At 74.0% G+C, this 115,343-nt stretch carries 87 protein-coding genes and 1 rRNA gene (1 of these 88 running past the window's edge); 25 read left to right on the top strand and 63 right to left on the bottom strand.

What is annotated here, in order from left to right:
• The 3 genes from QSK52_RS27155 to QSK52_RS27145 form a co-directional block, all read right to left on the bottom strand.
• Positions 1-210, bottom strand: the beginning of a protein-coding gene (locus QSK52_RS27155) for an RtcB family protein (protein ID WP_285738790.1). The gene continues 984 nt to the left of window position 1, outside the view; only the first 210 of its 1,194 coding nucleotides appear in the window; its start codon is at positions 208-210; its stop codon lies beyond the left edge, outside the window.
• A 365-nt stretch (positions 211-575) separates the two neighbouring features.
• Positions 576-1,940 (bottom strand): M16 family metallopeptidase, encoded by a 1,365-nt coding sequence (locus QSK52_RS27150; protein ID WP_285738821.1) that lies wholly within the window; start codon positions 1,938-1,940, stop codon positions 576-578.
• A gap of 17 nt (positions 1,941-1,957) precedes the next feature.
• Positions 1,958-3,283, bottom strand: a complete 1,326-nt coding sequence (locus QSK52_RS27145; RefSeq protein WP_285738789.1) for a M16 family metallopeptidase — start codon at positions 3,281-3,283, stop codon at positions 1,958-1,960.
• Between the two features lie 236 nt (positions 3,284-3,519).
• Here QSK52_RS27145 and QSK52_RS27140 point away from each other — a divergent pair, with 236 nt between their 5' ends.
• A complete protein-coding gene (locus tag QSK52_RS27140; protein WP_285738788.1) occupies positions 3,520-5,970 on the top strand; it encodes a DNA gyrase/topoisomerase IV subunit A in 2,451 nt (816 codons plus the stop codon).
• Between the two features lie 76 nt (positions 5,971-6,046).
• Here QSK52_RS27140 and QSK52_RS27135 read toward each other — a convergent pair whose 3' ends face one another.
• The gene (locus tag QSK52_RS27135) at positions 6,047-6,769 is read right to left on the bottom strand and encodes a hypothetical protein (RefSeq protein ID WP_285738787.1); all 723 of its coding nucleotides are present in this window, start codon (positions 6,767-6,769) and stop codon (positions 6,047-6,049) included.
• 168 nt (positions 6,770-6,937) lie between these two features.
• Here QSK52_RS27135 and QSK52_RS27130 point away from each other — a divergent pair, with 168 nt between their 5' ends.
• Positions 6,938-7,843, top strand: a complete 906-nt coding sequence (locus tag QSK52_RS27130; protein ID WP_285738786.1) for a sucrase ferredoxin — start codon at positions 6,938-6,940, stop codon at positions 7,841-7,843.
• Positions 7,844-7,943: 100 nt separating this feature from the next.
• Here the strand turns inward: QSK52_RS27130 and QSK52_RS27125 are convergent, their stop codons facing one another.
• The 6 genes from QSK52_RS27125 to QSK52_RS27100 form a co-directional block, all read right to left on the bottom strand.
• Positions 7,944-9,548, bottom strand: coding sequence for a solute symporter family protein (locus QSK52_RS27125; protein ID WP_285738785.1), 1,605 nt, complete (start codon positions 9,546-9,548; stop codon positions 7,944-7,946).
• Positions 9,545-9,961, bottom strand: coding sequence for a DUF485 domain-containing protein (locus QSK52_RS27120; RefSeq protein ID WP_352230313.1), 417 nt, complete (start codon positions 9,959-9,961; stop codon positions 9,545-9,547). Before QSK52_RS27120 ends, QSK52_RS27125 begins: the two co-directional genes overlap by 4 nt.
• A gap of 112 nt (positions 9,962-10,073) precedes the next feature.
• Positions 10,074-10,742 carry a response regulator gene (locus tag QSK52_RS27115; RefSeq protein ID WP_435053387.1) on the bottom strand — a complete coding sequence of 223 codons (669 nt, stop codon included), beginning with the start codon at positions 10,740-10,742 and terminating at the stop codon, positions 10,074-10,076.
• Positions 10,743-10,804: 62 nt separating this feature from the next.
• Positions 10,805-11,965, bottom strand: a complete 1,161-nt coding sequence (locus tag QSK52_RS27110) for a sensor histidine kinase (protein WP_285738783.1) — start codon at positions 11,963-11,965, stop codon at positions 10,805-10,807.
• Positions 11,966-12,058: 93 nt separating this feature from the next.
• Positions 12,059-12,541: a CcdC protein domain-containing protein gene (locus QSK52_RS27105; protein ID WP_285738782.1), complete on the bottom strand. Its 483-nt coding sequence runs from the start codon at positions 12,539-12,541 to the stop codon at positions 12,059-12,061.
• A 140-nt stretch (positions 12,542-12,681) separates the two neighbouring features.
• The gene (locus QSK52_RS27100) at positions 12,682-14,793 is read right to left on the bottom strand and encodes a DNA gyrase/topoisomerase IV subunit B (RefSeq protein WP_285738781.1); all 2,112 of its coding nucleotides are present in this window, start codon (positions 14,791-14,793) and stop codon (positions 12,682-12,684) included.
• Positions 14,794-15,262: 469 nt separating this feature from the next.
• On the opposite strand from QSK52_RS27100, the gene QSK52_RS27095 reads away from it, so the two are divergent.
• Positions 15,263-15,493 carry a DUF7455 domain-containing protein gene (locus QSK52_RS27095; RefSeq protein ID WP_285738780.1) on the top strand — a complete coding sequence of 77 codons (231 nt, stop codon included), beginning with the start codon at positions 15,263-15,265 and terminating at the stop codon, positions 15,491-15,493.
• Between the two features lie 95 nt (positions 15,494-15,588).
• Here the strand turns inward: QSK52_RS27095 and QSK52_RS27090 are convergent, their stop codons facing one another.
• The 7 genes from QSK52_RS27090 to QSK52_RS27060 all read right to left on the bottom strand — a co-directional run bounded on the left by QSK52_RS27090 (position 15,589) and on the right by QSK52_RS27060 (position 25,833).
• On the bottom strand, positions 15,589-16,440 hold the full coding sequence (locus tag QSK52_RS27090) for a S1 family peptidase (RefSeq protein WP_285738779.1): 852 nt from the start codon (positions 16,438-16,440) through the stop codon (positions 15,589-15,591).
• 199 nt (positions 16,441-16,639) lie between these two features.
• Positions 16,640-18,265: an RNA polymerase sigma factor gene (locus tag QSK52_RS27085; RefSeq protein ID WP_285738778.1), complete on the bottom strand. Its 1,626-nt coding sequence runs from the start codon at positions 18,263-18,265 to the stop codon at positions 16,640-16,642.
• 390 nt (positions 18,266-18,655) lie between these two features.
• Positions 18,656-19,528, bottom strand: a complete 873-nt coding sequence (locus tag QSK52_RS27080) for a FadR/GntR family transcriptional regulator (protein ID WP_285738777.1) — start codon at positions 19,526-19,528, stop codon at positions 18,656-18,658.
• 219 nt (positions 19,529-19,747) lie between these two features.
• A complete protein-coding gene (locus QSK52_RS27075) occupies positions 19,748-20,560 on the bottom strand; it encodes a hypothetical protein (protein ID WP_285738776.1) in 813 nt (270 codons plus the stop codon).
• A gap of 11 nt (positions 20,561-20,571) precedes the next feature.
• The gene (locus tag QSK52_RS27070) at positions 20,572-22,407 is read right to left on the bottom strand and encodes an ATP-binding cassette domain-containing protein (protein ID WP_285738775.1); all 1,836 of its coding nucleotides are present in this window, start codon (positions 22,405-22,407) and stop codon (positions 20,572-20,574) included.
• A gap of 299 nt (positions 22,408-22,706) precedes the next feature.
• Positions 22,707-23,474 carry an NUDIX hydrolase gene (locus QSK52_RS27065; protein WP_285738774.1) on the bottom strand — a complete coding sequence of 256 codons (768 nt, stop codon included), beginning with the start codon at positions 23,472-23,474 and terminating at the stop codon, positions 22,707-22,709.
• A gap of 142 nt (positions 23,475-23,616) precedes the next feature.
• Positions 23,617-25,833, bottom strand: coding sequence for an amylo-alpha-1,6-glucosidase (locus QSK52_RS27060; RefSeq protein ID WP_285738773.1), 2,217 nt, complete (start codon positions 25,831-25,833; stop codon positions 23,617-23,619).
• 1,023 nt (positions 25,834-26,856) lie between these two features.
• Here QSK52_RS27060 and QSK52_RS27055 point away from each other — a divergent pair.
• A complete protein-coding gene (locus QSK52_RS27055; protein WP_285738772.1) occupies positions 26,857-28,170 on the top strand; it encodes an alpha/beta fold hydrolase in 1,314 nt (437 codons plus the stop codon).
• A gap of 37 nt (positions 28,171-28,207) precedes the next feature.
• Here QSK52_RS27055 and QSK52_RS27050 read toward each other — a convergent pair whose 3' ends face one another.
• The gene (locus QSK52_RS27050; RefSeq protein ID WP_285738771.1) at positions 28,208-29,773 is read right to left on the bottom strand and encodes a DUF4192 domain-containing protein; all 1,566 of its coding nucleotides are present in this window, start codon (positions 29,771-29,773) and stop codon (positions 28,208-28,210) included.
• Between the two features lie 206 nt (positions 29,774-29,979).
• Here QSK52_RS27050 and QSK52_RS27045 point away from each other — a divergent pair, with 206 nt between their 5' ends.
• Both QSK52_RS27045 and QSK52_RS27040 read left to right on the top strand, forming a co-directional pair.
• Complete coding sequence (locus QSK52_RS27045; RefSeq protein WP_285738770.1) at positions 29,980-32,175, top strand: RecQ family ATP-dependent DNA helicase; 2,196 nt, start codon at positions 29,980-29,982, stop codon at positions 32,173-32,175.
• A gap of 377 nt (positions 32,176-32,552) precedes the next feature.
• Positions 32,553-33,164, top strand: a complete 612-nt coding sequence (locus QSK52_RS27040) for a hypothetical protein (RefSeq protein WP_435053385.1) — start codon at positions 32,553-32,555, stop codon at positions 33,162-33,164.
• 178 nt (positions 33,165-33,342) lie between these two features.
• On the opposite strand, the gene QSK52_RS27035 is transcribed toward QSK52_RS27040, so the two are convergent.
• The 3 genes from QSK52_RS27035 to QSK52_RS27025 all read right to left on the bottom strand — a co-directional run bounded on the left by QSK52_RS27035 (position 33,343) and on the right by QSK52_RS27025 (position 35,551).
• Positions 33,343-33,864: a hypothetical protein gene (locus QSK52_RS27035; RefSeq protein WP_352230312.1), complete on the bottom strand. Its 522-nt coding sequence runs from the start codon at positions 33,862-33,864 to the stop codon at positions 33,343-33,345.
• A gap of 227 nt (positions 33,865-34,091) precedes the next feature.
• Positions 34,092-34,775, bottom strand: coding sequence for a ribonuclease HII (locus tag QSK52_RS27030; protein WP_285738768.1), 684 nt, complete (start codon positions 34,773-34,775; stop codon positions 34,092-34,094).
• Positions 34,776-34,918: 143 nt separating this feature from the next.
• Positions 34,919-35,551, bottom strand: coding sequence for a TetR/AcrR family transcriptional regulator (locus tag QSK52_RS27025; RefSeq protein WP_285738767.1), 633 nt, complete (start codon positions 35,549-35,551; stop codon positions 34,919-34,921).
• Between the two features lie 136 nt (positions 35,552-35,687).
• On the opposite strand from QSK52_RS27025, the gene QSK52_RS27020 reads away from it, so the two are divergent.
• Positions 35,688-37,241 (top strand): MFS transporter, encoded by a 1,554-nt coding sequence (locus QSK52_RS27020; RefSeq protein WP_435053384.1) that lies wholly within the window; start codon positions 35,688-35,690, stop codon positions 37,239-37,241.
• A gap of 132 nt (positions 37,242-37,373) precedes the next feature.
• Here QSK52_RS27020 and QSK52_RS27015 read toward each other — a convergent pair whose 3' ends face one another.
• From QSK52_RS27015 to nrdR, 11 genes are all read right to left on the bottom strand, one after another.
• Positions 37,374-40,487 (bottom strand): Ig-like domain-containing protein, encoded by a 3,114-nt coding sequence (locus QSK52_RS27015; RefSeq protein ID WP_285738766.1) that lies wholly within the window; start codon positions 40,485-40,487, stop codon positions 37,374-37,376.
• Positions 40,488-40,673: 186 nt separating this feature from the next.
• Entirely contained in the window at positions 40,674-41,678 is a 1,005-nt protein-coding gene (locus tag QSK52_RS27010) for a carbohydrate ABC transporter permease (RefSeq protein ID WP_285738765.1), read from the bottom strand.
• Entirely contained in the window at positions 41,675-42,700 is a 1,026-nt protein-coding gene (locus tag QSK52_RS27005) for a carbohydrate ABC transporter permease (protein ID WP_285738764.1), read from the bottom strand. The genes QSK52_RS27010 and QSK52_RS27005 overlap by 4 nt, the downstream gene beginning before the upstream one ends.
• Before the next feature lie 69 nt (positions 42,701-42,769).
• Entirely contained in the window at positions 42,770-44,149 is a 1,380-nt protein-coding gene (locus QSK52_RS27000) for an ABC transporter substrate-binding protein (RefSeq protein ID WP_285738763.1), read from the bottom strand.
• 183 nt (positions 44,150-44,332) lie between these two features.
• A complete protein-coding gene (locus QSK52_RS26995; protein ID WP_285738762.1) occupies positions 44,333-44,899 on the bottom strand; it encodes a Clp protease N-terminal domain-containing protein in 567 nt (188 codons plus the stop codon).
• A gap of 1 nt (position 44,900) precedes the next feature.
• Positions 44,901-45,131, bottom strand: a complete 231-nt coding sequence (locus QSK52_RS26990; protein WP_033253887.1) for a hypothetical protein — start codon at positions 45,129-45,131, stop codon at positions 44,901-44,903.
• A 64-nt stretch (positions 45,132-45,195) separates the two neighbouring features.
• The gene (locus QSK52_RS26985) at positions 45,196-45,981 is read right to left on the bottom strand and encodes an SDR family oxidoreductase (protein WP_285738761.1); all 786 of its coding nucleotides are present in this window, start codon (positions 45,979-45,981) and stop codon (positions 45,196-45,198) included.
• Between the two features lie 570 nt (positions 45,982-46,551).
• Positions 46,552-46,977, bottom strand: coding sequence for a hypothetical protein (locus QSK52_RS26980; protein WP_285738760.1), 426 nt, complete (start codon positions 46,975-46,977; stop codon positions 46,552-46,554).
• Positions 46,978-47,027: 50 nt separating this feature from the next.
• Entirely contained in the window at positions 47,028-47,768 is a 741-nt protein-coding gene (locus tag QSK52_RS26975) for a hypothetical protein (RefSeq protein WP_285738759.1), read from the bottom strand.
• 82 nt (positions 47,769-47,850) lie between these two features.
• Positions 47,851-50,730: a vitamin B12-dependent ribonucleotide reductase gene (locus QSK52_RS26970; protein WP_285738758.1), complete on the bottom strand. Its 2,880-nt coding sequence runs from the start codon at positions 50,728-50,730 to the stop codon at positions 47,851-47,853.
• 182 nt (positions 50,731-50,912) lie between these two features.
• The gene (nrdR, locus tag QSK52_RS26965) at positions 50,913-51,389 is read right to left on the bottom strand and encodes a transcriptional regulator NrdR (protein ID WP_285738757.1); all 477 of its coding nucleotides are present in this window, start codon (positions 51,387-51,389) and stop codon (positions 50,913-50,915) included.
• 438 nt (positions 51,390-51,827) lie between these two features.
• On the opposite strand from nrdR, the gene lexA reads away from it, so the two are divergent.
• Together lexA and QSK52_RS26955 are read left to right on the top strand one after the other, a co-directional pair.
• Positions 51,828-52,553: a transcriptional repressor LexA gene (gene lexA, locus QSK52_RS26960; protein ID WP_285738817.1), complete on the top strand. Its 726-nt coding sequence runs from the start codon at positions 51,828-51,830 to the stop codon at positions 52,551-52,553.
• A gap of 235 nt (positions 52,554-52,788) precedes the next feature.
• Complete coding sequence (locus QSK52_RS26955; RefSeq protein WP_285738756.1) at positions 52,789-53,451, top strand: hypothetical protein; 663 nt, start codon at positions 52,789-52,791, stop codon at positions 53,449-53,451.
• A gap of 43 nt (positions 53,452-53,494) precedes the next feature.
• Here the strand turns inward: QSK52_RS26955 and QSK52_RS26950 are convergent, their stop codons facing one another.
• Genes QSK52_RS26950 through QSK52_RS26930 form a run of 5 tightly spaced genes read right to left on the bottom strand, consistent with a single transcriptional unit; the run spans position 53,495 to position 61,059 of the window.
• Complete coding sequence (locus QSK52_RS26950) at positions 53,495-55,585, bottom strand: ATP-dependent DNA helicase (protein ID WP_285738755.1); 2,091 nt, start codon at positions 55,583-55,585, stop codon at positions 53,495-53,497.
• Between the two features lie 12 nt (positions 55,586-55,597).
• Positions 55,598-57,376: an IucA/IucC family protein gene (locus QSK52_RS26945; protein WP_435053382.1), complete on the bottom strand. Its 1,779-nt coding sequence runs from the start codon at positions 57,374-57,376 to the stop codon at positions 55,598-55,600.
• Positions 57,360-58,733 carry a lysine N(6)-hydroxylase/L-ornithine N(5)-oxygenase family protein gene (locus QSK52_RS26940; protein ID WP_285738754.1) on the bottom strand — a complete coding sequence of 458 codons (1,374 nt, stop codon included), beginning with the start codon at positions 58,731-58,733 and terminating at the stop codon, positions 57,360-57,362. Before QSK52_RS26940 ends, QSK52_RS26945 begins: the two co-directional genes overlap by 17 nt.
• Positions 58,730-59,296 carry a GNAT family N-acetyltransferase gene (locus QSK52_RS26935; protein ID WP_435053381.1) on the bottom strand — a complete coding sequence of 189 codons (567 nt, stop codon included), beginning with the start codon at positions 59,294-59,296 and terminating at the stop codon, positions 58,730-58,732. The genes QSK52_RS26940 and QSK52_RS26935 overlap by 4 nt, the downstream gene beginning before the upstream one ends.
• The gene (locus QSK52_RS26930; RefSeq protein ID WP_285738753.1) at positions 59,293-61,059 is read right to left on the bottom strand and encodes an IucA/IucC family protein; all 1,767 of its coding nucleotides are present in this window, start codon (positions 61,057-61,059) and stop codon (positions 59,293-59,295) included. The genes QSK52_RS26935 and QSK52_RS26930 overlap by 4 nt, the downstream gene beginning before the upstream one ends.
• Before the next feature lie 255 nt (positions 61,060-61,314).
• Between QSK52_RS26930 and QSK52_RS26925 the strand changes: the two genes are divergently transcribed.
• Positions 61,315-62,430, top strand: a complete 1,116-nt coding sequence (locus QSK52_RS26925) for a trypsin-like serine peptidase (protein WP_285738752.1) — start codon at positions 61,315-61,317, stop codon at positions 62,428-62,430.
• Between the two features lie 128 nt (positions 62,431-62,558).
• On the top strand, positions 62,559-63,704 hold the full coding sequence (locus QSK52_RS26920) for a trypsin-like serine peptidase (protein WP_285738751.1): 1,146 nt from the start codon (positions 62,559-62,561) through the stop codon (positions 63,702-63,704).
• Positions 63,705-63,828: 124 nt separating this feature from the next.
• Here the strand turns inward: QSK52_RS26920 and hflX are convergent, their stop codons facing one another.
• The 5 genes from hflX to miaA all read right to left on the bottom strand — a co-directional run bounded on the left by hflX (position 63,829) and on the right by miaA (position 70,496).
• Positions 63,829-65,328: a GTPase HflX gene (gene hflX, locus QSK52_RS26915; protein ID WP_285738750.1), complete on the bottom strand. Its 1,500-nt coding sequence runs from the start codon at positions 65,326-65,328 to the stop codon at positions 63,829-63,831.
• Position 65,329: 1 nt separating this feature from the next.
• Positions 65,330-67,639: a RelA/SpoT family protein gene (locus QSK52_RS26910; RefSeq protein ID WP_285738749.1), complete on the bottom strand. Its 2,310-nt coding sequence runs from the start codon at positions 67,637-67,639 to the stop codon at positions 65,330-65,332.
• Between the two features lie 176 nt (positions 67,640-67,815).
• Positions 67,816-68,694, bottom strand: a complete 879-nt coding sequence (gene dapF, locus QSK52_RS26905; RefSeq protein ID WP_285738748.1) for a diaminopimelate epimerase — start codon at positions 68,692-68,694, stop codon at positions 67,816-67,818.
• 86 nt (positions 68,695-68,780) lie between these two features.
• A complete protein-coding gene (locus QSK52_RS26900; protein ID WP_285738747.1) occupies positions 68,781-69,266 on the bottom strand; it encodes a hypothetical protein in 486 nt (161 codons plus the stop codon).
• A gap of 252 nt (positions 69,267-69,518) precedes the next feature.
• Positions 69,519-70,496 carry a tRNA (adenosine(37)-N6)-dimethylallyltransferase MiaA gene (gene miaA, locus QSK52_RS26895; RefSeq protein WP_285738746.1) on the bottom strand — a complete coding sequence of 326 codons (978 nt, stop codon included), beginning with the start codon at positions 70,494-70,496 and terminating at the stop codon, positions 69,519-69,521.
• Between the two features lie 108 nt (positions 70,497-70,604).
• Between miaA and QSK52_RS26890 the strand changes: the two genes are divergently transcribed.
• Entirely contained in the window at positions 70,605-70,826 is a 222-nt protein-coding gene (locus tag QSK52_RS26890) for an antitoxin (RefSeq protein WP_014138444.1), read from the top strand.
• A 16-nt stretch (positions 70,827-70,842) separates the two neighbouring features.
• Here the strand turns inward: QSK52_RS26890 and QSK52_RS26885 are convergent, their stop codons facing one another.
• Both QSK52_RS26885 and miaB read right to left on the bottom strand, forming a co-directional pair.
• The gene (locus QSK52_RS26885) at positions 70,843-71,535 is read right to left on the bottom strand and encodes a hypothetical protein (RefSeq protein WP_285738745.1); all 693 of its coding nucleotides are present in this window, start codon (positions 71,533-71,535) and stop codon (positions 70,843-70,845) included.
• A gap of 85 nt (positions 71,536-71,620) precedes the next feature.
• Positions 71,621-73,111 (bottom strand): tRNA (N6-isopentenyl adenosine(37)-C2)-methylthiotransferase MiaB, encoded by a 1,491-nt coding sequence (gene miaB, locus QSK52_RS26880; protein ID WP_285738744.1) that lies wholly within the window; start codon positions 73,109-73,111, stop codon positions 71,621-71,623.
• 73 nt (positions 73,112-73,184) lie between these two features.
• Here miaB and QSK52_RS26875 point away from each other — a divergent pair, with 73 nt between their 5' ends.
• Positions 73,185-74,210: a TAXI family TRAP transporter solute-binding subunit gene (locus QSK52_RS26875; protein WP_285738743.1), complete on the top strand. Its 1,026-nt coding sequence runs from the start codon at positions 73,185-73,187 to the stop codon at positions 74,208-74,210.
• A gap of 12 nt (positions 74,211-74,222) precedes the next feature.
• On the opposite strand, the gene QSK52_RS26870 is transcribed toward QSK52_RS26875, so the two are convergent.
• Positions 74,223-75,662 (bottom strand): sensor histidine kinase, encoded by a 1,440-nt coding sequence (locus QSK52_RS26870; protein WP_285738742.1) that lies wholly within the window; start codon positions 75,660-75,662, stop codon positions 74,223-74,225.
• A 7-nt stretch (positions 75,663-75,669) separates the two neighbouring features.
• Positions 75,670-76,407: a response regulator transcription factor gene (locus QSK52_RS26865; protein WP_285738741.1), complete on the bottom strand. Its 738-nt coding sequence runs from the start codon at positions 76,405-76,407 to the stop codon at positions 75,670-75,672.
• Between the two features lie 392 nt (positions 76,408-76,799).
• Here QSK52_RS26865 and QSK52_RS26860 point away from each other — a divergent pair, with 392 nt between their 5' ends.
• The 5 genes from QSK52_RS26860 to QSK52_RS26840 all read left to right on the top strand — a co-directional run bounded on the left by QSK52_RS26860 (position 76,800) and on the right by QSK52_RS26840 (position 81,872).
• The gene (locus QSK52_RS26860; protein ID WP_435053379.1) at positions 76,800-77,582 is read left to right on the top strand and encodes an amino acid ABC transporter ATP-binding protein; all 783 of its coding nucleotides are present in this window, start codon (positions 76,800-76,802) and stop codon (positions 77,580-77,582) included.
• Between the two features lie 76 nt (positions 77,583-77,658).
• On the top strand, positions 77,659-78,579 hold the full coding sequence (locus QSK52_RS26855; RefSeq protein WP_285738813.1) for a glutamate ABC transporter substrate-binding protein: 921 nt from the start codon (positions 77,659-77,661) through the stop codon (positions 78,577-78,579).
• 40 nt (positions 78,580-78,619) lie between these two features.
• The gene (locus tag QSK52_RS26850; protein WP_285738740.1) at positions 78,620-79,270 is read left to right on the top strand and encodes an amino acid ABC transporter permease; all 651 of its coding nucleotides are present in this window, start codon (positions 78,620-78,622) and stop codon (positions 79,268-79,270) included.
• On the top strand, positions 79,267-80,094 hold the full coding sequence (locus QSK52_RS26845) for an amino acid ABC transporter permease (RefSeq protein WP_285738739.1): 828 nt from the start codon (positions 79,267-79,269) through the stop codon (positions 80,092-80,094). The genes QSK52_RS26850 and QSK52_RS26845 overlap by 4 nt, the downstream gene beginning before the upstream one ends.
• A gap of 107 nt (positions 80,095-80,201) precedes the next feature.
• Positions 80,202-81,872: an FAD-dependent monooxygenase gene (locus QSK52_RS26840; protein ID WP_285738738.1), complete on the top strand. Its 1,671-nt coding sequence runs from the start codon at positions 80,202-80,204 to the stop codon at positions 81,870-81,872.
• A 179-nt stretch (positions 81,873-82,051) separates the two neighbouring features.
• On the opposite strand, the gene rny is transcribed toward QSK52_RS26840, so the two are convergent.
• From rny to QSK52_RS26810, 6 genes are all read right to left on the bottom strand, one after another.
• On the bottom strand, positions 82,052-83,455 hold the full coding sequence (gene rny, locus QSK52_RS26835; RefSeq protein WP_285738737.1) for a ribonuclease Y: 1,404 nt from the start codon (positions 83,453-83,455) through the stop codon (positions 82,052-82,054).
• A gap of 178 nt (positions 83,456-83,633) precedes the next feature.
• Positions 83,634-84,623 carry a regulatory protein RecX gene (locus tag QSK52_RS26830; RefSeq protein ID WP_352230311.1) on the bottom strand — a complete coding sequence of 330 codons (990 nt, stop codon included), beginning with the start codon at positions 84,621-84,623 and terminating at the stop codon, positions 83,634-83,636.
• A 4-nt stretch (positions 84,624-84,627) separates the two neighbouring features.
• The gene (gene recA, locus QSK52_RS26825) at positions 84,628-85,728 is read right to left on the bottom strand and encodes a recombinase RecA (RefSeq protein WP_285738736.1); all 1,101 of its coding nucleotides are present in this window, start codon (positions 85,726-85,728) and stop codon (positions 84,628-84,630) included.
• Between the two features lie 211 nt (positions 85,729-85,939).
• Complete coding sequence (locus QSK52_RS26820; protein ID WP_435053378.1) at positions 85,940-87,397, bottom strand: AI-2E family transporter; 1,458 nt, start codon at positions 87,395-87,397, stop codon at positions 85,940-85,942.
• 34 nt (positions 87,398-87,431) lie between these two features.
• The gene (locus QSK52_RS26815) at positions 87,432-87,626 is read right to left on the bottom strand and encodes a DUF3046 domain-containing protein (protein ID WP_285738735.1); all 195 of its coding nucleotides are present in this window, start codon (positions 87,624-87,626) and stop codon (positions 87,432-87,434) included.
• 92 nt (positions 87,627-87,718) lie between these two features.
• The gene (locus QSK52_RS26810; protein WP_285738734.1) at positions 87,719-89,347 is read right to left on the bottom strand and encodes a S8 family peptidase; all 1,629 of its coding nucleotides are present in this window, start codon (positions 89,345-89,347) and stop codon (positions 87,719-87,721) included.
• A gap of 151 nt (positions 89,348-89,498) precedes the next feature.
• Between QSK52_RS26810 and QSK52_RS26805 the strand changes: the two genes are divergently transcribed.
• Entirely contained in the window at positions 89,499-94,118 is a 4,620-nt protein-coding gene (locus QSK52_RS26805) for an ATP-dependent helicase (protein WP_285738733.1), read from the top strand.
• A gap of 17 nt (positions 94,119-94,135) precedes the next feature.
• On the opposite strand, the gene QSK52_RS26800 is transcribed toward QSK52_RS26805, so the two are convergent.
• The 9 genes from QSK52_RS26800 to QSK52_RS26760 form a co-directional block, all read right to left on the bottom strand.
• Entirely contained in the window at positions 94,136-94,384 is a 249-nt protein-coding gene (locus QSK52_RS26800; RefSeq protein ID WP_285738732.1) for a hypothetical protein, read from the bottom strand.
• A 52-nt stretch (positions 94,385-94,436) separates the two neighbouring features.
• The gene (locus QSK52_RS26795; RefSeq protein ID WP_033254644.1) at positions 94,437-94,805 is read right to left on the bottom strand and encodes a helix-turn-helix domain-containing protein; all 369 of its coding nucleotides are present in this window, start codon (positions 94,803-94,805) and stop codon (positions 94,437-94,439) included.
• A gap of 317 nt (positions 94,806-95,122) precedes the next feature.
• Positions 95,123-95,608, bottom strand: coding sequence for a CinA family protein (locus tag QSK52_RS26790; protein ID WP_285738731.1), 486 nt, complete (start codon positions 95,606-95,608; stop codon positions 95,123-95,125).
• Positions 95,601-96,233 (bottom strand): CDP-diacylglycerol--glycerol-3-phosphate 3-phosphatidyltransferase, encoded by a 633-nt coding sequence (pgsA, locus tag QSK52_RS26785; protein ID WP_285738730.1) that lies wholly within the window; start codon positions 96,231-96,233, stop codon positions 95,601-95,603. Before pgsA ends, QSK52_RS26790 begins: the two co-directional genes overlap by 8 nt.
• Entirely contained in the window at positions 96,230-97,702 is a 1,473-nt protein-coding gene (gene rimO, locus QSK52_RS26780) for a 30S ribosomal protein S12 methylthiotransferase RimO (RefSeq protein ID WP_285738729.1), read from the bottom strand. The genes pgsA and rimO overlap by 4 nt, the downstream gene beginning before the upstream one ends.
• Before the next feature lie 84 nt (positions 97,703-97,786).
• Entirely contained in the window at positions 97,787-98,644 is an 858-nt protein-coding gene (locus QSK52_RS26775; RefSeq protein WP_285738728.1) for a helix-turn-helix domain-containing protein, read from the bottom strand.
• A 157-nt stretch (positions 98,645-98,801) separates the two neighbouring features.
• A complete protein-coding gene (locus QSK52_RS26770; protein WP_285738727.1) occupies positions 98,802-101,486 on the bottom strand; it encodes a DNA translocase FtsK in 2,685 nt (894 codons plus the stop codon).
• A gap of 120 nt (positions 101,487-101,606) precedes the next feature.
• Positions 101,607-102,242, bottom strand: a complete 636-nt coding sequence (locus QSK52_RS26765; protein WP_285738811.1) for a response regulator — start codon at positions 102,240-102,242, stop codon at positions 101,607-101,609.
• Between the two features lie 202 nt (positions 102,243-102,444).
• The gene (locus QSK52_RS26760; RefSeq protein WP_435053377.1) at positions 102,445-107,067 is read right to left on the bottom strand and encodes a HAMP domain-containing protein; all 4,623 of its coding nucleotides are present in this window, start codon (positions 107,065-107,067) and stop codon (positions 102,445-102,447) included.
• Between the two features lie 356 nt (positions 107,068-107,423).
• Here QSK52_RS26760 and QSK52_RS26755 point away from each other — a divergent pair, with 356 nt between their 5' ends.
• The 6 genes from QSK52_RS26755 to QSK52_RS26730 all read left to right on the top strand — a co-directional run bounded on the left by QSK52_RS26755 (position 107,424) and on the right by QSK52_RS26730 (position 114,282).
• Positions 107,424-109,973: a SpoIIE family protein phosphatase gene (locus QSK52_RS26755; protein WP_285738726.1), complete on the top strand. Its 2,550-nt coding sequence runs from the start codon at positions 107,424-107,426 to the stop codon at positions 109,971-109,973.
• A gap of 278 nt (positions 109,974-110,251) precedes the next feature.
• Positions 110,252-110,806, top strand: a complete 555-nt coding sequence (locus QSK52_RS26750; protein ID WP_285738725.1) for an acetate uptake transporter — start codon at positions 110,252-110,254, stop codon at positions 110,804-110,806.
• Between the two features lie 179 nt (positions 110,807-110,985).
• On the top strand, positions 110,986-111,375 hold the full coding sequence (locus QSK52_RS26745) for a GntR family transcriptional regulator (RefSeq protein WP_285738724.1): 390 nt from the start codon (positions 110,986-110,988) through the stop codon (positions 111,373-111,375).
• Positions 111,372-112,265, top strand: a complete 894-nt coding sequence (locus tag QSK52_RS26740) for an ABC transporter ATP-binding protein (RefSeq protein WP_285738723.1) — start codon at positions 111,372-111,374, stop codon at positions 112,263-112,265. Before QSK52_RS26745 ends, QSK52_RS26740 begins: the two co-directional genes overlap by 4 nt.
• On the top strand, positions 112,262-113,278 hold the full coding sequence (locus QSK52_RS26735) for an ABC transporter permease (protein ID WP_285738722.1): 1,017 nt from the start codon (positions 112,262-112,264) through the stop codon (positions 113,276-113,278). Before QSK52_RS26740 ends, QSK52_RS26735 begins: the two co-directional genes overlap by 4 nt.
• Before the next feature lie 134 nt (positions 113,279-113,412).
• The gene (locus tag QSK52_RS26730) at positions 113,413-114,282 is read left to right on the top strand and encodes an ArsR family transcriptional regulator (protein WP_285738721.1); all 870 of its coding nucleotides are present in this window, start codon (positions 113,413-113,415) and stop codon (positions 114,280-114,282) included.
• Positions 114,283-114,308: 26 nt separating this feature from the next.
• On the opposite strand, the gene QSK52_RS26725 is transcribed toward QSK52_RS26730, so the two are convergent.
• Both QSK52_RS26725 and rrf read right to left on the bottom strand, forming a co-directional pair.
• Positions 114,309-115,193 carry a phosphatase PAP2 family protein gene (locus QSK52_RS26725; protein WP_285738720.1) on the bottom strand — a complete coding sequence of 295 codons (885 nt, stop codon included), beginning with the start codon at positions 115,191-115,193 and terminating at the stop codon, positions 114,309-114,311.
• Positions 115,194-115,272: 79 nt separating this feature from the next.
• Positions 115,273-115,343, bottom strand: a 5S ribosomal RNA gene (gene rrf / locus QSK52_RS39710); the annotation flags it as partial.

The raw sequence follows: 115,343 nt of genomic DNA, 5'->3' as shown, positions 1-115,343 counted from the left end.
CGCGGCCGGGCAGACCGCGTCCTTCATCGCGATGACGGAGCCGACCGTCGCGCCCTTGCCCAGGTGGACGTCCGGCATCACGGCGAGGCCGTGCAGCCAGGGCAGCGTGCTGATGTTGCGCAGCTGCTGCATGGCCTGGCCCTCGACGGCGGCCGGGTCGGTCCACATCCGGATCGGGACGCGGACGCCGGGTACCTCGGTGTACGACATGGGTGATCGACCTCCTGGGTCGGATGGGTTCATGGTGCCGCACGAAGGCGCCCGGTGCGGCGGCGGGGAAGATCAGGGGCCCGCGGGCCCGGTGGACGGACCGCGGAGGGGCGGACGGACGCCGCGCGAGGACTGCTCAGGCAGTGAGGGGCGAACGACGGAAGGGCAGCCTCGGGGAGCGTCGTCGTGGCTCGACCCGCATGGTGACCGCCTCCTTCCGCTCCGCGTCCGACCGCGCGGCTGTCGCCCGGTCGGGGATATCTACCCACGCCGCGGCGACGGCGTGCAACGCATTAAAACGCCGGGGGCCCGGCGGGGCTGACGCCCCGTCGGACCCCCGTGCGCGCGGAACGCGCGCCGACCGGTCAGGCGATGACCGTGACGTCCCCGATGCCGAGCGCCTTGACCGGCTCGGCGATCACCGAGGCGTCGCCGACCAGCACGGTGACCAGCCGGTCCGGCGGGAACGCGGCGACCACGGCGCGGGTGGCGGCCGCGGTGTCGAGCTCGGCCAGCTTCCGGTAGAAGTCCGCCTGGTAGGTGTCGGGCAGGTACTGCTCGACCTGGTCCGCCAGGGTCGCGGCGACCGAACCGGCCGTCTCGAACTTCAGCGGGGCCACGCCGACCAGGAACTGCACGGCCTCCTCCCGCTCGGCGTCGGTCAGGCCCTCGGCGGCCAGCGTGCGCAGGATGGTCCAGGTGTCCTGCAGCGCGGGCGCGGTCGACTCGGTGTCCACCGAGCCGCTGATCGCCAGCAGCCCGCGGCCGGAGCCGTCGGCGGCCGAGCGCAGCGCCTGGGCGAACGCCCGCACGCCGTAGGTGTAGCCCTTCTCCTCGCGCAGGACGCGGTCCAGCCGGGAGGTGAGGGTGCCGCCGAGGCAGTAGGTGCCGAGCACCTGGGCGGCCCACTCCGGGTCGTGCCGGTCCGGGCCGATCCGGCCGATCAGCAGCTGGGTCTGGACCGAGCCGGGCCGGTCGACGATGACCACCCGGCCGGTGTCGTCCGCGGTCACCGGGGCGTGCACGGCCGGCTCCCGGGTCTCGGCGGTCCAGCGGCCCAGGGTGGACTCCAGCAGCGCCGCCAGGTCCGTCCCGGTGAGGTCGCCGACCACCACGGCGGTGGCGGTGGACGGGCGCAGGTGCGCCGCGTAGAACGCCTGCACCGCCGCCCGGTCGATCCGCTTGACGGTCTCGGCGGAGCCCGCCCGCGGCCGCGACAGCCGGTCGGCGGCCGGGAACAGCTCGGCGTACAGCGCCTTGGCGGCGCGCCGGCCCGGGTTGGCCTGCTCGTGGACGATCTCGTCGAGGCGGTTGGCGACCAGCCGCTCGATCTCGTCCGCGGGCAGCGCGGGGGCGCGCAGCGCGTCGCCGAGCAGGGTCAGGCCGCGCTCCAGGCGGGAGGCCGGGACCTCCAGCGAGACCCGGATCGCCGGGTGGTCGGCGTGGGTGTCCAGGGTGGCGCCGGCCCGCTCCAGCTCGCCGGCGAACTCCTCGGCGCTGAGCGTGTCGGTGCCCTCGGACAGCGCCCGGGCCAGGATCGAGGCGACGCCGTCCAGGCCCTCGGGCTCGGCGGCCAGCGGCGCGTCCAGCACCACGTCCACGGCGACCAGTTGCTGGCCGGGGCGGTGGCAGTGCAGCACCGTCAGCCCGTTGGCCAGGGTGAGCCGCTCGGGCGCCGGGAACGCCCACGGGGCGGGGGTGCCGGGCCGGGGCTGCGGGTGGAACTCCATCGCGGGGGTGTGGTCGCTCACGCCGCCGCCTCCTCGTCGCTGTCGTTGCTGTCGTCGTCACCGGTCGGCTCGTACACCAGCACGGCCCGGTTGTCGGGGCGCAGTCGGGCGGCGGCCACCGCCCGGACCTCCTCGGCGGTCACGTCGAGGACCTTCGGCAGGGCGCTGTTGACCAGTTTCGGGTCGCCGAACAGGACGGCGTAGCGGCAGAGTTCGTCGGCCCGGCCGGCCACCGTGGTGAGCCGGTCCAGCCACTCGCGCTCGATCTGGGCCTGGGCGCGCTCCAGTTCCTCGGCGGTGGGGCCCTCGGCGGCGAAGCGGGCCAGCTCCTCGTCGACGGCGGCCTCGATCCGCTCCAGGGTGGCCTCGCCGCCCGCCTTCACGTCCAGCCAGCCGAGCGAGGGCGCGCCGGCCAGCCGCAGCAGGCCGAACCCGGCCGAGACGGCGGTGCGGTCGCGGCGCACCAGCCGGTTGTACAGCCGGGAGGACTCGCCGCTGCCGAGGATGGTGAGCGCCAGGTCGGCGGCGTCGGCCTCCCGGGTGCCGTCGTGCGGGAGCCGGTAGGCGGCCATCAGCGCGCGGGACGGGACGTCCTCGCGGACCAGCTCGCGCACCTCGGCGCCGATGGTGTCGGGCAGGGTGCCGTCGCGCGGCGGCTGCTTGCCGTCGTGGGCCGGGATCGAGCCGAAGTACTTCTCCACCCAGGCGATGGTCTGCTCCGGGTCGAGGTCGCCGACGATCGACAGCACCGCGTTGTTGGGCGCGTAGTAGGTGCGGAAGAACGCCCGGGCGTCCTCCAGCGTCGCGGCGTCCAGGTCGGCCATCGAGCCGATCGGGGTGTGGTGGTACGGGTGGCCGTCGGGGAAGGACAGCGCGGTGAGCTTCTCGAACGCGGTGCCGTAGGGCACGTTGTCGTAGCGCTGGCGGCGCTCGTTCTTCACCACGTCGCGCTGGTTCTCCATGGACGTCTCGTCCAGCGCGGCCAGCAGCGATCCCATCCGGTCCGCCTCCAGCCAGAGCGCGAGCTCCAGTTGGTGGGCGGGCATGGTCTCGAAGTAGTTGGTGCGCTCGAAGCTGGTGGTGCCGTTGAGCGAACCGCCGGCGCCCTGGACCAGCTCGAAGTGCCCGTTGTTGGAGACGTTCGCCGAACCCTGGAACATCAGGTGCTCGAAGAGGTGGGCCAGGCCGGTCCGCCCCTTGACCTCGTGCCGGGAGCCCACGTCGTACCAGAGGCAGACGGCGGCGACCGGGGTGAGGTGGTCCTCGGAGAGCACCACCCGCAGGCCGTTGGCCAGGCGGTGTTCGGTGATGGCGAGGCCGCTTGCGGGCGCGGGGTTGGCCATGCGGGGTCCTTCCCGTCGTCGGTTCCGGAGTGTCCGGCCGGGGGCGTGTGACGTCCCCCATTGTGGTGCAACGCCCGGCGCCGCCGTCAGGTGTCCGGCCGCGGGGCGCGTTCGCCAGGGGCGGAAGCGCCCCGGGTGACGGGCGCTGTCCCACCGAGGGTCCACAATGGGGGGCGTTCGCGCCCGCGTCCGCCCACCCCCATGTACCGCACGTATCGCAAGGGAGCCCCGCAGCGATGGCCCGCCGCAGTTCGCCCACCCCGCCGCCCGGTGACTTCGAGGAGCGGATCCTCGACGTCGATGTCGTGGACGAGATGCAGGGCTCGTTCCTGGAGTACGCCTACTCGGTGATCTACTCCCGGGCCCTGCCGGACGCCAGGGACGGCCTCAAGCCGGTGCACCGCCGGATCCTCTACCAGGCCAACGAGATGGGCCTGCGCCCGGAGCGCGGCCACGTCAAGTGCGCCCGCCTGGTCGGCGAGGTGATGGGCCGGCTGCACCCGCACGGCGACGCCTCGATCTACGACGCCGTGGTGCGCCTGGCGCAGCCGTTCTCGATGCGCCTGCCGCTGATCGACGGCCACGGCAACTTCGGTTCGCTCGGCAACGACGACCCGCCGGCCGCGATGCGCTACACCGAGTCCCGGCTGACCGCCGCCGCGATGTCGATGGTCGAGTCCATCCACGAGGACACCGTCGACTTCGGCCCCAACTACGACGGCTCCGAGCAGGAGCCCCAGGTGCTCCCCTCGGCGTTCCCGAACCTGCTGGTCAACGGCGCCACCGGGATCGCGGTCGGCATGGCCACCAACATGCCGCCGCACAACCTGGCCGAGGTGGTCGCCGCCGCCCGGCACCTGATCAAGCACCCCGCGGCGGACCTCGACACCCTGATGCGGTTCGTCCCCGGCCCGGACCTGCCCACCGGCGGCCGGATCGTCGGCCTCTCCGGCATCCGGGACGCGTACGAGTCCGGCCGCGGCACCTTCAAGATCCGCGCCACCGCGACGGTGGAGAACGTCACCGCCCGCCGCAAGGGCATCGTGGTCACCGAACTGCCGTACACGGTCGGCCCCGAGAAGGTGATCGGGAAGATCAAGGACCTGGTCAACGCGAAGAAGCTGCAGGGCATCGCGGACGTCAAGGACCTCACCGACCGCGAGCACGGCCTGCGCCTGGTCATCGAGGTGAAGAACGGCTTCGTCCCCGAGGCGCTGCTGGAGCAGCTCTACAAGCTGACGCCGATGGAGGAGACCTTCGGCATCAACAACGTCGCGCTGGTCGACGGCCAGCCGCTGACGCTGGGCCTCAAGGAGCTGCTGGAGGTCTACGTCGACCACCGCTTCACGGTGGTCAAGCGGCGCAGCGACTTCCGCCGCCGCAAGCGCCAGGACCGGCTGCACCTGGTCGAGGGCCTGCTGGTCGCGCTCGTCGACATCGACGAGGTGATCGCGATCATCCGCAACAGCGACGACGCGGGCCAGGCCAGGGACCGGCTGATGGAGCGCTTCGGCATCTCCGAGGTCCAGACGGCGTACATCCTGGACACCCCGCTGCGCCGGCTCACCCGCTTCGACCGGGTCGAGCTGGAGGCCGAACAGGCCAAGCTGCTCAAGGAGATCGCCGAGCTGACCGAGATCCTGGAGTCCGACAGCAAGCTGCGCTCCGTGGTCTCCTCCGAACTCGGCGCCGTCGCCAAGCAGTTCGGCACCGAGCGGCGCACCGTGCTGCTGGAGGCCGGCTCGGTGCCGTCCGCCGCGCTGGCGGTGCCGCTGGAGGTCGCGGACGACCCGTGCCGGGTGCTGCTCTCCTCCACCGGGCTGCTGGCCCGCACCTTCGACCTGGAGCCGGTCACCGAGGAGGACGCGGCCCGCGCCAAGCACGACGTGCTGGCCTCCGCCGTCCCGGCCACCGCCCGCGGCGACGTCGGCCTGGTCACCACGGCCGGCCGGGTGCTGCGCCTGCCGGTGATCGACCTGCCCGCGCTGCCCCCGGGCACCACGGCGCTGTCCGGCGGCGCGGCGGTCTCCGAGTTCCTCCGGCTGGAGGCCGACGAGCAGCCGCTCGCCCTGACCACGCTGGACGAGTCCTCGCCCGGCCTGGCGCTCGGCACCGTGCAGGGCGTGGTCAAGCGGGTGGTGCCCGAATGGCCCGCCAACAAGGACGAGTTCGAGGTGATCGCGCTCAAGGACGGCGACGCCGTGATCGGCGCGGTCGAACTGCGCACCGGCGAGGAGGACCTGGTCTTCATCACCTCCGACGCCCAGCTGCTGCGCTACCCGGCGGGCCAGGTCCGCCCGCAGGGCCGCCCGGCCGGCGGCATGACCGGCATCAAGCTGGCCGACGGCGCGAGGGTGCTCTCCTTCACCGCGGTCGACCCGGCGCAGGACGCGGTGGTCCTCTCGGTCGCGGCCGCCTCCGGCACGCTGGCCGGCGAGGAGCAGACCAGCTGGAAGCTCACCCCGTTCGACCAGTACCCGCGCAAGGGCCGGGCCACCGGCGGCGTCCGCTGCCAGCGCTTCCTGCGCGGCGAGGACGGCCTCGCCTTCGCCTGGGCAGGCTCGCTGCCCGCCCTCGGCGCGGGCCCGGCCGGCCAGCCGGTCACCCTCCCCGAGCGCGACCCGCGCCGCGACGGCTCCGGCACCCCGGTGCCGTCCCCGGTCGCCGCGGTCGGCGGCCGGATGTAGCGCCGCGGGCGAACGCACGGACGCGGGAGGGGCGGGCACCCGGTGGGTGCCCGCCCCTCCCGCGTTCCGCGCTGACTCAGCGGTACGTCGTGGGGTACTGCCCGGGCGGGTACTGGCCGGGGGCCTGCTGTCCCGCCGGGTACTGGCCGAGGGCCTGCTGTCCCGCCGGGTACTGGCCGGGCTGGTACTGCCCCGCCGGGTACTGCCCGGGCGCCTGCTGCCCCGGCGCCTGCTGGCCGGGAGCCTGCTGCCCGGGCGCCTGCTGCCCGGGCGCCTGCCGTTCCACCGGCGTCGGCGACAGCAGGAAGCCGCCGCTGTACTCGTGGAAGTGGACGTACAGCCCGTACTGGGCGGCGACCGCGAGGACCGGCCCCGGCCGGGCGCCGCGGTAGTCCTTCTCGCGCACCTCGAAGTTCGTGGTGCCCACCCCCCAGCGCAGGTTGGCCCAGCCGCGGAAGGCGTACTTGCGGCCCGGGCCGCGGGCGAACGCCTCGGCCGCGGTGCGGCAGATCTCCGCCAGCCTGGCCTCCCAGCGCCGCTGGTCGTTGGTCCACTCCCGGACGAACCTGGTCGGGCCGACGAAGCGGTGCAACGGGCGCAGCAGCAGCCGCAGCCAGCCGAGCAGGAACCAGTCGCGCCCGTTGCCGATCTCGTTGAGTTCGTAGACCGTCCGGAACGGGATCCACACCACCAGCGTGAGCACCAGCTCCGCCGGGATCAGCACCCACTGCAGGACGAACCACAGCAGCAGCCCGAGCCGCCAGCGCCGCTTCACCGGTGCGACCGGCTCCGGAATCACCTGCGGTCCACCGTGCATCAGCCACCCCCGCCACGCAGGAAGAACGTCAAGACTCCCCCAAGAGAACGTCAACTGCCAGCAACTGGGCCCAGCATAGCCGGGCCCCACCGGCCCTCCGTGGGCACACGGCCGTACCCCCGGGGGCCGTCCGGCCGTAGGGTGGGCCGGGTGAGCACCTGTACGACGCTGTCGCGCGAACTGACCGAGCCGCTGAGTGCCACCGCGGCCACCGCCACCACCTGGCTGCTGCTCGAACAGTCCGGTCCCTGGGGCGCGAAGGCGCTCACCGGCAGCCACCTCGACCCCGGGCTCGGGGCCGCCCTCGACCGCGCCGCCGCGGGCACCGGCGTCCGGATCGCCCTGATCCGCCGCCCCGGGCGGCACGCCGACGCCGACGGCACCGCCGGGCACGAGGTGCTGCTCGCCCACACCTCCCCCGCCGACCCGTGGGTGCGCCGCAGCCACCTCGCCTCCCCCGCCGACCTGCTCGACCTCGACTTCACCGCCCTCGGCGCGGGCGACCACGGCTCCTTCGGCACCCCGCACGTCGGCGGCCCGATCGCTCTGGTGTGCACCAACGGCCGCCGCGACCGCTGCTGCGCACTGCTCGGCCGACCGCTCGCCGCCGAGATCGCCGCGGCCGGCCACAGCGAGGTCTGGGAGGTCACCCACCTCGGCGGCCACCGCTTCTCCCCCACGATGCTGGTGCTGCCGCACGGCTACGCGTACGGGCGGCTCACCGCCGAGACCGCCAAGGAGGTCCTCGCCGCGACCGCCGCCGGGCAGACCGTCCCCGCCCACTCCCGCGGCCGCTCCTACTGGCCCCGCCCGGCCCAGGCCGCCGAGCAGGCCGTCCGCGAGCTGACCGGCGAGGGCGCCGCCGACGCCCTGACCCTGCACCAGCACCCCGGCGGCTCCCCCTGGACGGTCGACGTCCACCACGTCGACGGCCGCCGCTGGCGCGCCACCGTCGCCGAGTCCGCCGGCGAGCCGCCCCGGCCCGAGAGCTGCGGCAAGGCCCCGGGCACCCCGTCCCGGATGGACGTCGTGGCGCTCTCGCCGCAGCGCGCCTGAGGGCCCGCCCCTCCACGCACCGCGGGGTCGCGACGAGGGCGGTCGACCCGCCGTCCCGTCGCGACCCCGCCGCGCGTCCCGCTGTCCCGCCGCCTCGCGGCTAGGCCGCGCCCGCGCCGGTCAGCGCCCGCACCTCCAGCTCCGCGAAGCCGTCCTCGTCCGCGGTCTCCCGGTCCAGGACGGTGCCCAGCCAGCCGGCCAGGAAGCCGAGCGGGATGGAGACCAGGCCCGGGTTCTCCAACGGGAACCAGTGGAAGTCCACGCCGGGCAGCACCGAGGTCTTCGCCCCGGAGACGACCGGCGAGAACAGCACCAGCAGCACCGCCGGGACGAGGCCGCCGTACACCGACCAGACCGCGCCGCGGGTGGTGAACCGCTTCCAGAACAGCGAGTACAGCAGCGTCGGCAGGTTCGCCGAGGCGGCCACCGCGAAGGCCAGGCCGACCAGGAACGCGACGTTCAGCTTCTGCGCGAACAGGCTGAGCACGACCGCGAGTCCGCCGATCACCACGGCGGAGATCCGGGCCGCGATCACCTCCTCGCGCTCGGAGACCTGCCGCTCCTCGGTGCGCCGCCAGGCCCGCGCGTAGAGGTCGTGGGCGAAGGCCGCGGAGGAGGCCAGGGTGAGCCCGGCGACCACGGCGAGGATGGTGGCGAAGGCGATCGCCGAGATCACCGCGAACAGCAGCAGGCCCCAGGTGGATCCGGCGCCGCCGCCGAGGTCCAGGGCGAGCAGCGGGACGGCGGTGTTCCCGGCCGGGTTGGCCGCCTTGACGGCCTTCGCGCCGACCACCGCGCCGGCCCCGAGCCCGAGCACGATCGCCATCAGGTAGAAGCAGCCGATCAGGCCGATCGCCCACATCGTGGAGCGCCGCGCGGCCCGCGCCGTGGGCACGGTGTAGAAGCGGCTGAGGATGTGCGGCAGGCCCGCGGTGCCGAGCACCAGCGCCAGGCCGAGGCTGACGAAGTCGAGCCGACTCGTCGTGCTGGCCCCGTACTTCAGGCCCGGCTGCAGGTACGCGTCGCCGACGCCGCTGTGCTGCGCGGCGGCGTGCATCAGCGCGCCGAGGTCGCCGTGGAAGCGGGCCAGCACCAGCCCGGTGAGCAGCAGCGAACCGGCCACCAGCAGGAAGGCCTTGACGATCTGGATCCAGGTGGTGGCGCGCATCCCGCCGACCGTCACGTAGACGATCATCAGTCCGCCGACCGCGACGATGGTCCAGCCCTTGGCGGCGCCGCTGTCGGTGCCGAGCAGCAGGGCGACCAGGCTGCCCGCGCCGACCATCTGCGCGATCAGGTACATCAGGGTGACGACCATGGACGCGAGGCCGGCCGCGGCGCGCACCGGGCGCTGGCGCATCCGCAGCGCCAGCACGTCGGCCAGGGTGTAGCGGCCGGCGTTGCGGACGAGTTCGGAGACCAGCATCAGCACGACCAGCCAGGCGACCAGGAAGCCGATGCTGTAGAGCACGCCGTCGTAGCCGTAGAGCGCGATCAGGCCGGTGACGCCGAGGAAGGAGGCGGCCGACAGGTAGTCGCCGGAGAGGGCGAAGCCGTTCTGCAGCGGCGAGAAGTCGCGGCCGCCGGCGTAGAAGTCCTCCGCGGCGTGGCCGCGGCGGCCGACCCAGACGGTGATGGTCAGGGTGACGGCGACGACGACGGCGAACAGCGCGATCGCGAGGCCGTGGCTGGGGTGTGGGGTCATCGCAGTTGGTCCTGGGTGTCCCAGCGCAGTTCGAGGGCGGCTCGGTCGCGCTTGGTGCGGGCGTTGCGGGCGTAGAGCCAGGTGAGCAGGAAGGTGGAGGCGAACTGGCCGAGGCCGAGCAGCCAGGCCAGGTTGAGCGGTCCGGCGACCTGCTGGCGCATCAGCTCCGGCGCGAACGCCTGGGCGGCGACGAACAGCAGGTACCAGGCCAGGAACCCGGCGCTGGCCGGGAACACGAACGAGCGGTAGCCGCTCCGGATCTCCTGGAAGGCGTCGCTCTCCTGGACGCTCCGGTAGACCTCCCGCCCGGCCCGCTCCTCCGGGGGCGCGGGCTCCGCGGTCCGCCGCTGCGCCACCACCCGGGGACGGGAGGCGGCCGCGGCCCACCAGTCGATTCTCTCCTGTTGTGCCACAGCCGACACCTCATCATTTCGGTCACTACGACCGAACCATGATGGAGCGTCACAAACCCGCCACGAAACCGGTGCAGATACGTTCACCCGAACCAGCTACCAGGAGGTGGGTCTACGAACCGTCGGAAATTCCATGCCTGAAGGCGTACGCCACGGCCTGGGCGCGGTCCCGCACCGCCGTCTTGGCGAAAAGGTTGTTGATATGCGTTTTCACCGTTGCGGGGCTGACGAACAACCTTTCCGCGATCTCCGCGTTGGACAACCCGGCGGCGATCAGCGCCAGCACCTCGGCCTCCCGCTGGGTCAACCCGTCGGGCAGCGCGGGGCGCCGGGCCGGTGCGGGTGCGACCGCCGGTGCGGGCACGGGCTCCGGTGCGACCTGCTCCGGCTCGGTCCGCTCCGGCTCGGCCTGTTTCGGCTCCGACAGCCGCTCCAGCAGCCGCAGTTGGACCTGCGGGGAGAGCCCCGCCGCGCCCGAGCGGACATCGGCCACGGCGCGGGCGATCTCCTCCGCGCCCGCGTCCTTGGTGAGGAAGCCGCGCGCCCCGGCCTGCAGCGCGGAGAACAGCGAGTCGTCGTCGGCGTACGTGGTGAGCACCACCACCTCGGTGCCGGGGTGCTCGGCGCGGATCCGGCGGGTGGCCTCCACCCCGTCGCAGCGCGGCATCCGCAGGTCCATCAGCACCACGTCGGGGGCGTGCTCGGCGACCAGCCGCAGCGCCTCCTCGCCGTCCGGCGCGGAGCCGACCACGGTGATGCCCGGCAGCAGGCCGAGCAGCATCACGATGCCCTCCCGCACCACGGTCTGGTCGTCGGCGACCACGACCCGGATCGGTCCGTCCGTCACGTCGGCACCCGCAGCAGCACGCGCCACCCTCCCTCGTCGGGGCCCGCCAGCAGTTCGCCGCCGAGCAGTTCCGCGCGTTCGCGCATCCCGAGCAGACCGTACCCGCTCCCGCTGTCGCCGAGCACGGGGTGCGCCCCGCGCGGGGCGAGGGAGTTGTGCACCCGCAGCTCCACCTCCCCCTCCCGGTAGGCGAGCCGGACCTCCACCCGGCCGCCGGGCGCGTGCTTGCGGGCGTTGGTCAGCGCCTCCTGGGCGACCCGGCGCACGGCCAGCCCGGCCTCGGCGGGCAGCGGGCGGGGCACCCCGTCCACGGTCAGGTGGGCCTCGGACTGCGCGGCCAGCTCGGCCACGAACTCGGCGACGGGGGCGAACTCGCCGCGCAGCGCGGAGAGCGCCTGCCGGGTCTCGGCCAGCCCGTCCTGGGCCATCCGCCGGGCGGCGACCACCCGTTCGCGGATCTCGGCCCGTTCGGCCCCGGCGTCCAGCATCAGCCGGGCCGCCTCCAGGTGCACCAGCTGCGCGGAGAGGCTGTGCGCGAGCACGTCGTGGATCTCCCGGGCGATCCTGGCCCGTTCGGCGAGCGCCGCGCTCTCCGCCTGCGCGGCCTGCGCGGCCCGTTCCTGGGCGAGCAGGGCGCGCTGCGCGGAGCGGGCCTGGCCGTCCAGGCGCAGCAGGTAGCCGAGCAGGCCCATGCCGCCCGCGACGGCCAGCATCACCAGCAGCGAGTCGCCCGAGCCCAGGCCGTAACTGACCAGCGCCGCAACGGCGGTGAGCAGCCCGGCGGCCAGCGGCAGCCGGATCACGGCGAGCACCGCGAGCCCGCACCAGACCACCGAGGCCAGGGTGTCGGCCCCGCCCTCGTGGGCCAGCCCGGCGGTGGCCAGCAGTCCGGCGGCGCAGCCCAGCGCGGGCCACAACCGCCGGGCCCGGCAGGCCAGGTACCAGCCGGTGAACAGGGCGGCCGCGGCGACGATCCAGCCGATCGGGGGCAGCAACCGCCATCCGGTGTACCGGTGTTCGGCGAAGGTGCCGAACACCACGGCGCCCAGCATCGCGGTCCGGCCGAACAGGGACAGCGTGATCCGGGCCCGCGAACTGCGCTCCCGGATCGGGACGTCCCCGGCGGGCCACCGGGTCCAGCGTTCCAGTGTGCTCACCGGATGATCCTCTCTCAACGGCGGTGCCGCCGGGCCCCGGTGGGGCTCGGCGGCGCTCGTGCGGCGCTCGTGCGGCGCTCGTGCGGCGGCCGGTCAGGCGGCCAGGGCGTGCCGCTCGCCGCCCAGCTGCCGGGCCCGCCACTGGACGGCCGCCGAGCGGACCAGCAGCAGAAGGCCGAGCGAGAGCAGCAGCACGCTGCCGGACTGGTGGACGTGCAGCGCGGCGCCCACCCCGTACCAGGCGGCCCGGACCAGGAGCGCACCGACCCAGGCGAACGCGGTGGCGGTGGTCCCCTTGCTCCACAGCGCGCCGTCGGCCTCGCGCCAGATCCGCACCGTCCAGCCCCAGACGCAGCCCATCCCGGCGGTGGTGAGCAGCGAGCCCGTCACCAGCACGGCGGCCGCCACCCGGTGGTGCGGGTCGATCAGCACCGGGTCGCGCAGCGCGACCGCGGCGAGCACCAGCGGGATCAGCCAGAACCGGCGCTCGGTGTCCAGCCGGCGGGCCCGCAGCTGCCGGCCCACCACCAGGACGATCACGGCGGCGGCGATCAGGACGTCGGACAGGGCGGTCATTTCGGTGCCTCCAGGACGGGGTGTTCTCGACACCCCGAACGCTACGGAGGACGGGCCGCCCGGTCCTCGGAGCGCGGGTTGATCCCGCACGCGGAAGGGCTCTCCACCCCAGGGTGGAGAGCCCTTCCCTACCGCACCGCTCAGGCGTCGATCCGGGACCGGTCCAGGGTGGCCGCCGAGTCGACGATGAACTCCCGCCGCGGGGCGACGTCGTTGCCCATCAGCAGGTCGAAGGTCTTCTCCGCGGACTCCAGGTCGCCCAGGTTGATCCGGCGCAGGATCCGGAACCGCGGGTCCATGGTGGTCTCGGCCAGCTGGTCGGCGTCCATCTCGCCGAGGCCCTTGTAGCGCTGGATCGGGTCCTTCCAGCGCAGCCCCTTGCCCTGGAACTGCAGCAGGGTGCGCCGCAGTTCGGCGTCGGAGTAGGTGTAGTGGTACTTCTCCTGGCCGCGCTTGGGGTTGGTCAGCTCGATCCGGTGCAGCGGCGGCACCGCGGCGAACACCCGGCCCTGCTCGACCATCGGCCGCATGTAGCGGTGGAACAGCGTCAGCAGCAGGGTGCGGATGTGCGAGCCGTCGACGTCGGCGTCGGCCATGAAGATGACCTTGCCGTAGCGGGCCTGGTCGATGTCGAACGTCCGCCCCGAGCCCGCTCCTATCACCTGGATGATCGAGGCGCACTCGGCGTTCTTGAGCATGTCGCTCACGGACGCCTTCTGGACGTTCAGGATCTTGCCGCGGATCGGCAGCAGCGCCTGGAACTCCGAGTTGCGGGCCAGCTTGGCGGTGCCGAGCGCGGAGTCACCCTCGACGATGAACAGCTCGCTGCGGTCCACGTCGTCGCTGCGGCAGTCGGCCAGCTTGGCGGGCAGCGAGGAGGTCTCCAGCGCGGTCTTGCGGCGCTGCGCCTCCTTGTGCTGCCGGGCCGCGACCCTGGTCCGGGCGGCCGCGACGACCTTCTCCAGCACTGCCCTGGCCTGGAGCTTCTCGTCCTTCTTGGTGGAGGTGAGGAACGCCTTCAGCTCCTTGGCGACCACGGCGGCGACGATCCGGTTGGCCGCCGAGGTGCCGAGCACCTCCTTGGTCTGCCCCTCGAACTGCGGCTCGGCGAGCCGGACGGTGATGACCGCGGTCAGGCCCTCCTGCGCGTCGTCCTTGGTGATGTCGTCCTCGGCGACCCGCAGCAGCTTGGCGGCCCGCAGCGCCTCGTTGACGGTCTTGGCGAGCTGCCGCTCGAAGCCGGTGACGTGGGTGCCGCCCTTGGGGGTGGAGATGATGTTGACGAAGGAGCGCTGGGTGGTGTCGTACCCGGCGCCCCAGCGCAGCGCGATGTCCACCCCGAGCTCGCGGGTGACCTCGGTGGGGGTCATGTGCCCGAGCTCGTCGAGCACCGGGACGGTCTCCTTGAAGGTGCCCTCGCCGCGCAGCCGCAGCACGTCGGAGATCGGGCGGTCGGGGGCCAGGAACTCGCAGAACTCGCTGATCCCGCCGTCGTAGCGGAAGGTCTCCTCGGCGACCTGCTCGCTCTCGGTGAGCCGCTCGTCGCGCACCACGATGGTCAGCCCGGGCACCAGGAAGGCGGTCTGCCGGGCCCGGCTGTGCAGCGCCTCCAGCGAGAGCCGGGCGTCCTTGAGGAAGATCTGCCGGTCCGCCCAGTAGCGGATCCGGGTGCCGGTGCGGGTCTTGGCGAACTTGCCCCGCTTGGTCATGCCGCTGCCGGGCTCGAACTTCGCGTCCGGCCCCTCCCCCGCGTACGTGCCGGGGGTGCCGCGCCGGAAGCTGATCGCGTGGGTGGTGCCGGAGCGGTCCACCTCCACGTCCAGCCGGGCGGACAGCGCGTTGACCACCGAGGCGCCGACGCCGTGCAGACCGCCGGAGGCCGCGTACGAGCCGCCGCCGAACTTGCCGCCCGCGTGCAGCTTGGTCATCACGACCTCGACGCCGGACAGCCCGGTCTTGGGCTCGACGTCCACCGGGATGCCGCGGCCGTTGTCGCGCACCTCGACCGAGCCGTCCTGGTGCAGCAGCACCTCGATCCGGTCGCAGAACCCGCCCAGCGCCTCGTCCACCGAGTTGTCGATGATCTCCCAGAGGCAGTGCATCAGGCCGCGGCTGTCGGTCGACCCGATGTACATGCCCGGCCGCTTGCGGACCGCTTCGAGCCCCTCCAGGACGAGCAGATGCCGCGCGGTGTAGTCGGACCCGCCCTCACCGGTCACCAGAGAGGACGGGCCGGTCTTTTCTCCACTCACGCTCTGCACTCCTCCATGACGTTGACGGACACCCCCGCATGCTCTCAGCAACTGAGATCCGGGCCGCTGAGGTCCGCGCGCCTTGTACGCGCTGCGCGAACACGGTTCCCGCCCCGGGGGCGGTTCCCAGCCTGCCATCTCCTGCCGACACCACGGGTCCTGGCGGATCGGGGCGGCCGGTGCGGGCTGCGGAGCTGCTGCGATGCGGTCCAACGGGTTCCGGGACGGGGCTTATGCTCCAACCCAGCGGAGGATTATGCTACGCGGACCTCGCACCCCGGCCCGGTCGGGCGTTCGAGGTGATTGGCCGGCCACGGGAATCGGTACGCATGAACCACCGTTGCCCGGGGCACGTCCTCATCAAGACGACGGCAGAATCCTCCAAGAGAAAAGCCACGAGCGGGAACGAATTCGACCTGGTTGGATGTTGATCCTGGTACACAGCTCGTCGAGCTAGAGAAGAGGCGACGTGACTACTGTTCTGACCCCTGCGAGCCCGCTCACCGCGGCAGACCGCTGCGACCGTTGCGGCGCTCAGGCCTACCTGCGCGTCGTCCTCTCCAGCGGCGGAGAGCTGCTGTTCTGCGCCCACCACGGGCGTAAGTTCGAGCCCGAGCTCAAGAAGATCGCCGTGGAGATACACGACGAGAGCGACCGCCTCTCCGGCACCCCGGCGATTGCCGAGGAGGGGGAGCGCTGACGCTCCCGTTGCTCTCCCGAGCTGCCTGAACGGCCGGGTGGCCCACCCTTCCCAGGGGCGGGCCACCCGGCCGTGGCGTTTCACCGCCGACCGTCTCACAGCACGCCGCGCACGGCCTCCGAGACCGCCGCGATCCGGGTGTACACCCCTGGGTGGTCGGCCTCCGCGCAGCCCGCGCCCCAGGACACCAGCCCGGCCAGCCGCCCCGCCACCAGCAGCGGCCCGCCGCTGTCGCCCTGGCAGGCGTCCTTGCCGCCCTGCTGCTCGCCCGCGCACACCATGGTGCGGGCGTCGTACGCGCTGTCCGAGCCGCCCGGGTAGGCGTGCCCGCACGCCTCGTCCGAGATGATCGGCACCGTGACCTGGCGCAGCGTGTTCGAGTAGCTCCCGTTGCCCCGGGTGTCGCCCCAGCCGAACACCGTGGCCGGGGTGCCCGCCGCGTACGGCTCGGTCTCGCCCGGGTTCACCATCTCCAGCACCGGACGGCCGTCCTGCGGCTCGGCCAGCGTGATGACCGCCACGTCCCGGGTGTTCGCGGTGAAGCTGTAGCCCGGGTCGATCCACACCCCGCGCACCGCCACCTCCCGCCCCGCGGTGCCCCGCAGGTCGTCCCGCCCCACGATCACCCGCAGCCCGGGGCGATCGGTCGGACGGGCCGTGGACTCGTCGTAGAAGCAGTGCGCCGCCGTGACCACCTTGGTCGGGGTGACCAGCGCCCCGCCGCAGAACTGCCCGGAGCGGGCCGAGCCGAACTGCTGCCTGCTGGCCAGCGCCACCATCCACGGGTGGTCGCCGGTGCTGGCGCCGGTGCCGCCGATGATCCGCCGTTGCGCGGCGGCCGGGGCGGCCGCGCCCAGCGCGACCAGCGGGGCGGGCAGGGCGGCCAGGGCGACGAGCGCGACCGCCCGGCGGCGGAGCCGAGGCGCGAACGTGTCCAGGATGGGCACCGGTTCTCCAGAGGGGTTCGGCGGGGTTCGGGGTGCAGCGCGACAACCTGCCCAGCGTAGTCAGCCGGTCACCCGCCGTACCGCGGGTGCGCCCGCCCGCCACCCCATCGGGGTACCCCGGACACGCGAACGGGCCCCTCCGCCGGTGGCGGAGGGGCCCGTCCAGGTGACGTCCGGACCGGATCGGCCCGGTGCCGGATCAGTCCAGGTAGTCGCGCAGCACCTGGGAGCGCGACGGGTGGCGCAGCTTCGACATGGTCTTCGACTCGATCTGGCGGATGCGCTCGCGCGTCACGCCGTAGACCTTGCCGATCTCGTCCAGCGTCTTCGGCTGGCCGTCGGTCAGGCCGAAGCGCATCGAGACCACGCCCGCCTCGCGCTCGGACAGCGTGTCCAGCACGGAGTGCAGCTGCTCCTGGAGCAGGGTGAAGGAGACCGCGTCGGCCGGGACGACCGCCTCGGAGTCCTCGATCAGGTCACCGAACTCGCTGTCGCCGTCCTCGCCGAGCGGGGTGTGCAGCGAGATCGGCTCGCGGCCGTACTTCTGGACCTCGATGACCTTCTCGGGGGTCATGTCGAGTTCCTTGGCCAGCTCCTCCGGGGTGGGCTCGCGGCCCAGGTCCTGGAGCATCTGGCGCTGCACGCGGGCGAGCTTGTTGATGACCTCGACCATGTGCACCGGGATGCGGATGGTGCGGGCCTGGTCGGCCATGGCGCGGGTGATCGCCTGCCGGATCCACCAGGTCGCGTAGGTGGAGAACTTGTAACCCTTGGTGTAGTCGAACTTCTCGACCGCACGGATCAGACCGAGGTTGCCCTCCTGGATCAGGTCCAGGAAGAGCATGCCGCGGCCGGTGTAGCGCTTGGCCAGCGAGACCACCAGGCGGAGGTTGGCCTCCAGCAGGTGGTTCTTGGCGCGGCGGCCGTCCTCGGCGATGATCTCCAGCTCGCGCTTGAGCTTCGGGGCGAGCTTGTCGGCCTGGCTCAGCTTGTCCTCGGCGAACAGGCCGGCCTCGATCCGCTTGGCGAGCTCGACCTCCTGCTCGGCGTTGAGCAGCGGGACCTTGCCGATCTGCTTGAGGTAGTCCTTGACCGGGTCGGCGGTGGCACCGGCCACGGCGACCTGCTGGGCCGGGGCGTCGTCCTCGTCGTCGTCCGAGAGCACGAAGCCCTGGTCGGTCTCCTCCTCGGCCTCGCCCTCCTTGCCGTCACCGGGCAGGGCCACGTCCTCGAGGAGCTCCTCCTCGCCGATGATGTCCTCGTCGCCGGCCTTGGCACCGGGCTTGGCGGCCGCGGCGGTCTTCTTGGCCGCGGTCTTCTTGGCGGGGGCGGCGGCCTTCTTGGCCACCGCCTTCTTCGCGGGGGCGGCGGCCTTCTTGACGGCGGCCTTCGCCTCGGCGACGTCGACGGACTCCACGACGCCGACCTCGGTGCTGGTCACCGTGGCGGCCACCGACACCGACGGGGCGATGGTCGCCGCGGGGGCGATCCGCACCGGGGGCTTGGTCTGGGCGACCGGCGTGCGGGTGGTGACCGCCTTGGTCGCGGTGCGCTTGGTGGTGCTCTTGGCCGCGACGCTCTTGCGCTTGGCGCCGGCCGGCTCGGCCGCGCTGACCATCAGCTCCACCCCCTCCTCAATCAGCACCTGGTTGAGGCTGCGCATGACGTTCTTCCACTTGGTAACCGGGATCTGGTCCGCCTCGAACGCGTGGCGCACGTCGTCACCGGCGATCTGCCCCTGGGCCTTGCCCCGCTCGATGAGCGCCAGCAGTGCCGCGGACTCCGCGATCTCGGGGGGAAGCGAACGGGATGTGCTGGCCGACACGAACAACCTCTCGGACGATGAGTGGACACGAACCCGTACCGACCGGCCCGACTGCTCGGGCGGGTGGACGGTGACCGGGGTCTGCAGGACGGCAGCAGCGCCGCGGACCAACACAGCCAGCTGGCTTGTGGTGATATTCCGGAGCTGCTTCCGCTCCGTACACATCGCTGCCGCCCCTCAAGTGTTACGCATGCCCGTCGTGGCGCCCGTCACACCACCCGACGGCCGGTGCGGGCTGCCCCCGAGCGGCCTATCCGCGGGCCCGGCGGGGGCCGGACGGCCCCGGCCCCGCGCACCGACGGCCCCGGTGTGCCGATGGCCCCTCGGCTGCGCGGGTGGGGCAGCAGAAGGGCCATCCGGTCTGAGCGGCGGTCGGGTCGGGCGGGCCGCTCAGTGCTCGCGCGGGGCGGGGACGGCGTGCTCGATGTCCGGGTGGACGGTGAGCAGCGCGCGGACGGCGGCCTCGGCGGCCGTGCCGTCGCCGGTGCCGAGCGCGTCCACCAGCCGGGCGTGCAGGCTGACCGCCGACTCGGAGGGACGCTCGCAGGTGGTGCCGGAACCGCCGGAGACCTGGAGCGCACCGGCCACGATGCCGGACAGGTGCTCCAGCATCCGGTTCCCGGCCATCTGCAGCACCAGCCCGTGCAGCTCGGCGTCGGCCCGGGAGTAGCTGACCAGGTCTCCCTGGCTGCCGGCCTGGGACATGATCTCGGTCAGCTCGACCAGCCGGTGCTGGACGTCCTCCCGGCCGTGCCCGGCGGCCAGCCGCGCGGCCAGCGGCTCGATCGCCCAGCGCAGCTCGAACAGCTCGCGGCGCTGCTCGTCGCGCTGCGGGCCGAAGGCGCGCCACTCGATGATGTCCGGGTCCAGCAGGTTCCAGTCGCTGACCGGGCGGACCCGGGTGCCGACGTTCGGCCGGGCCGAGACCAGGCCCTTGGCCTCCAGCACCCGGAGCGACTCGCGCACCACGGTGCGGGAGACCTCGAAGCGCTGGCCGATCTCCTCCGGCACCAGCGGGCGGTCGGCGCCCAGGTCGCCGGAGACGATCATCTGGCCGAGCTGCTGGACCAGCTGGCCGTGCAGGCCGCGGCCGCGGCTGCTGGTGGTCTTGCGACCGGCCCGGGCGAGGTCGCTCTCCGCCCCCTCCCAGCGGGGGGCGGGCGGGGTCGGGCGGTCGGCGTACGGGAAGCGGTCCAGCTCGGAGGCGGAGATCGACTCGGCCTGGCGGGCGGCGGTCACGGTGGGGTGCGCAAGGGTACTCACGCCATCCTTTGTCGGCGATCGGCGGGGCCGCCTTGAGCATTCTCCTGAAAAGCACACGAAAGGGTGATCGACCGTGTCTGGATAATTGACTTCTTATCAGTCGTAAATGCGCATACCGGTCATCCCGTGCCGTTTTCCCCTGCCCTTCCTCCAGCCTCCGTTGTCACACCGTCAGGGCCCTTCCCGGCGCCGCCTCCCGCGCCCTTCCCGGCCGGGCGCTCAGAGGCTCCGGCGGCGCAGTTGGGCCAGCAGCGCCGCCAGGACCAGCAGGGCGGCCGGGGCCAGCAGCGCGACGACCACCACGCCGTCCAGCGCGCCCGCCGTCCGGTCGGCGGCGTCGCGGACCAGGTCCAGGCCGTACTGGAAGGGCACCAACTCCCGCACCCAGACCGGCCAGTTGCGACCCGTGCGGTGCAGCAGCAGACCGGCGGTGGGCTCCAGCAGGGCGGGCAGCGCGCCGGTCAGCAGGATGCCGACGACGGCGCTGCGCACCAGCGAGGTGATCAGCAGACCGGCCCAGCCGCCCGCCACCGCCAGCACCACGAACGCCACCAGCGGGCGGCCCGGGCCGCCCGCCGCGAACGGGGCCGCGAACGGGACCGAGGACAGGCCGGACGGGTGGAGCACCGCCGACGCGTCCACCCCGGCGGGCAGGGCCGACCACGCCGCGAGGGCGTCGACGCCGAGGGTGAGCACCGCCAGCAGGGCGGCCGCCGCGCCCACCACCGAGGACTTCGCCAGCAGCGCGCCCAACCGGCGCCCCAGGGTCACCCGCGAGGCGGGCAGGCCGGGCCAGCGGGTCTCGTTGCCGTAGGACAGCGCGCCGAGCACGGCCGCCGCCAGCGCGGTCAGCGGCAGCGGCAGGAACGGCACCACCGCCGCGACCGCCCGCACCGCGTCCGGCACCGCCAACTCCCCGTCCGGCAACCGGGCCGCCGTGAACGCCGCCACCGCCGCGTTCACCAGGAGCGCGCCCGCCACCACCACCCACGTGGAGCGCACCCCGCGCAGCCGACGCACCTCACTCGCCACCACCCGCACGGTCACTCACTCCCGTCCTCGTCGCCGACGGCGCTCCGCCGCGCCGTCCCCTGCGGATCCACCGGCTCCGCCGGCTCGCCCGGCTCGCCCGGTTCCCCCGACTCCCGCGGCCGCCGGACCGGTTCGGCGGGCCCGGCCTGCTCGGTGCGGCCGGTGCGCTCGGCCCGCTCGGTGTGCTCGGTACGACCGGACGGGCGCAGGCCGGTGGGCTCGGCCGACCAGGGGCGTCCCGGGAAGGGGCGCACGGGGGCGGGTTGGTGGCCGACTCCCCTGATCCGGGCGGGGGTCAGCAGTTCGGCGTCGGTCGGGTTGGCGGCCAGGTGCTCGGCGTCGACCGTCCCCGGCCCGGGCAGCGCCCCGACCCCGTCCGGCCGCGCGGGCCGTTCGCCGCCCGGCGCTCCGGGCTCCGCGCCCGGAACCTCCGCCCCGGCCGCCGCCTCCGCGGCCGTCGGCTCCGCGGCCCCCGTTCCCGTGACTCCCGTTCCCGTGGCTCCCGTTCCCGTGGCCCGGGCCGTCGACCGACTGAGCGCGGAGGCCCCGCGGGGCGTCCGCCTGGTCAGGTCGACGGTGGACGCGGGGATGGGCGGGGGCGCCTGGACGGGAGGCGTCGGCGCGGGCACGGGCGCGGCCTGCACCTGCTGCACCTGGCCTTGTGCTCGGGACGGTGCCTGGACCTGGGCGGGCGGGTTCGGTGCGAGGGCGGCGGCGGCCCAGCGGCCGGCCTGCAGGCCGCGGTGGTCGAGCTGGCGCCCCGGCTCCGGCCCGGCCGGGCGGCCGACGGTCGCGGGCCGCCGCTCCCCGGGGTCGGCGGCCCGGCCGTCCGGTTCCGCACGGCCCGTTGCCGGTTCCTGGTGCTGGCCCTGGCCCTGCTGCTGGTCCGGGCGCTGGCCCTGGCGCTGGCCCTGGCGCACCGTCCGGACCGCCACCTGACCCGACCGGCCCGAACCGCTGGGCAGGGCGGAGGGGTAGGAGACCGGGCGCTCCACCACCCGGTCGGACAGTTCGTGCAGCAGGATGCCGTGGCGGTAGGCGAGTTCGCCGATCTCGGTGCGGTCGATCCCGCTCACCGCGAGGCCCGCGCCGCCGTCCCGCCGGACCTGTCCGCCCTGGGCGACCAGCAGGTCCGCGAGGCGGGCCATCTGCGGGCCGCGGACCAGGACTTCGGGGTGCAGCCTGGTGCGGCGGAACTCCACCACCGGCTGGTCGGCGGCCAACCGGCCCGCGTCCAGGGTGACCACCCGGTCGGCGAGCGCGGCGGCCTCCCCGGGGGCGCGGGTGGTGACCAGCACGGTGCCGCCCGAGAGGGCGAAGGAGCGCAGGAAGGCCCCGAACCACTCCTCGTTGCCCGGGGACAGGCCCTCGGTGGGAGCGTCCAGCAGCAGCGTCGAGGGGTTCCCGAGCAGTGCGGCGGCCAGCGCGAGGCGGCGGTGCATGCCGGGCGAGAAGGTGCCGATCCGGTGGTCGGCGACGCCCGCGAGCCGGGTCTGCTCCAGCAGGTCGTCGGCCCGGCGCGCCGGGACGCCGACCGCACCGGCCAGCATCCGCAGGTGGGCCCGGGCCCGCTGGCCCGGGTGCCCGGCCTCCGGCCGCCCGGAGGCCAGCAGGACGCCGATCTCCCGCTCCGGGCGCCGGATCCGCCGGTACGTCCGGCCGTCGAACAGGGTGAGGCCGTGGCCCCGTTCCAGCTCCACCATCAGCCGGAGCGCGGTCGTCTTGCCCGCCCCCTCGTCCCCGAGCAGCACGGTGACCATTCCCGGACGGGCGTCGAAGCTCAGGTCCAGCAGCGCGGGAGGACGCCCCCGCCGGTACGCCTTGGTCAGTCCGGTGATCTGGATCATCGCTGCCCGCTCCCTCGCCCGCCCTCGCCCGCCGACAGGCCGGGGGTGTCCACCCGGCCTGAGCCTGCACAGTAGGGCGCGGAAGCGGTGAAACCAGGCATTACGGATGGGTCGTGGACGTTGTTGGCACCGACCTCACCCGTACAGGCGACAGCTCCACCGCCGCGCTGACGGGCTCCTCACGAACCGTCACCACCCGTCGGCAGCAACGGACTCGGCCGCGTCGCCGGAACCGCGGTCCGCGCCCGGAGCGCGCGGGGGCGGGACGGGCCCGTGCCGGAAGGCGGAGCAGGGCCCGGTCAGGCCTCGGGGCGCAGCATCGGGGGGTTGAGGACGGTGGCGCCGCCCGCCTTGAACAGCTGCGCGGGGCGGCCGCCCTGACGGGTCGTGGTGCCGCCGGAGGGGAGCAGGAAGCCCGGGGTGCCGGTCACCTTGCGGTGGAAGTTGCGCGGGTCGAGCACCACGCCCCACACCGCCTCGTAGACCCGGCGCAGCTCTCCGACGGTGAACTCCGGGGGGCAGAAGGCCGTGGCCAGCGAGGAGTACTCGATCTTGGACCTGGCGCGCTCCACCCCGTCCGCCAGGATCTGTCCGTGGTCGAACGCGAGCAGCACGCCGTCGTTGCGCTCCTCGCGCTCCTCGCCGAACAGTTCGCGCACCGGCGCCCAGCGGGCGCTGCTGGCGTCGCCACCCGCGCGGGGCGACGGCAGGTCCGGGGCCAGGACCAGGTACGCGACGCTCACCACCCGCATCCGCGGGTCCCGCTGGGGGTGGCCGTAGGTGGCGAGTTGCTCCAGGTGCGCCCCCGCCGGGGCCCGCCCGACCGGGAGGCTGCCCGGCAGCGACTGGGCCCGCAGCCCGGTCTCCTCGGCCAGTTCGCGGGAGGCCGCCTCGGCCAGGCCCTCGTCCAGCCGCACGAACCCGCCCGGCAGCGCCCAGTACCCCTGGAACGGCGCCTCGCCGCGCTTCACCAGCAGGGCGCACAGCTCGTGGTCGCGCACCGTCAGCACCACGAGGTCAACCGTGACTGCGAACGGGGGGAAGGCCGACGGGTCATAACGCGACATGCGGCCGATCTTAGTCGTCTCTCTGACGATAATCACAGACCACAGCGCTTTCCCCGCCCGGCGGGACCTCCCCGCTCCGGTCGGAACGCACCCTCGCGGCCCCGGCCGGGGCGACCGGACGGGCGCTCGCGCCGCGGCGCGCTCAGCTGGCGGCGAGTTGCAGGAACGACGGCGCCTCCTCCACGACCGCGACGCCGATCCGGCTGACCCGGACCGAGAAGGGCTCGCCGGCCACCCGCAGGCCGGTCAGTTCCAGTGCGCCCAGGGGGGCGGTGCTCGCCGGGCGGGTGGCGACCCGCCCTGACGGGACGTCAGGGCGGACGCCCGCCAACGAGAGCACCAGGTGGACGGCCGCCGCCGCGGAGACCGCGGCCGGACGGCAGGCCGCCGGGTGCGGAACGGGCGGGCAGTCGGCGACCTTCTGCTCGCCCGCGTACATCTCCGGCAGGCGGCCCTCGAAGTGCACGGACGCCTCCAGCAGGCCCTCCAGCAGTATTTCGGCCTCCCGCTCGAACCCCGCGTCCACCAGACCGCTCACCGCGAGCGCGGTCTCCTGGACCCGGACCGCCCCGCTGCGGTGGCCGAGCGGGTTGAAGCGGGGCGACTTCGCGCTCAGGGTGCGCAGGCCCCAACCGCAGTCGAGCTCCGGGGTCACCAGGCGCTGGGCCAGCAGCCTGGTCTGCTCGCGGTCGAGCAGGCCCTCGTGCAGTTCGCCCTCGGCGGCCAGGCCCGGATCCAGGAGGTGGACCAGGGTGGAGGCGAGGGCCGGCACCGGACGGTCCGGGGCCAGCAGGGCGGCGGCCGGACGGCCGCCGGACAGGTCGTCGATCCAGAACTGCTCGCGGAACCGTTCCCGCAGTTCGGCCGCCCAGGAGCGCCACTGCTCCGCGCCGGGCCGGTCGAAGGCGTCGAGCAGGTCGGCACCCTGGAGGGCCGCCCGGTGGGCCTGGGCCTGGACCTCGCACCGGGCCGGGCCGGGGCGCGCGGCGCGCTCCTCCGCCGGACGTCCGAAGTCGGTGACGAACCCGACCGGGCCGTCCGCCCCGTCCGCCACCACGGCCGCCCGCAGCGCGCCGAGCGCCCGCTCAGCGGCCGGAAGCAGTTCGGCGACCTCGGCCCGGGGCATGCCCCAGCGCCAGGCCTCGGCCAGCACCGTGACGAACAGCAGGGTCGCCTCCGTCGCGGTGCAACTGGCCGGCAGCTCGGGGCCGCCGTGCCGCAGCGGGCCGGGGATCACCCCGTCCATCGCCTGCGCCGTCGCACCGGCCTCGCCGCCGGACGGGTGCGCCCCGCCGCTCGCGCCCGGAGCGGCCCCGGGCACCGGCCCGGGGGCACCGGCCCCCTCCGGGGTCGGCGTGCCGTCGCCCGGGGCCGCGTCGGCCTGCCGGGGGGCGGGCGCGGCGCTCTGCGGGGCCGCCTGGTGCTGGCGGCGGGCGACCGCCCGCAAGGTCCCGGCGGCGAGCCGGGTGCCGAGCGGCAGGGTCATCCTGGCGGCCCAGAGCGCGTCGGCGGCGGTGAGGCCGAAGCGCCAGGGGGCGCCCGAGGCGGTGTAGAGGTCGGTCGGCCGGTCCGCGTCGGCGAGCAGCAGGCCGCCCAGCGAGTCCAGGGCGCGGGAGACCAGGCGGGCGGCCCGGCGGTCGTCGGCCCTGATCTCGGGCTCGGACCAGGGCAGCGGCACGCCGGGGCCCCGACCGGTCGGCGGCCGCCCCGTCGACGGGGTCTCCAGCTCGGCACGGAGGTCGACCGACCAGCGGGCACCGGGCTGGATCTCCAAGTCCCAGCGCAGCACGCCCGCACCGGCCAGCACCGCGTGCGGCGAGGGGCGGGCGCTGACGGTGGCCGCCCGGCCCTGGCCGACCCAGCGCAGGCCGGAGGACTGGACCTGGCCCGGCAGGTCCGCCGACCGACGGCCCGCGGCGATGTCGGTCAGCAGGCCGAGGTCGGTGCCGAGCGCGATCTCCAGCGGGAGCCGGGCCGGGCGGGCGCCCGTGTTGCGGACCGTCACCGTCTCCGCGCCGTCGGCGTGCCGGAGCCGTTCGACCGTCAGCGCCGGATCCGGGTCGAGGTCGCCCGGCACCCGGACCGAACCGACGAACCGGGCGGCCGCCGCGGACGTCAGGGTGCCCTGGAGCGGGAGCGGCTCCATGCCGCCCAGCCGCAGTTCCATCCGGGCCAGGGTGCGCACACCGTGCCGGAAGAAGCCGTGCAGGCCCTGCCCCCGCACCTGTCCGTCCGGGCCGGAGGCCGCCATGCCCGGGGCGTTGACGCACAGGACGTCGTGCGCGGCGGAGGGCTGCGGCCGCGGCGGCGCCACCGGGCCGGTCGGCCGGGCCGGACCGGCGGCGGGCGCGCCCGCCACCTGCTCCGACCTGCCACCGGGCGCGCCGCCAGGAACCGCCGGACGGCTCGGGGCCGACCGCGTCACGGTGCCGTACGGCGGAGTGCCACCGGGGCCGTACGGTGCACCTCCGACAGGGGTGCCGTACGGGGGTGTGCCCACCGGGGGCGGGTACGGGTGACCCACCGGGTGGGCGGCCGGGTGGACAGCGCCCAACGGCGTGCCGTGGGGCGGGGTGCCGGGGGCCGGGGCGCCGGACAGGGAGGTGCCGTACGGCGGGGTGCCGGGAACCGTCGGGCCCGCCCCGGCCGTTCCCCGGGCGGGACCGGTCGGCGTGCCGTACGGCGGCGTCGCCTGACGGGGCGTCGGAGGGCCGGCCGGGCGGTGCGGCGGTGCGGGGGCGACGCCGGGGGGCGGCGGGCCGGTGGGCGGCAGCGGTTGGGGCGCTGCGTGGGGTGGCCTTGAGTCGGTCACCGGGCTCTCCTCCCCTCGACCGGCCGAGGGCTGCGGGCTCGGTCGGCCGCGAGCGTGCTCGATCGCGGACTGTGCTGCTCTGCCGCCGGAACACGCGGCTCTGACTCGGGACGGACCGGGCCGCCGGTGCCCCGACTCGGTCGGGACGGTGTCCCGGCCCGGGCTCCGGAGTCGTCCGGGGATCGGCCGCGCCGGGTCGAACGACGCGTGGCCGGTGCCCCGCACGGTCGGCCCGGCCGTGGTCGGTCCGGCCGTGGTCGGTCCGGCCGTGCCGGTTCGGGTGGTGGCGTTCCGCAGATTGAACGCACCACACCTGCCCCAGGTCACGCCCGCGCGGCGGACGTCCGGCCGGAGGCGGCCGCGAGCCGACGGTCGTCCGGTGCTCCGCGACCGACACCCGGGGCGCCCGCTGTGTCGTGGTTCCGTCCGGGGTTCTCCGCACCTGGCAGATGCCCCCCGGCGGCTCCTGTCCGACGTCAGGATACGGTGCGAGGACGACGGCGGACGCACCGGCGACCCCGGCGTTCGGCGTCGCGACCAGCCTGTGACCAGCTCGCACCTAGGAGTTGCATGTCCTCCCTCAGCCGCCTCCCCGGAATCGTCACCACCGACCACCTCTTCCGGGTGCCGCTGGACCACGCTGCTCCCGACGGCGAGACGATCGAGGTCTACGCCCGCGAGGTGGTGGCCGCCGGACGCGAGCACGACGAACTGCCGTGGTTGGTGTACCTGCAGGGCGGCCCCGGCGGGAAGGCCAACCGCCCGATGGGGCGGGACGGCTGGCTGGACCGGGCGCTCGACGACTACCGGGTGCTGCTGCTGGACCAGCGCGGCACCGGCCGCTCCACCCCCGCCAACCGCCAGACCCTGGCCCGGCGCGGCGACGCCCGGCAGCAGGCCGAGTACCTGGCGCACTTCCGGGCCGACTCGATCGTCCGGGACGCCGAACTGATCCGCCGCCAACTGCTCGGCGAGGACGCCGCGTGGAGCCTGCTCGGGCAGAGCTTCGGCGGCTTCTGCGCCCTGACCTACCTCTCGCTGGCCCCGGAGCACCTGCGCGAGGTCTTCGTCACCGGCGGTCTGGCCGGGTTGCGCCGCTCCGCGGACGAGGTCTACCGCGCGGCCTACCCGCGCGTCGCCCGCAAGAACGCCGGGCACTACGCGCGCTTCCCCCAGGACGTGGCGGCAGTACGGCGAATCGCGGCGCACCTGCTGGAGCGGCCCGCGTCCCTCCCCGGCGGCGGGACGCTGACCGTCGAGGCGTTCCAGGCGCTGGGCATCCTGCTGGGCAGCGGCTCCGGCTCCTACGTCCTGCACTACCTGCTGGAGGAGGCCTGGGTGGAGGGGCCGGACGGGCCGGAGCTGTCCGACACCTTCCTGACCGGGGTGCAGTCGCACCTGTCCTTCGCGCAGAACCCCCTGTACGCCGTCCTGCACGAGTCGATCTACGGTCAGCGCTCGGTCGACGCCGGGGCCACCGACTGGTCGGCGGAGCGGGTGCGCAAGGAGTTCCCCGAGTTCGACGCCGGGGCGGCGCTGGCCGGGGACGGGCCGGTGCTGCTCACCGGCGAGATGATCCACCCCTGGATGTTCGAGACCGACCCGGCGCTGCAGCCGCTGCGCGAGACGGCGCAACTGCTGGCGGAGCGCACCGACTGGCCCGACCTCTACGACCTGCCGCGGCTGGCGTCGAACCGGGTGCCGGTGTACGCGGCGGTGTACCACGACGACATGTACGTGGACACGGCGCACTCGCTGGAGACCGCGGACGCGGTGGCCGGCACCCGGGTCTGGGTCACCAACGAGTGGGAGCACGACGGGGTCCGGACCAGCGGTCGGGCGGTGCTGGACCGGCTGGTCCGGATGGCGCGCGGCGAGGTCTAGCCACCCGCTGCACGGCCGCGGGTCGAGGGTTCGCATGTCAGTCTCCGATCGTGTGTCGGCTTCGGTGCGGCCGGACCTGCCGGACCTTGGTGCCCGCCGGGACGACGCGGTGGGGGCGCGGGCCGCGCACCCGCTCGGCCCGGCAGGCCGCGGCGGCTGACGGCCCGTCGGGCGGAGCGGTCGGGGGCGTCGACCGGTCGTCGCCCGCTTCCCCGTCGGCCGCCTCCCCGTCGGCCGGGGCCGGGACCGGGGCTTCGGACGGTCCGGGCCCGGCCGGTGGTGCCGGGTCGGTGCTGCCGGGGCGGGGTGCGGCGGACGGCCCGACCGCCCCGGGGACCGACTCCTGCGGCCCGGGGGTCCGGCCCGGCTCCCGCGGCGCGGTTCCGCCGTCGACGGCCGCTCCGCCTCCGGCCCCCGCCGGGTCGGCGGGGGTTTCCGGGGACGCCGTCGGCGGGACTCCGGCCGGCTGCGGGGGTTGCTCGGCCCGCAGGCGGGCGGCGCGCTCGCGGCGGATCACCCGCAGCAGGGCCTCCGGGGCGATGCCGCAGTTGAGCGACTCGTAGAGGAGCCGGGCCAGGGTGTAGTCCGGTTCCAGCTCCAGCGCCCTGGCCAGCACGATCCGGGCCGTGGCCGAGTCTCCCGCCAGCCAGGACGTCCAGGCCAGCAGGGTCATCGGCGGGGCCGCGAGGTGTTCGAACGGGTCGACGCAGCGTTGGATCAGGAACCGCCACAGCCGCTGGGCGGCGGCGAGCTCGTCGGGTTCGGCGTACTCGGCGGCGCGGTCCCGGCCGAGTTTGTCCTGCATGCCGATCAGCAGTCTGGCGGTGCGGGTGCTGTCCAACTCGCGGGCTCCGGCGCGGAATTCGGCCATCGCTTCGGCGAGCAGCCCGGCGGTGCGCTCGACGGCCGCGACCCGGCCGCCGGGCCCGGCCAACTCGCGGATGAAGGGCGGCCCGGCGTCCTCCAGGGCGCGGCGCTGGACCTCGGAACCCGGCGGGCCGATCGGGGCCAGCCCGGCCACGATCGCCTTGCGGCTGCCCCGCGGGGCGAGCCCCGCGAACGTGGCCGCCGCGGCGAGCGGGCTCGGCTGGTGGGCCGCCCGCACCGGAGTGCCGTCCGGCGGACAGCAGTCGGCTTCGGTGCACAGGAAGGACCACCAGCGGCCGGCGGAGACGCACAGCGACTCCTTGACGGCCACCTGCTCGTTCCGGAAGGCCCGGGCGAGCGCCGCGGCCAGCGGGCGGAGCCGCGCCAGCACGGCGGACCCGCTGCCGGACGCGCGGGCGCCCTCGTCGGGATCCCGGCACAGGTACAGCAGCACTTGGACGGGGCGGCGGTCCCGCTGTTCGGAGAGCTCGACCAGGAGCCGGGCGGCCTCCTCGGCGGTGCGCTCCCAGCAGGCGGGGTCCTCCGGGATGTCGATCCGGATCACGCCGCCCTGGTCGAGCGCGGAGCCCTGCAGGCCCACCGCGACGATGCTGTCGTCGGGGAAGAAGCCGAGCAGGTACGGCAGCATCTCCGCCATGTCGGCGGGGCCGCGCAGCCGGACGGGCAGGTGGCCGGGGTTGGGGACGGGGGCGGTGGTGCGGTCGTCTGCGGTCATGGCGGAAAGCTTGGACCGGGCCGCGCCCGACTGCGGATAATTCGCCCCAGCCTGTGGATAAGTCGGGGGGTTCAGCATCACCTCACCCGAATGGCCCATTCTTCAGGGGCTTCGCGCTGATTTGACAGCCGATCAACCGATGAACGCCACTCTGTCCACAGCCGGCCATTCGCGGTCCGTCCGTGCCGCACGGTATCCATGACCTCATGCAGACGCGCGAGCTCCACCCGACCACCCCCGCCGACCGCGACGCCGTCCGGGCCTCCGCGGAAGCCGTGCTGCGCGACCTCGCCGGCCCGGCAGCGGCCTTGCGCGAGGACCAGTGGAGGGCCATCGAGGCGCTGGTGGTGGACAGTCGCCGCGCCCTGGTCGTCCAGCGCACCGGCTGGGGCAAGTCGGCGGTCTACTTCATCGCCACGGCGCTGCTCCGCGCACGCGGCGCCGGGCCGACGGTGATCGTCTCCCCGCTCCTGGCCCTGATGCGCAACCAGGTCGACTCGGCGGCCCGGGCGGGCATCCGCGCCCGGACGATCAACTCGGCCAACCCCGAGGAGTGGTCGGAGATCCAGCAGGAGGTCGCCGACGGCCGGGTCGACGTCCTCCTGGTCAGCCCGGAGCGGCTGAACAACCCCGACTTCCGCGACCACGTGCTGCCCAAGCTCGCCGCCTCCACCGGCCTGCTGGTGGTGGACGAGGCGCACTGCATCTCCGACTGGGGGCACGACTTCCGGCCCGACTACCGGCGGCTGCGCACCATGCTCGCCGAGCTCTCCCCCGGCGTGCCGGTGCTGGCGACCACGGCGACCGCGAACGCCCGGGTCACCGCGGACGTCGCGGAGCAGCTCGGCACCGGCGCGGGCGACGCGCAGGCCCTGGTGCTGCGCGGGCCGCTGGACCGGGAGAGCCTCAGCCTGGCGGTGCTGCCGCTGCCCGACCCGGCGCACCGGCTGGCCTGGCTCGCCGACCACCTGCCCGACCTCCCGGGCTCCGGCATCGTGTACACCCTCACGGTGGCCGCCGCCGAGGAGGTCACCGCGTTCCTGCGCGGGCGCGGCTACCAGGTCGCCTCCTACTCCGGGCGGACGGAGGACGCGGAGCGCCGCGAGGCCGAGGCGGCGCTGCTGGAGAACCGGGTCAAGGCGCTGGTCGCCACCTCCGCGCTCGGCATGGGCTTCGACAAGCCGGACCTCGGCTTCGTCGTGCACCTCGGTTCGCCGAGCTCCCCGATCGCCTACTACCAGCAGGTCGGCCGGGCCGGGCGCGGGGTGGACCGGGCCGAGGTCCTGCTGCTCCCCGGCCGGGAGGACGAGGCGATCTGGCGGTACTTCGCCTCGATCGGCTTCCCCGCCGAGGAGCAGGTCCGCCGCACGCTGGACGCGCTCTCCGAGGCGGGCCGCCCGCTCTCCACCGCCGCCCTGGAGACCTCGGTCGACCTCCGCCGCACCCGGTTGGAGACCATGCTCAAGGTGCTCGACGTGGACGGCGCGGTCCGCCGGGTGCGCGGCGGCTGGGAGTCCACCGGCGAGCCGTGGCAGTACGACGCCGCGCGGTACGCCAAGGTCGCCCGGGCCCGCGAGGCCGAGCAGCAGGCGATGCGGGAGTACGTGGCCACCGAGGGCTGCCGGATGGAGTTCCTGCGCCGCCAGCTCGACGACCCCGAGGCCGTCCCGTGCGGCCGGTGCGACCGCTGCGCCCCGCCCCGGCACTCCGCGGAGGTCTCCGCCGAGGCGCTGGACGCGGCCCGGGCCGCGCTCGGCCGCCCGGGCGTCTCCTTCGAGACCAGGCGGATGTGGCCCACCGGCATGGAGTCCCTGGGCGTCCCACTCAAGGGCCGGATCCCCGCCGCCCAGCAGGCCGAGCCGGGGCGCGCCCTGGGCCGGCTGTCCGACATCGGCTGGGGCGGGCGCCTGCGCTCGCTGCTGGACGAGCACTCCCCGGACGGGCCGCTGCCGCGCGAGGTGCTGGACGCGGTGGTCGGGGTGGTGGCGGACTGGGCCCGCGGCCCCGGTGGCTGGGCCGGGCCGGCCGGGGCGGACGGCCAGCGGCTCGACCGCCCGGTCGGGGTCGTCGCGCTCGACTCCTCCACCCGCCCCCGACTGCTCTCCGACCTGGCGGGCGGCCTGGCCTCGATCGGCCGGATGCCGCTGCTCGGCCGGATCGAGTACGCCACCGGGGAGCCGCCGCACGGCCCGCGCAGCAACAGCGCCCAACGGCTGCGCTCGGTCGCCGGGGCGCTCGTCCTCCCGCCGGGCCTGGCCGAGTCCCTGGCCGCCGCGCCGGGCCCGGTCCTGCTGGTCGACGACCTGGTGGATTCGGGCTGGACGCTGACGGTGGCCGCCCGTCTGCTCCGCCAGGCCGGGGCCACCGCCGTGCTCCCGCTCGTCCTCGCCGTCCGGGGGTGAGGCCCGGCCCGGCCCCACCCGGGCCGGGCGGCGCACCGGGGCGCGGGGAGGGCGTACACCGGAGCGTTCCCGGCCGTACACCCACCGCTCACCGGTGGGTCAGCCGAATGGCCCTACCGGGAGCGTGGAACATATCCGGCAGAAGCCCGGTTTTCGGGCCGCGTTCGTCATTTCATCATTGCCGCTCGGAGTGCTCTCCACCGAGAATTGGAAGGCATCCAGTGCCCGGTCCGTCGGACCCGGCCTTCGGCGTACGCTCGCGCGCCCCGGGGGGCGCGAGCGCGGGAAGGAGGATCGTGACCAACGGCATCGACCGAGGTCCTTCCCGCTGCGAGGGCCACCGGAGCATCTCCCTGCCGGAGTGGCGGAGCTACGGCGTGCCCCTCCTCCGGGCGCCCCGGGAGTTCGTCACCGAACTGCACCAGCGCCACCTCCCGCAGCCGGGCACCACGGTGGTCGCGGTGCTGGACGCGGGGAACCGGGTGGTGGCGTCCGCCTCCTTCGGCGTGCGGGCGCAGTTCGACGACGGGTGGGACCACCGCAACGCGCTGCTCGGCCACCTCCGCCGGGTCACTCCGCACGACCTGAAGCGGCCCAGCCCGAGCCGGACCGCGGTCCTGCTGCGCTGCCGCGAGGGCGGCCCGGACTGGACGGAGCAGGACGGCGCCTGGATGTGGGCGCTCCGGGCCGCCGCCGAACTGCACGGTCTGCGCTGCGGCTCGTACCTGACGCTCACGCCGGCAGGCTGGCAGTCGCTCGGGGACGGTCGGCGCGGGCGCAACCCGCACTCCGGGTCGTGGACGCTCGGTCCGATCCACACCGTCACCGAACTGCCGCCGCGCCTTCCGCGCGGTGCGTCCGCCGCGGCGCCCGAAGCACCGCTGCCCCAGCAGCCGCCGATCGCCCCGGTCACCTCGCTGAGCGCGGTCCGCGCCCTGGAGGGCGTCCACGAGGACGGTCGGACCGTCCGCCGCACCGCCGCCCGCTGACCGGGGACGCCGGAGCGCCGGAGGCCCGGACCACCCGCACCGGGGCCCGCCCGCCGCGCCGGACGGCGTTGCGGACGGTCCGACCGGCCGGGCGGCCGACCGGAACAACCGGGTGAACGGACGGAGGACGAGCGGACGGAGGACCGACGGCGGGCGGTCCGCCGAGCGGGGGTTCCGCTCAGGCGAACAGCGGGGCGACGGTCTCCGTCTCGCCGCAGACCACCAGGAGCTTCGCGGCCCGCTCCAGCGCCTTGCGCGCCGCGACGGCCACCCGCTCCGGACGGCCCTCGTTGACGACCAGGACCACCACGTCCCGGCGGAGCGGGCGCGTCGCGGCGGCGTCGGCGTAGAACACGTCGCTGCCGTCGGCGAGCTGCGCCCAGTAGCGCTCCTCGCCGAAGCTGAGCTCGTGCTCCTGCCAGGGGTGCGACTCGCCGACCGTCAGGACCAGCACGTCGCCGGGGCGGCGGCCGGACTCCAGCAGCGCGTCCACCGCCTCGTCGGCGCGGTCGATCGCCTCGGCCGCGGTGGCGGGCAGGAGTTGGACGTCCGGCCGACCGGGGCGCGGCGCGGGGCCGGGCTTGGGTCGGGCCGGGGGCCGCGGGCCGGGGACCGGACGGTCGGCACGGGGCGGAGCGGGGCGCGGCGGACCGGGGCGCGGGCCCGGGACCGGTGCGGCGACGGCGGTGGAGGAAGGCATACGGGGGGCAGGTGCGTCCGACTTGTGGGGAAGGGGAACGCCGGGGCCCGGGATCGTCTCGTGAATCTCCGGCTCCTCGGGGAAGACAGGCATACCCGGATTCCTATCAAATGCCGGTCGGATGCGCACGGGCACCCCACCTCTTGGAAGTGTGGCCCGCTGTGCAGGCGGTGGCGACAACGCTCCGGTGACCGGTGGACGAACACTGACGAACCGTCAGGAAAACCTCAGAAACCCAGGGAGAGCTGCTCGCCGGCGTCGACCGGGGTGCGCTGCCGCTTGAGGTGGCTCCAGCGCGGCAGGGCGTCCAGGTAGGACCAGGACAGCCGGTGGTGCTCGGTGGGGCCGAGCTCCTCCAGGGCCGCGCGGTGCACCGGAGACGGGTACCCGGCGTTCTCCCCGAAGGCGAACGCCGGGTGCTCCGCGCCGAGTTCGGCCATCAGCGCGTCCCGCCGGACCTTGGCCAGCACCGAGGCGGCGGACACGCAGACGCAGGACTGGTCGCCCTTGATCACCGTGCGGACCTTCCAGGGGCCGCCCAGGTAGTCGTGCTTGCCGTCCAGGATCACCGCGTCGGGTCGCACCGGCAGGGCCTCCAGGGCGCGCAGCGCGGCCAGCCGGAGCGCGGCGGTCATGCCCAGGTCGTCGCACTCCCGGGCCGAGGCGGAACCGAGCGCGTACGCCGTCACCCACTCCTCCAGGACCGGGGCCAGCGCGACCCGGCGCCGCTCGGTGAGCAGCTTGGAGTCGGTCAGCCCCTCCGGCGGGCGGCGCAGCCCCGTGACGGCGGCGCCGACCATGACCGGGCCGGCCCAGGCGCCCCGGCCGACCTCGTCCAGCCCGACCACCACGCGGGCGCCGGCCTGGCGCAGGGAGCGCTCGACCGCGTGGGTCGGGGGGTCGTACGGCATCGGGGGTTCCGTTCACTGGAGGAGGGCGCAGCGGGCGGCCGGGCCCCGCGGGGCGGCAGCTCCGGCTCCTCCCAGCGTACGCCGCCGCACCCGGGCCCCCCGTCGGGCGGCCGCGGCGGGCGGGGGCCGCCCCGCCGCGGCCGCTACGGCCGGATCATCGGCAGCAGGACCTGCTCCAACAGCTCGGTGGCGAACGCCTCGTCGAGCACGCCGCCGCAGAGCTTGGCGCGGTACAGCAGCATGGCCGGCAGCACGTCGGCGACCGCGGGGACCGCCGCGCCGCGGCGGACGTCGCCGCGCTCCTCGCCCCGGCGGAGGATGTCGAGGATCACCTCGACGCCCGGCGCGACCACCCGCTCCTGCAGGAAGTCCTTGAAGGACTCGGCGCGCTCGTGGTCGAACTCGCCCATCAGGGTGTGGATGGCGGCGCCGATCGGGGAGCCCACCACGGCCACGTAGGCCTCGACGACCCGCCGCAGTTCGTCCCGGACGGAGCCGAGGTCGGGGACGCCGGTCGGCTGCGGCAGGGCGGCGGCCAGCGCGTCCACCACCAGGTCGGCCTTGGAGTTCCAGCGGCGGTACAGCGCGGCCTTGCCGGTCTGGGCCGCCCCGGCCACGCCCTCCATGGTCATCCGGGCGAAGCCGCCGGAGGTGAGCTGCTCGATCGCGGCCTCGAAGATCGCCGCCTCCAGGGCCTTCCCGCGGCGGCGCTGCGGCGCGCCCTCCGGGGCGCCGACGGTCGATCGGCGCCGATCGTGCTGGTCCGGCTGATCCATCGTCATCCACCCTAAAAGACGGTTGCGTTCACTATCGGTGCGGGTCTATCGTCCCCCACAGTGAACGCGAGCGTTCACTGTCCGCATCGTCGATGCACCTTACCGAACGGCAGCAGTGATCAGCAGGGGGCACTCAGTGGCTGTTTCCGACACGCTCAGCAAGTCCGCACCACCCGGGCCCGAGGGGGGCCGGAGCAAGAACATCACGCTCACGGTCATCGCGGCCACCCAGCTCATGGTCGTGCTGGACGCGACCATCGTGAACATCGCGCTCCCCCACATCCAGGACGCGTTGAAGTTCTCGACCACCAACCTGTCCTGGGTGATCAACGCCTACACGCTGACCTTCGGCGGCCTGCTGCTGCTCGGCGGGCGGGCGGGCGACATCCTCGGCCGCCGCCGGGTGTTCGTCGTCGGCGTGCTGCTGTTCGGGCTGGCCTCGCTGCTCGGCGGCTTCGCGCAGAACGGCGGCATGCTGCTCGCGGCCCGCGCGCTGCAGGGCATCGGCGGGGCGATCTGTTCACCGACGGCCTTCGCCCTGATCGCGACCAACTTCAAGGAGGGGCCGGAGCGGAACCGCGCGTTCGGCGTCTTCTCGGCGGTGGCCGGTTCCGGTGCGGCGATCGGCCTGCTGGCCGGCGGCGTGCTCACCGAGTACCTGAACTGGCGCTGGGTGTTCTTCGTGAACGTGCCGATCGCCGCACTGATCGCCTTCGCCGCGCCGAAGTACATCAACGAGTCCGAGCGCCGGGCCGGCACCTTCGACCTGCCGGGCGCGCTCACCTCGACGCTCGGCCTGGTCAGCCTGGTCTACGGGTTCATCCACGCGGCCGACCCGAAGGCGGGCTGGGGCAACGGCGTGACCGTCGCGTCCTTCGCGGTCGGTGCCGCGCTGCTGCTCGCCTTCGTGCTGATCGAGCGGCGCACCGCCCAACCCATCACCCCGCTGGGGCTGTTGCGGGACCGCAACCGCACCGGCGGCCTGATCATGATGCTCTGCCTGGCCGCCGCCATGTTCGGCATCTTCTTCTACGTCACGCTCTTCGTGCAGCGGGTCCTCGGGTACAGCGCGCTCAAGGCCGGCGTGGCCTTCCTCCCGATCAGCGTGGCGATCATCATCGCGGCCCAGATCGCCTCCACCTTCCAGGCCCGGATCGGCCCCAAGCCCTTCCTGGTCACCGGGTCCGTCCTGGTCACCGCTGGCCTGGGCTGGCTGACGCAGACGGACGTGCACAGCAGTTACGCGGCCGCCGTGCTCGGCCCCACGGTCACCTTCGGCTTCGGCATGGGCCTGATCTTCGTGCCGGTGATGTTGATGGCGGTGTCCGGGGTGGCGGCGCACGAGACCGGGGCCGCCTCGGGCCTGCTCAACTCGGTGCAGCAGATCGGTGGTTCGGTCGGCCTGTCGATCCTCACCACGGTGTTCGCCAAGGCGGCCACCAGCGAGGGCAACCGCCAGCAGGCGGACTTCGCGGCCCACGCCTCCCCCGCCGACCTGCAGTACGCGCAGGAGCACCAGTCCTTCCCGCCCGGCAGTTCCTGGGCCAACCAGGTACTGGCGTACGCGGTGTCGCACGCCTTCGTGGTCGGCGTGGCCTTCGCCGCGGTGGCCCTGCTCTCCGCCCTGTTCGTGGTCAAGGCCAAGGCGGGCGACCTGCCCTCCGAGGCCCCCGCGGGGATGGCGCTCTGACGAGCCGCCGGGGCGGCCCGGACCACGCGAACGTGGTCCGGACCGCCCCGGCAGTGAACCCGGTGCGCCCGGGTGCGCCCGGTGCGCTCAGCACACCCGGCGTACCCGGCACACCCGACGTGCCCGGTGCACTCAGTAGGTGCCGTACAGCGAGTACACCAGGTTGTCCTTCACGGCGGTGCCGAAGCTGGCCGGGAAGGTGCCGAACGGGACGGACGCGCTGCTGTAGGCGCCCGAGCCGGCCGGGCCCGAGCTGTAGTGCATGTTGTTGACGGTGGAGCTGGTGCCGTTCGAGTTGTAGATCACCCAGTACGTGGTGTTGGCCGCCAGCGTGTAGGTGATCGGCACGCTGTTCCAGGCGTTGGCGCTCAGCGTGCCGACCGAGCTGGTGGCCAGCAGGGCGTCGGGCGAGCCGGCGTTGTCGCTGTAGATGGCGATCTGGAACTGGTTGTTGGGCGCCGCGCTGATCTGCCCGGTGTGCACGTTGAGCGAGGTCAGTGCGATGGCGGAGGCCCCGGTGGTGATCTTGGAACCGTTGAGGTGGTTGGAGTCGGTGTCGTCGAGCTGGGTGCCGACCGCGCTGTTGCCGATGGTCTGCGGCGGCGCGCCGGCCGTGGTGAAGGCGGCGGTGTAGGCCGCGGCCTGGGTGTTGCCCGCCAGGTCCTTCACGTTGGCGACGCTCAGCGTGTAGCCGGTGCTGAGCGAGAGCGCGGCGCTCGGGGTGAAGGTGACGGTGTTGGTGGCCGCGTCCAGGGCGACGGTGCCGGGCACCGCGGTGGAGCCGGCGGTGGTCTTCAGCGTGACGTTGGTGCCGTTGACGGTGCTCGCCTGGACGGGCTCGCTGAACGAGGCCTTCACCGGGGCGGTGGCCGAGACGCCGGTGGCGCCGTTGGCCGGCACGGAGCCGGTGACGGTCGGCGCGGTGGTGTCGGTGCCGTACGTCGCGGTGTAGGAGCCGACGTTGCCGTCGAAGAAGGCGTAGGAGATGCCGTGGATGGTCTCGATGCGGTAGCTGACGCTGGTGGTGCCCTGCTTGACGCCGGTGAGCGTGCCCGCCGCCGAGTTGACCGGGACCATCGCGCGCAGGCCGTTGGCGCCGCCGGTGATGCTGAAGCTCAGCGTGTTGGCGCTCCAGGACAGGCCGGAGAACGCGGAACCGTTGCGGGCGTCCAGCCAGTTCAGCAGCTGGCGGCCGGAGACGACCGGGGCGCCGTGCGCCTTGGCCGAGGCGATGACCTGGTCGGAGGAGGTGGAGGCGGCGTAGTCGGTGTGGATGTTGGCGGTCAGGACGGTGTAGTAGCCCTTGGAGTTGTAGGCGTTGTCCAGCAGCGTGTTGACGGTGCCCGGCATGGACTGCCCGGATTCGTCGGTGAGCTGGGTGGTGGCCTGGTACTCGTTGATGGTGCTGCCGTCGCTGTCCGCGTACTTCATCGGCAGGCCGGTGCCGTTGAAGTAGCCGGGCCGGTCCTGCACGAAGCTGGCCGGGTAGTAGTAGTAGTCGGTGTCCAGCCGGATGCCGTTGGCGAGCTTGGTCTTGGCCTGGGTCGCCCAGTCGTCCCACTCGACGCAGTGGGTGCGGGTGCTGTCCGGGTTGGGCAGCGAGGTGTACTTGGCCTTCCAGGCGCCGATCTGGGCGGCGTAGACGTTCTGCAGGTCGGCGGGGGTGCCCCACGGGGTGCAGTTGGTGGTGACGTGCACGCCGATCTCGAAGCCCTGGTCGGAGTAGGCCTTGGCCTGGGCGTCGGTCAGCGGGTCGTTGGTGTAGATGTAGGACGAGGCGCGCACGCACTCCCAGTTGGCGACGTTGCAGCCGACCGGGCTCTGCGCGACGTAGCCGTCGAAGCGCCCGCCGGTGCCGCCGATGCCGTGGTCGTCACCGGTCATCACCACCACGGCCTTGACGTCCCGCGGGAAGTACCAGAACTTGGGCAGCGGCTTCTTGCCGGTGTCCATGGTGGTGATCAGGTTGGCGAGCAGCCGCTGCTGCTCGTCGGCGATCGGGATCTGCGCCTTGTCCAAGTTGTTCCAGTTGAGCTGTCCGCCGGTGCCGAAGAACATCTCGCTGGCCTCGATGCCGTCGACGTTGTCGCGCTGCTGGCCGCCCCAGGCGGCGTTGCCCTGGCGGGTCTGCACGACGGACTTGGCGAGGTCGAAGGTGAACGCGGCTGCCTGGCCGGTGCCGACGGTGCGCAGCGTGACGGCCGGATTGGTGGTGGCCACCGCGGTGTCGCTGTACAGGGTGGCGACGGCGGTGGCGCCGTTCAGGGCGTACTTGTCGGCGGTGCCGTGGAAGCCGATGGTGTCGGAGGTCAGTCCGGCGCCGGGCGCCGCGGTGGTGTCGATCTTCAGGTAGCTGTCGGCCAGCGTGTCGGTGGTCGTGGTGAGGCCGAGCAGCCCGGCGAGCTGCTTGTCGGGCCGCATCGCGACGAGCCGTCCGCCGCCGTTCACCCAGGTGCTGAACATGGTGGTCTGGGCGGCCGTCAGCGGGTTCTCCGCCAGCAGCACCACGTCGTACGAGCTGAGCATGGTCGCGGTGACGCTGCTCAGGTCGACGGTCTTGTAGTAGTTCAGGCCCTCGGCCTTGAGGATCTCCCCGTAGTACGTGGTGTACGGGTTGGCCGGGTTGGTGACCAGCAGGATCGGGCCCTCGTTGCCGGGTCCGCTGCCGGGCGTGCCGCCACCGCCGCCGGAGGGCGTGTAGGTGGCGTAGATGGAGTAGTTGAGCGAGCCGGTGGAGACGGCGCCGAAGCTGCTGGGCCAGGTGCCGAAGGCGGTGCCGCCGGTGGAGTAGCCGCTCTGGCCGCCGGTGGAGTAGTTCAGGTTGTTGACCGCGGCGGAGACGCCGTTGGAGTTGTACGCCAGCCAGTACGGCGTGTTCGGCGCGAGCGTGGCGGCGACCGGCAGGGTGTTCCAGGCGTGCGCGGTGAGCGTGCCGGAAGCGGAGGAGCCGAGCAGCGGGCCGGGCTTGCCGGCCACGTCGCCGTACACCGCGACCTGGTACTGGTCGTTGGGCGTGGCGCCGACGGCGCCGACGTACACGCTGACGCTGTTGACGGTGCCGCCGCTGGCACCGGTCACGAAGCGCGAGGTGTTGATGTAGTTCGAGTCACCGGAGTCGGTGGCGGTGCCGGTGGTGTTGTTGCCGAGGACGGCGGTGGTGTCCGCGTGCGCCGCGGGTGCCACCATCAGTCCGCTCGCCGCGAGCAGGCCCACGAGCAGCCCGGCGATTCGTTTTCTGATCCTCACGCCAACCCCCCAAGGTCGGATGACCGGATGAACGGCAGAAGTGCCGCCCTCCGTCCTACCGGCTCCGACCCCGGCGCGTCCGCAGAACCCTCACATCACAGCCACGACTTCCGGCCAAGTAGGACGCGAACGCTCCGCATCCGACCGGTCCGTCCGCGCCCGTTCAAGAAATCCCGACCGTCCGGTTCAGCCCTTCACCGACCCGGCCAGCAGCCCGCGGACGAAGTACCGCTGCAGGGCGAAGAACACCACCAGCGGGACGATCATCGACAGGAAGGCGCCCGCGCTGAGCAGCTCCCAGCGGCTGCCGTTCGAACCGGACAGCTGGGCCAGCCGGGAGGTGATCGGTGCGACGGTCGGCTTGCCGCCCGCGAAGGTGAGCGCCACCAGCAGGTCGTTCCACACCCACAGGAACTGGAAGATGGCGAAGGAGGCCAGCGCCGGGGCGCTCAGCGGCAGCACGATCGAGCGGAAGATCTTGAAGTGCGAGGCCCCGTCCACCACCGCCGCCTCCATCAGGTCGCGGGGCAGCTGGGCGATGAAGTTGTGCAGCAGGAAGATCGCCAGCGGCAGCGCGAACATGGTGTGCGTCAGCCAGACCGGCAGGTAGCTGTCCTGCAGGCTGAGCGCCGGGACGACCGTCACCGAACCGAGGTGCGCGCCGCTGGAGAACAGCCGCAGCAGCGGGATCAGCGACATCTGCAGCGGCACCACCTGCAGGGCGAAGACCACGAAGAAGAGCGTGTCGCTGCCCTTGAAGCGGACCCAGGCCAGCACGTACGCGGCCATCGCGGCCAGCACCAGCGGGAAGATCGTCGCCGGAACGGCGATCGCCGCCGAGTTGACCAGGTACGGCATCAGGCCGCCGGAGGTGCCGAAGGTGTTGTCGAACAGCACCGCCCGGTAGTTCTCCAGCCCGAAGTCGGGGTGGACGAACGCCTCCCACCAGCCGCTGGAGGCCACGTCCCCCTTCGGGCGCAGCGAGGTGACCAGCAGGCCGACGGTCGGGACGGTCCACAGCACGGTGACGGCGATCACCAGGGCACTGGCCAGCGGGGAGCTGAACGCCCGGCGGACGGCCTTGGCCGGCGGCAGGTCGGGGCGGGCCGCCTTGCCGGACCCGGCACCGGAACCGGACGCGGCACCGGAGCCGGGGTCGGCGGCCTTGTCGAAGGTGGGCTCGGCGCTCATCGGGTCGCACGCTCCTTGCGCAGCAGGGCGATGTTGTAGACCACCAGGGGGGCCACCGCGAGGAAGAGGATCACCGCGAGCGCGCTGCCGCGGCCGGTGTTGTACTGCTCGAAGCTCTGCGAGTACATCTCGTTGGCCAGCACCTGGGTGCCGAAGTTGCCGCCGGTCATGGTGCGGACGATGTCGAAGGCCTTCAGCGTGATGATCATGATGGTGGTGAGCACCACCACCAGCGTGGTGCGGATCATCGGCACCGTGACGTGCAGGAACAGCCGCACCCCCGAGGCGCCGTCGAGCCGAGCGGCCTCGGTGATCTCGTCCGGGATGGCCTTGATCGCGGCGGACAGCACCACCATGGCGAAGCCGGTCTGCACCCAGACCATGGCGGACATCAGCAGGAAGTTGTTCAGCGGCTGGCTCAGGATCCAGTTCGGCGGGTCGTCCCAGCCGACCGCGACCGCGAGCTGGCTGAGCAGGCCGACCTGGTTCTGGCCGGGGCCGCGCGACTCGTACAGCAGCTTGAAGATGAGCGAGGCGGCCACCAGCGAGACCGCCATCGGCATGAAGATCAGCGACTTGTAGACCGCCTGGCCGCGCATCCGGTCGACCAGCAGGGCCAGCAGCAGGCCCAGCCCGGTGGCCGCGATCGGGGCGACCACCAGCCAGAGCAGGGTGTTCAGCAGCACGCCGTGGATCTGCGAACTGGTCGCCGCCCAGCCGTAGTTCCTGCCGCCGACGAACTTCGCCGCGTCGGCGTCGTAGAAGCTCAGGTAGACGGTGCGCAGCAGCGGCACCACCAGGCCGACGACCAGCAGGAGGGCCGCGGGGCCGAGCATCAGGACGACCGCCAGCGGCCGGGAGAAGCGTCCGGTGGCGCGGCCCGCCGCGAAGAACACCGCGAGCAGCACGCCGAGGAAGCCCAGGACGGCGCCCGCGGTGTTGCCGAACTTGATCGCCGCGTCCTGCCACAGCGAGTCGGCGAGGTGGAGCGCCGGCCCGGCGAGCCGGGGATCGGTGGGCATGCGGAGGATCCTTCCTCGGGGCACGGGAAGGGCAGCGCGGGCGGACCCGCGCTGCCCGTTGGCGTCCGACTACTGCGGCCAGGCCGCGTCGATGTCGCTCGCGGTCTTCTGGATGGACTGGCCCTCGGCGAACCAGGCCGTCAGCGCCTTCCACTCGGCGCCGGCGCCGACCGCGGCGGGCATCAGGTCGGAGGCGTCGAACCGGAAGGTGGCCGAGGGGTCGGTGAGCGCCTCGGCGGAGAGCTTGTCGATCGGGTCGGTGTACAGGCTCTTGTCCACGCCCTGGTTGGCGGAGACCCAGCCCGGGGAGACCTTGACCCGGCTGCTGGCCCACTCGGAGCTGGACAGGTAGTTCTGCACGGCCTGCACCTCGGGCCGGTCGGAGAACGCGGCCAGGAACTCGCCGCCGCCCTCGACCGGGCTGTGGACCTGCGGGTTGACCGCGGGCAGTTGGAAGGCGAACACGTCGCCGTCCGGCCCGATGCTGGTGCCCTTGGGCCACTGCGCGCGGTAGAAGGACGCCTGCTGGAGCATCGCGCACTTGTTGCTGAGGATCGGGGCGCCGGCGTCCTGGAAGGTGGTGGTGGCGATCGTCTTGACGTCGCCGATGCCGCCGTTGACCCAGGCCGGGTTCTGCATCCAGCCGGCCACGGTCTGCATCGCGGTGGTGATCTTCTCGTCGGAGAACTTCACCTTGTGGCTGACCCACTGGTCGTAGACGTCGCCGCCGTACGAGCCGAGGACGACCTCCTCCAGCCAGTCGGTGGCCGGCCAGCCGGTCGCGGTGCCGGAGCCGATGCCGCCGCACCAGGGCTTCGTCTCGCCGCCGGCCCGGGCGATCTTGTCGCTGAGCGCGACCAGGTCGGCCCAGGTCTTCGGGACCTCGTACCCGGCGGCCTTGAACGCCTTGGGCGAGTACCAGACCAGCGACTTCATGTTGGCGCTCATCGGCGCCGCGTAGAAGGTGCCGTTGACCGACCCGTACTCCTTCCAGACCGGCGACCACTTGCCCTCGTTCTCGACGGTCTGCTGCGGCGGCTTGACCACCTTGCCGGACTTGACCATCTGGGCGAGCAGGCCGGGCTGCGGGATGATCGCCAGGTCGGGGGCGTTGCCGCCGGCCACCCGGACCGGGAGCTGCGACTCGAAGTCGTTGGAGCCCTCGTAGACGATCTTGATGCCGGTACAGGAAGTGAACTCGGCCCAGGACTTCTCCAGCGAGTCCGACTCGGGCGAGAGGATCGAGGCGTACATCGACACCTTGGTGCCGGAGTGGCCCGCGTACGCCTGGTACTTGGCGCAGTCACCCGTCAAGGCGGCGGCCGAACCGCCGCCCCCGCCGCTCCCGCCGTCGGAGGAGCTGTTCGAGCAGGCGGCTGTCAACGCCAGTGCCAGAACGGCCGGTACGGCGAGCAGCCGGCGGCGTCCAGTGGTCACGGGGGTGGTCAATGCGGTCCTCCTTGCCAGGGCATGGGCATGCCAGCCGTAAGACAGAACAACACTGCGCTGTACCGGAGATGTGGATCTGTACCCAGCGATCGCTGGCTCAAAGACGTTAACCCACCGGTACCCCCAGGCCAAGGAGCGCGTTCGACCTTCATCGGCCAGCGCCCCAGTTGTAACCACTCCGTGCTATGAGGCCGCCCGCAGGCCGCTCACCAGCGAAGCTTCGGTCGCGCGCTCCAGTCCTGCCAGGTCGACGCCCTGGTCGCGCAGCACCCGGACGGCCACCCCGCCGCCCTCGCGGAGCAGGCCGAGCAGCAGGTGGCCGGTCTCGATCCGGCGGGCCCGCTGCCCGGTGGCCGCGCGCAGGGTCAGCACCATCGCCCGGCGGCCGCGCTCGGTGAACCGGGGCCCGCCCCGCCGGGAGCGGCGGGCGGGCGGCGGGGCGTCCAGCGCGCCCGGACCGAACTCGGACTCGACCGCCTCGCGGACCGCGTCCAGGTCGATGCCGATCGCGGCCAGCGCGGCGGCGTCCCGCTCCGGCTCAGGACCGCCCAGGGCGCGGAGCACCGCGCGCCGCCCGCCGTCCAGGTCGAGGCCGAAGCCGCCGAGCACCCGGGCGGTCGGGTCCTGCGGCTGGGCGAGCAGGCCGAGCAGCAGGTGCTCGGTGCCCAGGTGGTCGTGGTGCAGTCGGCGGGCCTCCTCGCCGGCCAGCGTGACCGCCCGGCGGGCCTCCGCCGCGAACCGTTCGAACATCTCAGTCCCCTCCCTGTCCGGCCGCCCGTCGGGCGTGCTTCTTGTGGACGGCCTGCCGGGTGACCCCCAGGCAGACCGCGATCTCGTGCCAGGACCAGCCCTTGCGGCGGGCATTGCCGACCTGGAGGTCCTCCAGCCGGTCGGCCAGGTCGCGCAGGGCCCGGACGGCGCGCAGGCCGGTGGCCGGGTCGCCGCTGCTCGCGTCGGCCGCGAGCCGTGTCGTCTCGCTCATGGTGTCAACATAGGTTGACGCCACGGGCGGCGTCAACCCCGGTTGACACACGGGCGGCCGGGGGTCAGGCCGGGTAGCGCTCCGCCAGGAACTCCGCGAAGGTGGTCCGGCCCGTCGGGCGCACGGCCCACGGACCCCCCGCGGCCCCCGCGGGCACCAGGTTGCCGCCCGCCCGCAGCGCCCGCCCCGTCCCGCCCGGCAGCGGCGCCCGCAGCACCGGGCGCCGCCGCCCCCGGGCCGCCAGGAAGTCCGCCGCCAGCGCCTCCACCGGACGCACCTGGGGCCCGCCGAAGTCGTCCGCCCGCCCGGCCGGGCCCGCCTCCACCAGCTGCGCCACCCGCTCCGCGACCTCCCGCACGTCGACCGGCTGGAACGACACCCCGCGCGGCACCAGCAGCACCGGCGCCTTCGACAGACCGTCCAGCACCCGCGCCACCAGGTCGTGGAACTGGGTGGCCCGCAGCACCGTCCAGTCCAGGCCGGACTCCACCACCAGCCGCTCGCACTCCGCCTTCGTCCGGTAGTAGCCGAGCGGCACCCGGTCCACCCCGACGACCGACACGTACAGCAGGTGCGCGGCCCCGGCCGCCCGGGCGGCCTCCACCAGGCGGCGGGTGGCCGGCACGTCCCGCTTGCCGTTGGTGGTCGCGCAGTGCACCACCGTCCCGGCGCCCGACAGCGCCGCCTCCACCCCGCGGCCGGTCACCAGGTCGCCCACCGCCCAGCCGTGCTCCCCCGGCGTGTGCGCCTGTCGGCTCAGCACCCGCACCGGGCAGCCCCGCGACAGCAGCCGCCGCACCACCACGCGCCCCAGGGTCCCCGTACCGCCCGTCACGAGTATCGGCCGCATCGCGCTCACCCCTCAGCTCCGCCAGTGCCCCCAGCCTGCCCGCCGCGGCCCGCTCCGGCAGCCCGGCCCACGCAGCCGGGGGAACCCCGCCCGTCGGAGGGCCCCTGATCCGGCCCTCCGGCGGGCGGGGTTCCCGAGCTGCTCCGGGTACCGGGCACTGCCGCCGCGGACCCGGGCCCGCGTGCGCCGGTCGGGGTCCGCGGCGGTCCGCTCCACCGGCTCCGCGGCCAGCGCCTCCGCGTCCCCGGCCGGGACGGTCGGCCCAGCCGGGCACCGCTCGCCCCCGGCCGGGCACCGCTCGGTGTCGAACCGGTCCCCCGGCAGGCCGAGGCCCGCGAAGCCCCGGCGCAGCCGGACCTCCCGGGGCGCGCGGCCGGGCAGCAGCGGGCCGTACGGGCCGAGCAGGGGATCCGGGGCCGGTCGGCCGGTGGCCGGACCCGGCCGTCGGCGGGTCCGTCCCGTCGACCGGCAGCCGCAGTCCGGTCCGGGCCCGGCACGTCCTCGACCCGCGGTCCCGGCCGACCACCGTCCCGCCCGTGCGGCGCCAAGCGCCCCACGGGGAGCGGGACTTCAGTAATCGCAGTCCCGGGCCAGCCCGTCCCAGGGCAGTTCGGCCAGCCCGGGCACCGCCGCGGCCAGGTCGGCCAGCTCCGGGCCCGGCTGGTACCAGGCCACCACCAGCTGCGAGAAGTCGGCGTCGTCCCGGCCGACCGGGTGGCTGCTGAACAGGCCGACGCAGCGCACCAGGGGCAGCCGCTCCTCCGGCCCCATCAGGCCCCGGTGGCCGTCCTCCGGGAGCTCACGCACCGGCTCCACCAGGTGCACCGGCAGCGAGGGGTACTGCCGCACGGCGGCGTCCCGCAGGCTCCTGATGCTCCAGTCGTTGACCCGCCGGCAGGGGTAGCCCTCCAGCAGGCCCCCGTAGGTGGACGACATCCGCACCTCGTCGAGGCGGATCGAACGGCCGGAGGTCAGCAGGACCCGGGTCAGCGACATGCCCGGAGGCTACCGGCTCCCGGCCCGGCCCGGCCCGGCCGGGGAACGCCTCACATGTCCTCCGGCCACGGGTAGCCGAGCGCCTCCGCGTAGTCCGCCCGGCCGCCGCAGACCCGGGCCCGGGTACGCGGGTCGGTGGTGGCGAGACGTGCGACCAGCTCGGCGGCCGCGGCCTGCGGCTCGCCCTCGGGGACGGGCAGTTCGGCGGTGAACTGCAGGTACGGCTCGTCGCCGCGGGGCGCGGGCTCGGCCGGGTGCCAGAACCGCAGCTCGATCCGGTCGGGCTGCGACGGCACGGTCCACACCCCGTCCAGCTCGCACTCCCAGGCGGCCAGCAGCTCCGGGCGGCGGACGAGTTCGTCCTTCAGCAGGCGGCCGACGCCGCGCGCGGGCCAGTCCTCGACTCCGGCGCCCGCGCGTTCGACCTCCGCCGCGTACTGCTCGGCGTCGAAGCGGTACGCCGGGAGGCCGGGGTCCGCGCCGAGGGGGTTGCGCCAGCCGTCCCAGTGCACCGCGCCGGCCTCCTCGCGCACCGTCACGTACAGCGCGCCGCAGCACTCCTCGTGCCCGCACCCGGCCGCGTGCAGCCGGACCTCCCGGGGCGCGCGGCCGGGCAGCAGCGGGCTGTACGGGCCGAGCAGCAGGCGCGGGTCGGGGCCGCCGGTCGGCGGGCCGGGGAGGACGGCGGCCACCAGGTCGCGCCCGTCGACCAGCAGGTGCAGTTCGCTCCGCCCGCGGGAGGGCAGGTCGTCGATGCGCAGTTCCAGCCGGTTGTCCGTGGTCGGTTCCATCCGGACATGGTGCCGCGAACGGCGCGGGGCGCCCACCGCATTGCGGTGGGCGCCCCGGGCGTCGGCGTGCGGCGGCGGTGCGTCAGCTGCAGCCGCTGGTGGAGCCGCAGCCCTCGCAGAGGTAGCAGCTGCCCGCGCGGCGCATCTTGGTGCCGCAGGAGAAGCAGAGCGGGGCGTCGGCGTTCAGGCCGAGGCGGATCTCGGCGAGTTCGGTCGAGTTGTGCGCGGCCGGGGCGGCCTTGGGCTGCTCGACCAGCGGGAGGGCGACGTGCGGCTTCTCCGGGGTGAGCGGGGCGGACTGGGCCAGCGACTCGATGTCGACGTCGTCCTCGATCGGCTCGTAGGAGCCGGTCTCCAGGTGCCGGGTGCGCTCCTCGACGGAGTGGATGCCCAGCGCGGAGCGGGTCTCGAAGGGCAGGAAGTCGAGGGCCAGGCGGCGGAAGATGTAGTCGACGATGGACTGCGCCATCCGCACGTCCGGGTCGTCGGTCAGGCCGGCCGGCTCGAAGCGCATGTTGGTGAACTTGGCGACGTACGTCTCCAGCGGGACGCCGTACTGCAGGCCGACCGAGACGGCGATGGAGAAGGCGTCCATCATGCCCGCGAGGGTCGAGCCCTGCTTGGACATCTTGAGGAAGACCTCGCCGAGGCCGTCGTCCGGGTAGGAGTTGGCGGTCATGTAGCCCTCGGCGCCGCCGACCGTGAAGGAGGTGGTGATGCCGGGGCGGCCCTTGGGCAGGCGCTTGCGGGTCGGCCGGTACTCGACGACCTTCTCGACGGCCTTCTCGACCGCCGGGGCCTCGACGGCGGCCGCGGCCGGGGCCTTGGTCTTGGCCGAGAGCGGCTGGCCGACCTTGCAGTTGTCGCGGTAGATCGCCAGCGCCTTGACGCCGAGCTTCCACGCCTCGAAGTAGATCTCCTCGACGTCCTCGACGGTGGCGTTCTCCGGCATGTTGACGGTCTTGGAGATGGCGCCGGAGATCCACGGCTGGATCGCGGCCATCATCCGGACGTGGCCCATCGGGGAGATCGACCGCTCGCCCATCGCGCAGTCGAACACCTCGTAGTGGGCGGCCTTGAGGCCGGGCGCGTCGATGACGTTCCCGTGCTCGGCGATGTGCGCGACGATCGCCTCGATCTGCTCGTCCTGGTAGCCCAGGCGCTTGAGGGCGCGCGGGACGGTGCCGTTGACGATCTGCATCGAGCCGCCGCCGACCAGCTTCTTGAACTTGACCAGGGCGAGGTCGGGTTCGACGCCGGTGGTGTCGCAGTCCATCATCAGGCCGATGGTGCCGGTCGGGGCCAGCACCGAGGCCTGCGCGTTGCGGAAACCGTTCTGCTCGCCGAGGCGGACCACATCGGCCCAGGTGTCGTTGGCGACCGCCCAGACCGGGGCGTCCAGGTCGTCCAGCGGGGCGACGGCGGCCGAGGCGTCCGCGTGCTGCTGCATGACCCGGCGGTGCGGGGCGGCGTTGCGGGCGTAGCCGTCGTACGGGCCGACCACGGCGGCGAGTTCGGCGGAGCGGCGGTAGGCGGTGCCGGTCATCAGCGAGGTGATCGCGCCCGCCAGGGCGCGGCCGCCCTCCGAGTCGTAGGCGTGGCCGGTGGCCATCAGCAGGGCGCCGAGGTTGGCGTAGCCGATGCCGAGCTGGCGGTAGGCGCGGGTGGTCTCGGCGATCTTCTCGGTCGGGAAGTCGGCGAAGCAGATGGAGATGTCCATCGCGGTGATGACCAGCTCGACGACCTTGGCGAAGGTCTGCGCGTCGAAGGAGTCGTCGTCGCGGAGGAACTTCATCAGGTTCAGCGAGGCCAGGTTGCAGCTGGAGTTGTCCAGGTGCATGTACTCGGAGCACGGGTTGGAGGCGTTGATCCGGCCGGACTCGGGGCAGGTGTGCCAGTGGTTGATCACCGAGTCGTACTGGATGCCCGGGTCGGCGCAGGCCCAGGCGGCCTCGGCCATCTTGCGGAACAGGCCCTTGGCGTCGACGGTCTCGATGACCTCGCCGGTCATCCGGCCGCGCAGGCCGAAGGTGGTGCCGTTCTCCACCGCGGTCATGAACTCGTCGTTGACGCGGACCGAGTTGTTGGCGTTCTGGTACTGGACGGAGGTGATGTCGTCGCCGCCCAGGTCCATGTCGAACCCGGCGTCGCGCAGGGCGCGGATCTTCTCCTCCTCCTTCACCTTGGTCTCGATGAAGGCCTCGACGTCCGGGTGGTCGACGTCCAGCACGACCATCTTGGCGGCCCGGCGGGTCGCGCCGCCGGACTTGATGGTGCCGGCCGAGGCGTCGGCGCCGCGCATGAAGGAGACCGGGCCGGAGGCGTTGCCGCCGGAGGAGAGCAGTTCCTTGGAGGAGCGGATCCGGGACAGGTTCAGGCCCGCGCCGGAACCGCCCTTGAAGATCATGCCCTCTTCCTTGTACCAGTCGAGGATCGACTCCATGGAGTCGTCGACGGACAGGATGAAGCAGGCCGAGACCTGCTGCGGCTGCTGGGTGCCGACGTTGAACCAGACCGGCGAGTTGAAGCTGAACACCTGGTGGAGGAGGGCGTGGGTCAGCTCGTGCTCGAAGACCTCGGCGTCATCCGGGGAGGCGAAGTAGCCGTGCTTCTCGCCCGCGGCGCGGTAGGTCAGCACCACCCGGTCGATGATCTGCTTCAGGCTCCACTCGCGCTGCGGGGTGCCGACCGCGCCGCGGAAGTACTTGCTGGTGACGATGTTGACCGCGTTGACCGACCAGAAGTCGGGGAACTCGACGCCGCGCTGCTCGAAGTTGACCGACCCGTCGCGCCAGTTCGTCATCACCACGTCACGGCGCTCCCAGGTGACCGCGTCGTACGGGTGGACCCCAGGGGTGGTGTAGATGCGCTCCAGCCGCAGCCCGGCCTTGGGGCCCTTGGCTCCCTTGGCGGCCTTGTCCGACTTCGACCCTCGTGCGGACCCGCTCGTGGTGTCTGTCACTGCTCCTGCTCCTCCTCCTGGGCAAACGCCCGAAGTGCCCGAAAAAGTCCGGGCACGACTGGTTCGTTCCGTCCGCACGCGGGCAGGGGGGAACCCCGCCGCTGCGCACGGGTACTGCTGGTGACTACGGGAAAACGTCGGGACGCGGAAAACGCGGGTGGGGGCGGCGGTGCGGGCGCCGGCTAGGGCACGGGCACCGGCTCGGGGGCCGCGGGTCGCTCGGCGCGCAGCTCCGCGATCGCGGCCTCGAAGTCCTCGAGGTTGTCGAAGGCGCGGTAGACGGAGGCGAACCGCAGGTACGCCACCACGTCCAGCTCCTTCAGGGGGCCGAGTATGGCCAATCCGACGTCGTGCGTCGAGAGTTCGGCGCTGCCGCTGGCCCGGACGCACTCCTCGACCCGCTGGCCGAGCTGGGCCAGCGCGTCCTCGGTGACCGGGCGGCCCTGGCAGGCCTTGCGGACGCCGGAGATCACCTTCTCGCGGGAGAAGGGCTCGGTGACGCCGCTGCGCTTGATCACCATCAGGGTGGCGGTCTCGACGGTGGTGAACCGGCGGCCGCAGTCGGGGCACTGCCTGCGGCGGCGGATCGAGCTCCCGTCGTCGCTGGCCCGGCTGTCCACGACTCTGCTGTCCGGATGCCGGCAGAAGGGGCAGTGCACCTGGAACTCCCTCCCTGCGACCCGACGGCGAACAACTCGCAACACTCTACCCGAACACAACACCTGTGCCCGATCGAGGAGACTAGCCACTAGATCTTGTGGCTGGCGCGGCGCCACGCCGAGTGAACGCGCAGTTTCGGGGACAGCGGCCGGGACGGCGCCATAGACTGTTCGAGTCGAACAAGCAATCGACTTACACCCGGAGTCTTGATCAAGTCAGCCGACCTCGAATAAATTCACTCGAACGTGTGTTTGGCGCAACCTTTCGATAGAGGGGCCAGTTGAGCTGGGCAGATGGAGCACCAGCCCGACGAGAGGGTCGCAGCGATGTCCACCCCCAGCGCCACCGGCGTCATGCACACCGCCGAAGCCAAGACCGCCATCCCGGTGCAGGAGCGTTCCGCGCGCACCACTGACCAGGAGAGCATGGACCAGACCATGAGCCGTAGTCAGCCGATCGAGGAAACCCCGCTCGGCGCGCCCGCCCCCGTCGTCCGCTCCCTCCCCGGCCGCCCCCCCGGCATCCGCACCGACGAGGCCGGCCTGACCGAGCGTCAGCGCCGGGTCATCGAGGTCATCCGGGACTCGGTCCAGCGCCGCGGCTACCCGCCGTCCATGCGCGAGATCGGCCAGGCCGTCGGCCTCTCCTCCACCTCCTCGGTGGCGCACCAGCTGATGGCCCTGGAGCGCAAGGGCTTCCTGCGCCGCGACCCGCACCGCCCGCGCGCCTACGAGGTCCGCGGCGTCGAGGTGGCCCGCCCGGCCGCGGCGGAGACCTCGGGCCGGCCCTCCACCTCGTACGTGCCGCTGGTCGGCCGGATCGCGGCCGGCGGCCCGATCCTGGCCGAGCAGACCGTGGAGGACGTCTTCCCGCTGCCGCGCCAGCTGGTCGGCGAGGGCGAGCTGTTCGCGCTGACCGTCAAGGGCGACTCGATGGTCGAGGCCGCGATCTGCGACGGCGACTGGGTGACCGTCCGCAAGCAGCCGGTCGCCGAGAACGGGGACATCGTCGCCGCGATGATCGACGGCGAGGCGACGGTGAAGCGGCTCAAGCGCGAGGACGGCAAGATCTGGCTGATGCCGCACAACGCGGCGTACGAGCCGATCCCGGGCGACAACGCGACGATCCTGGGCAAGGTCGTGGCGGTGCTGCGGCGCCTCTGAAGGGTGCGACGGCGGGGTCCGGTCGTGGACGGGTGTCCGTCCGCGGCCGGACCTCGCCGTTTCCGTCCGGTGGGCACCGGTGGGCACCGGTTGCCGCCCGGTGGGTCGGAAACCCGTGCGGGGGCGAGGAGTTGCGTGATCTGATCGGTGTACGGCCGGCTCGCCGAGCCGCGCCGCCACCGACCGGACCGTGCCCGGCGTCCCGCCGCGGCCGCACACCCCCGAGGAACCGCGCATGAGCGACCTGTCCACCCGCCTGACCCCGGAGCAGCTGAGCAGCGTGTACCTGCGGCTGGTCGCCGAGGAGTCGATACCCGAGGAGGCCCGGCCGCAGTTCGGCTACCTGCGGCGGCTGGCCACCGACCTGCTGGTGGGTTGCGTGCTGGACGGCCCGGAGAGCGTCCGGCTGCTCGACGACCGGGACGTGGCGGGCCTCGGCTGGGGGGAGCTCTCGGCCGCGGGCCGGGCCAACCTGCTCGCCGAGCCGGTGGACTACCACACCGTCGACCGGCCGGGCGGCGCGGTCCTGCACCTGCTGGGCCATCCGGAGTCGGTGTTCGCGGCCAGCAAGCTGCTGGTGTTCGAGGAGGCGGTCCGGGCCGCGGGCGGTCCGGCGATCCCGGACGAGGGCGTGCTGCTGGTCGCCCCGAACCGGCACAACCTGGTGTTCTACCCGCTCGCCGACGGGCACGTCGCGGAGGCGGTCAACTCGCTGGCGATGTTCGGACAGGGCGCGTACGAGGACGGCCCGGGGCGGCTGTCGCCGCGGGTGTTCTGGTGGCGCGCGGGCACCCTGACCTCGATCACGCACTTCGACCCGGAGACCCGGACGGCGAGCATCGTCCCGCCCGAGGAGCTGATGGCGGTCATGCGCCGCCTGGCCGGCGCCGCCGACTGAGGCGGGGCGGGCGGCCCGGGCGCACCGGCCCGGGCCGCCGCCCTCAGCGGGGCCTGACCGGCGGGGCCGCGGCGTCGATCGCGGCGAGCGAGCGGCGGACCTGGTTGCGGTCGGTGGTGTACCAGAAGTCCGGCATGGAGGAGCGGAAGAAGCCGCCGTAACGGGCGGTGGCCAGCCGCGGGTCGAGGACCGCAACGACGCCCTTGTCGTCGGCGGCGCGGACCAGGCGGCCCGCGCCCTGCGCCATCAGCAGCGCGGCGTGCGTCGCGGCGACCGCCATGAAGCCGTTCCCGCCGTGCGCCTCGACGTCCTTCTGCCGGGCGCTCATCAGCGGGTCGTCGGGGCGCGGGAAGGGGATCCGGTCCATCACGACGAGCTGGCAGGCGGAGCCGGGCACGTCGACGCCCTGCCAGAGCGAGAGGGTGCCGAACAGGCAGGTCTCGGCGTCGGAGGCGAAGGCCCGGATCAGTTCGCCCAGGGTGTCCTCGCCCTGGAGCAGGATCGGCACGTCCAGGCGTTCGCGGAGCTTCTCGGCGGCGGTCTGGGCGGCCCGCATCGAGGAGAACAGGCCCAGCGTGCGCCCGCCCGCCGCGTCGATCAGCTCGGCGAGCTCGTCCAGCATCTCGGGCCGGTCGGGCTCCCGGCCGGGCGGCGGCAGGTGCTTGGCGACGTAGAGGATGCCCTGCTTGGGGTAGGTGAACGGGGAGCCGACGTCCAGGCCGCGCCAGTACGGCGGGGCGTCCTCCCCGGTCTCGGCGGCGGGGCCGTCGGGGGTGCGGTGGTCGGGGAGCCTGGTCTCGCCGGGCAGGCCGAGCGAGGCGGCGACGCCGTTGAAGTCGCCGCCGAGCTTGAGCGTGGCGGAGGTCAGCACGACCGAGCGGTCGCGGTACAGGTTCTCCCGCAGCAGGCCGGAGACCGACAGCGGGGCGACCCGCAGTGAGGCGGTGCCCAGGCCGTAGCGGTCGGAGCGCTCGATCCAGATCACGTCGTACTCGGAGCCGGTGAGCAGCCGGTCGGCGGTCTCGTGCAGCGTCTCGGCGGAGGCCATCGCCTGCTTGCGGACGGCGTCCTCGTCGGTGAGGCCCTTGTCGCGGGTCTCGCCGAGGGAGGTGATGACCTGGCGGCAGGCGTCCCGGATGGCGGCCACCGCGTAGCCGAGGTACTCGGGGAGCTCGTCGACCTGGCCGGGCTGGGCGGTCTCCATCAGGCCGTGGAAGTTCTCGGCGGCGGCTTGGAGCGCGTCCACCGCCTTCTCGTTGGCGAGCTTGGCGGCGCGCTTGACGGCCCGGTTGACGGCGCCGACGGTGAGTTCGGCGGTGGCGGCGCCGGTGACCCGGTTCACCAGCTCGTGGGCCTCGTCGATGATCAGCAGGCCGTGCTCGGGCAGCACGGGGGCGCCCTCGATCGCGTCGATCGCGAGCATGGCGTGGTTGGTGACCACCACGTCGGCGAGCTTGGCGCGCTCGCGGGCCTGCTCGGCGAAGCACTCCTCGCCGTAGGCGCAGCGGGAGGCGCCCAGGCACTCCTTGGAGGTGACGGCGAGCTGGGCCCAGGCCTTGTCGGAGACGCCGGGGGTGAGGTCGTCGCGGTCGCCGGTCTCGGTCTCCTCGGCCCAGTCGCGCAGCCGCAGCACGTCCTGGCCGAGCTTGCCGGTGGGGCCGCCGAGCGCGTCGACCGGGTCGAACAGGCCCTCGCCCTCGTCGCTCGGGGTGCCCTCGTTGGCGCGGTGCAGGCACAGGTAGTTGGAGCGGCCCTTGAGCATGGCGAACAGCGGGCGGCGGCGCAGCACCGGGTGCAGGGCCTCGACGGTGCGCGGCAGGTCGCGCTCGACGAGCTGGCGCTGCAGGGCGAGCGTCGCGGTGGCGACGACCACCCGGTCGCCGTGGGCGAGGGCGGGCACCAGGTAGGCGAGGGACTTTCCGGTGCCGGTGCCGGCCTGGACGAGCAGGTGCTCGCCCTCGTCGACGGCGGCGGAGACGGCCTCGGCCATCCGGACCTGCCCGGGCCGCTCCACGCCGCCGACGGCGGCGACGGCGGCGTGCAGCAGTTCGGGGATGCGGGAGGCGGGGACCGGCGCGGGGGGCTCGGCCGTCTCCGGGCCGCCGGGCAGGGGTTCGGTGGTGTCGTTCGTCATGACGCCCCCAGCCTACGGGGCGGGGCTGACAACCCGGGACGCCTGGGCGGGCAGCCGCACCTCGGCGTGCAGCGGGTTGTCGACCTGCCCGTGGACGGCGGCGTGCGGGCGGTCGGGCCGGTCCCGGTAACCGTCCAGCAGCAGCCGGTTGCGGTTCAGGCAGAGCCGGTCGATCCGGGGCGCGAACAGGTCGAACAGCTTGTGGCGGTCCGCGAGTTCGGGGAAGCGCAGCTGGCAGGTGCGGATCTCGGTGCGCAGCAGCTCCCAGAACTCCTCCTCGGGCAGGCCGAGTTGGTCCTCCAGCAGCGGGGCGAGGTAACGGTAGACGCCGATGAACAGGCCGGAGTGCAGGAACTGGCAGAGGTAGTCCGGGTCCTCCCGGTTGAGCACCCCGGCGATGTCGGCGGGCAGGTCGGCGAGTTCGGCCAGCGGCTGGTCGCTGAGGTTGACGTCGTCGACGAAGTCCTTGACCGCGAGCCGGACGGGCACGTCGTCCCGGTCGAAGACCACGATGGCGTTCTCGCCGTGCGGGGAGAACACCAGGCCGTAGCGGTACAGGAAGTGCAGCAGCGGCGGCAGCATCGCGGCGAACAGCCGGCCCACCCACTCGCGCGGGGCCAGCCCGGAGCGGGCGACGAGCTCGGCGGTCAGCGCCCGCCCGTCGGAGCCGGTCTGCAGCAGCGCGGCCAGGGTGCGGGCCCGCTCGCCGGGCTCCAGGTGGCGGCCGAGGGGTTCGCGCCAGATCGCGCCGAGCAGCTCCTTGTACTGGTAGGGCGCGTCGGGCAGGTCCCGGTAGAGCGGGTGCTCGACGGTGACGGAGGCGATCTCGCCGAGCAGGACCACCCGGCACTCGTCGCGCAGGTACGGGTCGGTGTCGCGCAGGTGGTGGATCCAGGCGGTGACGGCGGGCGCGGCGAGGGCGCGTTCGGTGGGCAGGCCGCGCCAGACCAGGGTGTTGAGGATGGCCAGCGGCAGTTTGACGGTGCAGCGGTCGGGGCGGCTGAGGTTGAAGAAGGAGCGGATGGACTGCTGGGGCAGCCGCAGGTCGCCGTCGCTGGGCAGCGGGACGATCCGGCCGTCGGCGATCCACGGCGCGAACAGGCCGACCACGGTCTCGTCCCACTGCCAGGGGTGCACCGGCAGGAGCCAGAACTCGTCGGCGCGCTCGCCGAGCTGGTCGCGGAACGCGGGGTCGAGCTCGGTGTCGTAGATCGTCGGGTCGCCGCGGAACTCGGCCAGGCTGCGGTGCACGGCGAGCCAGGGCAGCGTGCGGGGCAGCCGGGCCTCCGGGGTCCAGCCGGCCGCGTCGGTGGCGGAGAAGCCGAGCCGTCCCTTGTTGGCGACGATCCACGGGTGGCCGCTCTGGTGGCCCTCCAGGGCGACGTGGTCGAGGTCGGCGAGTTCGGCGGCGGTCAGCGCGGTGGCCCGCAGGTGGGCGTCGGCGATCAGGGTCGCGGTGAGTTCGCGGACCAGGTGGCCGGTGGTGTCGCCGCTCAGCCCGAGGACGTGCCGGGCCTGCTGGAGGAAGCGCAGCGGGTCGTCGCCGCCCTCGATCGACGCCGCCGCGACCCGCCAGCTGCCGTACGCGCCGCGGCGGGCGGTGAACCGGTAGTCGGCGTCCGGGAGCCGCAGCAGGTAGCGGTCGCCGTCGCCCTCGGCCCGCGGGTGCAGCAGTTCCTCGTAGGCGAACTCGCCGAGGAGTTTGGCGAGCATCTCGCGTCCGGCGGCCCGCCAGTGCTCGGCGGTGAGCTGGGGCGGCAGGTGGAGGGCCGGGTCAGCGGGCTGCGGCACGCTCGGTTCCTTCCTGGGGTCGCGGGAGCGCCGCGGCGGTCGGCGGCTCGAAGGTGGTCCAGGCGGTGCGGTGGGGCAGCGGGTGGAGGGTCTTGCCCGCGACGGCGTTGAGGATCACGGCGGCGCGGTGCGCGCCGAGCCCGAGGTCCGGGGTGCCGACACCGTGAGTGTGCAGCTCGGCGTTCTGGACGTACAGACCGCCGGTGAGTTCCGGCCGGGTGGCGACCCGGTGGTCGAGGTCGACCCGGTAGCGGCCCTGCTCGTCCCAGTCGATCAGCTCGGCGATCGGGTCGAGGGCGGCGGGGCGGACGGCCCGGTAGCCGGTGGCGAGCACCACGGCGTCGGTGCGGACCAGGTGGCGGCGGCCGGAGTCGCCGTGCCGGCAGTGCAGTTCGAGGCCGCCGCGGGGGTCCTGGGCGGCCTCGGTGACGGCGGTGCCGGGGAGGATCTCGACGGGTTCGGCGTCGATCGGGCGACCGACGGTGCGCTCGTACAGGTGGTCGTGGATCTCGGCGAGCGTCTCGGCGCTGGCGGCCTTGTGCAGCTGCCACTGGGCGGGGACGAGGGCGTCCCGGACGTCGGCGGGCAGGCCGTGGAAGTAGCGGGTGTAGTCGGGGGTGAACTGCTCCAGGCCGAGCTTGGAGTACTCCATCGGGGCCAGCGCCCGGGTGCGGGTGAGCCAGCGCAGCCGGGTGCCGTCGCCGGCCCGGTGGCGCAGCAGGTCGAGGAAGACCTCGGCGCCGGACTGGCCGGATCCGACCACGGTGACGTCCCGGGCGCCGTCCAGCTCGTGGCGCCTGGTCAGGTAGTCGGCGGAGTGCAGGACGGCGGGGTGGTCGCGCAGCGGGGCGAAGGCCGCGGGGCGGGCGGGTTCGGTGCCGGTGCCGAGGACGAGGTTGCGGGCGCGGTGCACGGCGCCCGCGGCGTGCACCAGGTAGAGCCGCTCCTCGGCGTCCCAGTGGACGGCGGTGACGGGGCGGCCGAAGCGGCAGTTGGGGAGCCGGTCGGCGGCCCAGCGGCAGTAGTGCTCGTACTCGCGGCGGGGCAGGTGGAAGCGCTCGCTGAAGTAGAACGGGAACAGCCGCTGCTGCTCGCGCAGGTAGTTGAGGAACGACCAGGGGTTGGTGGGGTCGACCAGGGTGACCAGGTCGGCCAGGAACGGGACCTGCATCCGGGCGCCGTCCACGAGCATGCCGGGGTGCCAGCGGAACTCCGGCCGGGCGTCGAGGAACAGCGCGCCGACGTTCTCGGCCCGGTCGGCGAGCGCGGCCAGCGAGAGGTTGAACGGGCCGATGCCGACGCCGATCAGGTCGTACGGCTCGGGCGGCCGGCCCGCCGTGTCGTCGTGGGGAGTCATGTCGTCCTAGGGAGCGGCGGGGTGTCGGCGCGCCGGCGGATCATCAGGGCGGCGCGCTTGTCGGGCAGGTCGAGGTCGGCGGCACGGGTGAACCCGGCGCGGGCGAAGGCCCGGACGGAGGGCGTGTTGCGGACGTCGGGCTCGGCGAGCACCCGGGTGCAGCGGGGTTCGCGCTGCAGCAGCCGGGCGGCGATCGCGTCGAGCAGCGGGGCGGCCAGGCCCCGGCCGCGGACGGCGGGGGCCAGCAGCAGGTGGACGCCCAGGTCGTGCGGGCGGGCGGGGTAGTGCGCGGCCAGCGGGTCGAGGTCGGCCCGGTAGAGTTCGAAGTAGCCGGTGGGCGCGCCGTCGAGCAGGGCCAGGACGGGGCGGCTGCGGCCGTCGCCGTCGAGTTGGGCGGCGAGGTGGTCGGCGGTGGTGCCGGGCGGGCCCGCGAGGGCCCACCAGCGGTCGGTGTCCGGGTCGTTCATCCAGCCGGTGAGCAGGTCCAGGTCCGTGGCCAACCGCACGGTGCGCAGGACGAGTTCGCCGACCGCGGTGGCTATCGTCCCGGTCTCCGGGATCACGCCCGGGCCACCGGGTTGTCGATCTCCACGTACACCGACTGGGTCTCGACCGGGCCGACGAGCTCGTCCAGGCCGTGCAGCCGGGTGAGCAGGTTGGCCTTGCAGCGCAGGGTCGGCGCGTCCAGCAGGTGGGCGGGCAGCGCGGAGCCGGTGGCGGTCGCGGCGGGGCCGGACAGGAAGCGGCGCAGCGCGGCCAGCAGCAGCTGTTCGTCGGCGAGGCCCTGGGAGCCGAAGGCGCCGATCAGGCCGAGCACGTGGTTGATGCCGAGGTAGTAGGCGAAGCGCTCGTCGGCGACCTGGTCGGGCACGAAGGTGTCGCTGTGCGCGCCGAGCGCGGGCAGCAGGGCGTGCAGCCGGTCGGCGTGCGAGGCGCGGAAGTAGTAGCCCTGGTTGTCGCGGTAGCGGCCGCCCGCGGGCCAGCCGAGGGCGTCCAGCAGGACCAGGCTGTTCTGCTGGTGGGCCTCCAGGGCGATCCCGGCCTGCCCGTCCAGCCAGAGGACCGGCAGGACGACGGCGTCCAGGTAGCGCAGGAACCACTCAGTGGCGACGGTCGGCCCGGGGCGGCCGGTGCGGGCGGCCAGTTCGCCGACGACGTCCGCGAGTTGCGAGCCGATCCGGCCGCGGCCCACGGGCTGTTCGGCGACCAGCCCGGCCACGCACAGCGCCCGGTCGGCGGGGCCGAACGGCATCTGCCGCAGCACGGTGTCCAGGCCGTTGGGGTCGGCGAGGGCGGGGTGGTCGACGCCGATCCAGGCCGGGTCGCGGACGATGTCGAAGTCGGGGTGGGCGGCCCGCCACCGCTCGGCCAGGCCGGCTTCCAGCAGCCGGTGCACCTCGGTGCCGCGGTGCAGTTCCTTGCGGAGGTTCTCCCGGCGGGAGTTGGTGATCCGCAGGCCGAGCGACAGCTTGAGCATCCACGGGGTGCCGGGGCGGCAGACGGTGCGCACCGAGCTGGTGGGGTGCCAGGGCTCGCCGTGCTGGCCGAGGTCGGTGAGCAGGCCCTGCTCCAGCAGCTCGGCGACGGCCGGACGCAGCGCCAGCTCGCGGGCCTGCCAGGGGTGCAGCGGCAGGGCGGCCGCGTCGGCGGGCAGCGGGCGGCCGTACAGTCCGGCGGTGAGCTGTTCGACGGGGGTGCCGGTGGCGGAGTCCCCGGCCAGCAGCGAGCGGTGCACGGCCCACCAGTGCAGCCGGAAGCTGCCGCGCAGTTCCGGGGAGTACGCGGCGGACTGGGCGGGGCCGAGGCCGTCGCGGCTCTTCGGGGTGGGGTGCAGCGGGTGGCCGAGCAGCAGCGACTGCTCGGCGCGCAGGAACGCGTCCGCGGGCGCGGCGGAGATCGCCCGGCGGTGGGCGAGGATCTCCGCGGTGCGGCCCACCGAGTCGGCCACCCGGGCGGTCAGGTCGGCGAGTTGGCCGGGTTCGGGGCGGCCGGTGGCCCCGGCCACCAGGGCGGCGACGGTGACCGCGTCGACCGGGTGCGCGGCGTCGCCGGTGGAGACGGTGGCGGGGCCGAAGCGGTGCCAGCCGCAGGCCGACCAGTGCCGCACCGGCGCGGACAGCCGGGCGGCGCCGCCGAGCACCGGGATGCTCAGCAGGTCGTCGTCCGGGCGCTCGGCGGCGGTCTCCCGGGCCCAGCAGCGCAACAGGCTCTCGGTGGCGGCGTGTTCGGCGGCCACCGCCGGGTCGGGGTCCAGCAGCGGGTCCGGGTCGGGGTGCCCGGCCGTCGGCCGGACGGCCGGGGGAACGCCGGTGAGGGTGCTGGCCAAATCCGCTCCTTGAGCCGCGTGACTGCCTTCCGGTAAGGGTTACCTATCCCCCACGGCCGGGCACAAGATCGGCTCACTCGTTCCGGTGAGTTTCGACCGATCACTCACCCTCAGGTGTGAGTGGGCGCCATCCTGACGGACCGTCACGATCACGGTTCGGTGTCCGGACGTCAACAGCAGGGGCACCTCCCCGCCGGTGCGACGTGTCCGGATGGAAGACTGTCCCCGGGGAGACGGACCGTTACGGGGGGATCGATGGTGAGGGCACGGAGGGTGGTGGCCGTGCTGTCCGCGCTCGCCGTCCTGGTCGGCGGCGCGGGCGCCTGCACGGCGGGCGGCGACGGGGGCGGCGGGAACCCGCGCGACTTCGCCGAGCTGAAGCGCTGGGGAGCCGCCGAGTGGGACCGCTGGGCGCAGCGCCACGACTTCCGCAACCCGGTGGTGCCGGGTCTGTGGAGCGCCGAGAAGATGGACCAGGCCCCGCCGCAGCAGCCCGCTCCGGCACCGGACGGCCCTTCGGCGGAGGCGTCCGCCGTGAGCGCGCCCGCACCGACCGGCCCCGCACCGACCGGCTCCGCGTCACCGCCCGCCGCGCCGCCGCCGGTGGCCGCGCAGCCGGTGCCGCGCCCGTACACCAGCTACCCGGCCTCCGGGAAGGTGTTCATGACCGCGCCGAACGGCGGCACCGGCCAGTGCTCGGCCACCGTGGTCGCCGACCCGGCGCACCCGGGCAGGAGCAACCTGGTGTGGACGGCCGCGCACTGCGTGCACGAGGGCAAGGGCGGCGACTGGTACCGGAACCTGGTGTTCGTGCCCGCGTACAACAGCTCCGGCGCGGCCAGCGACCACCGGCGGGCGACGCTGGCCGAGGTCGCCCCGCTCGGGCAGTGGTGGGCGGACAAGGTGATCACCTCGCCGCTGTGGACCACCGAGGGCACCAAGGGCGGGGACGCCGCCAACCAGTACGACTTCGCGGTGGTCAGGGTGCGCGGCCCGGAGGGCGAGACCCGCTCGCTGGAGGAGGCCATCGGCACCGCCGTCCCGGTCTGGTTCGACGCCCCGCGCGAGCAGTTGGCGATCCAGGCCTGGGGGTACCCGGCCGTCGCGCCGTTCGACGGGCAGGAGTTGGAGCGCTGCGACTCCGGCCGTCCGGGCTCGCGCAGCTTCGACGCGTCCCGCCCGCCGATGCTGGTGATCGGCTGCACCATGACGGCCGGGGCCTCGGGCGGCGGCTGGTTCGCCGACGGTCCGGACGGCCGCCAGCGGCTGGTCAGCAACACCTCGATCGGCAGCCAGGCGCACACCGCGCTGAACGGCCCCTACCTGGAGGAGACGGCCCGCCAGGCGCTCGCCTACATCTCCCGGTCCTGACCGCACGACCGCGCGGCGCCCCCACCCGGCCCGCCCGGCCCGCACGACCCGGAGGCGGCCGCCCCGCAGGCGTCCCGGCCCGCCTCCGATCCGTTTCCGACCCGCTCACCGAACACGGGGGACAACCCATGACCGACCAGCACCGCACGGCACGCCGGATCCGGAGCGCGGCCGCGGCCGCCCTGGTGACGGTGCTCGCCGTCGGCACCGCCGCCTGCAGCAAGGGCGCCGACCCGACCCCGGCCGACCGGGCCTCCTCCCAGGCGACGGGGGACTCCGTCGACGTCGCCGACCTGCAGAACTTCGTCTCCCAGGTGCCGAACTGGTCCGCCGAGGACTGGCAGAAGTGGGCGGCGAAGAACGGCTTCAAGCCGGAGGACATCAAGGCGATCAAGGGCTTCTGGGACAAGAAGAAGCCGACCGACCCGCGCGGCGGCGACTCCGTCAAGCCGGACAAGCAGGCCCCGTCCTTCCGGGAGTTCACCCTCCCCGCCCGGATAGCCGCCAAGCCCCAGCCGCACCCGTACAGCGCGGACACCGCCGTGATCGGCCGGCTCCTGTTCGTGAACGCCGAGGGCGAGGAGCACTCCTGCTCGGGCACCGTGGTCACCGACCCGAAGCACCCGGGCAAGAGCAACCTGGTCTGGACGGCCGGGCACTGCGTGCACGGCGGCAAGGGCAGCGACTACGTCCAGAAGATGATGTTCATCCCGGCGTACAACCGCTCCGGCGCCACCAGCAACGGCAAGACGATCGACTCCTGGCAGGAGGTCGCCCCGCTGGGCCGCTGGGCCGCCGACGCGATGCTGACCATGCCCCAGTGGACGCAGGAGGGCACCCACGTGGGCAACCAGGCCAGCCAGTTCGACTTCGCGGTGGTGAAGGTCTCTCCGCTCGACGGCAACCGCTCGCTGGAGGAGACGGTCGGCAGCTCCGTGCCGATCCTGTTCAACGCCAAGCCGGAGGACATCACCGCGCCGAAGGCGTACGGCTACCCGGCCGACCCGCCGTTCGACGGCGAGGAGCTGGAGCACTGCGACTCCACCGCCAAGCTCGCCCCGTTCGCCTTCCTGGCCTCGCGCCCGCCGATGCTCGCCATCGGCTGCACCATGACCGGCGGTTCCTCCGGCGGCGGCTGGCTGACCCGCCAGAACGGCAGGACGGTGCTGTTCTCGAACGTCTCGATCGGTGACGACGAGGCGGGCTGGCAGGCCGGTCCGACCCTCGGCGCCGAGGCCAAGAAGATGTTCGACGCCTTCGTCGCCCAGGCCTGACCGGGTCCACCTGGCCGACCGGGCCGACCGGCCCGGCCGTTCCGAACGGGCGGCGTGAACGGCGGACGGGCGGCGCACCCCCGAGGGTGCGCCGCCCGTCCCGTTCCGTGCCGGTGCTGCCGCGTCAGGCCGCGACGACGGCGTACCGCTCCAGCTCCCCGGCCAGCACGGCCGCGACCTTGGCGTGCAGCAGGGTGCCGTCCGCCGTGTGCTCGGTGGAGAGCAGCTCGCCCTCCGCGTGGACCCGGGAGACCAGGTCGCCGCGGGTGTAGGGCACCAGGACCTTGACCTCCACCGCGGGGCGGGGCAGTTCCCGGTCGATCAGGGCGAGCAGCTCCTCGATGCCCTGACCGCTGCGGGCCGACACCACGACGGCGTGCGGCTCGCGGCGCAGCAGGCGCTGGAGGACCAGCGGGTCCGCCGCGTCGGCCTTGTTGATCACCACGATCTCCGGCACGTCCTGCGCCTCGACCGAGACGATCACCTCGCGGACGGCGGCGAGCTGGGTCTCCGGCTCCGGGTGCGAGCCGTCCACCACGTGCAGGATGAGGTCGGCGTCGGCGACCTCCTCCATGGTGGAGCGGAACGCCTCGACCAGGTGGTGCGGCAGGTGCCGGACGAAGCCGACGGTGTCGGCCAGGGTGTAGAGCCGGCCGCTCGGGGTCTGGGCCCGGCGGACCGTCGGGTCCAGGGTGGCGAACAGGGCGTTCTCCACCAGGACGCCGGCCCCGGTGAGCCGGTTGAGCAGCGAGGACTTGCCCGCGTTGGTGTACCCGGCGATGGCCACCGACGGGACGTGGTTGCGCCGCCGCTCCTGCCGCTTGGTGTCGCGGCCCTTCTTCATCTCGGCGATCTCCTTGCGGAGCTTCGCCATCTTCTCGCGGATCCGCCGCCGGTCGGTCTCGATCTTGGTCTCACCGGGACCGCGGGTGGCCATGCCGCCGCCCGAGGAGCCGGAGCCACCGCCACCCATCTGCCGGGACAGCGACTGGCCCCAACCGCGCAGGCGCGGCAGCATGTACTGCATCTGCGCGAGCGAGACCTGCGCCTTGCCCTCCCGGGACTTGGCGTGCTGGGCGAAGATGTCCAGGATCAGGGCGGTGCGGTCGACGACCTTGACCTTGACCACGTCTTCGAGGTGGATCAGCTGGCCCGGGGTGAGCTCACCGTCGCAGACCACGGTGTCGGCACCGGTGGAGGCGACGATGTCGCGCAGCTCCTGGGCCTTGCCGGATCCGATGTAGGTGGCGGCGTCGGGCTTGTCGCGGCGCTGGATCACGCCGTCCAGGACTTCGGAGCCGGCCGTCTCGGCGAGGGCGGCGAGCTCGGCCATCGAGTTCTCCGCCTCCTCCAGCGTGCCGTCCGTCCACACGCCGACGAGCACCACGCGCTCCAGGCGGAGCTGGCGGTACTCGACTTCGGTGACGTCCTGCAGTTCGGTGGAGAGGCCGGCGACGCGGCGCAGCGCGGCGCGCTCGGTGCGGTCGTACTGCTCTCCGTCGTAGTTGCCGAGGCCCTCGTCGATCGCCGCGAGGTCCTCGTCCATCAGGGCTTCCGCCTTGAGGTCGGCGAGCCGGTTGGCGGACTCGCTCGATCGGGTGCGGCTGTCGAACGTGGAGGTCATTTCATCCTTGGGTTGATCGGGTCGTGCTCTCGGACAACACGGCGGAGCCGCCGTGAATTCCCCACGATGGTTGCACGCCCGCCGTGCCCGAGTCATCCCTTTTACCAGCCGCCGCGTCGGCCCCGGCACCCGCCCCCGCCGCGTCCTCCGGCCCGCCGGGCCGGTAGACGTCGTACACGCCGGAGACCCGGAGCATCGCCCGCATCACCGCAGGGAGCGCCGCGGCGTCCGGCAGCTCCAGGGTGTAGCTGTGCCGCACCCGCAGCTGGCGGGGCGGTTCGACCTCGGCGGAGAAGATGGACACGCCCTCGCCGGAGATCGCCGCGGTCAGGTCGGCGAGCAGCCGGGGGCGGTTGAGCGCCTCGGCGTGCAGGGTGGCCCGGTAGCCCCACTGCGGGGCGCCGCCGGGCAGCCAGCGGACGGCGGCCGCGTGCCGGCCGCCGCGCAGCATCCGGGTGCCGGTGGGGCAGCCCGCCCGGTGCACCGCGACGGCCCCGCCGCGCAGCACGATGCCGGTCACCTCGTCGGGCGGGACGGGCGTGCAGCAGCGGGCCAGCCGGACGGCGGCGCCGGGCAGTTCCGGCACCTCGGCGGGCGCGGCGGCGGGCGCGGCGGGAGGTGCGGGCGGCGCGGACGGCCCGGCGGCGGGCGGCGCGGGCGGCGCGGCGGGGGCCGGGGCGCTCCCCGCGGCGGACTGCCCGGGCAGTTCGGCGACGGCCGGTCGCACGGCCGGGCGGGCGGCCAGCCGACGGGCGACGGCGAGCCGGGCGCCGGGGGTGCGGACGTACTCCAGCCACTGCGGGTCGGGCCCGCTGTCCTCGCCGTCGGGGGCCAGCAGCAGGCCGAGCATGTCGCCGTCGCGCAGTTCGGTGGAGAGCGCGGCGAGCCGGCCGTTGACCCGGGCGCCGATACATCGGTGGCCGGTCTCCTCGCCGAGCAGGTAGGCGGCGTCCAGGCAGCTGGAGCCGGCCGGCAGGTGCAGGGTGGCGCCGTCCTCGGTGACGGCGGTGATCTCGCGGTCGTCGCGCAGGTCGGCGGTGAGCGCGGACCAGAAGGCGTCCGGGTCGGGGGTGTCCTGCTGCCAGTCGAGCAGCCGGGCCAGCCAGCCGGGGCGGGCCGGGTCGGTGCGGTCCTCGGGGTCGTCGGCCGCGCCCGTCCGGTCGGCGGCGCGCGGGTCGCCGAGGGCGACCACGCCGGTCTCGGCGACCTCGTGCATCCGCCGGGTGCGGACCAGGACCTCGATCACCTCGCCGCCGGGCAGCGCGACCGCGGTGTGCAGCGACTGGTACAGGTTGAACTTGGGGGCGGCGACGAAGTCCTTGAACTCGCCGGGCAGCGGCGTCCAGCAGGTGTGCAGTTCGCCGAGGACGGCGTAGCAGTCGGCGTTCTCCTCGACCACCACCAGCAGCCGCCCGAAGTCGGCGGGCCGCAGCCCGGCGCCGTCCGGCCCGGCCCCGCGCTTGATCATCACCCGGTGCAGCGAGACCAGGTGCCGGGGCCGGACGGTGACGGTGGAGGGGATGCCGGCCTCGGTGAGCTGGCGGCCGAGCTCGGCGGCGAACGGGGCGAGCACGCCGTCCGTCCAGCCGCCCGCCACCGCGCCGGTGTGCTCGTACTCCTCGGGGTGCAGGGTGGCGAAGACGATGTCCTCCAGCTCCGCCTTGACCACCTGGATGCCGAGCCGTTCGGCGAGCGGGATCAGCACGTCCCGGGTGACCTTGGCGATCCGCACCTGGCTGGCGGGCTTCATGTGCCGGATGGTGCGCATGTTGTGCAGCCGGTCGGCGAGCTTGATCACCATCACCCGGACGTCGTCGCCGGTGGCGACCAGCATCTTGCGGAAGGTCTCGGGCTCGGCGGCGGCCCCGAAGTCGACCTTCTCCAGCTTGGTGACGCCGTCGACCAGGTACGCCACCTCGGGCCCGAAGTCCTCGGCGACCTGCTCCAGCGTCACCTCGGTGTCCTCGACGGTGTCGTGCAGCAGCGAGGCGACCAGCGTGGTGGTGTCCGCGCCGAGCTGGGCGAGGATCATCGTGACCGCGAGCGGGTGGGTGATGTACGGCTCGCCGCTCTTGCGGGTCTGCCCGCGGTGGCTCTCCTCGGCGACCCGGTACGCCCTGGTCAGCAGCGGTACGTCGGCCTGCGGGTGGTGCACCCGGTGGGCCTGGACGATCGGCTCGATGGCGTCGGGGACGGGCGTCCGCCCGGTGGCGAGCAGCGCCGCCCGGCCGGCCCGGCCGAGTGCCGCACGGCTGAACCGGCTCGCCTGCTGCTTGGACGGCGAGCCCGCCAACTCGGAGCGGATGGTCATCTGCACCTCCGGCAGCAACACCGGAGCGACGGCCGACCCGGTGGTCCATGCTACCGAGCAGAGCACGTTGCGCGAGCCCCCGCTTCCCCTCTGTCACCCAGATCACCCGAACGGGCGGATTAACCGGGGAGCGGCGTGGGAAGCGGGAGCTGACGCCGCGTCGCGCTGACCTGCCGTCAGACGAGGACGCCCTCGGCGACGATCACCGCGGGCCCGGTCATCTCGATCCGGCCGTCCGGGAACTCCTCGATCACCAGCCGCCCGCCGGGCACGTCCACCGTGTAGCGCACCGCCTCGCCGGTGTCCGCCGGGTCGACGCCGTCGCGCCGGATCGCCGCCACCGCGACGGCGCAGGCGCCGGTGCCGCAGGAGCGGGTCTCGCCGGAGCCGCGCTCGTGCACCCGCATCGCCACGTGCCGCTCGCCGCGGTCCACCACGAACTCCACGTTCACGCCCTGCGGGTACGCGCCCGCGGGGGCGGTGGCCGGGGCGTCGAGCAGGGTGCCCGCGTGCGCCAGGTCCTCGACGAAGGCGACGGCGTGCGGGTTGCCCATGTTGACGTTCAGCGCGGGCCAGGTCCGCCCGTCCACGGTGACGGTGATGCCGTCCGGGCCGGGGAGGACGGCCCGGCCCATGTCCACGGTGACCTCGCCCGGGGTGCCGTCCGGGGCGTCCTCGGCGATCCGCACCCGCTTCACCCCGCCGCGGGTGGCCACCGCCAGCTCGCCCGGCTTCGCGTGCCCGGCGTGCACCAGGTACCGGGCGAACACCCGCACCCCGTTGCCGCACATCTCGGCGATCGACCCGTCCGCGTTGCGGTAGTCCATGAACCACTCGGCCTGCTCGGCCATCCCCGCCGCGGCGGGCTCGGCCGCCGAGCGGACCACCCGCAGCACGCCGTCCGCGCCGATCCCGGCCCGCCGGTCGCACAGCTGCGCGACGGTGTCCGCCGACAGGTCGATCCGGCCGTCCGGGTCCGGGACGATCACGAAGTCGTTCTGGGTGCCGTGCCCCTTGAGGAAGGCCGTTCCGCTGGTTCCGCTGCGCTCGCTCACACCGCCGATGGTAACGGGGCGGCCGGGGTCCGGCCGCGGCCGGACGAGGGGTGGGACGGGGCGGTGGGGGCGCGGCCGCGGAACCGCTAGCCGCGCAGGTGGACGACCCGCCAGACGGCGAGCGCCACCGCCGCCGCGGCCAGCAGGGTGTACAGCACGATGGCCCGCCACCCGGCCCGCTCGGCGCTGCCGCGGCGCGGCACGCCCGGCCACTTGTACCCGGCCCGGCGGGCGGCCATCGCGCCCCAGCCCACCGAGGCGGAGGTGATCAGCAGGCCGAGCATCCCGATCATCGCGGTCGCGCCCTCGCTGCCGAAGGCCAGCGGGAAGGCGAACATCAGCGAGCCGAACATCAGCGTCGCGGCGATCGGCAGGATCTGCCACCAGCGCAGGCGGCGGCGCGGCCGGATGTCCCGCTCGTGGACCACTCCCGGCGCGGCGGCCAGGTCGTCGATCGCGGGCAGCGCCACCGCGTACGAGGTGGTGGGGGCGGCGAGCTCGGGGAGCGTCTCGGACCCGTCGGAGACGTCGCCGAGCAGCTCATCGGTTTCGGGGCCGGTACCCGTTGACACGCGGCCTCCCCTGACGGCTCGACACGAGCTCCGGGGCTCGCGGGCGGTGAGGCCGGCCCGCGTGCCGGGCCTCGGTGGTACCGATGATGGCACGTACCAACACCTCGACAGGGTGTCCCACGGCATGATCGGGTGATCCGATGCCAGGACGTGATCCCGCCGTGACCGCCGGTACCTCCTGCACCTGCGTCTGCCGGTGCAGACGCCGCGAGCCTGGCCGGATCGGACCGCCGGGCAGCCGGAACCCGCCGGTCAGCCCGGTGCGCCGGACCCCTCCGGACGGTCGATCAGTTCCAGCGCCCGGCCCAGCAGCTCGACCGGATCCGCCCCCTCGGGCCGGTCCAGCCAGTGGATCCGCCCGTCCCGGCGGAACCAGGACTCCTGCCGCCGGGCGAACCGCCGGGTCGCCCGCACGGTCTCCGCCCGCGCCTCGTCCTCGGTGCACTCCCCCGCGAAGAAGGCCAGCACCTGCTGGTAGCCGAGCGCCCGGCTGGCGGTCAGCCCCTCGCGCAGCCCGGCCCCCTCCAGCGCGCGCACCTCGTCGAGCAGCCCGGCCTCCCACATCCGGTCCACCCGCAGCTCGATCCGCCGGTCCAGCTCCGGACGCGGCACCCGGACGCCGATCTGCACCGCCTCGTACACCGCCCGCTGGGTCGGCAGGCTGGCCGTGAACGGGCGTCCGGTGATCTCGATGACCTCCAGCGCCCGGACCACCCGCCGCCCGTTGCTGGGCAGGATCGCCTCCGCCGCCGCCGGGTCCAGCCCCGCCAGGCGCCGGTGCAGCGCGCCGGGGCCGACCCGCTCCAGCTCCTCCTCCAGCCGGGCCCGCACCGCCGGGTCCGTCCCCGGGAACTCCATCTCGTCCACCGCCGCCCGCACGTACAGGCCCGAGCCGCCGACCAGCACCGGCACCTGTCCCGCCGCCAGCTGCCGGTCCATCTCCGCCCGCGCCAGGCGCTGGTACTCGGCCACCGAGGCGGTCTCGGTCACCTCCCAGACGTCCAGCAGGTGGTGCGGGACGCCGCCCCGCTCCGCCGGGGTCAGCTTGGCGGTGCCGATGTCCATGCCCTTGTAGAGCTGCATCGAGTCGGTGTTCACCACCTCCCCGCCGAGCTCCCGGGCGATCGCCACCGCCAGGTCGGACTTGCCGGCCGCCGTCGCGCCGACCACCGAGACCACCCGGGGCGGGGCGTCGGGACGCGCAGAGGGGGAAGAAGAGGAACCGCTCACCTCCCCAGTCTCGCAAAACCCGGGCACCTCCCGTGTCACGGCCTCGTTGACCGGGGAGGATCAGCTGTGTCCGTACCGGAATGACCCGATTCGCGAGGAGCGCACCCCATGGGCCTGATGGACAACCTCAAGGGCAAGGCCGAGGAGCTCAAGGAGAAGGCCAGCGAACTGGCCGGCAAGCACGGCGACAAGATCGACAGCGTGGTGGACAAGACCGGCGAGGCGATCGACAAGGCCACCAAGCACAAGTACTCGGACAAGATCGTGAAGGGCACCTCCGCGACCAAGCACGCCCGCGACGACTTCGCCGCCAAGCCCAAGGACGACTGACGCCCCCGCCCGGCGCTCAGCGCCAGGAGGCCACCAGGTAGCCGACGCCGTACGGGGCGTCCTCGTAGCGCAGTTCACCGCTGAGCGCGGCCCCCTCCGCGGCCCCCGCCAGCACCTGCCACGGGGCACGCCCCTCGGCCATCAGCTCGGCCGAGAGCTCCGCGTCCAGCCCGGCCAGCGCCGCCGCGTCCGCCCCGGCCAGCGCGAGCGCCACCGCCCGGTCGTACCCCTCGGCCCGCTCGTCCAGGTACCCGGGCGCCTTCACCGAACGCCGGGCGCTGCCGTCCCCGAGCACCAACAGGCCCACCCGGTCCGCGAGTTCCGCCAGCCCCCGGCCCAGGCCCAGCAGCCGCTCGACACCGGTGTCCGGCCGCACCGCGACGGCGTGCGTCGGCACCCGGACGCCCGCCTCCTCCAGCAGCCACGCCCCCACCGTCAGCGCGGGCGACAGCTCGGGACCGTCCACCCCGCCCAGCGGCAGCCGCACCGCCTTCGCCACCCCGTACCGGCGCAGCGACCCCGTCCCGCCCTCCGTCCACACCCCGGCCCGCTCGCCCGTCCCGACCACCACCACCAGGTCGACCCCGGCCAGCTCCCCCACCGCCGCCAGACACGCCCCCCGCAGCCCCGCCACCTCACCGGCGGCCCCCGCGGCCACCTCCGGAACGAGCAACGGCGGGCAGGGGCACACGGCAGCGGCAGCAAGCATGTCGATCACTCTACGGGAGGGCGGAACAGGGGCACGAGGAGAACCGCTCCGCCCACCGACGCGCGACCAGGGGCCCGCGCGTCCCCTAGCAGCCGCACCCGTCCCCGCCCGGCGCCGCCGCCACCGGCTTCGGCGCGCCGACCGTCGGCAGCCCCAGCATCACGCCCGCGGGCTTCGCCGCCGGCGCCGCCTGCCGCTTCTCCCACGCGTCGCCCGCCCGGGTGCGCCGCACGCCGAGCGCGGGGCCCTCCGCGAGGAGGTGGTGCGGGGCGGCGTAGGTGATCTCGACGGTGACCATGTCGCCGGGCCGCACCCCGCCCTCCGGCCGCGTGAAGTGCACCAGCCGGTTGTCGGGCGCACGCCCGGAGAGCCGGTCGGTACGGTCGTCCTTCTTGCCCTCGCCCTCGGCGACCAGGATCTCCAGCGTGCGGCCGACCTGCTTCTTGTTCTCCTCCCAGGAGATCTCCTCCTGGAGGGCGATCAGCCGGTCGTAGCGCTCCTGGACCACGGCCTTGGGCACCTGGTCCGCCATCTCGGCGGCGGGCGTCCCGGGCCGCTTGGAGTACTGGAAGGTGAACGCGTTGGCGAACCGCGCCTCGCGGACCACGTGCAGGGTCTGCTCGAAGTCCTCGTCGGTCTCGCCGGGGAAGCCGACGATGATGTCCGTGGAGATCGCCGCGTCCGGCATCGCGGCCCGGACCTTCTCGATGATGCCGAGGAAGCGTTCCTGCCGGTAGGAGCGCCGCATCGCCTTCAGGACGGTGTCGGAGCCGGACTGCAGCGGCATGTGCAGCTGGTGCATCACGTTGGGCGTCTCGGCCATCGCGGCGATCACGTCGTCGGTGAAGTCGCGCGGGTGCGGCGAGGTGAAGCGGACCCGCTCCAGGCCCTCGATCTGGCCGCAGGCCCGCAGCAGCTTGCCGAAAGCCTCCCGGTCGCCGAGGTCGGAGCCGTACGCGTTGACGTTCTGCCCGAGCAGGGTGACCTCGACGACGCCCTCGGCGACCAGCGCCTCGACCTCGGCGAGGACGTCGCCGGGGCGGCGGTCCTCCTCCTTGCCGCGCAGCGCGGGGACGATGCAGAAGGTGCAGGTGTTGTTGCAGCCGACCGAGATCGCGACCCAGGCCGCGTACGCGGACTCGCGCCGGGTGGGCAGGGTGGAGGGGAAGGTCTCCAGCGATTCGAGGATCTCGACCTGGGCCTTGCGCTCGACGGCGGCGCGCTCCAGCAGGGCGGGCAGGTGGCCGATGTTGTGGGTGCCGAAGACCACGTCGACCCAGGGCGCCTTGCGGACGATGGTCTCGCGGTCCTTCTGGGCGAGGCAGCCGCCGACGGCGATCTGCATGCCGCGGTTGGCCTGCTTGGCGGGGGCGAGCCGGCCGAGGTTGCCGTACAGCTTGTTGTCGGCGTTCTCGCGGACCGCGCAGGTGTTGAAGACCACCAGGTCGGGGTCGCCGTCGCCGTCGGCCTTGGCGTAGCCGGCCTCCTCCAGCAGCCCGGACAGGCGCTCGGAGTCGTGGACGTTCATCTGGCAGCCGTACGTGACGACCTTGTAAGTTCGCAAGCTCTCCTCCATACCCACAGAGCCAAGGGTACGGGCACCGGGGAGGCCCTCCCGCCGGGCGGTGGGGGCTGGCAGTATCCACGGCATGGCTGCTGCGAACCTCTCCTCCCGTCCGGGTGCCGGGCTGCGCTCCGTCCTGCGCGGCCGGCTGTTCCGGGTCGCCGCGGTGCTGCTGCTGGTGGCCGGGGGCGCGGGCGGCTGGTGGGCGTCCTCGGCCCGCTCGGCCGCGGGGCCGCACGGCCGGGTGGCGTTCGCGACGGGGGTGGTCGGCGGCGTGTACGACCGCTACGGGGTGCTGCTGCGGCAGTACCTGGGCGACCACCTGCCGGGGCTGAAGGTGCAGCTGGACAACTCCGAGGGGTCGATGGACAACCTGGAGCGGCTGGTGTCGGGCCGGGACGACTTCGCGGTGGCCACGGCGGACGCGGTGGCCACCTTCGACAGCCCGGAGAAGCCGAAGCTGCGGGCGATCGCCCGGCTGTACGACGACTACATGCAGCTGGTGGTGCCGGCCGACTCGCCGGTGCACTCGGTGGCGGACCTGCGGGGGCTGCGGGTCGGGGTGGGGCAGGCGAAGTCGGGGGTGAACCTGGTGACCCGGCGGCTGCTGGAGGCGGCGGGCCTGGACCCGGACCGGGACGTCCGGTCGGACTCGGTCAGCGTCGTCCAGGCGGCGGACGAGCTGCAGCGGAAGGAGCTGGACGCGTTCTTCTGGTCCGGCGGCCTGCCGACCACCGCGCTGTCGGACCTGTCGGAGCGGACGCCGATCCGGATCGTGCCGATGGGCGACCTGTCCGATCCGCTGCACCAGCTGGCGGGCCCGGGCATGGACGCCTACCGGGCGGCGACCATCCCGGCGGACGCGTACCCGAACGTGCAGCCGGAGCGGGTGGCGGTGCCGACGGTGGCGGTGCCCAACCTGCTGGTGACCCGGGCGGACGTGGACCCGGCGCTGGTGGAGACGCTGACCCGGGCGGTGATCGACAGCCGGGACGACATCGGCCGCCAGGTGCACGCCGCGCAGCTGGTGGACCTGCGCACCGCGGTGTACACCGACCCGCTGCCGCTGCACGACGGCGCCAAGCGCTACTACCTGTCCGTGAAGCCCTGAGGGCCCGCGCGGTCAGGCCCGGGGCCAGCGGCGCCGCCGCGGCACCACCAGCCGCACGGTGAGGCCGTTCGGCTCGGCGGGCGCGAACTCGAGCCCGCCGCCGCCGGCCAGCAGCAGGGTGCGGGCGATGGACAGGCCCAGGCCGGACCCGTCGATGTTCTGGTGCCGGGAGGAGCGCCAGAACCGGTCGCCGACCCGGGCCAGCTCCTCCTCGGTGAGGCCGGGTCCGGCGTCGGTGACGGTGGCGGTGACCTCGTCCTTGCCGATCAGCAGGCCGACCCGGACGGTGCTGTCGGCCGGGGTGAACTTGAGCGCGTTGTCCAGGACGGCGTCCAGCGCGCTGCCGAAGCCGATCGGGTCGGCCCAGGCGTGCGCCATCGGCGGGCCCTCCCAGTGCAGCGTGACGCCGCGCTGCTCGGCCAGCGGCGCCCAGGCGTCGACCCGGGTGCGGACGAGTTCGGCCAGGTCGACGGGTTCGGGTTCGGGCCGGGAGCCCTCGGCGGTGGCGAGGCCGAGCAGGTCGTCGAGCACCCGGGCCAGCCGGGCGCCCTCCTCGCGGACGGCGACGAGCTCCTCCTCGTGGCCCTCGGGCAGTTCCAGGCCGATCAGCTCCACCCGCAGCAGCAGTGCGGCGAGCGGGTTGCGCAGCTGGTGGGAGGCGTCGGCGACGAAGGCCCGCTGCTGGTCGATGGCGAGCCCGACGTGGTCCGCCATGTCGTTGAACGAGCGTGCCAGGCGCCGCAGTTCGGGCGGCCCGCTGCTGGGGGCGACCCGGGCGCCGAGCCGTCCGGTGGCGATGTCGTGGGTGGCCCGGTCGAGGGTGCGGACGGGGCGCAGCACCCAGCCGGTGAGCCGGACGGCGAGCAGGATGGCGACGATCATGGCGAGCGCCTCGCCCCCTGCCAGCACCATCCAGCGGTGCAGGACGCGCGAGCGCAGCCCGCCGGTGGGCGATTCGGTGAGCACCACGGCGACCACGTCGCCGTCGCGGACCACCGGCAGGGCGACGGCCAGGGTGCGCTCGGGGTTCCACGGCCAGACCTGCGGCGGGTTGTGGCTGCGGCGGCCGGCCAGCGCCTCCTGGTACGCCTGGCGGCCGGGCCCGGCGGCGGGGGGCCGCCAGTCGTCGGGGGCGACGGCGATGGAGCTGCCGTCGCGCTGGAAGACGCCGATCCGGACGCCGTACAGCTCGTGGTAGCGGTCGGCCTCGCTGGTCAGGGCGTAGAGCCGGCCGTTGTCGCCGGGGCCGGGCTGCGGGTCGCCCTTGACCGCGCTGGCGTTGGGGCGGCCCTGGGTGGGCAGGTCCTGGGCGAAGCGGGCGGCGTCGTCGATCCGGTCGACGACCACCTTGGACTGCTCGGAGGCGGCGATCAGGTAGGCCAGGGGCACCCCGAGCGCGGCCAGCACGCAGGCCATCAGGGCGATCAGGATGCCGAGCAGGCGGTTGCGCACGGTGCGGTCAGCGCTCCGCCGGGCGGTCGCCGGGGCCGGGCTCGCCGTCGGGCTGGTCGGGTATCAGCCGGTAGCCGACGCCGCGGACGGCCTCGACCAGGCCGGGCAGGCCGAGCTTGGTGCGCAGCGAGCCGATGTGCACCTCCAGGGTGCGGCCGTTGCCCTCCCAGCCGGAGCGCCAGACCTCGCTGAAGATCTGTTCGCGGCGGTAGACCACGCCGGGGCTCTGGGCGAGCAGCGCCAGCAGGTCGAACTCCTTGCGGGTGAGCGGGACGTCGCGGCCCTCGACGGAGACCCGGCGGCGCTCGCGGTCGATCTCGATGCCGCGGGAGGCCAGCGGTCCGGCCGGTTCGGGGCCGTTCTCCTCGGCGGGCCGGGGGGTGCCGCGGCGGGCCACCGCGTGGATGCGGGCCAGGAGCTCGCCCATGTCGTAGGGCTTGACCACGTAGTCGTCGGCACCGAGGTTGAGGCCGTGGATGCGGGAGCGGATGTCGGCCCGCGCGGTCACCATGATCACCGGCACGCCGCTGCCGGCCCGGATCCGGCTGCACACCTCGAAGCCGTCCCGGTCGGGCAGCCCGAGGTCGAGCAGCACCACCCGGTACGGGTCGCTGCCGTCGGGGACGAGCGCGTCCAGCGCCTCGTGGCCGCTGCGGGCGTGCCGGACCTGGAAGCCGTGCCGGCTCAGCACCGCGACCAGGGCGGCGGCCACGCGGTCGTCGTCCTCGACCAGGAGCAGGCGCATCGGGTTCCCTTCCGGTGGCTCGGGTGCGGTCGGCACGGGCGTCGTTCGCACGCGTCCGGACGTCCGGCGGCGCTGTCCCCGGTCCGGCGGCGCCCGGATCGGGACCGGCCCATCCTGGCATCCACTCCCATCCGGCGTCATCCGGTCAACCGGGTTGCCCGGTCCGTTACCCAGCCGGTATCCGCTACCCCCCGACTACCGGGCGTAGCCGAACCGTGATCCTCAAGTTCAGCTCAGATCGGCTGACGAGGAGTCGTGTACCTGTCTAAAGTCGCCCCGTCCGGGGGCCGAGGGCTCCGCCGGCTCCGGCCCCCGGACATCAGACGGACCATCACCGGCTCTGCGGCCCCTGCGAATTGGCCCGGGTTCGGAGGACGAGGGAGCGAGCCGCGATGACCGAGAACAGTGCAGGCCCGGGCGTGCCCGAGGACGGCCGGGGCACCCCGCTGGTGTCGCTGCGCGGGGTGAACAAGCACTTCGGCGCGCTGCACGTGCTGCAGGACATCGACCTGGACATCGCCCAGGGCGAGGTCGTGGTGCTGATCGGCCCGTCCGGTTCCGGCAAGTCGACGCTGTGCCGCACGATCAACCGGCTGGAGACGATCGACTCCGGCACGATCGAGGTGGACGGCCGCCCGCTGCCCGCGGAGGGCCGCGAACTGGCCCGGCTGCGCGCCCAGGTCGGCATGGTGTTCCAGTCCTTCAACCTGTTCGCGCACAAGACCGTGCTGCAGAACGTGGTGCTGGCCCAGGTGAAGGTCGGCCGGGTGCCGAAGGCCGAGGCCGAGAAGACCGCCCGCGAACTGCTGGAGCGGGTCGGCGTCGGCGCGCAGGCCGACAAGTTCCCCGCCCAGCTGTCCGGCGGCCAGCAGCAGCGGGTGGCGATCGCCCGCGCGCTGGCGATGAACCCCAAGGTGATGCTGTTCGACGAGCCCACCTCGGCCCTCGACCCGGAGATGGTCAACGAGGTGCTGGAGGTGATGCGCTCGCTCGCCGCCCGGGGGATGACCATGGTGGTGGTGACCCACGAGATGGGCTTCGCGCGCTCGGCCGCCAACCGCGTCCTGTTCATGGCGGACGGTCGGATCGTCGAGCAGAACACCCCCGAGGCGTTCTTCACCGCGCCGCGCAGCGACCGCGCCAAGGACTTCCTTTCGAAGATCCTGCACCACTGAGACCTGTATTGATCTAGCGTCAGTTCGAATTTGCCCGGAGCCAGCGATGGCCCCTACCGAGGAGAAGAACGACCGCATGAAGGCCCGCCGTACCGTCGCCGCCGCCCTGTCCGTGCTCGCCCTGACGGCGGTCGCCGCCTGCGGCAAGGACGGATCTCCGAACTCGGACTCCGGCACCAAGGGCGGCTCGGCCGCCCCGCAGCTGCCCACCTACCAGGTGAACGCCGACGCCAAGCTGGACGCCTCGCCGACCTGGACCGAGGCCAAGAAGCGCGGCAAGCTGGTCATCGGCGCCAAGTCGGACCAGCCGTTCCTCGGCTTCGAGGACGTGCAGACCGGCAAGCGCAACGGCTTCGACATCGAGATCGCCAAGATGGTCGCCGCCGACCTCGGCTTCTCGGCCGACCAGATCGAGTTCAAGACCATCAACTCCAGCGCCCGCGAGACCTCGCTGTCCGGCGGCCAGGTCGACTACTACGTCGGCACCTACTCGATCACCGCGAAGCGCAAGGAGCAGATCGACTTCGCCGGCCCGTACTACATCGCCGGCCAGTCCCTGCTGGTGAACAAGGACAACACCGAGATCACCGGCCCGGAGTCCACCAAGGGCAAGAACGTCTGCACCGCCAACGGCTCGACCTCGGTCGGCAACATCCAGAAGTACGAGGCGAAGGTCACCACCTTCGACAGCTACTCGCTGTGCGTGGAGAAGCTCCTCACCAAGGAGGTCGACGCGGTCACCACCGACGACGCGATCCTCAAGGGCTTCGCGGCCAAGAACCAGGGCCAGCTGAAGGTCGTCGGCAACATCTTCTCCGAGGAGCGCTACGGCATCGGCCTGAAGAAGGGCGACGCGGCGCTGCAGAAGGCGATCAACGACGCCCTCAAGAAGCACGAGGACAGCGGCGACTGGAAGAAGGCGTACGACGCCACCCTGGGCCTGTCCGGCTCGGCCGCGCCGGCCGTCCCCGCGCTGGACCCGACCACCGCCTCCTGACGCACCACCCGACCGACACCGAGAGAGGAGGGCCGCCGGCATGGGCATACTGTTCGAGAAGGACAACTTCTCGCTGTTCGTCCGCGGGTTCGTGGGAACGATCGAACTCAGCGCGCTCAGCGCCCTGTTCGCGCTACTGCTGGGCATCATGCTGGCGGCCTTCCGCGTCTCGCCGGTCCCGGTGCTGCGGGCCTTCGGCACCGCGTGGGTGACGGTGTTCCGCAACACCCCGCTGACCCTGCTGTTCTTCGTGGTGACCTTCATGCTGCCGCGGCTGGACGTGCACATCAGCAGCTTCACCGCCGCGGTGGCCGCGCTCAGCGTGTACACCGGCAGCTTCGTCTGCGAGGTGCTGCGGGCCGGCATCAACACCGTGCCGCTGGGCCAGGCCGAGGCCGCCCGTTCGCTCGGCATGGGCTTCGGCCAGACCCTGGGCCTGGTGGTGCTGCCGCAGGCGGGCCGCGCGGTGATCGCGCCGCTGGGCTCGGTGTTCATCGCCCTGCCCCGCAACTCGGCGGTGGCCGGCGCGTTCAACGTGTTCGAGCTGTTCAGCGTCCAGAAGACCTGGTCCGAGGACTCGTACCCGATCTTCGCCAGCTTCTTCTGGCTGGCCCTGGCCTACCTGGCGATCGGCTTCTCGATCAGCTCGGTCCTCTCCCTCCTGGAGCGTCGCATGGCGGTGGCCCGATGAACTCCCGCTCCGCCTCCGTCCTGTACGACGTCCCCGGCCCGCGGGCCCGGCTGCGCTACCGGCTGGCCGGCGCGCTCGGCGCGCTCGGCATCGCCGCCCTGCTCTGGTGGATCGTCTCCACCCTGTCCGACAAGGGCCAGTTCGACGCCCGGCTGTGGGAGTCCTTCGAGTACAACGCCGTCCAGCAGCGCATCCTCGACGGCGCCCTCGCCACCCTGAAGGCCTTCGGCCTGGCCGCGGTCGGCTCGCTGGTCCTCGGCGTCCTGTTCGCCGTCGGCCGGCTCTCCGACCACCGGCCGGTCCGGGCGGTGTGCACCGCGGTGGTCCAGTTCTTCCGGGCCATGCCGCTGCTGATCATGATCTTCGCGCTGTACGCGGCGGTCTTCACCGCCGAGCCGATGTGGGCCCTGGTCGTCGGCCTGTCCGTCTACAACGGCGCCGTGCAGGCCGAGATCATCCGCTCCGGCATCAACGCCGTCCCGCGCGGCCAGGGCGAGGCCGCGTACGCCCTGGGCCTGCGCAAGACCCAGGTGATGACGCTGCTGCTCGTCCCGCAGTCGGTCCGGGCGATGCTGCCCGCGATCATCGGGCAGCTGGTCGTCACCCTCAAGGACACCTCGCTCGGCTACATCATCACGTACCCCGAGCTGCTGTTCGTCGGCAAGTGGATCGCCTCCAACTCCGACGGCTACCCGTACATCCCGGTCCTCCTGGTGATCACCCCGATCTACATCGCGATGTGCCTCGCCCTCAGCGGCCTGGCCCGCTGGATCGAGTCCCGCGGCCGCCGCGGCGCGAACCGTCGCGGCGCAGCCGCTGCTTGACGGACACCCAGGTGATCTGTTGCATTGCTCTTCGTGACACCACCTGGGACTTCCCACCCGGCACCTGACGCCCCGGCGGCCGACGCCGCCCACCCGAAGGCCCCGACATGGACGCGGTGATCATCGTCGGGGCCGGGCCGGTCGGGCTCGCCCTGGCGCTCGCGCTGGCCCGCAACGAAGTCCCCTGCACCGTCTTGGACGAGGGCACCGGCGTCAGCCCGGAGAGCCCCCGCACCGTCGTGCTCGGCGGTGAGAGCGCCGCCTTCCTCGCCCGGATCGGCTACACCCGGGTCGTCTCCGACTCCGCCCGGTGGGACGCCTTCACCATCTGGCGCCGCCGCGCCGAGGTGCTGCGCCTGCCGCTGGACGCCGAACCCGTCCTGCACCTCGCCCAGCACCGCCTGCAGCGCGGCCTGCGCGACGCGGTCGCCGCCACCCCGCTGATCCGCCTGCTGCCGCGCCACCAGGTGGTCGAACTCGCCCAGGACCGCGACGGGGTGAGCGTGCGCACCGACTCCGCCGGACAGGACGCCTGGTGGCGCGGCAGCCACCTGGTCGGCTGCGACGGCGCCCGCTCCACCGTCCGCAGGCTGCTCAAGGTCCGCTTCCCCGGCCGCCCCGCCGTCGACCGGCACGCCGTCGCCACCGTCCGGGTCGACCTGCCCTTCCCCGGCGAGGCCCGGCTGCACCGCGAACCCCCGTGGCGCGGCGACCGCGAGGCTTCCGCCCGCCCGCTGCCCGACGGCCTGTGGCGGCTCGACTGGCGGCTGCCCCCCGGCCGCCCCCAGCCCACCGAACCCGTCGACCCGCACGCCACCTGGCCCGGCATCGTCACCGGCGACACCCTGCTCACCCGGGTCACCTCCGCGCTCACCGGCTGGTGCGGCGAACTCCCGCCCCACCAACTGCTCGCCGCCGCCGACCACACCTACCAGCAGCGCCTCGCCGCCCGCTTCCGCACCGGCCGCTGCTTCCTGGCCGGGGACGCCGCCCACCTGCACGGCGCCCTCGGCATGCAGAACCTCGCCGACGGCCTGCGCGACGCCGACAACCTCGCCTGGCGGCTCGCCCTCGCCTGGCACCTGCCCCCCACCGGCGACCGCGCCGACCGCGCCCTGCTCGACGGCTACGAGGCCGAGCGCCGCGGCGCGGTCGGCGCCCGGCTGCGCGCCGTCGACCAGAGCATGCCGCTGCTGCGACCGCTGCGCGGCTGGGCCGAGACCCGGCGCTCGCTGTTCTCCGGCTCCTTCCGCAAGCACGCCCCGCTGCTCGCCGACGGCCAGCTCGGCACCGGCCGCTTCGGCGGCGCCCCCGCCTACCCGGCCGCCCCCTCCGGCGTCGTGCCGCGCGTCCCCGAGCAGCGCGGCTCCGGCCGCGGCACCGCACTCACCGAACAGCTCCCGGCGACCGCCCCCGGCGTCCTGGTCCCCGACCTCCCGGTGGTCACCGCCGACGGCACCTCGGAGACCCTCCGGGCCCGCCTCGGCGGCCCCTTCCTGCTCGTCCTGGTCGCTCCCGGCGCCGCCGTCTGGTCCGCCGAGCACTGGCTCGGCGCCGGCCTGATGCCCCGCCTCGCCGACCTCGCCGCCGCCCTCCCCGTCCCCACCGAGGTCCTGGTCACCGACACCTACCCCGGCGCCGCCCCCCACACCGTCCTCCTGGTCCGCCCCGACGGCCACCTCCTCGGCACCACCCCCGGCCTCCACCCCGAAACCCTGCACGCCCTCACCACCCCCCTCATCCCCAAGGCCGGCCTGGAACAGGAGAAGACCCGGTAGGAGCACGGGAAACCGCGCGCCCAACCACCGCCGCACCCAAAAGACCGCAGCCACCGAACCGGGGGCGCGAGGAACCGCGCGCCCAACCACCGGCACACCCGCAAGATCGCGCCCCCGACAGCCAGTTGCCGCCCGGCGCGCCCCGAGCTGCACGCTCGTTCGCGCTGCGCTGCGCGTGCCTACCGCGCGACCTCCGTCGCCCGCGACTCCCGGACCACCGTGATCCGGATCTGCCCCGGGTACGTCAGTTCCTCCCGCACCTGCCGGGCGACCTCCCGGGCGATCTCCTGCGCCCGCAGGTCGTCCACCGCCTCGGGCTGCACCATCACCCGGACCTCCCGTCCGGCCTGCATCGCGTAGACCTTGGTGACCCCGTCGTGCGCCCGGGCGATCTCCTCCAGCCGCTCCAACCGTCGCACGTACGCCTCGACCGACTCCTTGCGGGCCCCCGGCCGCCCGGCCGAGCACGCGTCGGCGGCCTGGGTGAGCACGGCCTCCACGGTCTTCGCCTCGATCTCGCCGTGGTGCGCCGCTATCGCGTGCACGACCTCGTCCGTCTCGCCGTGCCGCCGCGCGAACTCAGCGCCGATCGCGGCGTGGCTGCCCGGCACCCGGTGGCTGAGCGCCTTGCCGATGTCGTGCAGCAGCGCGGCCCGTCGCACCGGCTCGGGGTCGACGCCGAGTTCCGCGGCCATCATCCCGGCCAGGTGCGCGGACTCCACCAGGTGCCCGAGCACGTTCTGCCCGTACGAGGTGCGGTAGCGCAGCGTGCCCAGGGTGCGGACGAGTTCGGGCGACATCTCGCCGCCGGTCCCGATCCCGACGGTCAGCAGCGCGTCCTCCCCGGCCCGGACGCACAGCCGCTCGACCTCGGCCCGGCTGCGCTCGTGCGCCTCCTCGATCCGCGCGGGGTGGATCCGCCCGTCGACCAGCAGCGCCTCCAGGGTGAGCCGGGCGCTCTCCCGCCGGACGGGGTCGAAGCAGGAGAGCTGCACCAGCCCGGGGGTGTCGTCGACGATCAGGTTGACGCCGGTGACGGCCTCGAAGGCGCGGATGTTGCGGCCCTCGCGTCCGATCACCCGGCCCTTCATGTCCTCGCTGGGCAGCCGCAGGGTGGTGACCACGGTGTCGGCGGTGTGCTCGGCGGCCAGGCGCTGGATGGACGAGGCGATGATCTCCCGGGCCCGGCCCTCGCCCTCGGTGACCGCCCGCCGTTCGATCTCCCGGACGGTCAGCGCGGCCTCCCGGCGGGCCTCCGACTCGGCGGCCCGGACGATCTCCTCGCGGGCCTGGGCGGCGGTCAGCCCGGCGGTGCGCTCCAGCAGCAGGCGGTTCTCGACGGCCTGCTCGGCGAGTTCGCCGCGCACCCGCTCGGCCTCGGCGGCGCGGGTGGCGAGTTCGTCCTCGTGCTGGTGCAGCCGGTGCAGTTCGGAGGTGAGCCGCTCCTCGCGGCGGTCGAGCTCGGCCCGGCGCTGCCGGAGCATCAGGAACCCGGCGGCCAGCACCAGGACCAGGGCACCGATCAGCACTCCGGCCGCCAGCAGCAGGGAGGAACCCGTTTCGGTGCCCTGAGCGATGCCCATCCGGCCACTCCCCGTCCTGCTCACGCTGCCGCTGAGGCGACCTCCGCGATCGTCCTGCCACTGAGTGTGAGGCTAGGCCGAGGTTACGAAACGGTCAAGATGCGATCGAGAATTGGCCCCAACGATCTGACCGCCAGTCATCAAATCGCATCGCGCCTCCTCTCGGTCCTCCGTCCCGTCAGTCCTCCGCCCCGTCGAACTCCCCGGTCTCCTCGCCCCCTTCGTCCCCTTCCGCGTCCAGTGCCTCCCGCACCACCCGGAACGCCAGACCCTCGGCGTAGCCGCGGCGGGCCAGCACCCCGACCAGCCGCCGGATCCGCACGCCCCGCTCCAACCCGGCGGTGGAGCGCAACTTCCGTGCCACCAGGGCGCGGGCGGCCTCGGTCTCGTCGTCGGCGTCCACCTGCAGCAGGGCCCGCTCGGCGGTCTCCCCGGTGACGCCCTTGGTGCGCAGCTCCTGCGCCAGCGCCCGCCGGGACAGTCCGCGCACCGCGTGCCGGGACTCCACCCACGCCTCGGCGAAGGCCGCGTCGTCGATCAGCCCGACCTCCTCCAACCGGTCCAGCACCTGCTCGGCGACCTCCTCCGGGATCTCCTTGCGGCGCAGCGCATCGGCCAGCTGCTTGCGGGACTTGGCGGCCCCGGTGAGCAACCGCAGGCAGACGTCCCGGGCCCGCTCCGCCGGATCCCCCTCCGGCTCGACGGCCCGCCCGCGCCGCCCCGCCCGACCCGGTCGGGCCTCCCGCGCCCCGCCCTCTCCATCGGCCCGCTCGGCCCGTTCGGCCTTCGCCCGCCGCCCCGCCCGCGGACGCTCCGCCGCCACCGGCGCGGCCTCCGGCAGTTCCCCCAGCGCACTGCGCCGTCGTCGCCGCCCGCCGGGCAGTTCGGACGCCCGGACCAGCCCGGGCAGCTCCCCCACCGAGGTCGGCCCCGGCTCCTCCGCCGCGCGCCCCGGCTCCTCGGCCACGGCCGCGAACCAGTCCGGCGGCCCGACCGGCTCCTCCCCGGGCCCGGCTTCCTCCGCCACGGCCGCGAACCAGTCCGGCGGCCCGACCTCGTACCCGGGCCCGTACCCGTCCTCGTACTCGTGCTCGACCCCGGAAACGCCCGCACCGGGCCCGTCCTCGGACGGGCCCGGTGTCGGGTGGTGGGTCTGGTGCGGTGTCAACGGATCAGCCCTTGGCGGCGGCCGCCGTCTTCTTGGCCGCGGCCTTCGCGGGGGCCGCGGCGGCCGGGATCTCCACGGCGGGGGCGGCGTCGCCCTCGGCCGCGGGGGGCTTCGGGCCGATGCCCAGCTTGCCCTTGATCTTGGCCTCGATCTCGTCGGCCAGCTGCGGGTTGTCCTTCAGGAAGTTGCGGGCGTTCTCCTTGCCCTGGCCCAGCTGGTCGCCCTCGTAGGTGTACCAGGCGCCGGACTTCCGGATGAAGCCGTGCTCGACGCCCATGTCGATCAGGCCGCCCTCGCGGCTGATGCCGACGCCGTAGAGGATGTCGAACTCGGCCTGCTTGAACGGCGCGGCGACCTTGTTCTTGACCACCTTGACGCGGGTGCGGTTGCCGACCGCCTCGGTGCCGTCCTTCAGCGTCTCGATGCGCCGGATGTCCAGGCGGACCGAGGCGTAGAACTTGAGCGCGCGACCACCGGTGGTGGTCTCCGGCGAACCGAACATCACGCCGATCTTCTCGCGCAGCTGGTTGATGAAGATCGCGGTGGTGTTCGACTGGTTCAGTGCACCGGCGATCTTCCGCAGCGCCTGGCTCATCAGGCGGGCCTGGAGGCCGACGTGCGAGTCGCCCATCTCGCCCTCGATCTCGGCGCGCGGCACCAGCGCGGCCACCGAGTCGATGATCACCAGGTCGATCGCGCCGGAGCGGATCAGCATGTCGGTGATCTCCAGCGCCTGCTCGCCGGTGTCCGGCTGGCTGACCAGCAGCGCGTCGGTGTCCACGCCGAGCTTCTTGGCGTACTCGGGGTCGAGCGCGTGCTCGGCGTCGACGAAGGCGACGGTGCCGCCGGCCTTCTGCGCGTTGGCGGCGAGGTGCAAGGTCAGGGTGGTCTTGCCGGAGGACTCCGGTCCGTAGATCTCGATCACGCGGCCGCGCGGGATGCCACCCACGCCGAGCGCCACGTCGAGGGCGGTGGACCCGGTGGAGATCACCTCGACCGGCTCGTTCGCCTTCTCGCCGAGGCGCATCACCGAGCCTTTGCCGAACTGCCGCTCGATCTGGGCGAGTGCGGCCTCCAGGGCCTTCTCGCGGTCCGTTCCTGCCATGGCTTCCACCCTCGGGTTCTGTCCTGTGCGCTTCATCGTCACCGACGCTAGCGCGTCCCACCGACAATCGGCCCCGGACGGGCTCGGCCTGTGGAAAACTCCGCGCCGAAGAGTACAAAGAACACACGTTCGATTCCAGTCTCGCACCTCAAGCGCCCCGCCCCGGCCCCGCCGCGCCGCCACCCGCCCGGAGCCCGCCACCACGGGACGCTCACTCGCCGGGCGGCTCCTCCCGCTCCCGACCCGGACCGCCCGAACCGTTCGAACCGTCCGAGCCCCCCGCGCCGTCCGACCCACGCGCGCCCCCCGCCCCGTCCGACGCGTCCGAGCCCCCCGACACCATCCGCCGCAGCCGCCGGACGGTGTGCCGCCGCCGTTCGCGCCGCTCCTCGCCGCGGTCGATCCGCGGGTCGTCCTCGACCTCGTAGCGGCGCACGTACGTCCCGACGAAGCCCTGCAGGGTCGCGGCGACCGGGATGGCGATCAGCGCGCCGACCGCGCCGAGCAGGGCGGCCCCGGCGATGACCGAGCCGAACGCGACCGCGGGGTGCACGTCGACGGTCCTGGCGGTGATCCGCGGGTGCAGCAGGTAGTTCTCGACCTGCTGGTAGACGGTGACGAAGACCAGCACCCACAGCGCGTCCACCGGCCGCACGGTCAGCCCGACCAGCACCGGCAGCGCGCCGGCCAGGTAGGTGCCGATGGTGGGCACGAACTGCGACATGACGCCGACCCAGACGGCGAGCGCCGCCGCGTACGGCAGGTCGATGACCGCGAAGAACGCCCAGTGGGCGAGCGTGGAGATCAGGGCGAGCAGGGCCCGGGAGTACAGGTAGCCGCCGGTCTTGGCGAGGGCGATCTCCCAGGCCCGCAGCACCTCGCCCTGCTTGGACGGCGGCAGCAGCGAGCAGACGGTGCGCCGCACCCGGGGGCCCTCGGCGGTGAAGTAGAAGGTGAACAGGCCGACGGTGAACGCCTGGAACAGGCCGCCGATGACGGTGCCGGTGACGCCCCAGACGTTGTCGGCGGCCTGCTGGGCGTACTTCTCGATGGTGCCGGAGTCCTTGAGCACCTGGTGCTGGAGCTGGTCGAGCGACAGGTCGGTGTGGAAGGTGTGGTTCACCCAGGTGATCAGGTCCTGCAGCAGCTGCGGCAGCCGCCCGGCGATCTGGGTGATCTGGTCGACCAGCAGGGTGCCGAGCGAGGCCAGGAACCCGGCCACGGCGAGGGCCAGGCCGGTGAACACCAGGAAGGTGCCGAGTCCGCGGCGCACTCCGCGGGCGGCCATCCGGTCGACGGCGGGTTCCATCGCCAGCGACAGGAAGAACGCCACCAGCAGCATCACGAACAGGTCGATCAGCTGGTGGAAGGCCCAGTCGGCGAGCTGGAACAGGCCGACGCCGAGCAGCGCCAGCAGCATCGCCCTGGGCAGCCAGCGGGGCATCGCACCGCCGCCGAGCTCGGCCCGGCGCAGCATCCGGACGGCGGCCGCCGCGCCCGCCGCCCCGGCGTCGGCCTCGGCGCCCTCCACGGCGTCGGCGGCCCGGGCGGTCGTGTCGGCCCGGCCCGCGGTGCCGGGCGGGGAGACCGGCGGGGTGGCCGACGGGTCGGTCGGAGTGGTCGGCGGGGTGTCGGAGGTCGGGTCGGGGTTCTCTGCGCTGCTCGCCACCGGGACAGTCTCACTCACACCGGGGCGAATGGGCTCACCTCAGTTGCGACGACACTCCTTGCGTGACGCAGACCACCCGCCAGACGTCCTTGGCCTCCCACCCGGCGTCCAGCGCCTGCCGGACGGTGCGGCCGCCGAGCTCGCCCATCACGTGGTCCTGCGCGAAGGACTCCGCGTACGCCTCGCCGAAGTGCTCGTACATCCGTCGCCAGAACTCGGTCAGCCTCATGCGCCCCAGTATCGGGCAACGGCGACGGCGACGGGGCGGCCCCCCGTCGCCCGCCCGGACCCCCGGGCCCCGGGCACTCGGGTGCCCGGGCCTCAGCCGGTGGGCAGGGTGAGGATCCCGGCGCCGTAGTAGTCGCGCTCCCGGCAGCCGAGCGGCAGGGAGCGGGTGCAGGTGTCGTCGGCGGCGCGGGCGAGGGCGGCGGTGATCTGCTCCGGGCCCCAGTCGGGGTGCCGGGCGGCGACGACGGCGACGGCGCCGGTGACGTGCGCGGCGGACATCGAGGTCCCGGCCAGGGCGGCGTAGCGTCCGCCGGGCCAGTCGGAGACGATCGCGCCCTGGGTGCCGCCGTCGGGGTCGCCGCCGGGGGCGGCGATGGAGACCCTGCCGCGCCCGTAGTTGCTGTACACGGCGGGCAGGCCGTTGCGCTCGACGGCGGTGACGGTGACCACGCCGGGCAGTTCGCCGGGCAGCCGGATGCACTCGGTGCCGAGCTGCCGCTCATCCGGGGGCCCGGTGGTGCGGTCGTTGGGGCTGCGGCGGTCGGTGCGCCCGGCGTTGAGGTCCTGCCCGTCGTTGCCGGCCGAGGCGACCACCACGGCGCCCTTGCGCTGGGCGTAGGCGACGGCCCGGCCGACGGCGGCGGCGAGGGCGGCCTGGTCGGCGTCCTCGGGGCAGTTGTACTTCCACGGGTCGGCGAAGTAGCTGTCGTTGATCGCCCGGGCGCCGTGGTCGGCGGCCCAGAGCATGCCGCAGACGATGTTCTCGGCGTAGTACTGGCCGAGCGGCCCGAGCAGCCGGACGGCGGCGATCCGCACGCCGGGGGCGACGCCGGTGACGCCGTGGCCGTCGCGGGCGGCGCCGACGATCCCGGCGACGTGGGTGCCGTGCCCGCTCTCGTTGATCGCGTCGTCCGGGCGCCAGGCGCCGCCGCGGGGGTCGGGGCGGCCGTCGGCGCAGGAGGCGGAGGCGGCCGGGTCGACGGCGGCCCGCAGGTCGGGGTGGGTGTCGTCGACGCCGGAGTCCAGCACCGCGACGGTGACCTTGGACAGCTGCTGGGCGGTGGGCAGCGCACCGGTCCGGTCCGCGGAGGAGTCGGTGCCGCGGGCGGCGACCGGCGGGCGCAGCAGGGCGGCGTTCCGTCCGGCGGGGCGGTCGAGGGCGCCGATCATGGCGAGGTTCCAGTCGCCCTGCTCGCCGGGGTCGGGCACGGTGGCGGTGGAGTCGTCGGCGCCCTCGGCCACGTCGTCCGCGGCGGGCGGCGCGGCAGCGGCGGGCGGCGCGGCAGCGGCGGCGGCCCCGGCGGCCCCCGCGTCGGGCCCGGTCCGGACGCCGGTGTCGGTGGTGAACCCGGAGCCGGCCAGCGGCCGGGGCGGGGAGGGCACCGGGACGGTGCGGGTGGCGCCGACCGCGGCTATCCCGGGCCGTCCGCGCAGTTCCCCGGCGAACCTCGGCCCGGCGTAGGCGAGCACCGCGCCGATCTGCGGGTAGTCCTGGACGACCTTGCCGCCGAGCGCCCGGGCCTGGTCGGCGGCGTGCTCGGCGCCCTGGGCGTCGGTGCGCTCGTCCAGCACCAGGTAGCTGAGGTAGGTGCCGCCGTTGCCGGTGACGTACGGGACGGCGCCGCCGAGCAGCAGTCCGGTGAGCAGCGTCGCGCCGAGCACCCGAACGCTGCGGCGGCGGGTGGCGGGGGTGCTGCTGGGGGCCTGGCTCACCTGCTCCATCGCACGGTCTCCGCTCGTCAGGCAGGGCCGGACTCCGGGGAATCGGGTCCGAATCCTCACGATATGAGCGATTTGTACGATTTGCTGCACGGGGTTGGGTCAGACGGTGACCGTTCCGTGACCTGTCAGCGTGTCGGGGCACCATGGGGTCATGGCCACCTCCGACGCTGATCCGCTGCAAGGCTTCGCCCCGGCCACCCGGGCCTGGTTCACGGGGGCGTTCGCCGCGCCGACCGAGGCGCAGTCCCGGGCCTGGTCGGCGATCCGGCTGGGGACGGACGTGCTGGTGGTCGCCCCGACCGGCTCCGGCAAGACGCTCGCGGCCTTCCTCTCCGCGCTGGACCGGCTCGCCGCCACCCCGCCCCCGGCCGACCCGAAGCGCCGCTGCCGGGTGCTCTACGTCTCCCCGCTGAAGGCCCTCGCGGTCGACGTCGAGCGCAACCTGCGGGCCCCGCTCGCGGGCCTGCGGCAGGCCAGCGTCCGGCTGGGCCTGCCGGAGCCCGAGGTGCAGGTCGGCGTCCGCTCCGGCGACACCCCGGCCGCCGACCGCCGCCGCTTCGCCACCCACCCGCCGGACATCCTGATCACCACCCCCGAGTCGCTGTTCCTGCTGCTCACCTCCGCCGCCCGGGAGGCCCTGCGCGGCGTCGACACGGTGATCCTGGACGAGGTGCACGCGGTGGCCGGGACGAAGCGCGGCGCGCACCTGGCGCTCAGCCTGGAGCGCCTGGACGAGCTGCTGGAGCGCCCGGCCCGCCGGATCGGCCTGTCGGCCACCGTCCGTCCGGTCGAGGAGGTGGCCCGCTACCTGAGCCCGCAGCGCGGCGCGGCGATCGTCCAGCCCGGCAGCGACAAGCGCTTCGACCTGTCCGTGGTCGTCCCCGTCCCGGACCTGGCGGACCTGCCCGCCGCGCCCGCCGAGGAGTCCGACCCGCAGCGGCAGTCCTCGATCTGGCCGCACGTCGAGGAGCGGATCGTCGACCTGGTGCAGGCGCACCGCTCGACCATCGTGTTCGCCAACTCCCGCCGCCTGGCCGAGCGGCTGTGCAACCGGCTGAACGAGATCGCCCACGAGCGCGCCACCGGCGCCCCGCTGCCCGAGGCGCACGCGCCCGCCGGGCTGATGGGCGGCTCGGGCGCCGCCGCGGGCGCCCCGCCGCTGCTGGCCCGGGCCCACCACGGCTCGGTCTCCAAGGAGCAACGGGCGCTGGTGGAGGAGGAGTTGAAGGCCGGTCGGCTGCCCGCCGTGGTGGCCACCTCCAGCCTGGAGCTGGGCATCGACATGGGCTCGGTCGACCTGGTGGTGCAGGTCGAGTCCCCGCCCTCGGTGGCCTCCGGCCTGCAGCGGGTCGGCCGGGCCGGGCACCAGGTCGGCGCGGTCTCCCGGGGCGTGTTCTTCCCCAAGTACCGCGGCGACCTGGTGCAGTCCGCCGTGGTCACCGAGCGGATGCGCAGCGGCCGGATCGAGGCCCTGCGGGTGCCCCGCAACCCGCTGGACGTGCTGGCACAGCAGCTGGTGGCGATCGCCGCACTGGACGTCTGGGACGTCGACGAGCTGCTCGCCCTGTGCCGCCGCGCCGCCCCGTTCGCCACCCTCCCGCGGTCCGCCTTCGACGGCGTCCTCGACATGCTGGCCGGCCGCTACCCGTCCGACGCCTTCGCCGAACTGCGCCCCCGCCTGGTCTGGGACCGCGTCGCCGGGACGGTCACCGGCCGCCCCGGCGCCCAGCGCCTGGCCGTCACCTCCGGCGGCACCATCCCCGACCGCGGCCTGTTCGGCGTCTTCATCGCCGGGGCGACCGGGTCCGATGCGAAGACGGGGAGGAAGGGCGGCGGCCGGGTCGGGGAGCTGGACGAGGAGATGGTCTACGAGTCCCGGGTGGGCGACGTGTTCACCCTGGGCACCACCTCCTGGCGGATCCAGGAGATCACCCACGACAAGGTGCTGGTCACCCCCGCCCCCGGCGTCCCGGGCCGGCTCCCGTTCTGGAAGGGCGACACCCTCGGCCGCCCGCTCGAACTCGGCCGCGCGGTGGGCGCGTTCGTCCGCGAGCTGGGCGCCCTGGAGCCCGCCGCGGCCACCGCGCGCCTGCGCGCGGCGGGCCTGGACGACTGGGCCGCCGCCAACCTGCTGGCCTACCTCGCCGAGCAGCGCGCGGCCTGCGGCCACCTGCCCGACGACCGCACCATCGTGGTCGAGCGCTTCCGCGACGAGCTCGGCGACTGGCGGATCGTCGTCCACTCCCCCTTCGGCGCCCAGGTGCACGCCCCGTGGGCGCTGGCCATCGGCGCCCGGCTGCGCGAGAAGCACGGCCTGGACCCGCAGGTGATGCACGCCGACGACGGCATCGTGCTGCGCCTGCCGGACGCCGACCTGCTGGGCGACTTCCCCTCCGCCGCGCCCGCGGCCGCCCCCGACGAGGCCCCGGTCGGCGCCGACGCCGCGGTCTTCGACGCCGCCGAGGTCGAGCAGCTGGTCACCGACCAGGTCGGCGGCTCGGCCCTGTTCGCCGCCCGCTTCCGCGAGTGCGCCGGCCGCGCCCTGCTGCTGCCCCGCCGCAACCCCGGCAAGCGCACCCCGCTGTGGCAGCAGCGCCAGCGCGCCTCCCAGCTCCTGGAGGTGGCCGCCGAGTACGGCTCCTTCCCGATCGTCCTGGAGGCCGTCCGCGAGTGCCTGCAGGACGTGTTCGACGTCCCCGGCCTGGTCGAGCTGATGGGGGACCTGGAGTCCCGCGCGGTGCGCCTGGTCGAGGTCACCACGCCCGAGCCGTCCCCGTTCGCCCGCTCCCTGCTGTTCGGCTACGTCGCCCAGTTCCTGTACGAGGGCGACTCCCCGATCGCCGAGCGCCGGGCCGCCGCCCTGGCGCTGGACTCCCGGCTGCTGTCCGAACTGCTCGGCCAGGCCGAGCTGCGCGAGCTGCTCGACCCGCAGGTCCTCGCCGACCTGGAGGCCGAACTGCAGCGGCTCACCCCCGAGCGCCGGATCAGGGACGCCGAGGGCGTCGCCGACGCGCTGCGCCTGCTCGGCCCGCTCTCCGAGGCCGAGCTCGCCGCCCGCGGCGCCGAGCCGCTGTGGGCGCTGGAGCTGGAGTCCGCCCGCCGGGCGATCCAGGTCCGGATCGGCGGCGCCCTGCGCTGGGCCGCGATCGAGGACGCCGGGCGGCTGCGCGACGCCCTGGGCACCCCGCTACCGGTCGGCGTCCCCGAGGCCTTCACCGAGCCGGTCAAGGACCCGCTGGGCGACCTGCTGGCCCGGCACGCCCGCACCCACGGCCCGTTCACCGCCCAGGACGCCGCGGAGCGCTTCGGCCTCGGCAGCGCCGTCGTCACCGGAACCCTGGACCGCCTCACCTCGGCCGGGCGCCTGGTCCGCGGCGAGTTCCGGCCCGAGGGGAACGCCGCCGTCCCCGAGTGGTGCGACGCCGAGGTGCTGCGCCGCCTGCGCCGCCGCTCGCTGGCCGCCCTGCGGCACGAGGTGGAGGCCGTCCCGCCGAAGGCGCTGGCCGCGTTCCTCCCGCAGTGGCAGCACCTGGCCGGGCACCGGCTGCGCGGCGCCGACGGCCTCTACCGGGTCGTCGAGCAGCTCCAGGGCACCGCGCTGCCCGCCTCCGCCCTGGAGAAGCTGGTGCTGCCCGCCCGGCTGTCCGACTACTCCCCCGCCCTGCTGGACGAGCTGATGGCGGCCGGCGAGATCGGCTGGTCCGGCGCGGGCGCGCTGCCCGGCAAGGACGGCTGGATCAGCCTCCACCTGCCGGAGAACGCCCACCTGCTGCGCCCCGAGCCGCTCCCGCTCACCCCGGGCCCGGTGCACGCGGCCCTGCTGGAGGCGCTGACCGGCGGCTACGGCGCGTTCTTCCGCCAGCTCGCCGAGCGCGTCCCGGACGTCCCGGACGCCGAGATCGCCGACGCCCTGTGGGACCTGGTCTGGGCCGGGTACGTCACCAACGACACCCTGGCCCCGCTGCGCGGCCTGCTCGGCTCCGGCCGCACCGCGGGCGCCACCGCGCACCGCGCACCGCGCGCCACCCCGCGCGGCCGCTACGGCGGCGCGGGGCGAGGCCTGGCCCGCCCGGCCTCCCGCACCGGCCCGGCGACCGCGGCCGGCCGCTGGTCGCTGCTGCCCGCGTTCGGCGGCGAGGTGACGGCGCGGGCCGCCGCCCAGGCGCAGGCGCTGCTGGACCGGCACGGCGTGCTGACCCGCGGCGCGGTGGCCGCCGAGCGCGTCCCGGGCGGCTTCGCGGGCGTCTACCGGGTGCTGTCGGCGTTCGAGGAGCGCGGCCGGGCCCGCCGGGGCTACTTCGTCGAGGGCCTCGGCGGTGCCCAGTTCGCCATGGACGGCGCCGCGGACCGGCTGCGGTCCGTCAGCTCCCGGCTGGAGCGGGCGACGGGCGACGCGTGGGCCGCCGAGGCCGCCGCGCAGCCGCCGCAGGCCCTGGTGCTGGCCGCCGCCGACCCCGCCAACGCGTACGGCGCGGCGCTGGCCTGGCCGGAGCCCCCGGCCGACACCGCCGTCGCCCACCGCCCGGGCCGCAAGGCCGGTTCGCTGGTGGCCCTGGTCGACGGCGAGCTGGTGCTGTACCTGGAGCGGGGCGGCAGGTCGCTGCTCGCCTGGGCCGCCGAGGGGCCCGCGCTGGACGCCGCACTGGCCGCGCTGACCGGCCCGCTCACCGTCGAGCGCGTCAACGGCCACCCGGCCCTCACCAGCCCCCTGGGCCCCCGGCTGGAGACGGCCGGTTTCCACCCCACCCCGAAGGGCTACCGGCTGCGGTAGGGGCGCCGGGCGGCGCCTCACCCGTCCGGGGGAACGCCGCCCGCCCCGGTCGGGCCCGGCACCGCCGGGCCGGTCTCCCGTCTCCGCGGTTCCGGGGGCGTGCTCCTGGCGTGCACCGGGACCAGCCCGATCCCCCACCACCCGGCCGCGAGCACGCCGAGAGCGGCACCGCCGTGTATCGCGGTGCCGCTCACCAGCAGCAGTATCAGGCCCAGACCGACCAGTGCCGTCGCACCGAGCAGCAGCGCACTGCGCGCACTCCGCATCGTGGCCCTCCTTCACCCGGCGCCCCGCGTCCGCGGGACGGTCGAGGTCCGGTCAGGCCGCCACCACGTCCATCGCCGCCTTGGGCGAGATGGAGCCGGCCCGGTCGACACCGGGGGCCGGCAGCGGAACCGGTTCGAGCACCGGCCTCAGCAGATCACCCTCCGAGAGGGTGGCCATCGCCGCAAGTTCGGCGAGCGACAGTTCGTCGCTGACCTCCCGCATGACCTCCGACATCCGCACGTCGAGCGCGTCGCAGATGGCGGAGAGCAGCTCGGAGGACGCCTCCTTCTGACCCCGCTCGACCTCGGAGAGGTACCCGAGCGAAACCCTGGCGGCTGCCGACACCTCGCGGAGTGTGCGGCCCTGGCGCTGGCGCTGCCGACGCAGCACATCGCCCAGCAGGCGACGGAGCAGAATCATCGGTGCCTCCCTCCTCGGACTGCGGATCGAGATGTCACGACCCCACCGTACCGCCTTGCCAGCATCCCGTGCGGGGACCGGGGTCGTGTTCACTCTGGGCTGCAAGGCCGCCCCTCCCTGATTCTTCCCCTCCGGAGCCGTCGAACCCCTCGTGAAGGGTGGATGTCCGGCTCCGGACGCACGGTCGACACCGGGTCGACGTTGTTCGGCTCCGGCCGTCTTCCGTCCGGCCGGAGCATCCGGTCTAACACGATCCCCCGCCGGGTGCGGTGGGTTCACCGGTTTTCCCCGCGCCCCGCCGGGTCTTTCGGCGGGGCTCAGCCGTGGGCCGGTGCCAGCCGCCGGAGCAGCAGCTCCAGCGCGGCGTCCACCGAACCCTGCCGGATCGTGTCACGCCCACCCGACAACCGGAGCGGGAGCGCTTCTGTTCCCGCCGGTCCGGCGAGGGCGACGTACACGGTGCCGACGGGCTGCCCGTCCTGCGGGTCGGGGCCGGCCACGCCGGTGGTGGCCAGCGCCCAGTCGGCGCCGAGCAGGCGGCGGACGCCCTCGGCCATCTGCCGGGCCACCACCGGGTGGACCGGCCCGTGCACGTCGAGCAGTCCCTCGTCGACGCCGAGGACGGAGGCCTTCAGCTCGGTGGCGTACGCGGTGACCGAGCCGCGGAACACCGCGGAGGCGCCGGGGACGTCGACCAGGGCGGCGGCCAGCAGGCCGCCGGTGAGCGACTCGGCGACGGCCAGGGTGGCGCCCTCGGCCCGCAGCGCCGCCAGCGCCCGGACCGCGGCCGGACGCTCAGCCACCGCGGCGCTCCTCGGCGATGCCCTCGCGGCGCAGCCGGAGGGCCTGGAGCAGGTAGTCCAGGCCGGTGGCCAGGGTGAGGAGCACCGCGACGCCCATCACCACGGCGCGGGCGGTGGCCAGCGGCCCGGTGAGCACCAGGACGTACATGCCGACCGCGGTGCCCTGGGCGAGCGTCTTGAGCTTGCCGCCGCGGCTGGCCGGGATGACGGCGTAGCGGATCACCCAGAACCGCATGAGCGTGATGCCGAGCTCGCGGGCCAGGATCACCACGGTCACCCACCAGGGCAGGTCGCCGAGCAGGGACAGGCCGATCAGGCCGGTGCCCATGATCGCCTTGTCGGCGATCGGGTCGGCGATCCGGCCGAAGTCGGTGACCAGGCCCTTGCGGCGGGCCAGCGCCCCGTCGAAGACGTCGGTGATCATCGCGACGGCGAAGGCCGCCCAGGCGAAGGCCCGCCACCGGGGGTCGTGGCCGCCGTCGGCGAACAGCAGCGCGGCGAAGACCGGGACGAGCAGCAGCCGGAACATGGTCAGCACGTTGGCGATGTTCCACACGCCGGGCTGCGGCGGGACGGCGGCCGGGGTCGGCCGGGTGGCGGCCGGGGCCCCCGGCCCCTTGGTCATACCTCGGCTCCGACGGGCTCCGGCGCCTCGGTGGCCGCGACGGCCTCGGCGATCAGGTCGACGCCCTCGGTGCCGGTCACCACGGCCCGGTAGAAGCGGCCGACCAGCGCGTCCTCGACGCCGAGCAGGGTGGTCAGACCGTCGGTCTCGGGGGCCTGGTGCGGGGCGCGGCCCTCCACCACCCCGTCCTCGACGGATTCGACGAGCACGGTGACCTCGCTGCCGATCCGCTGCTCGGCGCGCTGCGCGGTCAGCTCCTCGGCGAGCTTGGAGAGCCGGGCGACGCGGTCGTTCACGGTGTCCTGGTCGAGCTTGCCGTCGTACCCGGCGGCCTCGGTGCCGTCCTCGTCGGAGTACCCGAACACGCCGATGGCGTCGAGCCCGGCGTGGGTGATGAACCGTTCCAGCTCCGCGTAATCCTCCTCGGTCTCGCCGGGGAAGCCCACGATGAAGTTGGAGCGGGCCCCGGCCTCGGGGGCCTTGGCGCGGATCGACTCCAGCAGGCCGAGGAACTGCTCGGTGGAGCCGAAGCGGCGCATCCGGCGCAGCACGGCGGGCGCGGAGTGCTGGAAGGACAGGTCGAAGTACGGGACGACCTTGTCGGTGCCGGTCATCACGTCGATCAGACCGGGGCGCATCTCGGCGGGCTGCAGGTAGCTGACCCGGACCCGCTCGATGCCCTCGACCGCGGCGATCTCGGTGAGCAGGGTCTCCAGCAGGCGGATGTCGCCGAGGTCCTTGCCGTAGGAGGTGTTGTTCTCGGAGACCAGGACGACCTCGCGCACGCCCTGCCCGGCCAGCCAGACCGCCTCGTTCAGGACGTCGCCGGGGCGGCGCGAGACGAAGGAGCCGCGGAAGGCGGGGATGGCGCAGAACGAGCAGCGGCGGTCGCAGCCGGAGGCGAGCTTGATCGAGGCGACCGGGGCGTCGTCCAGGCGCTTGCGCAGGGTGCGCGGGCCGGAGGCGGGGGCCAGGCCCTCGGGGAGGTCCGCGGGGGCGCCGTGGCCGGGCAGGGCGATCTCGGCCGCGGCGGCCTGCCGCTCGACCGGGGTGAGCGGGAGCAGCTTGCGGCGGTCGCGGGGGGTGTGGGCCTCGACGTGGCCGCCGGAGAGGATGGTGTTCAGGCGGTTGGAGATGTCGGCGTAGTCGTCGAAGCCGAGCACGCCGTCGGCCTCGGGGAGGGCCTCGGCGAGCTCCTTGCCGTAGCGCTCGGCCATGCAGCCGACCGCGACCACGGCCTGGGTGCGGCCGTGGCCCTTGAGGTCGTTGGCCTCCAGGAGGGCGTCGACGGAGTCCTTCTTGGCGGCCTCGACGAACCCGCAGGTGTTGACGACGGCGACGTCGGCCTCGCTGGCGTCGTCGACCAGTCGCCAGCCGTCGGCCTCGAGTCGCCCGGCGAGTTCCTCGGAGTCGACCTCGTTGCGGGCGCATCCGAGCGTGACCAGGGCGACAGTGCGGGTTTCAGGCATGACGCCAAGATTAACGCGCGCCCCCCGGTGGAGTTCCCCCCGGAGGGCGTGCGCGTTGCCGCGGCGGGCGGATCGGGCCCGGTGTCAGCCCGCCTGCGGGTCGCCGGGGGTGTAGGTGAGGTGCACGACCTGGCCGTCCTGACCGGCCGGACCGAGGTCCTTGCCGTTGACGAACAGGTGGACGGCCCCGGCGTTGCCGATCACCAGGGTGATCTTCTTGGGGTCGGTGAAGGTCTGGTCCTGGCCGGCTTCCAGGTTGTTGGAGTACAGCGACTTGCCGTTGCCGTCCTTGGCGGTGACCCAGCTCTTGTCGGCCCCGGCGACCAGCTTGACGGTGACCTTGTCGGCGGGCGCGGCGGCGATCGCGGCGACGCTGCTCTCGGGGGCGGGCGGCTGCGCGGACGGCGAGCCGGTGGCCGGGGCGGAGACGCCGGAGGGCAGCGGGGCGCTGGCCGCGCCGGGCTGGTCGCCGGAGGACGAGGAGCCGACCAGGTTGTAGCCGATCAGCACGACCACGGCGAGGATCGCGACGACCATCGCGGCGGTCCAGTTCGGCCGGTTGTGGTCGCGGACCTTGATCGGGCCGGTGTCCAGCAGCGGCCCGGTCGGCCGGGCCGCGGGCCCGCCGTGCTCGGCGTCGTAGCGGGCGACCAGCGCCTCGCCGTCCAGGCCGACCTCGCGGGCCAGCAGGCGGAGGTGGCCGCGGGCGTAGAAGGCGCCGCCGCAGCGTTCGAACTCGTCGGACTCGATGGCGTGCACGATCGGCACCCGGATCCTGGTCCGGGTGCTGACCTGGTCGACCGTCAGGCCCGCGTCGATCCGGGCCTTGGCGAGCTGCCGCCCGATGCTCGGCCCGCCGGTGGCGGCACGACTCGACTCCTCGGCGGGAACGGGCGCGGAGGAGTCGGGGGCGGAGCGGCGGGGGGACTTGCCGATGGTCACTGGGCACGCCTTTCGAGCGGAGGCCACCTGCTGAGGCACCAGTCTAGGGGTGGGGACGGAACGTTTCTCAACCGGAGGGGGCCCGAACGTGCCACAGTCTCGCAACAGAAGTTGACGGGCGGTCACGGTGGCCCCCGGCCCCGCGACCGCCCGCCGTCTACCCCCGGAGGGTCAGCAGTACACCGTCGAGTTCGTCCGGCTTGACCAGGACGTCGCGGGCCTTGGAGCCCTCGCTGGGGCCGACGATGCCGCGGGACTCCATCAGGTCCATCAGCCGGCCGGCCTTGGCGAAGCCGACCCGCAGCTTGCGCTGGAGCATCGAGGTCGACCCGAACTGGGTGGTGACGACCAGCTCGGCGGCCTGGATCAGCAGGTCGAGGTCGTCGCCGATCTCCTCGTCGATCTCCTTCTTCGGCCCGCCGCCGACCACCACGTCGTCCCGGTAGCGGGCGGTCAGCTGGTCCTTGCAGTGCTGGACGACCTTGGCGATCTCCGCCTCGGTGACGAAGGCGCCCTGCATCCGGACCGGCTTGGAGGCGCCCATCGGCAGGAACAGCGCGTCGCCCTTGCCGATCAGCTTCTCGGCGCCGGGCTGGTCGAGGATGACCCGGGAGTCGGCCATCGCCGAGGTGGCGAAGGCCAGCCGGGACGGCACGTTGGCCTTGATCAGGCCGGTGACCACGTCCACCGAGGGGCGCTGGGTGGCCAGCACCAGGTGGATGCCCGCGGCGCGGGCCAGCTGGGTGATCCGGACCACCGAGTCCTCGACGTCGCGCGGGGCGACCATCATCAGGTCGGCCAGCTCGTCGACGATCACCAGCAGGTACGGGTAGGGCGTCAGCTCGCGCTCGCTGCCCGGCGGCGGCTGGACGGTGCCGGCCCGGACGGCGGCGTTGAAGTCGTCGACGTGCCGGAAGCCGTAGGCCGCCAGGTCGTCGTAGCGCATGTCCATCTCGCGCACCACCCACTGGAGGGCCTCGGCGGCCTTCTTCGGGTTGGTGATGATCGGCGTGATCAGGTGCGGGATGCCCTCGTACGCGGTCAGCTCGACCCGCTTGGGGTCGACCAGCACCATCCGGACCTCGTCGGGGGTGGCGCGCACCAGCACCGAGGTGATCAGGCAGTTGATGCAGGAGGACTTGCCCGCGCCGGTCGCGCCGGCCACCAGGACGTGCGGCATCTTCGCCAGGTTGGCCATCACGGTGTGGCCCTCGACGTCCTTGCCCATGCCGACCACCATCGGGTGGCCGTCCTCGGCGGCGGCGCGCGAGCGCAGCAGGTCGCCGAGGGTGACCATCTCCCGGTCCCGGTTCGGGATCTCCACGCCGACCGCGGACTTGCCGGGGATCGGCGAGATGATCCGCACGTCGGGGGTGGCCACCGCGTAGGCGATGTTCTTCGCCAGCGCGGTGATCCGCTCAACCTTCACGGCGGGGCCGAGCTCGACCTCGTAGCGGGTCACCGTCGGGCCGCGGGTGAAGCCGGTGACCCGCGCGTCGACCTTGAACTCGGCGAACACGCCGGTCAGTTGGGCCACCACGTCGTCGTTGATCTGGGAGCGGGCCTTGGCCGGGGCGCCGCGCTCCAGCAGGTCCAGCGAGGGCAGCGCGTAGGTGATGTCGCCGGAGAGCTGGAGCTGCTCCATCCGCACCGGGGCCGCGCCGTGGCCCTCGGGGGCGTCGGCGGCCCGGGCGGCGGGCACCTCGGGCGTCCACGGCTCCTCCGGCGGGGCCGTGTTGTCCTTGACCTGGCCGACCATGCTGGCCACCGCGGGCGAGCCGGGCACGCCGTACAGCAGCGCGCCGTCCAGGTCGGCGGCCACCCCGGCCGCCAGGTCCCGGGTCTGGTACGGGTCCTTCTCCAGGGAGAGCGGCTCGGTCGGCTCCGTGCCCCCGGGCTCCTCGGCCTTGCGGCGGCGGCGCCTGCGGCGGGCGGAGAGCTCGTCGTTCTCGACGGTGATCGGCAGCGCGTCCGGGTCGGCGTCCTCGGGCGGGGCGGTGGAGTACGCGCGCTCCCCGGTGGCCGGGTCGGCGTCCTGCAGGACCTCGTCGCCGGGCAGCGGCTCGACCACGCCCAGGCGCACGCCGAGCTGCCGCAGCCGCTCGGGGATGCGGTTGACCGGGGTCGCGGTGACCACCAGCAGGCCGAAGAACGCCACCAGCAGCAGCAGCGGGACGGCCAGCGGCGGGCCCGCCGCGGCCATCATCGGGGTGGAGGCGCCCCAGCCGAGCAGACCGCCGGCCTGCCGGATCTTCGTCGCGCCCGCGCCCATCGCGGGGCCGCCGCAGCCGATGTGCACCAGGCCCAGGACGCCGACCACCAGGGTGCTCAGGCCGATCGCTATCCGGCCGTTGGCCTCCGGCACCTCGGGATGGCGCATCAGCCGGACGGCGAGGGCGCCGAGCAGGAACGGCACCAGCACGTCGAGCCGGCCGAACAGGCCGGAGACCACGTTGGTGGCGGCCTCGCCGAGCCAGCCCTGCGGGCTGAACCACGTCCCGGCGGCGGTCACCAGGGCGAGCGCCAGCAGCAGCAGCGCCACCCCGTCCTTGCGGTGCTCGGGGTGCAGGTTGCGGGCGCCGTGGCCGAAGCCGCGGAACAGCGCGCCCACCGAGTGCGCCAGGCCCAGCCAGAGCGCCCGGACGGCCCGGAAGAGTATCGGCCGCTTCGGCGGGGGCGGCGGGGGCGGCGGGGCCGCCCTCCTGGCCGGGGCGGCCTTCTTCGCCGCGGCCTTCTTGGCGGGCGCGGCCTTCTTCGCCGGAGCCTTCCTGGCCGGCGCGCCCTTGGCCGGCCCGGGCTTGCTCGTGCGTGCGGCGGCGCTTCCGGGCGTTCGTGTGGCCATGGGGGCAGCCTACCGGCGCGCCCGGGCCGCGGACATGCGCGGGCGCACTTCGGCGGGTTGTGTCGCCGACCCGCCGTCAGCCGCCCGGGAATCACCCGGACGGAGGACCCTGGCGGCCCGTCAGCCGGAGCCCGGGCGCAGCGCGTCGAGGGCCCCGCGCAGGCCGGCGATCTTCCGCTCCAGGTGCGCGGCGGTCGCCGCGGCGCCGCCGTCGGAGCCCGCCTCCAGTTGCTTGGTGAGCGCCTCGGCCTGCTCCTCGACCGCGGCCAGCCGGGCCGACAGCTCGCCCAGCAGCGCCCCGCCGATGGCCGGTTCGGCGCCCGCCTCCAACTGCAGGCGCAGCAGCGCGGCCTGCTCCTTCAGCTGGGTGTTCTTCTGGTACAGGTCGACGAAGACGGAGACCTTGGCCCGCAGCACCCACGGGTCGAAGGGCTTGGAGATGTAGTCGACCGCACCGGCCGCGTAGCCGCGGAAGGTGTGGTGCGGGCCGTGGTTGATCGCGGTCAGGAAGATGATCGGGATGTCCCTGGTCCGCTCGCGCCGCTTGATGTGCGCGGCGGTCTCGAACCCGTCCATGCCGGGCATCTGGACGTCCAGCAGGATGACCGCGAAGTCGTCGGTGAGTAGGGCCTTGAGCGCTTCCTCGCCGGAGGAGGCGCGCACCAGGGTCTGGTCGAGCGCGGAGAGGATCGCCTCCAGGGCGAGCAGGTTCTCCGGACGGTCGTCGACCAGGAGGATCTTCGCCTTCTGCACCAGGACCCGCCCTCCTGCCGGTTGTTTCCCGAGGGCCGGCACCTTCGTACCGCCCATCACTGCCCCGGTCATGCTAGCCGTACCCCCTCGCCCGCCACAGGCCCGGTGCCGGGCGTCACCGTCCGGTCACTGTTGGCAACGACCGGTGACCCTACCGGGTTCCCGCCCGCGGGGGCCAGCCGGAGCGGGCCCCCGCGGGTGGCGGTCACCTGACGGGCAGGTGCTGGCGCATCACCGCCAGCAGGTGGTCGGTCTCCACCGGCTTGGTGATGTGGTCGGTCGCGCCCGCCTGGAGGCTCTTCTCGCGGTCGCCCTTCATCGCCTTGGCGGTCAGCGCGATGATCGGCAGGCCGGAGAAGCGGGGCATCCGGCGGATGTGCTCGGTGGTCGCGTAGCCGTCCAGCTCGGGCATCATGATGTCCATCAGCACCAGGGCGACGTCCTCGTTGTGCTCCAGCATCTCGATGCCCTCGCGGCCGTTCTCCGCGTACAGCACGGTCAGGCCGTACTGCTCCAGCACGCTGGTGAGGGCGAAGACGTTGCGGATGTCGTCGTCGACGATCAGGACCCGCTCGCCGTCGAAGCGGGGCGGGGCGCCGGCCGGGCGGGCGGGTTCGCCCTGGCGCGGGACGGTCTCCTCGGCGGGGCGGGGGGTCTCGGCCGGGCGGCGGCGCTCGACGGTGGAGCGGCGGCGCTCCTCGACCAGTCCGCGGGCCTCCTGGGTCCACTGCTCGGCGGGGGTGCGGGGGGCTTCGAGGGCGCGCGGGGCGCCCGCGCGCTCCAGGGTGACCGGTTCGGGCCCCTCGCTGCGCAGCGGCAGGTAGAGGGTGAAGGCGGAGCCGCGGCCGATCTCGCTCTCGACGTGGATCTCGCCGCCGAGCAGCCGGGCAATCTCCCGGCTGATCGACAGGCCCAGGCCGGTGCCGCCGTACTTGCGACTGGTGCCGCCGTCGGCCTGCTTGAACGCCTCGAAGATCTCGCGGAGCTTGTTGCCGGGGATGCCGATGCCGGTGTCGGAGACCGAGAAGGCGATCAGCGGCTCGTCGGGGTCGGCCATGGTGCCGGACTCCAGCAGCTGCTCGCGCACGTGCTGCGGGATCTCCTGGCCCGCGACCGGGCGGATCATCAGCTCGACCGCGCCCGCGTCGGTGAACTTCACCGCGTTGGAGAGCAGGTTGCGCAGCACCTGCTGCAGGCGCTGCTCGTCGGTGTGCAGGGTGACCGGCAGGTCCGGGGAGACCCGGACCGCGAAGTCCAGGTTCTTCTCGGCGGCCAGCGGCCGGAACGCGGCCTCCACGTAGTCGACCAGCTGGACGAGCGCGATCCGGGCCGGGCGGACGTCCATCTTGCCCGCCTCGACCTTGGACAGGTCGAGGATGTCGTTGATCAGCTGGAGCAGGTCGCTCCCCGCGCCGTGGATGGTCTCGGCGAACTCGACCTGCTTGGCCGACAGGTTGCCCTCGTTGTTGTCGGAGAGCAGCTTGGCCAGGATCAGCAGCGAGTTGAGCGGGGTGCGCAGCTCGTGCGACATGTTGGCGAGGAACTCGCTCTTGTAGCGGGAGGCCAGCGCGAGCTGCTCGGCGCGCTCCTCCAGGATCTGCCGGGCCTCCTCGATCTCGCTGTTCTTGATCTCGATGTCGCGGTTCTGCTGGGCGAGTTGCTCGGCCTTCTCCTGCAGCTCCTCGTTGGTGCGCTCCAGCTCCTCCTGGCGGGCCTCCAACTCGGCGGAGCGCATCGAGAGTTCGGCGGTCAGCCGCTGGGACTCCAGCAGCAGGCCCTCGGTCTTGGTGTTGACCGAGATGGTGTTGACGGTCACGCCGATCTGGTCGGCGATCTGGTTGAGGAAGTCCAGCGCGACGGCGGTGAAGCTGGAGAAGGTGGCGAGTTCGATCACGCCGAGCAGTCGGCCCTCGAACAGCACCGGCATCACCACCACGTGCGCCGGGGAGGACTCGCCGAGGCCGGAGGAGATCTTCAGGTAGCCGGGCGGGGTCTCCTTCAGCACGATCGGCCGCTTCTCCACGGCGGCCTGCCCGATCAGCCCCTCGCCGAGCCGGAAGGTGGTGGGCATGGTGCGCCGGTGGTAGCCGTAGCTGCCGATCAGGCGCAGCACGACGTCGTTCTCGTCGTCGTCCTCGGTGACGAGCTCGGCGGCCCGGCCGGCCGGCTGGGCGAGGAAGAAGGCGCCGTGCTGGGCGGAGACCACCGGGGTCAGCTCGCTCATGATCAGCGAGGCGACGGCGGACAGGTCGCGGCGGCCCTGCAGCAGGCCGGACATCCGGGCCAGGTTGGACTTGAGCCAGTCCTGCTCCTTGTTGGTCCGGGTGGTCTCGCGCAGGTTGGCGATCATCTGGTTGATGTTGTCCTTGAGCTCGTCGAGCTCGCCGGACGCGTCCACGTTGATCCGCGGCGACAGGTCGCCGCGGGTGACGGCGGTGGCGACCTGGGCGATCGCGCGCACCTGCCGGGTCAGGTTGTTGGCCAGCTCGTTCACCGACTCGGTGAGGTCCTGCCAGGTGCCCGCGACGCCGGGGACGCGGGCCTGGCCGCCGAGGCGGCCGTCGGTGCCGACCTCGCGGGCGACCCGGGTGACCTCGTCGGCGAACGCGCCGAGCTGGTCGACCATGGTGTTGATGCTGGTCTTGAGCTCCAGGATCTCGCCCCGGGCGTCCACGTCGATCTTCTGCGAGAGGTCGCCGCGGGCGACGGCGGTGATCACGAGCGCGATGTTGCGGACCTGGCCGGTCAGGTTGTTGGCCATCAGGTTGACGTTCTCGGTCAGGTCCTTCCAGATCCCGGCGACGCCGGGCACGCTGGCCTGGCCGCCCAGGATGCCGTCGGTGCCCACCTCGCGCGCGACGCGGGTCACTTCGACGGCGAAGGCCGACAGCTGGTCGACCATGGTGTTCAGGGTGTCGGCGAGCGCGGCGACCTCGCCCGCCGCGTCGATGGCGATCTTCTTGGACAGGTCGCCGCGGGCCACCGCGGAGGCGACCTCGGCGATGTTGCGGACCTGGTTGGTCAGGTTGGACGCCATCAGGTTGACGTTGTCGGTCAGGTCGCGCCAGATGCCGGAGACGCCGGAGACCCGGGCCTGGCCGCCCAGGATGCCGTCGGTGCCGACCTCGCGGGCGACGCGGGTCACCTCGTCGGCGAACGCGGACAGCTGCTCGACCATGGTGTTGACGGTGGTGACGAGCTCGCGGATCTCGCCCTTCGCGTCGACGGTGATCTTCTTGGAGACGTCGCCGCGGGCCACCGCGGTGGTCACCTCGGCGATCGAACGCACCTGGCTGGTCAGGTTGTTGGCCATCAGGTTCACCGAGTTGGTGAGGTCCTTCCAGGTGCCGGAGACCCCGGGCACGCTGGCCTGGCCGCCGAGGATGCCCTCGGTGCCGACGTCCCGGGCGACCCGGGTGACCTCGTCCGCGAACGCCGAGAGCTGGTCGACCATGGTGTTGATGGTGTTCTTCAGCTCCAGGATCTCGCCCCGGGCGTCGACCTGGATCTTCTGCGACAGGTCGCCCTTGGCGACCGCGGTGGTGACCTGCGCGATGCCGCGGACCTGGCTGGTCAGGTTGTTCGCCATCGAGTTGACGTTCTCGGTGAGGTCCTTCCAGACCCCGGCCACCCCGGGCACCTGGGCCTGACCGCCGAGGATGCCGTCGGTGCCGACCTCGCGGGAGACCCGGGTGACCTGCTCGGCGAAGCCGGACAGCTGGTCGACCATCGTGTTGATGGTGTTCTTCAGCTCCAGGATCTCGCCGCGCGCGTCGACCTCGATCTTGCGCGACAGGTCGCCCTTGGCGACCGCGGTGGTCACCTCGGCGATGTTGCGCACCTGCGCGGTCAGGTTGGCCGCCATGAAGTTCACCGAGTCGGTCAGGTCGCGCCACACGCCGGCCACGCCCGACACCTGCGCCTGGCCGCCGAGGCGGCCCTCGGTGCCCACGTCGCGGGCCACCGTGGTGACCTGCGCGGCGAAGGAGTTGAGCTGGTCCACCATGGTGTTGACGGTGTTCTTCAGCTCCAGCATCTCGCCGTCGACGTCCACCGTGACCTTGCGCGACAGGTCGCCGCGGGCCACCGCGGTGGTCACCTCGGCGATGTTGCGCACCTGCGCGGTCAGCCGCCCGGCCATGGTGTTGACCGAGTCCGACAGGTCCTTCCAGGAGCCGGAGACGCTGCGCACCCGGGCCTGGCCGCCGAGCTTGCCCTCGGTGCCGACCTCGATCGCCACCCGGGTCACCTCGTCGGTGAACTCCGACAACTGGTCGACCAGGCCGTTGACCGTCCGGCCGACCTTCAGGAACTCGCCGCGCAGCGGGTAGCTGGCCCCGGTGGTGTGCAGCGAGCGCAGCTCCATGGTCTGGGTCAGGTCGCCCTCGGCGATCGAGGACAGCACCCGGCCGACCTCGGCCATCGGCCGGGCCAGGTCGTCGATCAGCGCGTTGCAGTTGTCGACGGCCGCCATCCAGGCGCCCTCGCCGACGCCGCTCTCCAGCCGCTCGGAGAGCCGACCCTCGCGGCCCACCGCCCGCCGCACCCGGGCCAGTTCGCCGGTCAGGTGCTGGTTGCGGTCGGCGACCTCGTTGAACACCGCGGCGATCTCGGCCAGCAGGCCGTCGCCGGGGAAGGTCAGCCGGCGGCGGAAGTTGCCGTCCCGCATCGCGGTCAGCGCGGTCAGCAGCTTGCGCAGCTCCGCGGGCTCCGCGCCGCGCCCCGGGCCAGGGCGCCGCCCGCCGCCGGCCCGCGACGGCGGCACCGGGCGGGCGCCGCGCGCAGCGGCGGTCGTCGTACCGGACACGTCCTTGGTCGCCGAACTCAACGGGGCCCTCCCAGGTCCTGACTCGGTTCACCGCCGCGGGAGGAGAAGGCGTCCGGCCGTCGCTCCCGCGCCGTCCCCCTCGACCGTACTGCGGCGGTGACGGCACGCGGACCCCCCAGTGTGGCAGGACCCGTCCCCGGTGTCGGACCGGTTGCGGAGGGTTTTCTCGACGAGCAGGGAAAGTGGTGAACGAAATCACTCCCAGGGGCCTGTTTCGGCGCCCCGGCCCCACTGGGTACCAACCGGAAAGTAGGGTGGAGGGCCGCACCGGGCCTGGGCGGGGCCGCACCGCGTCCGCCGCACCGCCCGCAAGCTTCCCGACCTTCCGTCGGACCAGCAGCAGAGGAGACGTGGCCGTGGTCACCGCGCGCACAGCCGCCACCTTCGAACCGGTCGACCGGTCGGCCGCCGCGGCCCGCGGCTTCGTCCGGGACGCCCTGCTCGGGTGGGGCGTGCCCGAGGTGGTGGACGACGCCGTGGTGCTGGTCAGCGAGCTGGTCACCAACGCGGTGGTGCACGCCGGGACGGCCGCCGAGGTGGTCTGCCTCCAGGAGGAGGAGACCGTCCGGATCGAGGTCAGCGACCGGCACCCGGAGCGCGGCCTGCCCTCCTTCGCCAACGTGACGATGAACTCCGAGCGGTACGCCGACCCGGACGGCGAGGGCGGCCGCGGCCTGCTGATGTGCTCGGCGCTGTCCAGCAGCTGGGGCGTGGAGTACGCGGCCGGGCGCAAGACCGTCTGGTTCCGCCTGGCCCTGCCCGAGCAGCACCCCGGCACCCGGTACGCGCTGCCCAGCCTGCCCGGCGGCGAGCTGCCGGCCGCGGACGGGCCGGTGCGGGTCGCCGTGGTGCAGCTCGACGACCACGGGCGGGTCCGGCACTGGAACGCCGACGCCGAGTCGCTCTTCCACCGGCCCGCGGACGCCGTGTTCGGCCGCCCCTGGGCCGAGCTGGCCGTCTGGCCGCAGACCCCCGGCCTCGGCCTCGGCGACACCCTGCGCCTGGCCCGCTGGGAGGGCTCGTACGCGGTGCGCGGCGGCGACGGCGCGGTGCAGGAGGTGTACGGCACCCACGTGCGGCTGCGCGACAGCGGCGGCACCCCGACCGTGCTGTGCCTGCTGGTGCGGGAGGCCGACCGCGCGGTGCTGCGCACCCCCGGCACGCCCGGCGCCGCCGTGGAGGGCGCCACCACCGCCGTCGAGCCGCTGGACCTGCTGGTCGGGCCGGTCTCCCCCGACGACCTGTCCAGCCTGCTGCAGCGGATCGTCGAGCGCGCCCGCGACCTGCTGGACGCCGACGCCTCCTACCTGCTGCTCACCAGCGAGGACGAGACCGAGTTCGAGCTGCGCGCGGCCACCGGCCTGGCCGGGCCGTCCCGGCGCTTCTCCCGGCTGCCGATCGACGCCGGGGCGGGCCGCTTCGACTCGGCCCGGCTGCCCGCCGTCCACGAGGACCTGGCGGTCCGCCCGACCGGCGCTGCCCCGCTGCTGGACGGCACCGACCTGCGCTCGCTGATCACCGTCCCGCTCAAGGTCGAGGGTCGCCTGACCGGTTCGCTCGGGGTGGCCGCGGCCGCCCCCGGCCGCTACGACAACGAGGACGCACTGCGGCTGCAGTTCGCCGCGGACCGGATCGCGCTGGCCCTGGAGAGCGCCCGGCTGAGCGAGCTGGAGCGGCTGCGGCGCGGCTCGCTGTCCTTCCTGGTGGAGGCCTCCGACCTGCTGGCCGGCACCCTGGAGCACGAGCAGACACTGGCCCTGATGGCGCAGATGGCCGTCCCCACGCTCTCCTCCTGGTGCGCCGTCTACACCACCCCGGACGTGACGGCGGGCGCCGAACTCGCCTTCGTGCTGCACGAGGACGAGGACCGGATCGACGCGCTGCGCGCCCTGCTCGACAAGTCCCCCGCCCCGGAGGCGGTGCCCAGCCCCGGGGCCCGCCCGTGGACGGCGCCCGCCGAGACCGCCCGGGCGCTCGGGCACCCGGTCGGCCCGGACCTCGGCGAGACGGTGGTGCTGCCGCTGTCCGCCCGCAACCGGGTGATCGGCCTGCTGGTGCTGGGCACCCGGCGCGGCGTCCGGTTCCGCCAGGAGATCCTGGAGCTCGGCGAGGACCTCTCCCGCCGGGCCGCCCTGGCCCTGGACAACTCCCGCCTGTACTCCGAGCGCACCGCCACCAGCCAGGCCTTCCAGCGCGCCCTGCTGCCGCCGGAGCTGCCGAAGATCCCGGGCGTCGAGGTGGAGGTGTTCTACCAGGCCGCGGGCGAGGGCAACGAGGTCGGCGGCGACTTCTACGACCTGTTCCCGATCCGCGAGGGCACCTACGGCTTCGCGATCGGCGACGTCTGCGGCACCGGCCCGGAGGCCGCCTCGGTCACCGGCCTGGCCCGCAACTCGCTGCGCCTGCTGGCCCGCGAGGGCCTGAGCGCCCCGCAGGTCCTGACCCGGCTGAACGCGGCGATCCTGGAGGAGGGCAGCCGGGCCCGCTTCCTGACCCTGCTGTACGGCGAGCTGACGCCCCGCGAGGACGGCTCGACCGCGCTGTCGCTGGTCTGCGCCGGCCACCCGCTGCCGCTGCGGCTGCGCACCGACGGCCAGGTCGACCAGGCCGCCTCGCCGCAGCCGCTGCTCGGCGTGATGGACGAACTCGACCTGACCGCCGAGGAGTTGGTGCTGGCCCCGGGCGAGGTGCTGCTGTGCGTGACGGACGGCGTGACCGAGCGCCGGGAGGGCCGCCGGATGCTCGGCGACGAGGGCCTGGTCGAGGTGCTGACCGGCTGCGCGGGCCTGACCGCGGGTGCGGTCGCGGCCCGGGTGCACCGGGCGGTGGAGCGCTTCGCGCCCGAGCCGCCGTCCGACGACATGGCGATCCTGACGCTGCGCATTCCGACCCAGCGCCGGAACTGACCGGAACGGCCGCCCGAACTGGTCACGGTTTGCTCACACTTGCTCATTCTGCGTGATTCACAAGGGTACAAAACCGGGCCGCCGGGTACACCGTAAGCACCGGGGGCTTCCACCCCGGAGGGCATGACCGGCGGCCGCGCCGTCGGTTCTCTCATTCGCCGCAGCCGCCGCACCCTCCCTTCGGTGCGCCCACGACCCGGCACCCGGCACCACCTCGCACGCACCCACCCTTCACCGTGATCCCGCCATGCCCTGGCGCAGAGTGAAAGGAGCCTCCGGTGAGCAACGAAGCCTCCGGGGCGAATGCCCGATCCGCTGACGCGGGTCCGCTCGGTTACCTGGCCCTCGGTCTGACCCTGCTGGCGTACGGCCTGCTCGGCACGGGTGTCCTCAGCGGCACCTCGGCCGGCGGCGCCTCCTCGCTGGCGCACCTGGTCGGCGGCGTGACGCTGTTCGTCGCCGGCCTGTGGCAGTTCCGCGGCGGCGACCGCTTCAGCGGCACCGCGTTCACCACCCTGGGCGCCTTCTGGGCGACCTGGGCCGCGGCCGGCCCGGCCGGCAAGAACACCGCGGGCCTGTTCCTGCTGCTGTGGGCGCTGCTGGCGCTCACCCTGACCGCCGCCTCCTGGGGCGCCGGCCTGCTCACCCGCGCGGTCTACGGCCTGCTGACCGTCTCCCTGGTGCTCAGCGCCATCGGGGCGTTCGGCGACGCCTCCGGCTGGGGCAAGGTCGGCGGCTGGGTCGCCGCCGTGGCCGGCCTGGCCGCCTGGTACTCGGCCACCGCCGAGCTGACCGGCGGTCGCTGGGGCAAGGTCGCCCTGCCGGTCAAGTAGTCGGACCGCCGCACCACCGCACTGCCGCACCACCGCCCGTCCCGGAGCCCGGACGCCACCCCCACGGCGCCCGGGCTCCGGCATGTCCGCAGGTCAACTCCCGCTCGCGGTCGTTCACTTGACAGGGCTGACGGCCCTTCAGTTCTATAGTGCTAGGAACCTAGATAAATGAGGTTGCGGTGATCGAGTTCCACATCGAGCCCCGGTCCGGCGTCGCCCCCTACCTGCAACTGGTCCACCAGGTGCGGCAGGCCCTGCGCCTGGGCCTGCTGTCCGAGGGGGACCGGCTGCCCAAGGTCAAGGAGGTCGCGGCGAAGGTCGCGATCAACCCCAACACCGTGCTCAAGGCGTACCGCCAGCTGGAGAACGAAGGACTCGTCTCGCCCAGGCCCGGCGTCGGCACCTTCGTCAGCGGCACCCTCGGCACCCTCGCGGCAGCCGAACACGAGCCGCTGCGACGGGAGTTGGCCCGCTGGCTGGCCGCCGCCCGGGCCGCCGGACTGGACGAGGAGTCCATCGAGGCGCTGTTCCGCCAGACCGTCCGAAGTCCCACCGAAGAGGAGCGATGACCGCGATCGTCGAAACCCGGGCGCTGCACAAGCGCTACGGCCGCCGCCCGGCCCTCACCGACTGCACGCTGAGCGTCCCGGCCGGGAGCGTCGTCGGCCTGGTCGGCCCGAACGGCGCCGGGAAGTCCACCCTGCTGCAGCTCGCCTGCGGCCTGCTCACCCCGACCAGCGGCACCGTCGAGGTGTTCGGCGCCCCGCCCGGCCAGCTCGCCCGGGTCGGCTTCGTCGCCCAGGACACCCCGCTCTACCCGACGTTCACCGTCAGCGACCACCTGCGGATGGGCGCCCGGCTCAACCCCCGCTGGGACGCCGCCCTCGCCGAGCGCCGCGTCCGACAGGCCGGGCTCGACCCCGCCCAGAAGGCCGGCCGGCTCTCCGGCGGCCAGCGCGCCCAGCTCGCCCTCGCCCTGGCCGTCGCCAAACGACCCGAACTCCTGCTGCTGGACGAGCCGGTGGCCGCCCTCGACCCGCTGGCCCGGCGCGCCTTCCTGCAGGGCCTGATGGAGTTCGTCGCCGAGTCCGAACCGCAGCCCACCGTGGTGCTCTCCTCCCACCTGCTCTCCGACCTGGAACGGATCTGCGACCACCTGGTCGTGCTGGCCGACTCCCGGGTCCGCGCCGAGGGCGGCATCGACGACCTGCTCGCCACCCACTTCCGGCTCACCACCGCCCGCCGCGACGCCGACACCCTGCCCGCCGGGATGCGCGTCCTGCACGCCGAGCACACCGGACGCCAGAGCACCTTCACCGTCCGCGCCGCGGCCCCCGTCGACGACCCGTCCTGGGTGATGGAGCCGCTCGGCCTGGAGGACCTGGTCCTGCACTACATGTCCGACCCGTCCGAGTCCGCGCCCGCCGACCCCCGCCCCGTCCCGGAGCCGCAACGATGACCTGGCTGACCTGGCGCCAGCACCGCGCCCAGTTCCTCACCGCCGCCGCCCTCCTCGCCCTCGCCGCCGCCTACCTGCTGGTGGACGGCCTCCGGCTGCGCCACGAGATCCACGGCCTGCCCACCGACTGCGGCATCGACCGGTGCTTCGACCTGGAGCAGGTGATCACCGGCAGGCGCAACGCCTACCTCGCCGCCGGTGCCCTCGTGCTGCTCGCCCCCGCGCTGATCGGCGCGTTCTGGGGCGCCCCGCTGATCGCCCGCGAACTGGAGACCGGCACCCACCGGACGGTCTGGAACCAGAGCGTCCCCCGCGGCCGCTGGCTGGCCGCCAAGCTGCTGCTCACCACCGCCGCCGCGGTCCTCACCACCGGCCTGCTCAGCCTGCTGGTGACCTGGTACGCCGCCCCGTTCGACCGCTTCGACCACGACCGCTTCCAGCCGCTGCTGTTCGACCTCCGCGGCCTCGTCCCGCTCGGCTACGCCGCCTTCGCGGTCGCGCTCGGCGCCTGCACCGGCCTGTTCCTGCGCCGCACCCTCGCCGCGATGGCCGTCACGCTGGCCGTCTTCACCGCCGTCCAGGTCCTGGTGCCGCTGGCCGTCCGCCCGCACCTGCAGCAGCCCGTCCACGAACTGGTCGCCCTGGGCAAGGGGCCCACCCGCCACGGCTCGTTCGCCGGCTTCGACACCCCGGGCGGCCGCCTCGGCCCGGACTCCCGCATGATCGCCGTCCTCGACGTCCCCGACGGCTGGGTGCTCTCCGGCCACACCCCGCAGCCCGCGCGCGACGCCACCGGCCGCGTCCTCACCCTCGCCTCCCTGCCCTGCCCGAGCTCCGGCCCCCTCCCCCCGGACGGCTCCTGCGTGGCCCGGGCCGACCTGTACGTCGCCGTCGACTACCAGCCCGCCGACCGCTACTGGACCTTCCAACTCGCCGAGACCGGCCTCTACGCGGCCCTCGCCGCCGCCCTCGCCGCCCTCACCTCCTGGGGCCTGCGCCGCCGGCTCGGCTGACCGCGGGGTGGGCGGGAGCGGCGGCCGGACCGAGCCGCTCCGCTCCGACCGCCCCTCCCGTCCACCCCGCACCTCCCGCATTCCCCTGCCCCGTTCACCTCCGGTTGCTACTGTCTGCGTGCGGAGGGGGACGGATGGGTCACTGGCTGGTCGGTACGGAGTGCCTCGCCGCGTGCCGTTTCGCCCTCTCACCCCTGGTCGAGACGGTCGCCGCGGTCGGCATCCTCGCCGAGATCCGCCCCGAGCCCTGGCGCCGCCACTGGCTCGCCACCCACCAGCCCGCCTTCCGGGCCCACCTCGCGGCCGCCCCGCACTCCGCCGCCTGGCTCGCCGACCGCCGACCGTCCGACTGGCCCGCCGCCCTGCACCTGCCCGTCCCCGACCCGGACGCCGACCCCGGCCTGCTCGACCTCACCGCCACCGACCTGCCGCCCGCCCTCGCCGACCTCCTCGACTGGACGTGGCAGCACGTCGTCCGTCCCGAATGGCCCGCCCGCCTGCACGCCCTGCGCACCGACCTCACCGCCCGCCGCGAACGCGCCGCCCGCCACGGCTGGCCCGCCGCCCTCCCCCACCTCGGCCCGCAGCACCGCTGGCTCCCCGACGGCCGCCTCCGCCTCACCGCCCCCGACCTCCCCCCGCGCCCGGCGACCGAACTGCTCCTCGTCCCCACCAGCGCCCGCCACGGCTGGCTCCTCCCGGACGCGTCACACAGCCGCCTCGCCGTCGTCTACCCCGTCTCCGCCGCCCCCGTCCCCGGCCCGCGCACCCCGCCCGCCAGCCTGGGCCGGCTGCTCGGCAGCGCCCGCGCCGCCCTCCTGGCCGAGCTCGACCGCCCGCGCGACACCGCCCGACTGGCCGCCCGCACCGGCCTCAGCCCCGCCGCCGTCGACGACCACCTCACCGTCCTGCTCGACGCCCGCCTGGTCGCCGCCACCAGCACCGCGGGCCGCTACTACCGCACCGCCCTCGCCGAGGCCCTGCTCTCCGCCCAGCCCGGCTGACCGACCACCCTCCCGCGCCGCCGCCCTCAGCCCTGCCGCACCGCGCTGCGCTCCCGCTCCTCCACCACGTCCCGCGGCGCCCCGTCCGCCCGGCCGTCCCGCTGCCGCCACCCCGAGACCGCCGCCTGCACCAGGTACACCGTCAGCAGGATCACCACCGCCACCAGACCGTCCGCCCAGAAGTGGTTCGCCGTCACCACCACCACCCACACCGTCACCACCGGGTGCAGCACCATCAGCCACCGCCACGGCCCGCGCGCCACCGAGACCACCGCCACCGCCGTGATCACGCACCAGGCCACGTGCACCGAGGGCATCGCCGACAGCTGGTCCGCCACCACCCCCGCCACCGCGTTGCCGTACACCGACTGCCCGTACTGCTCCGCGAGGTCCACGAACCCGCTCCCCGGCAGCATCCGCGGCGGCGCCACCGGAACGAACTGGATCAGCAGGCACACCGCCGTCGTCGCCACCACCGTCGTCCGCACCCACGCGTACCGCGCCCGGTGCCGCAGGAACAGCCACATCAGCACCACCAGCATCACGCCGAAGTGCATCGTCGCGTAGTAGTAGTTCGCCCCCTGCACCAGCCACGGGTGCCCCACCACCGCCCGCTGCCAGGACGCCTCGTCCGGCAGCCCGAGATCCCCCTCCGTCCGGTGGATCCACTGCGCCCGCTCCAGCGCGTGGTCCGTCCCCATCAACGACAGGTGCCCCACCACCTGCCACAGCGCGAACAACGCCAGCAGCGTCCCCGCCTCCCGCAGCACGTCCGCCGCCGTCCCCGCCCGACGCCGCCGCACCTCCCCCGCGGCCCGCCGAGCCACCCCCCTCCTGACGGCGAACGCCGCAGCGTACAGCGCCGCGGAGGCACCGGCCGAGGTTTGCCACGTCAACGTCAGGTTCTGCATTCGCGCAGGCTACCCGCAGTGCCCCGGAAACGCGAGAAAGCCCCCTGACATCCCGTCAGGGGGCTTTCTCTGAAAGATTGTTCGGCGGCGTCCTACTCTCCCACAGGGTCCCCCCTGCAGTACCATCGGCGCTGTGAGGCTTAGCTTCCG

The organism is Kitasatospora phosalacinea (genome assembly GCF_030268885.1).
Classification (GTDB): Bacteria; Actinomycetota; Actinomycetes; order Streptomycetales; family Streptomycetaceae; genus Kitasatospora; species Kitasatospora phosalacinea_C.
The sequence above is the reverse complement of the archived record's forward strand: the minus strand, read 5'-3'. Positions and strand labels throughout refer to the sequence as shown.

What these genes read in the sequence shown, in the direction of transcription:
- QSK52_RS26890 (WP_014138444.1), top strand. Translation starts at nt 70,605, where the DNA reads ATGGGCCTGATGGACAACCTCAAGGGCAAGGCCGAGGAGCTCAAGGAG.
- QSK52_RS27045 (WP_285738770.1), top strand. Translation starts at nt 29,980, where the DNA reads ATGCAGACGCGCGAGCTCCACCCGACCACCCCCGCCGACCGCGACGCC.
- QSK52_RS27065 (WP_285738774.1), bottom strand. Translation starts at nt 23,474, where the DNA reads ATGTCGCGTTATGACCCGTCGGCCTTCCCCCCGTTCGCAGTCACGGTT.
- QSK52_RS26990 (WP_033253887.1), bottom strand. Translation starts at nt 45,131, where the DNA reads ATGAGCGAGACGACACGGCTCGCGGCCGACGCGAGCAGCGGCGACCCG.
- pgsA (WP_285738730.1), bottom strand. Translation starts at nt 96,233, where the DNA reads ATGACCAAGGGGCCGGGGGCCCCGGCCGCCACCCGGCCGACCCCGGCC.
- QSK52_RS26845 (WP_285738739.1), top strand. Translation starts at nt 79,267, where the DNA reads ATGAACTCCCGCTCCGCCTCCGTCCTGTACGACGTCCCCGGCCCGCGG.
- QSK52_RS26865 (WP_285738741.1), bottom strand. Translation starts at nt 76,407, where the DNA reads ATGCGCCTGCTCCTGGTCGAGGACGACGACCGCGTGGCCGCCGCCCTG.
- QSK52_RS26920 (WP_285738751.1), top strand. Translation starts at nt 62,559, where the DNA reads ATGACCGACCAGCACCGCACGGCACGCCGGATCCGGAGCGCGGCCGCG.
- QSK52_RS27140 (WP_285738788.1), top strand. Translation starts at nt 3,520, where the DNA reads ATGGCCCGCCGCAGTTCGCCCACCCCGCCGCCCGGTGACTTCGAGGAG.
- QSK52_RS27105 (WP_285738782.1), bottom strand. Translation starts at nt 12,541, where the DNA reads ATGACCGCCCTGTCCGACGTCCTGATCGCCGCCGCCGTGATCGTCCTG.
- QSK52_RS26800 (WP_285738732.1), bottom strand. Translation starts at nt 94,384, where the DNA reads ATGCGGAGTGCGCGCAGTGCGCTGCTGCTCGGTGCGACGGCACTGGTC.
- QSK52_RS27125 (WP_285738785.1), bottom strand. Translation starts at nt 9,548, where the DNA reads ATGACCCCACACCCCAGCCACGGCCTCGCGATCGCGCTGTTCGCCGTC.
- QSK52_RS27055 (WP_285738772.1), top strand. Translation starts at nt 26,857, where the DNA reads ATGTCCTCCCTCAGCCGCCTCCCCGGAATCGTCACCACCGACCACCTC.
- QSK52_RS26875 (WP_285738743.1), top strand. Translation starts at nt 73,185, where the DNA reads ATGGCTGCTGCGAACCTCTCCTCCCGTCCGGGTGCCGGGCTGCGCTCC.
- QSK52_RS26925 (WP_285738752.1), top strand. Translation starts at nt 61,315, where the DNA reads ATGGTGAGGGCACGGAGGGTGGTGGCCGTGCTGTCCGCGCTCGCCGTC.
- QSK52_RS26740 (WP_285738723.1), top strand. Translation starts at nt 111,372, where the DNA reads ATGACCGCGATCGTCGAAACCCGGGCGCTGCACAAGCGCTACGGCCGC.
- QSK52_RS27070 (WP_285738775.1), bottom strand. Translation starts at nt 22,407, where the DNA reads ATGATCCAGATCACCGGACTGACCAAGGCGTACCGGCGGGGGCGTCCT.
- QSK52_RS26940 (WP_285738754.1), bottom strand. Translation starts at nt 58,733, where the DNA reads ATGACTCCCCACGACGACACGGCGGGCCGGCCGCCCGAGCCGTACGAC.
- QSK52_RS27145 (WP_285738789.1), bottom strand. Translation starts at nt 3,283, where the DNA reads ATGGCCAACCCCGCGCCCGCAAGCGGCCTCGCCATCACCGAACACCGC.
- QSK52_RS26955 (WP_285738756.1), top strand. Translation starts at nt 52,789, where the DNA reads ATGAGCGACCTGTCCACCCGCCTGACCCCGGAGCAGCTGAGCAGCGTG.
- QSK52_RS26795 (WP_033254644.1), bottom strand. Translation starts at nt 94,805, where the DNA reads ATGATTCTGCTCCGTCGCCTGCTGGGCGATGTGCTGCGTCGGCAGCGC.
- QSK52_RS26985 (WP_285738761.1), bottom strand. Translation starts at nt 45,981, where the DNA reads ATGCGGCCGATACTCGTGACGGGCGGTACGGGGACCCTGGGGCGCGTG.
- QSK52_RS27050 (WP_285738771.1), bottom strand. Translation starts at nt 29,773, where the DNA reads ATGACCGCAGACGACCGCACCACCGCCCCCGTCCCCAACCCCGGCCAC.
- QSK52_RS26815 (WP_285738735.1), bottom strand. Translation starts at nt 87,626, where the DNA reads ATGAGGCTGACCGAGTTCTGGCGACGGATGTACGAGCACTTCGGCGAG.
- QSK52_RS26995 (WP_285738762.1), bottom strand. Translation starts at nt 44,899, where the DNA reads ATGTTCGAACGGTTCGCGGCGGAGGCCCGCCGGGCGGTCACGCTGGCC.
- QSK52_RS26735 (WP_285738722.1), top strand. Translation starts at nt 112,262, where the DNA reads ATGACCTGGCTGACCTGGCGCCAGCACCGCGCCCAGTTCCTCACCGCC.
- QSK52_RS26840 (WP_285738738.1), top strand. Translation starts at nt 80,202, where the DNA reads ATGGACGCGGTGATCATCGTCGGGGCCGGGCCGGTCGGGCTCGCCCTG.
- QSK52_RS26910 (WP_285738749.1), bottom strand. Translation starts at nt 67,639, where the DNA reads ATGACCATCCGCTCCGAGTTGGCGGGCTCGCCGTCCAAGCAGCAGGCG.
- QSK52_RS26885 (WP_285738745.1), bottom strand. Translation starts at nt 71,535, where the DNA reads ATGCTTGCTGCCGCTGCCGTGTGCCCCTGCCCGCCGTTGCTCGTTCCG.
- QSK52_RS26975 (WP_285738759.1), bottom strand. Translation starts at nt 47,768, where the DNA reads ATGGAACCGACCACGGACAACCGGCTGGAACTGCGCATCGACGACCTG.
- QSK52_RS27025 (WP_285738767.1), bottom strand. Translation starts at nt 35,551, where the DNA reads ATGGATCAGCCGGACCAGCACGATCGGCGCCGATCGACCGTCGGCGCC.
- QSK52_RS27010 (WP_285738765.1), bottom strand. Translation starts at nt 41,678, where the DNA reads ATGAGCGCCGAGCCCACCTTCGACAAGGCCGCCGACCCCGGCTCCGGT.
- QSK52_RS27005 (WP_285738764.1), bottom strand. Translation starts at nt 42,700, where the DNA reads ATGCCCACCGATCCCCGGCTCGCCGGGCCGGCGCTCCACCTCGCCGAC.
- QSK52_RS26805 (WP_285738733.1), top strand. Translation starts at nt 89,499, where the DNA reads ATGGCCACCTCCGACGCTGATCCGCTGCAAGGCTTCGCCCCGGCCACC.
- rny (WP_285738737.1), bottom strand. Translation starts at nt 83,455, where the DNA reads ATGGGCATCGCTCAGGGCACCGAAACGGGTTCCTCCCTGCTGCTGGCG.
- QSK52_RS26980 (WP_285738760.1), bottom strand. Translation starts at nt 46,977, where the DNA reads ATGTCGCTGACCCGGGTCCTGCTGACCTCCGGCCGTTCGATCCGCCTC.
- QSK52_RS26770 (WP_285738727.1), bottom strand. Translation starts at nt 101,486, where the DNA reads ATGGCCACACGAACGCCCGGAAGCGCCGCCGCACGCACGAGCAAGCCC.
- miaB (WP_285738744.1), bottom strand. Translation starts at nt 73,111, where the DNA reads ATGGAGGAGAGCTTGCGAACTTACAAGGTCGTCACGTACGGCTGCCAG.
- QSK52_RS26725 (WP_285738720.1), bottom strand. Translation starts at nt 115,193, where the DNA reads ATGCAGAACCTGACGTTGACGTGGCAAACCTCGGCCGGTGCCTCCGCG.
- QSK52_RS26855 (WP_285738813.1), top strand. Translation starts at nt 77,659, where the DNA reads ATGAAGGCCCGCCGTACCGTCGCCGCCGCCCTGTCCGTGCTCGCCCTG.
- hflX (WP_285738750.1), bottom strand. Translation starts at nt 65,328, where the DNA reads ATGACCTCCACGTTCGACAGCCGCACCCGATCGAGCGAGTCCGCCAAC.
- QSK52_RS27115 (WP_435053387.1), bottom strand. Translation starts at nt 10,742, where the DNA reads ATGCTGCTCGGCCTGCTGCCGGGCATCACCGTGGTCGGCTCCGCGCCG.
- QSK52_RS27035 (WP_352230312.1), bottom strand. Translation starts at nt 33,864, where the DNA reads ATGCCTTCCTCCACCGCCGTCGCCGCACCGGTCCCGGGCCCGCGCCCC.
- QSK52_RS26860 (WP_435053379.1), top strand. Translation starts at nt 76,800, where the DNA reads ATGACCGAGAACAGTGCAGGCCCGGGCGTGCCCGAGGACGGCCGGGGC.
- QSK52_RS26850 (WP_285738740.1), top strand. Translation starts at nt 78,620, where the DNA reads ATGGGCATACTGTTCGAGAAGGACAACTTCTCGCTGTTCGTCCGCGGG.
- recA (WP_285738736.1), bottom strand. Translation starts at nt 85,728, where the DNA reads ATGGCAGGAACGGACCGCGAGAAGGCCCTGGAGGCCGCACTCGCCCAG.
- lexA (WP_285738817.1), top strand. Translation starts at nt 51,828, where the DNA reads ATGAGCCGTAGTCAGCCGATCGAGGAAACCCCGCTCGGCGCGCCCGCC.
- QSK52_RS27030 (WP_285738768.1), bottom strand. Translation starts at nt 34,775, where the DNA reads ATGCCGTACGACCCCCCGACCCACGCGGTCGAGCGCTCCCTGCGCCAG.
- QSK52_RS26950 (WP_285738755.1), bottom strand. Translation starts at nt 55,585, where the DNA reads ATGACGAACGACACCACCGAACCCCTGCCCGGCGGCCCGGAGACGGCC.
- rimO (WP_285738729.1), bottom strand. Translation starts at nt 97,702, where the DNA reads ATGCCTGAAACCCGCACTGTCGCCCTGGTCACGCTCGGATGCGCCCGC.
- QSK52_RS26810 (WP_285738734.1), bottom strand. Translation starts at nt 89,347, where the DNA reads ATGGAGCAGGTGAGCCAGGCCCCCAGCAGCACCCCCGCCACCCGCCGC.
- QSK52_RS26730 (WP_285738721.1), top strand. Translation starts at nt 113,413, where the DNA reads ATGGGTCACTGGCTGGTCGGTACGGAGTGCCTCGCCGCGTGCCGTTTC.
- QSK52_RS27150 (WP_285738821.1), bottom strand. Translation starts at nt 1,940, where the DNA reads ATGGAGTTCCACCCGCAGCCCCGGCCCGGCACCCCCGCCCCGTGGGCG.